The organism is Brevibacterium sp. CT2-23B (assembly GCF_013168765.1).
GTDB classification, from domain to species: Bacteria; Actinomycetota; Actinomycetes; order Actinomycetales; family Brevibacteriaceae; genus Brevibacterium; species Brevibacterium sediminis.
This window is the reverse complement of record NZ_JABBYK010000006.1, coordinates 286,143-400,105: the sequence shown is the minus strand read 5'-3', so window position 1 is coordinate 400,105 and position 113,963 is coordinate 286,143. Positions and strand designations below refer to the sequence as shown.

Genomic DNA, 113,963 nt, shown 5'->3' with positions numbered 1-113,963 from the left:
GCAAGCTGCAGCAGTGGGCCCGGCTGCTTCCGTTCACCGCGGTCGGAGTGTGGACCGTGACTGTCTTCGTCCCCGTCGTCGACAGCTTCAACGACGACGGTCCGCGCATTCGAGTGACTTCACTGGGAGAATGGACGATTGATGACGGCGGTGACGTCGATCTGTTCTTCCTGATCATCTGGGCACTCGTGGTCGCCATCGCCGCGCTCGGGGCCGCCTTCGCCCCTGCCCGCTGGTGGGACGTGACAGCTGTGATCATCGCAGCACTCATCGTCCTGGTCCTCTTCAGCTACCTCGCCAGTCCTCCGGTGCTGATGTGGGACGGGCAGCTGCCTGACGGAACACCGACCGGAGGGATGGAAGTCGGTCGCCCGTCGTTCGGCTTCGGGCTGTGGCTCATCGGCGCCGCAGCCCTCGTCGCAGCTGGGATCTGCGGACTCCTCACGCAGACCAAATGCGTCCGGCCAGCAGTCCAGGGACCACCGGCCGGAGGCGTTTGAGAACAGAATCGTTCCGAAATCACTTCACGGGTTCGAAGACTCCCGCGAAATAGTCGCCGATCTCGGTATGTGCGTCCAAGGGGAAGACGCCCGAGACATACTGGTCGGGTCGGACCACGACGACGGCACCATCGCGGCTGATCTCACGGGCTTCGAAGATGTCCTCGTCGGGCAGGGTCGCGTAGATCTTCTCCACGTATTCGAGGTCAAAGGCACCGATATTCGGACGGAAGACCTTCGGCACATCGGGGAACGCGAACTCCTTGTGCTCCTGCTGGTAGATGACGCTGAGCTCGACGAGCGCATCGAGGTCCTCACCCTCCCTGCGGTAAGCGACCAGGGGAGAGGCCTGATCCGATTCGAGCCACGCAGCCAGAGCTGCCACCTTCGACTCACCGCCCGCACTGCCGTCGACGACCGGAGCGGCCCGATCGGCGAAGACATAGACCCTCCAACGACCGTCGGCGCGGGCCTCGTGTCCGAGATGGATGAAGTTCGCATCGCAGCTGCGCTTGACCCGAGCCGACTTGAACCGCTTGCCGATCGGGAATCCGGCCGCGAGCTCCTGATGAGTCGTCGGCGTCGTGATCATCGACTCCGTGTACTCGGTCATGAACCCTGCCGGGAACTCCGCGGTCTTGACGTAGAAGTCCTCGAGGTAGGTCTTGTCCGGCAGCTCCTCCTGCGGAGTCGCCATGAGCGTCGACCATTCCTTGTCGAACTCGATGAGGTTCTTCGCCGCCACCTGACGTTCGGCCGAGTAGGTGCGCAGCAGTTCCGTCGACGACCGTCCGGAGATGACCTGGCCGAGCTTCCACGCGATGTTGAAGCCGTCCTGCATCGACACGTTCATTCCCTGACCGGCTTTCGCCGAGTGAGTGTGGCAGGCATCGCCGGTGATGAACACGCGCGGACACTGAGAATCGGGCGCGGTCTCGTCGGTGTCGTCGAAGGCATCGGTGAGCCGGTGCCCGACCTCGTAGACCGAATGCCAGGCCACGTTCTTCACATCGATGCTGTAGGGCGAGATGATCGCATTCGCCCGGCGGATGATCTCGTCGATGCTCGTCGACCGCACCTTGCGCGCATCATCCTCGGGCACCTCGCCGAGATCGACGTACATCCGGAACAGATGCCCGCCCTCGCGGGGGATGTGGAGGATGTTTCCGTGCTTCGACGAGATCGCGCACTTGGTGCGGATATCGGGGAAATCGGAATTCGCGAGCACATCCATCACGCCCCAGGCGTGATTGGCCTGGTCACCGGACATCGTCCGTCCGATCGACGATCGGACCTTCGACCGGGCACCGTCGCAGCCGACGACGTAGCCGGCGCGGATGGTGCGTTCCTCCCCGGCGCGCTCGCCGGCCGTGTAGCGGACGGTGACCGATACCGGATGGTCCTTCGCCGAGGCGGCCGCGGCGTCCTGGTCGACCGCGAGGTCGACGAATTCGATCCCATAGTCGGGTGTGATCTTGCCGGGGGACTGGGCTGCGAACTGGGCGAAGTAGTCGAGCACGCGTGCCTGGTTGACGATGAGGTGGGGGAATTCGCTGATGCCGTGCTCGTCATCCTTGGGCCGACCGGTGCGGATGATGTTCTCGGGGTCCTCCGGATCCGGATTCCAGAACGCCATCTCGGTGATGTGATAGCCCTCGCGCATGATCTCCTCGGCGAAGCCGAACGCCTGGAAGGTCTCGACAGAACGGGCCTGGATGCCGTCGGCCTGACCGATGACCAGCCGCGAATCGCGCTTCTCGATCATCCGAGTGTTCACGTGCGGGTACTGCGACAGCTGTGCCGCCGCGATCATCCCCGCAGGGCCGCTGCCGACGATGAGGACATCGACTTCATCGGGCAGATCATCTGCGCGCTCGATCCCGTAGCCAGCGGCTTCCTCGATCCGCGGGTCCGCGGACACGTAGCCGTTCTGATGGAAATGCATGTCAACCTCCGGTTCGTGACACGTCGTCGTGATGTTTGAATGCTATCAGTTCATATACGATCCGGTGTCGGCGGGGAGGTGCCGATCACCGTCATCGCTGGTCAGCTGCGGCGACCCGATTCCGATGATCGGGCTCACTGACTGCTCGTCCTCGTGGTCTGGACCGAGCGGAATGCCGGTGCGATCACGCAGCAGCAGAGTCGCGGCGAGGGCGAGCACGGCGACGACGCCCAGGTACACCGCCACCGAGGCGGTCGTTCCCGTCGATGACACGAGCCCCTTCGCGATCGTCGGAGCAAAGGCGCCGCCGAGGATCGACCCGATCGCATAGGAGACCGAGACTCCTGAGAAGCGGACGCTGGAGGGGAACAGCTCGGCGTACATCGCCGGCTGCTGACCGTAGGTGAAGCCCAGGCCGATCGTGAGGACGACGAGACCGAGCAGGAGCATGCCCACCGAACCGGTGTTGACCAGCGGGAACAGGGAGAAGATGCCCGCGAGCAGGAGGATCCAGCCGAGGATGTAGGTGTTCCGGCGTCCGATCTTGTCCGAGACGGCTCCCGCGATGATCGTGAAGACCAGCCAGGACACCGCCGAGGCGGCGACGGCCCAGAGCACGGGACCGCGTTCGAGGCCGATGGGTCCGGTCGGATCTGTGGCGTAGTTCTGGATGTATCCGCCGGTGGTCATGTACCCGGCGGCGTTGTTGCCCATGAACACGAGGGAGGCGAGGATGACGAGCAGCCAATGGCTCTTGATGAGCTTGCCCAGCGGGTTCGTGACCTGTTCCTTGCGCTCGGCGATCTCGTGGAAGACCGGGGATTCCTCGACTCCGCGGCGGATCCAGTAGCCGACGAAGACGAGCACGATGGAGAGGAAGAACGGCACCCGCCAGCCCCATTCGAGGAAGGCATCGCCCGGGGCGATCGAGGTCATCAGGGCGAGCACGCCCGAGGACAGCAGAAGGCCGATGGACACCCCGATCTGCGGGAAGGAACCGCGCAGTCCGCGTGACTTCTCATCAGCGTGTTCGACGGCGAGCAGAACGGCTCCGCCCCATTCTCCGCCGGCCGAGATTCCCTGGACGATGCGCAGTGCGATGAGCAGGATCGGAGCCAGGACGCCCGCGGTTTCGAAGGTCGGCAGGAAGCCGATGAGCGCGGTCGCGGCACCCATGGCGATGAGGGTGATGATGAGGACCACCCGGCGGCCGAGCTTGTCACCGAAATGTCCGGCGAGGAATGCGCCCAAAGGGCGGAAGAGGAAGCTGATCCCGACCGTCGCGAAGGCGACCATGGTCGAGAGCGTCGATCCGAGCGGGCCGAAGAAGAGCTCGTTGAAGATCAGCCCCGAGGCCGCCGCGTAGAGGAAATAGTCGTACCACTCGATGCTCGTGCCGACGATCGTCGCGAATGCCACCCGGGTCTGAGTGTGCTTCTGTGCTGCCATGACTCCTGTGTCCTGTCGTGCGTCCCAACCACGTTCTCTGTGGCCTGGATTACTTGTTCCCGGGAACCGTATCATATACGATCTGTGGTGAAGCCAATCGAAATGAGGTGTGAGATCGATGTCGACTCCAGCAGGTGTTCCGACCCGTCCGGGCAAGATCATTGCCGTTCATGTGGCCTACGAGTCCCGTGCGGCACAACGAGGAAAGCGCCCCGCCCAGCCGTCGTACTTCCTCAAGGCGGCCAGCTCCGTCGCCGCCACCGGCCAGACCATCGAACGCCCCGCCGGCACCTCGCTGCTCGCCTTCGAAGGTGAGGTCGCCATCGTCATCGGCGCCCCCGCCCGCAACGTCACCGAGGCCGAGGCCTGGTCGTATGTGGCCGGCGTGACCGCGTCGAACGACTTCGGCCTCTACGACATGAAGACCCCGGACAAGGGATCGAACGTGCGCTCGAAGAGCCGCGACGGATACACCCCGCTGGGCCCCGAACTCATCCCCGCCGCCGAGGCGGCCCCCGACTCCCTGCGCCTGCGCACCTGGGTCAACGGCGAGGTCGTCCAGGACGACGGCACGCGAGCCGATCAGCTCATCTTCACCCTCCCGCGCATCGTCGCGGACCTCAGCCAGCACCTCACCCTCGAACCCGGTGACGTCATCCTCACCGGCACCCCTGCCGGATCCTCCGTCGTCGCCCCCGGTGACACGGTCGAGGTCGAGGTCACGGCCGCCTCGGCGAACGGCGAAGAACTGAGCTCCGGACGACTGACCACCACAGTCGTCGACGGCCCCGGGGACTTCGACGAGCAACTCGGCAGTCTGCCCGCAGTGAACGAAGCACTCACCGTCGACGCCTGGGGCTCACGCGAAGCCGCCGGACTCGCCCCGGAGGGTGATGCCGATGAAACTGCCGCGACGGCACTCGGCGATGACCTCGTCGCCAAACTCACCGAGGCTCCGACCGCGGGCCTGTCGGCTCAGCTGCGGTCGCGCGGACTCAACAATGTCGTCATCGAAGGCGTGGCCCCGCTGAAGCCGGGCGCGAAGATCGTCGGCACCGCGAAGACGCTGCGCTTCGTGCCCAACCGCGAAGATCTGTTCAAATCCCACGGCGGCGGTTTCAACGCCCAGAAGCAGGCCTTCGACTCGATCCGCCCCGGCGAGGTCGTCGTCATCGAGGCCCGCGGCGAATCCGGCTCGGGCACCCTCGGTGACATCCTCGCCCTGCGTGCGAAGTCGCTCGGCGCCGCCGGCGTCGTCACCGACGGGGGAGTCCGTGACTCCGCCGAGGTGGCCGAGATCCTGCCCGTGTTCTCCACCGCGAAGCATCCCGCCGTGCTCGGCCGCAAGCACGTGCCGTGGGAATCGGACGTGGCTGTGGCCTGCGGAAATGCCACCGTCCTGCCCGGCGATGTCATCGTCGCCGATGACGACGGAGCTATCGTCATCCCTCGTGACCTCGTCGAGGAAGTCGTCGACGCGGCACTGGCGAAGGAGATCGAGGACGGCTGGGTGGCCGAACAGGTCGCCGCCGGCAATCCGATCGAAGAGCTCTTCCCGCCCAAGGGCGAATGGAAGGCGAAATTCGACGAGTGGAAGGCCTCACGGTGACTGCGACTGCGTCCCTGAGCAAGGCCGAGACCGCCTATCGGTGGATCCGCGAACGCGTCGCCGACCAGACCTATCAGCCCGGGCACAAGCTCGTGCTTGCGCAGATCGCACTCGAACTCGACACCTCAGTGGTGCCGGTGCGCGAGGCCATCCGCCGCCTGGAAGCCGACGGGCTCGTGACCTTCGAGCGCAATGTCGGGGCTCGTGTGGCCATGGTCGACCAAGGGTCCTACACCCAGTCGATGGAAACGGTCGCGATCCTCGAGGCAGCGGCCGTCGCCCAAGCGCAGGGCCACCTCGGTGCCGATGATCTCGATGCCGCGGAGCAGATCAACGATCGGATGCGGGCTCTGCTCGATGATTTCGAGCCGGCCGAGTTCACCCGGCTCAACCACGAGTTCCACGAAATGCTCTACCGGCGCTGCCCGAACGAGCGGCTGTGCACCCTCGTCGAACTCGAATGGGACCGGCTCAACCACCTGCGGGATTCGACGTTCTCCTTCGTCCCCGAACGGGCACTCGAGTCGGTGGAGGAACACTCCCGCATCGTCGCCCTCATTCGAGCTCGCGCCTCGGCGCAGGAGGTCGAACGGGCCGTGCGCGAGCACCGCTCGGCCACTCTGCACAGCTTCCAGAACTCCCAGACGACCACAGCCCCAACCCCGGATTTGCAGACAGATTCACGAAAGGACAAGTCATGACACAGTCCACCACCCCGCCGGCAGATATGCCGGAGAAGATCCGCCACTACATCGGCGGAGAATTCGTCGACTCCATCGACGGAGACGAATTCGATGTCCTCAACCCGGTGACGAACGAGCCCTACATCAAGGCCGCCTCGGGCAAGAAGGCCGATATCGAAGCCGCCGTCGCAGCGGCGAAGACGGCCTTCGATGAGGGCCCATGGCCGCGGATGCTCCCGCGTGAGCGTGCCCGCATCCTCAACAAGATCGCCGATATCGTCGAATCCCGCAAGGACGAACTCGCCGCCATGGAGTCCTTCGACTCCGGACTGCCGATCACCCAGGCCAAGGGCCAGGCGGCGCGCGCGGCGGAGAACTTCCGTTTCTTCGCCGACCTCATCGTCGCCCAGGTCGACGACGCCTTCAAGGTCCCCGGCCGCCAGGCGAACTACGTCAACCGCAAGCCCATCGGCGTGGCCGGACTCATCACCCCGTGGAACACCCCGTTCATGCTCGAGTCCTGGAAGCTGGGACCGGCGATCGCGACCGGCAACACCGTCGTGCTCAAGCCCGCAGAGTTCACCCCGCTCTCGGCCTCCCTGTGGCCGGGCATCTTCGAAGAGGCCGGCCTGCCCACCGGTGTGTTCAACATGGTCAACGGCTTCGGCGAGGAGGGCTTCGCCGGCGACTCGCTCGTCAAGCACCCCGACGTGCCGCTCATCTCCTTCACCGGTGAGTCGAAGACCGGCCAGACGATCTTCGCCAATGCCGCCCCCTGGCTCAAGGGCCTGTCGATGGAGCTCGGCGGAAAGTCCCCGGCTGTGGTCTTCGCCGATGCGGACATCGAGGCTGCCGTCAACGCCACGGTCTTCGGTGTCTTCTCCCTCAACGGGGAGCGCTGCACCGCCGGCTCGCGCATCCTCGTCGAGCAGTCGATCTACGACGAATTCGTCGAGCGCTACGCCGCCCAGGCCAAGCGCGTGAATGTCGGTCTGCCCTCGGATCCCGCCACCGAGGTGGCTGCTCTCGTCCACCCCGAGCACTATGAGAAGGTCATGTCCTACGTCGAGATCGGCAAGTCCGAGGCCCGCCTCGTCGCCGGCGGCGGACGCCCCGAAGGATTCGAGACCGGAAACTTCGTCCAGCCGACCGTGTTCTCCGATGTGAAGCCCGACGCGCGGATCTTCCAGGAGGAGATCTTCGGCCCCGTCGTTGCGATCACCCCGTTCTCCTCCGACGAGGAGGCCCTGGAGTTGGCGAACAATACGAAGTACGGTCTGGCCGCCTATATCTGGACCTCGGACCTCAAGCGCGCCCACAACTTCTCCCAGGCCGTGGAGTCGGGAATGGTGTGGCTGAACTCGAACAACGTCCGCGACCTGCGCACCCCCTTCGGCGGCGTCAAGGCCTCGGGACTCGGCCACGAGGGCGGCTACCGGTCGATCGACTTCTACACGGAACAGCAGTCCGTGCACATCAACCTCGGCGAGGTCCACAACCCCGTCTTCGGAAAGCAGTGAGCCAGCCATGACCAATCGCAAAGATATGACCCGGACCTCTGCCGGCTATTTCGTCAGCCAGGAGGCGCCGATCGTCACGGACAACCCCATCGCCACTCCGCAGGCGAGTCCGCCCGACATCCTCCGCTGCGCCTATATGGAACTCGTCGTCACCGACCTCGCCGCCTCCCGGGAGTTCTACGTCGACGTGCTCGGACTCTATGTCACCGAAGAGGACGAGAACACGCTCTACCTGCGCTCGACGGAGGAGTTCATCCACCACAACCTCGTCCTGCGCAAGGGCGAGGTCGCTGCCGTGGCGGCGTTCTCCTACCGGGTGCGCAGCCCGGAAGAGCTCGACAAAGCTGTGGCTTTCTACACGGAACTCGGCTGCGATGTCCGTCGCAACCCCGACGGGTTCGTCAAGGGCGTGGGCGACTCCGTGCGCGTGGTCGACCCGCTCGGCTTCCCATACGAGTTCTTCTACCAGTCCGATCACGTCGAACGCATGTCGTGGCGCTACGACCTGCACATTCCCGGCGAACTCGTCCGCCTCGACCACTTCAACCAGGTCACCCCGGATGTGCCGCGGGCGGTGAAGTACATGCAGGACCTCGGCTTCCGTGTTACGGAGGACATCCAGGACGAGGAGGGCACGGTCTATGCCGCGTGGATGCGCCGCAAGGCCACCGTCCACGACACAGCGATGACCGGCGGAGACGGGCCGCGCATGCACCATGTCTGCTTCGCCACGCACGAGAAGCACAACATCCTCTCCATCTGCGACAAGCTCGGTGCCCTGCGCCGATCCGACTCGATCGAACGCGGGCCCGGCCGCCACGGTGTCTCGAACGCGTTCTACCTCTACCTGCGCGATCCCGATGGCCACCGCGTCGAGGTGTACACGCAGGACTACTACACCGGCGACCCGGACAACCCGGTCATCACGTGGGACGTCCACGACAATCAGCGCCGCGACTGGTGGGGCAACCCTGTCGTGCCGTCCTGGTACACGGACGCCTCCCTCGTCCTCGATCTCGACGGCACCCCGCAGCCCGTGCATGCCCGCACGGACGATTCGGAGATGGCCGTGACGATCGGTGCCGACGGGTTCTCCTACACCCGCGCAGATGAGAACGAGGGCAAGCTGGGCAACCAGCTCTGAAAGGAATCCACATGCTCGATGAGGCAACGATCGCGGTCATCGCCGACGATCTCGCTCAGGCGGAGCAGACTCGGTCGAAGATCGGTCTGCTCACCGCGAAGTATCCGGACATGACGGTCGAGGACTCGTATGCGGTGCAGAACGAATGGCGCCGTCGCGGTGAAGCCGCCGGTCGTCGACTCTATGGTCACAAGATCGGACTGACCTCGAAGCCGATGCAGCAGGCCACCGGCATCACCGAACCCGACTACGGAGCGATCTTCGCCGATCAGGTCTATGACACCGGGTCCGTGATCGACCATGCGCAGTATTCGGGCGTGCGCATCGAGGTCGAACTCGCCTTCGTGCTGCGCGACGAACTGCGCGGACCCGACGTCAGTCTCTTCGACGTCCTCCGGGCCACCGAATACGTCGTCCCCGCACTCGAGGTGCTGTCCTCGCGCATCGAGATGGAGGGCCGCACGATCGTCGACACCATCTCGGACAATGCGGCACTGGGGGCGATGGTCCTCGGCGGCCGTCCCGTTGCCGTCGATGCCGTCGACCTGCGTCGCGTGAACGCCCTGCTCTACCGCAATGAGACGATCGAGGACTCCGGAGTCGCCGCCGCCGTCCTCGACCATCCGGCCCGCGGAATCGTGTGGTTGGCAAACAAACTCGCCGAGCACGGAGATGTTCTGCAGGCCGGAGAGACCGTGCTCGCCGGGTCGTTCACCCGCCCCATGTGGGTGCATCCCGGCGACACCGTGCACGCCGACTACGGAGAGCTGGGAGTCATCACATGCCGTTTCGGGTAGAGCTTCCGCAGACCTTCGCCGACCGGGTGGCCGGCCTCGGCGACGGGGAGTACCTGGCCGGGATGTGGGTGTGCTCGGGTTCGCCCGTGGCCGCCGAGATCGCCGCCGCCTCGGGAATGCAGTGGGTGCTCATCGACGCCGAGCATTCCCCGATCGGACTCGAGACGACGACGAGTCTGCTGCGCGCGATGAACGGCTACCCGGCGACCCCCGTCGTGCGGGTGCCGGTCAACGACACGGTGCTCATCAAGCAGCACCTCGACCTCGGCGCGCAGAATCTGCTCGTGCCGATGGTCGATACGAAATCCGACGCCGAGGCGGCTGTGGCGGCCGTCCATTATCCGCCGAAGGGTGTGCGCGGGGTCGGTTCGGCCCTGGCCAGGGCCTCCCGGTGGAACGCCGTGGACGGGTACCTGGGGCGCGCCGATGAGTTCGTGTCCCTGACGGTGCAGATCGAATCGGCGACCGCGGTGGACAACGCCGCTGAGATCGCCGCGGTCGACGGAATCGACCAGATCTTCGTCGGGCCCTCCGACCTGGCTGCGTCGATGGGGCTGCTCGGTCAGCAGACCCATCCGGACGTCACCGATGCGGTGGCTCGGACCTTCGAAGCAGTGAAGGCCGCCGGCAAACCCGTCGGTGTCAACGCCTTCGACCCCGAGCAGGCACGGAAGTACCTGGAAGCCGGAGCGTCCTTCGTCCTCGTCGGCGCCGACGTCGGTCTGATGATGAACGGCGCCCGCGCCTGGGCCGACACTTGGGTTCAGGACTGAGCTCGCTCCCAGCGGTGCCGGGCATCATCGTGGGCGGCGATAAGGAGTTCGTCGACCTGCTTCTCAGTGCGTGAGCCTGGATTCACGACCGCTACCCACCCCTGCCTGCGATACAGCGGGTGGGGGTGGATTGCGTCTGTGACGGACTGCTGACCCGGGGTGTCCGCGTTCGCGTCGACGTCGGGGCCGGGCTCGCCGAAGAGTGCGGAGAACCGGGCACGCCCGATGTGGAGATTGAGCCTCCAGCGATCGGGAGCCGAGAGCTCGGAGGCCGTGTCGTCGGGGTAGTCCTTGGTGATGATGGTGGCGAACGGCTGAGTGTTCGCAAGCACTTCTCCGTCGGGAGCGAAATAGAAGAAGTGGTCTCCCCAGGTCAGCTCGGGGTACGGGCCGCCGGCCTCGGGAGCGATGTGGAGCAGTCCGTCGAGAGTGTGGAAACGGTCGATGATCTCGTGCATACTCATGGTTCAAGTGTGCACTTGAAGTGCCTATGTCGGGTTTTTGTCGGGAGGTGATCACTCTGCGCACTGCGGACGTGGCTTCGCTCAGCGGGTATTCGGTGCAGCAGATCCGTCAGCTCGAATCCCGCGGTGTCATTCCCGCAGCCGCTCGGGAGGACAATGGCTACCGGCGGTATTCAGACGTGCATGTCAGTGCATTGTCCGCATACCGTGATCTTGCTTTCGCCGTCGGTCCTGTTGCGGCCCGATCGGTGATGACCGAACTTCCGCGGCTCGATCCCCGTGAGGCGATCGCCCTTCTCACCGGCAAAGTGACTGAAGTGGACGAGCATCGACGTCAGGTCGTTGCAGCACGCTCGATGCTGCTCTCGATCCAGTCAGAAGCTGAAACTGCCGGCGAGCATGGGCGCGAGACGACCGACGAATCGATGACGATCACCGAACTTGCTGAGGCGGTGGGCGTGCGTGCATCCACGTTGCGATACTGGGAATCGGAGGGACTGACTACCCCGCACCGGGTGGGCTCCGGAGCTCGAACCGCGCGTCTCTATCGGTTCGGAGCGATCAGAGATGCAAGGATCACTGCCGCGCTGCGGTCCGGAGGGTACGGCATTCACGAGATCCGCGAAGCTTTGGCAGTGGTGCGAGGGCTCGGTGATACGAGCTCGATGCTCGCCGCACTCGACGACAGACTGGACGATCTGGCGTTGCGTGGGGCGGCGGTCTTGCGAGCCGGGGGTGTTCTCGCCGGCACGATCGGCGGAGAACACCCCTGAGCTCACTTCTCAGTCCGTCTCGCGGCGGCTGCCGGAAATCAACAGGATCGTCGAGCCGAGTCCGACGAGGACGATGCCCAGGCCGATGAGCATCCCGTTGCCTGTCGTGCCGGTGCGGGGCAGCTCACCGGATGGTGCCGGGGCCGCCGGAGATGCGGGGGTCTCGGGAGTTTCCGCGACCGGTTCGACCGGAGGAGTGTCTGGCTCCTCAGGCCGTTCGGGCACTTCAGGGTTTTCGGGCTGTTCCGGGGGAGCCGGAGGGGTGCTTGGCTCCTCCGGCGGCGTGCTGGGTTCTTCCGGGGGAGTCGACGGCTTCTCCTCGGGTGGGCGGTGCACGGTCTCGGCGGGAACGCCCCAGTCGCTCGTCCACGCCTTGTTGACGTCGCTGCCCTCGATCGCCGTCACATAGGTGACCCAGCCGACGGGCATGTCGATCGGCTCCGTGTCGATCTCGACGCGGCCGTTCTCGTCGGCGTTGACGGTGAAGTCCTGCACGGACAGCTCGGTGCCGTCGGGCTTCTTCGACTGCGCGGGCTCGGTCTCCACGTGGTAGGCGGTGATGGTGAGGACGGCTTCGGAACCCGGCCGCAGTCCGGTCACGGCCACCTCGTCGTGGGTAGATGTCCCCTCGAGCACTGCCTCGGTGTCGGCGGTCGGAGTCCACGGGGCGAACCCCGTCTCACGGGGTTGGCCGTGGATTCCCTTCCATTCCTTCGTTGCCTTGTCCCCGGCGATCGTCTCGGTGAAGTACAGCCAGCCGCGGAAGTCCTCGGGCACGGTGATCTCGTCGGATGTGTGGGTGCCGTTGCCGACATTCTTCGAGGTCACGGATCCGATTTCGCGAGCGTCATCGTTCTTGATGCCCTGCCTCGGTGCCGTCGCGGTCTGCCACAGGGTGTGTTCGACGGTGACGGTGTGGTCGCCGATGAGGCCGGAGACGGTGAATTCGTCGGTGACCGTCTCACCCGGTGTCGGTGTCTGGTCAGAGATCTCGGTGGTCACCTTCGGCTGGGAACTCAGCTCCAGTGACGCCTTGTCCGTGACGGAATCGGGGGTGTCCGGGGTGATGACTCGCTGTACCCGAGTGCCGGACGTCGGTTCGAAGACGCGCACGGTCTGCGGGGCGACCTTCGCCGAGGCGGTCACGGACAGAGTGCCGGGGGCGCTCGCCTGCAGTGTCGTGGTCACGGGTTCTTTCCCCGTGGTCACAGTCGTCGGGGCTTTCGCAGTGCCGGTGGTCTTGAGCGTGACAGGAACGTCGGGGACCTGTGCACCTGAGGCGCTGAGCAGGGAGACCGTCAGCGTCGCCTCATCGGTGGGAGTGCCGAGGACCTTCGGCTTGTCAGTTTTGTCGGAGGCCCAGGAGTCAGGAGAAGTGGTGGATTCCGGGGCGGCATAGGGTTCGAGCACGGGCATGCGCATGACCGGCTCGAGGCTGATGTCGAGGGTGTAGGGACCGGCCAACTTCTTGGCCTCGGCGAGGATCGTCGAGTGCTTCTTCGCGGCCGCCGCGAACTTCTTGCCCAGATCGGCCGGCTTCTGCGGCGGCACCTTGTGATCGTGGGGGAGCGCCTTGTCGAGTCGGGCCATCGCGCTCAACGCGGCCTGCACATCTTTCGACGTCGAGCCGGCATATTCGTGCAGTGCCCACGCTGTGCGAGCCGAGGTGACCGTGTCGGCCTTCGCATTCTTGAAGTACTTCGGCAGCGGAGACTTCTTGCCCGCATCGATGCAGTAGGCGGAGGTGTCAGGGAAGGTCCGGTAGGAGCCGTACCAGGTCTTGCCCTGTTTCGCATGGTGCCAGATGCCCGGACCGTAGGCGTTGGGTGCGGTGTGCACCGGAACCTCGCCGAGGCCGACCGGCGGTCCCGCGGCCATGGCCGGTCCCAGCCCGATGAGCGAAGCGATTGTGAGGACGGTGAGGAGCAGCGCGGTGCGCAGCGATGCGATTCTGAGAGTAGTCATGGACCGATTCGACATTGGGCGCTGGCTGGTCATCTAGGGCTGATTGAGGGGCTGTGGATACCGCTTTGAGCGTCCACAGGTTCTGACGTGTGAGTGGGGGAGGTGCTGGTCGCTGCAGGGAGGGGAGTGGCCCCGGGGAGGAACGGCCGCGTCGGGTGCGTGTGGTGGGCGATGCCGACCGTCGGGCGACGGTCGTGGGTGCAGGGGCGGTCTGACGGCCGTCTGGTTCCCCCGCCGACACAGAGTCGACGAAACTGCGTCCATCCACAGTCGAAAATGGTTGAGTGGGGCGGGGGACGTCGTTTGAAGAACGTGGCAGTCGGCTGAAGTGTTGCTGGACGGATACACGGCGGGGCCGTTCACGGCGGGCTGGGACTCTAGACTGAGGTGAGCGGAAATTCCCCCATCGCAGAAGGACAGACTATGTCGGCACAGAACGGTCCCGGTTCGCAGAGACCGCAGCCGCCCCAGGTGCAGGGCCCACCGAACCCGAACGTGCCCCCGGCACAGGGACAGATGCCGCCTCAGGGCCAGGTCCCTCCGCCGCAGCCACACAATCCGCAGCAGGGTCAGCCGCAGAACCATGATCGGTTCCGGCCGCGACCACAGGGGTCGCAGCAGCCGAACCAGCAGCAACCCGGCGGGTCGCGGCCGCAGCAGCCGCCCATGCAGGGACAGAATCGGCCCCCAGCGCCGGGTCGACCCATGCCGCCGCAGAACCAACCGCCTATGCAGGGACAGCCGATGCAGGCACCCGGCCGACCCATGCAGCCTCAGATGCAGCCGGTTCCCGGCCAACCCATGCCTGGTCAACCGGTGATGTACGCGCCCCCGCCTGCGCAGGCCCGCGTCTATGCTCAGCCGCGGTTTGCTCCGACGGTGACGCAGGAGATGCGTATCCGTGCAGGCATGCAGGCACCCCAGCAGGTCGTCACCGACACTCCCTGGACCGGCGCCGTGCGGAAAACACAACCGGAGACCGAACCCGACTCGACCGGAAACATCGTCCGGCTCGTCGCTGCAATCCTCGTTCTCGTCGGGCTTGTCATCGGATTGGCATTACTTGCCCTGCTCGGCGGACTGAGCTTCGGCGTCCGCCTCTTCGGTCTCATCGGACTCGCGGCGATCCCTCTTCTCGGCATTATCGCCTACGTCCTCTGGCTCGACCGCTGGAGACCGCAGCCGAAGCTCCTCCTGGGCATCTGTCTCCTCTGGGGTGCTGTCGCCTCGGTTATCCTCACCCTCGGCTTCTCACTCGTCGGTGAGGTCGCGCTCTATATGATCGGCATCAATGGTGTGCCCGACGTCATCGGTGCGGTGATTCAAGCTCCGATCCTCGAGGAATCGACGAAGACCGTCCTCCTCCTCGTCATCGTCCTTGCCGCTCGCCGCTATTTCGAAGGGCCCCTCGACGGGCTCGTCTACGGTTCGCTCATCGGTGCGGGCTTCGCCTTCACAGAGAACATCCTCTACCTCGGCCAGTCGTGGAACGACGGCGAGTTTCTGGGCCTCGCCATGACGTTCGCCATGCGCTGCCTCGGATCGCCGCTGCTCCACACGGCGTTCTCAACCTGCGCTGGTGTGTCGATCGGACTCGCCGCCCGCAAATGGCCGTGGTGGTCACTCATCCTCATGTGGCTGCCCGGACTTGCACTCGGCATGATCCTGCACGGTTTCTGGAACGCCTCGATGACGTTCCTCGGTGTCCTCGGCCAAGCGACCAGTGACGTGATGGGCGGAATGCTTCCGCAGATCATCGGCCTCGTCGTCCTCAGCGTCATCCTCTCCGCCGCCTGGGTGACGCTCGGTCTCATCCTGCGCCGCAGCGAACGCATGCACACTCAGAACATGCTCGGTGACTATGCGAACTCCGGTTGGCTCACCCATGCCGAGGTCGACATGCTCGGCACCTGGAAGGGCCGGAAGAACGGACGCGACTGGGCGAAATCGTTCCCGGGCGGCAAGGAGGAGATGAAGACCATGATCCGCACCTCCGGCAAGCTGTCGACGACGCGGATGCGCGTGCTCGCCGGAATCGGCGGAGAACAGGAACGCAAGATCGAACGGGCCGAACTCCAGCAGTTCGCCGACGCCCGTGAACGTCTGCTCGCGGCCTCCAAACAGACCGCCTCCCAACAGACTGTGCGGTAAGTTCCAGCGGTGACGATCTTCGACATTCTCCTCATCGTCCTCGGCATCGGGGCGCTCTTCGCCGGGTTCCGCCAGGGCATCATCACCGCCCTCGGAACGGCGGCGGGCTTCATCGTCGGCTGGATCCTCGGCCGATTGCTCTCCCCGCTCGTCGAATCGCTGAGCGCCGGCACCGACGTCATGGACAACCAGGGCGTGCTCATGCTGCTGGCCTCGATGCCGTTGGTCCTCAGCGTCCTCTTCGCCTTCGCCGGCAGCGGCATCGGGGCGTGGATCAAGAACAATATGGACTCCGACCTCGGCCAGGGCATCGACGCCGTCGGCGGCACCGTCACCGCCGGAATCGTCTATGTCCTCGTCATCTGGCTCGCCGCCGGATTCATCCGCACCACCCCGCTCGTCGAACCCAACCGCTGGGTCGCCGACTCCTCCGTCATCGCCGCGATCGACCGCACCATTCCCTACTCCTCCCAGAACGCCCTGGGCGGACTGGCGAAAGGACTGAGCGCCTCCGGGTTCCCTCAGGTGTTCTCCGGGCAGCCCGAACAGATCCGCGGAGTCGGAGAACCCGACGAAGGCATGGTCGACGTCGGACGCAGCGTCGAGGACTCGGTCGTCAAGATCACGACGACGGCCACCAGCTGCGCCACTGGTTCGGAAGGCTCCGGCTTCGTCTATGAAGACGGACTCGTCGCCACCAACGCCCACGTCGTGGCCGGATCCACTGAGTTGGCCGTACAGGTCGGGGGCAAGGGCAGGCCCTACCGCGCCGAGGTGGTCGAATTCGACGCCGAAGCCGATGTGGCCGTGCTCCGGGTCCAGGGTCTCGATGCTCCCGCTCTCGACTTCGGCAACGGGCTCGGACCGGGAGACGACTCCGTCGTCGTCGGATTCCCCGCGAACGGTCCCTATACGATCTCACCGACCCGAGTGCGGGAGAAGATCAACGCCCGCGGACTCGACATCTACGATTCGGAGTCGGTAGTCCGCGAAGTCTATGCACTGCGCGGAATCGTGAGGGAAGGCAATTCGGGCGGACCGCTCATCGACGCCGACGGAAACGTCGTCGGCATGGTCTTCGCCCGCTCCGCCACCGATGACGAAACCGGCTATGCCCTCACCCGAGCCGAGATCGCCGACGAACTCGACGCAGGTGCCGCCGAACGCGCACCGCAGCCGACGGGGCAGTGCACGAACTAACCCCGACTACTTGAGGTCGAGTCCGGCGAGGACGGCGCGGTGGTCGCTCGATCCGCGTTCGAGCACCTCGTCGGAGGTGGCGTCGAAACCACGGTAGAGGACATGGTCGAGCCGGGTGACGGGGAACTGGGAGGGCCAAGTGAAGCCGAAGCCGCCTCGGGCCTCTTCCCGGGTATCCTGCAGCGGCGGCACCAAGGTCTCCATATTGTTGTCCGTCGTCGCCGTGTTGAAGTCGCCGGCGACGACGACATGTTCGGCACCATCGGTCTCCACCGTCGTGGCAAGGCGGCGCAGAGCGGCATTGCGCATCGATTCGTGGCCCGGTCGCACCGAAGGCATATGCACGGCATAGAAGCGGATGTCACCGTGATCGGTCGAGATCGTGGTCGCGAACGCGCGCGGCCACTGCAGGCCGAGGTCGACCTCCTTGGGCTCCGACATCGGCCACTTCGACCATACGCCGATGGTGTCGACGACCTGCGAATGCTCGAACGAGGAGTCGAGCTCCTTGTGGATGATCTTGCCGGACAGGGATTCGAGTTCCTGGATCGTGACGATGTCCGGATCACGGTCGACGATGTTCTGCGCGGCAGCCGTGGGCTGCGGCATCCTCGCCCCCACATTGTGAGTGGCCACCGTCAGGTCCGGATCACCGGAATCCTCGTTCGGCAGCAAGGCGGGGCCGAACATCCCCGTCCACACCAGAGCGGGCACGAGGAATCCGATGGCTGAGAGCCACGAGAAGCGGATGAGGAACATGAGCAGCACGAGCGCGAGGACGATTCCCGTCCACGGCAGCACCGATTCGAGGATGAGCGCGATGCCCATCCGCGTCGGCAGCAGATCGTGGAGAAGCAGGAATGCCGCATAGAGGATCCCGAAGATCAATGCGGTGATGCCCTTCGCGGGGCTGTGCCTTCTGCGCGGTGAGGAATATGCCTGGTTCATCGATCAACGATCTTAACCGGGAAGTCTGGCCCCACGCTGGAAGCGACTTGCGACGCGGCTCACAGCCGCACGACGTCAGCGACGCGCAGTCGCGCTCCACACAGTCACATCGGGGTGGGTGTCGTAGCGATAACCCGAACCCCTCATCGTGCGCACCACGGAGGCATATTCGCCGAGGCGGCGCCGCAGTCGGCGGATGTGGACGTCCACGGTGCGTTCGTCGGGAACCTCACCGCCGGACCATACCGCGGTGATGAGGTCCTCACGGGGCAGGGTCTCATCGGCATGGGAGACGAGGGTGGCGAGCAGGTCGAATTCCTTCGTCGTGACATCGACGAGGTCGCCGTCGATGCGGACCTCGCGGCGGGGGATGTCGATGCGCAGACGTTCGCCGGTGGCCTGGGTGTAGGCGTCGCCGGCCCGTCCGCCGAAACCGCGGGGTGCGGGAGCCGCCGGAGCAGCCTCCTCGCGCAGGGCCGGCGGGTGGATGCGGTTGGGAATGCGCGAACGCACGGGGCCGTGTGTCGCCGCCGGTGCACCGGTCGCGGCGGGGGAGCCGTTGGCCACGGCTCGCACGGCGTCGATATCGCTGCCGCGGCCCTCCGGTGCCAAGGCGATGACGGCCTGGGTCTCGGCCTGGCTGGCGAGTTCCTTGGCGTAGGCCTGCAGCTCAGCGGCGATCGCGGAGAGGTTCGTGCCGTCGGCTGCGGCCTTGGTCTCATCGAGTCCGATGTAGACGATGATTCCGCGGGCGGCCTTCGGCGAGGGGACGACTCCGGCGGGCCCGTAGGTGTGCGGTGGGTTCTGCGGGTCGACTGCGCTCAACCTGGCTCCTGCACGTCGAGTGGCCACTGCACTGCGGGGGTGGACGTAGGCGGGTTCTGGATTCGGCATAGCTGTCCTTTGCTCCGACCATGAGGTCGATATGACTGGAAGAGTCCGCTGCTTGAGTGAACTCGTTCGAGGCCGGACAGCGGGAGTACGATCACCGACCACGAACGCAGGGCATACACACATGTGCGCCCGGCATTCGCATCTGATGGATCGTCGAAGTCATGACTTCATTATTTGTCACAAAACTTCGGCCGCGCAAAGGAAAACCCGAAAATGAGACGACTGTGACGAAATATGACGTCACAGTCGCCGGGGTCGACGACCGAAATCGTCATCCGCAGGTGCCGTCAGTCGACGATTCCGTACATCCGGTCCCCGGCATCGCCGAGTCCGGGCACGATGTAGCCCTTCTCGTTGAGCTTCTCATCGAGTGCCGCGGTGTACACCTTCACCTCGGCGGAATCGCTGTAGTCGCGCTCGATGCGCTGGACGCCTTCAGGGGCGGAGACGAGGCACACGGCGGTGACGTCGCGGGCTCCGCGAGCGAGCAGGAAGTCGATGGCCATGGCCAGGGTGCCGCCGGTGGCGAGCATCGGATCGACGACGAAGATCTGCCTGCCGGTGAGGTCATCGGGCAGGCGATCGGCATAGGCGCTGGGTTCGAAAGTGGTCTCGTCGCGGACCATTCCGAGGAAGCCCACCTCGGCAGTGGGCAGGATGCGCAGCATTCCGTCGAGCATGCCGAGCCCGGCGCGCAGGATCGGGACCACGACGGGGCGGGGCTCGGCGATGCGGGTGCCGATGGTCGTCATTACCGGAGTCGAGATCTCCTTGTCCTCGACGGCCACCGAGCGGGTCGCCTCATAGGCCAGCAGCATGACGAGCTCTTCGGTGAGCTGTCGGAAACGAGCGGAATCCGTATTCACATCGCGCAGAGCGGTGAGTTTGTGGGCGATGAGCGGGTGGTCGGCTACGTGAAGATGCATACCCCAAATGGTACGGGAGAACTTCGGGCTCAAGGCAGTGGTCAACGCGGGACGAAGCGTTCACAATGGAGGCATGTCGTACTTCACTGAGATCCTGGCCGATTCCGGCGATGGCTTCCGCGCCCTCGATGTCGACGTCCGTGACGCGAACGACCTCGACGACCTCGTCGATATGATGCGTTCGGCAGCCGGCGATGACGGAGAGGCCGTGGCCGTCATCGAACACGAAGACGAATGGTTCGGGCTCGTGCGCCTGTGCCGGAACAATGAGGTCAAGGTCTTCCTGTCCGACCTCGCCGCGGCCGAGGCGAGCCCGTTCGCGGAGATCTTCGCCGACTTCCTCGACTCCCGCCCCGACGCCTATGACGCCGAACCCGAAGAGGACTTCGGGGCCGAGGAGGATGAGGCCGCCGTCGACGAGGAGGACGACGAAGACGAGGTCGAAATGCTCGAGTTCGACGCCGATGCCGAATGGGGCGGAGACGCCGATATCTACTCCGACCGCGGAGTCCCCGCCGCCACCCTGATCGACCAGGTCGAAAGCTATCGGTCCGACCCGGCCCGCGTCGTCGCCCATGTCGGTGAGACCGTCGGCTTCGCCGATCAGCTCGAGGCCGCACGCTGACCGCTGCGTCCGTGACCCGGCTCGATGAATGGATGGGTCATGCCCTCGCCGAGGCGGCCCTGGCGCCCGCTCATGACGACGTTCCCGTCGGGGCCGTGGTCATCGACGGTGCCGGTGAGATCATCGGGCGCGGTCACAATCGACGCGAGATCGATGCCGACCCGCTCGGCCACGCCGAACTCATGGCGATCTCAGCCGCCGCCTCGGCGAGGGGCGAATGGCGCTTGGACGGCTGCATCCTCGTCGTCACGCTGGAACCGTGCGTGATGTGCGCCGGAGCCCTCGTCGGCTCCCGCATCGACAGGGTCGTCTTCGGGGCCTATGACGACAAGGCCGGGGCGGTCGGCTCGGTCTGGGATCTGCTGCGCGACCGCGCCGCACTCCACCATCCGGAGGTCACCTCGGGCGTCCGGGCGGAGGAGAGTCGGGCCCTGCTGAGGGAGTTCTTCGCGGCCAAACGCTGACGTGTCCCAGCTCACGGCGAACCGATTTGGACGCAGAAAGTCCACAGCTGTACAGTTGTCGGCGGTGGCGTGTCCGAGCGGCCGAAGGTGCAACACTCGAAATGTTGTGTAGGGCAACCCCCTACCGTGGGTTCAAATCCCACCGCCACCGCCAAGGGAAACCCCTGATCAGACGCTTCTGGTCAGGGGTTTCGTCTGTCTCGTCGAAGGATGGCATCGGCGCGGTCAGAGGTGTGATGATTGACACACCAGGGTCGAGCGGCGAGACTTGCTCGGTGAAACAGAAAGAGTTTTCCGGGATATGGAATTACTTTTCGGTATCCCGGTCCGGTATCCGGGGCTGAAGACTCGACTGTCTCATTGCGCATGTTCAAGGCGCAGGGCCGACGACGATGATGTCGCCGGCTGACCAAATCGAACAACCTGAGGTGGTCCATGAAAATGGCTGACAACGACCAAGCGGTGCAGACCGCATCTTCGAGACCGGGGCTTCTCGACAAATTCTTCGAAATCACCCATCGAGGCTCGACGATCAGACAGGAGATCCGCGGAGGCATCGTCGCCTTCGTCGCGATGGCCTATATCGTCGTCCTCAATCCGCTCATCCTCGGCGGTTCCCAGGACATCGCCGGAGACAGCCTCGACTTCGCCCAGCTGACCGCGGTCACCGGGCTCGTCGCCGGCGTCATCACGATTCTCTTCGGCGTCGTCGCCCGACTGCCCTTCGGTCTGGCCGCAGGCCTGGGCATGAACAGCTTCCTCGCCGTGTCCGTCGTCCAGGAGGTCACCTGGGCCGATGCGATGGGACTGGTGGTCATCAACGGCGTCATCATCGTCGTCCTCGGTGCCACGGGCATCCGCACCGCGATCTTCAACGCCGTCCCACACGCACTGAAGATCGCCATCACTGTGGGCATCGGACTCTTCATCGCCTTCATCGGCTTCGTCAACGCCGGGTTCGTCACCCGCACCCCGGCCGGCCCACCCGTCCAGTTGGGTCAGGACGGATCGATCGGCTCCCTGCCGACGCTGGTCTTCGTCTTCGCGCTCGTCCTCATCGGCATCCTCGTGGCGCGGAGGATTCCCGGCGGCATCCTCATCGGCATCATCGTGGCCACGATCGCCGCGATCATCATCCAGGCGTTCGCGAAGCTCGGCACCGTCGGCGACCCGGTCAATCCGGACCCGCTGGGCTGGAACCTCTCAGCTCCGGAATTCCCGAAACAGGTCATCGCCCTTCCCGACTTCGGTCTCATCGGCGCCTTCGACCTCGTCGGCGGCTTCCAGCACATCGGAGTCCTCGCGGCCACGATGCTCGTGTTCACCCTCGTGTTCACGAACTTCTTCGACGCCATGGGGTCGATGACCGGACTGGCCCGCAGCGCCGGACTGCAGACCGAGGACGGAATGTTCCCGCGCATCCGCGGAGCCTTCATCGTCGAAGGTCTCGGCGCGGTCTTCGGCGGCGGTGCCTCTGCCTCGTCGAACACGGTCTTCGTCGACTCCGCAGCCGGAATCGCCGAAGGCGCACGCACGGGTCTGGCCGCCTGCATCACCGGTGTGCTGTTCCTGCTGTCGATGTTCTTCTCACCGCTCATCGCCGTCATCCCGATGGAAGCCGGAGCCGCTGCGCTCGTCGTCGTCGGCGCCATGATGGTCACGCAGATCCGTGAGATCGACATGACCGACTTCCGCACCTCGCTGCCGGTCTTCCTCACCATGGTGACGATGCCGCTGACCTATTCGATCGCCAACGGAATCGGCGTCGGATTCATCTCCTGGGCGCTCATCCACGCCATGAGCAACCGTGCCCGTCAGGTCCACTGGCTGCTGTGGGTCGTCTCGGCCGGATTCGTCCTGTACTTCGTTCGCGGCCCGATTTCGGCTATCTTGGGGGCATGAGAACAATGGTTGGACACTCAGCTTGGGGAAAGGGTCAGATCGCCCACGGGGCTTGACCTGCGGGGACGTCCAGTCCCCTCTTCCGCGTTCTTCTGCGCTGTTCGCATGGATAACCAGAGGCTCGAAGAACGAAGCAAATTGTTCCAACCATGCACTGTGCGCCTCAGTGGAGAGGCGCGGGAGGTGTGAAGTGCGATGTCCGCAGCGACAACGGACCAGTCAACTGCCGAAGTGACAATCAACGGGACCGTTCGTGAGTTCGACGGCCCACCCCATACGAATGCGCTGGACTTCCTGCGCGGTCAGGGTCTGACCGGAGCGAAGGAAGGCTGCGCCGAAGGCGAATGCGGGGCCTGCGCGATCATGGTCGCCCGCCCCGATGAATCCGGCGGAACCCGCTGGACCTCGGTGAACTCCTGCCTGCTGCCGGCAGCAGCCCTCGACGGGGGAGAGGTCGTGACCTCCGAAGGTCTGGCCGACGGAGACACCGTCCACCCCGTCCAGGAAGAGATGGCCGTGCGCGGCGGATCCCAATGCGGATACTGCACCCCCGGCTTCATCTCCTCGATGGCCGCCGAATACTACCGGCCCGACCGCTGCGAGGACGGCTTCGACCTCCACTCCCTGTCGGGCAATCTGTGCCGCTGCACCGGCTACCGTCCCATCCGCGACGCCGCGAATGCGCTGGGAGAGCCCGCCGCCGACGATGCTCTGGCCGCCCGCCGTGACCGCCCGGCCCCGTCGGCTCGAGCCACCGATTATCAGCGCGCCGACACCGCCACGGGAAAGATCGGGCGCTACCGTCGTCCCGCCACCCTCGCCGAGGCGACCTCCATCCTCAGCCAGGATCCCGAGGCCACCGTCGTGGCCGGGGCCACCGACTGGGGCGTCGAGGTCAACATCAAGGGAGCACGCGGTAAGAACATCCTCGCCGTCGACCGGCTCGAGGAGATGCGCGGAATCCGCCGGACCGAGTCGTTCGTCGAACTCGGTGCCTCCCACACCCTGTCCGAACTCGAACGTGAGCTCGCCGGAGACATTCCGCTGCTGGGCAAGCTGTTCCCACAGTTCGCCTCCCGCCTCATCCGCAACGGGGCGACCATCGGCGGCAACCTCGGCACCGGTTCGCCCATCGGCGACACACCGCCGGCTCTGTTGGCGCTGGAGGCCGAGCTCGTGCTCACCTCGGTGCGCGGATCCCGGACCGTGGCGCTGGCCGACTACTTCACCGGATACCGGCAGACGGTGCGGGAGTCCGATGAACTCATCACCGCCATCCGCATCCCGCTGCCGCTGTCCCCGCTGACGTCGTTCCAGAAGATCGCCAAGCGCCGTTTCGACGATATCTCCTCGGTGGCGATCGGCTACGCCGTCGACATCCAGGACGGATTGATCGCCAAGGCCCGGATCGGCCTCGGTGGAGTCGCCGCCACCCCGCTGCGCGCCACCGCCACCGAAGCCCTCCTCGAAGGCCGGCCATGGACATTGGAGACCGTGCACCAGGCGGCCGAGACCCTCGCCGCCGAAGGCACCCCGATGGACGACCACCGGGCGAGTGCGAAATACCGGACCGCGATGCTGCGGTCCTCCCTCGAACGCTTCTACGCCGAGCAGCTCGGCCACCCGGCCGTGACCAGCAAGGAGGTCAAGTGATGAGCCAGCTCTCCCAGCGCCCCGCCGACCCGGTCGTCGGCGAACGGCACCACCACGAAAGCGCCTTCGGTCACGTCACCGGTACCGCGCTCTACACCGATGACCTCGTCGGACGCCTCACCGGGGTCCTCCACGCCTTCCCCGTGCAGTCGACGACCGCGCACGGCCGCCTCGGCGCCATCGATATCGAACCCGCCTATGCGGTGCCCGGAGTCGTCAAGGTCATCACCGCCGCCGATATCCCCGGCGTCAACGATCAGGGCGTCAAGCACGATGAGCCGATGCTGCCGGTCGACGAGATCATGTTCTTCGGCCAGCCCCTGGCCTGGGTGCTCGCCGAGGATCTCGAAGCCGCGAAGGAAGGCGCGGCCGCCGTCATCGCCGAGGTCGAGGAGCTGCCGTCACTGGTGACCGTGCGGGATGCGATCGCCGCCGACAGCTACCACGGAAAGCCCCTGTCGATCGACAAGGGCGAGGTCGACTCCGCGTTCGCCGATGCCGCTCATGTCTTCGAAGGCGAATTCGAGTTCGCCGGCCAGGAGCACTTCTACCTCGAGACGCAGGCCTGCCTGGCACACGTGGACGAGAACGAACAGGTCTTCATCCAGTCCTCGACCCAGCATCCCACCGAGACTCAGGACATCGTCTCCCACGTCCTCGGAGTTCCCGCCCACGAGGTGACCGTGCAGTGCCTGCGCATGGGCGGCGGCTTCGGCGGCAAGGAGATGCAGCCCCACGGCTACGCGGCCCTGGCCGCGCTCGGTGCGAAGCTCACGGGCAGGCCGGTGCGGCTGCGTCTCGACCGCACCCGCGATATCACCATGACCGGCAAACGGCACGGCTTCCACTCGTCCTGGAAGATCGGATTCACCGAGGAGGGGAAGATCCTCGCCCTCGATGCGACGCTGACCGCGGACGGCGGGTGGAGCCTCGACCTCTCCGAACCGGTGCTCACCCGCGCCATGTGCCATATCGACAACGCCTACTGGGTGCCCAACATCCGGGTCACCGGCCGCATCGCCAAATGCAACAAGACCTCGCAGACGGCGTTCCGCGGATTCGGCGGCCCACAGGGCATGCTCGTCATGGAAGACATCATCGGACGCGTCGCCCCGCAGCTGGGACTCAGCGCCCGCGAGCTGCGCCGCCGGAACTTCTACGCACAAGGTCAGGACACCCCCTACTATCAGCCGGTGCGTCATCCCGAGCGGATCGGGGCGTGCTGGGACCAGCTCATCTCCCAATCCGATCTGGAAGCCCGCGAGGCTGAGATCGAGGCATTCAACTCGGGCAGCGAGCATATCAAACGCGGTCTGGCGATCACCCCGGTGAAGTTCGGGATCTCGTTCAACCTCACCGCATTCAACCAGGGCGGGGCGCTCGTGCTCGTGTACAAGGACGGTTCCGTCCTCGTCACCCACGGCGGCACCGAAATGGGGCAGGGGCTGCATCAGAAGATGCTGCAGGTCGCGGCCACCACCCTCGGCGTGCCGCTGTCGACGGTGCGTCTGGCACCGACGCGCACGGACAAGGTGCCCAACACCTCGGCGACGGCGGCGAGCTCCGGATCCGACCTCAACGGCGGAGCGGTGAAGAACGCCTGCGACCAGATCCTCGATCGGCTGCGGCAGGTGGCCGCGGGCATCCTCGGAGCACCCGCCCATGAGGTGGAGATCTCGCGGGGAATCGTCTCCGCGCTGTCCTCACCGAAGACGGTGACCTGGGAAGAGCTCATCAACACCGCGTACTTCCAGCGCATCCAGCTCTCGGCCTCAGGTTTCTACCGCACCGAGGGACTGCACTGGAACCTCTCGCAGATGCGCGGCGAACCGTTCAAGTACTTCGCCTACGGGGCCGCAGTGTCCGAAGTCGAAGTCAACCGCTTCGACGGCTCCTACACCCTGCGCCGCGTCGACATCGTCCACGACGTGGGTGACTCCCTGTCACCGCTGCTCGACCTCGGACAGATCGAGGGCGGCTTCATCCAGGGCGCCGGCTGGCTGACCCTGGAGGACCTGCGCTGGGACGAATCGGACAAGCCGAGCCGCGGCCGACTGGCCACTCAGGCAGCGAGCACATACAAGATTCCGAGCTTCTCCGAAGTCCCCGAGATCTTCAACGTCACCTTCCTCGACAAAGCACATGAAGAAGGAGCCGTGTACGGGTCGAAGGCCGTGGGCGAACCCCCGCTCATGCTCGCCTTCTCCGTCCGCGAAGCCCTGCGCGAGGCCGTCGGTGCCTTCGCGCGACCCGGCCACAGCGTCGACCTCGCGTCCCCGGCCACACCGGAAGCGGTGTTCTGGGCGATCGAAGAAGCCCGCGGGCAGGACTCGGGGGCGGCCGCCTCGGCGAGGGAAGGACAACGAGTTCCGTCATGACCTGGATGGACACCGCAGCCGAGCTTCGCGCAGCTCGGGTGCCGGCTGTCCTCGTCACTCTCGCTGCGGTGCGCGGGCATGCCCCGCGCGAGGCGGGAGCGAAGATGATCGCCACCGCCGATGACCTGTTCGGGACCATCGGCGGGGGCAATCTCGAGATGACGGCCCTCACCCGTGCCCGGGAGCTGCTCTCCGAGGGGCAGACGGCTCCGGAGATGCTCACCCTGCGGCTCAACGACAAGGCTCCGGCCAAATACGGTCGCCAATGCTGCGGCGGAGAGGTCACCATGCTCTTCGAACCCCTGCCCGTGCCCGCATCGGTGGCGATCTTCGGGATCGGCAACATCGGACTCGAGCTCACCCGGATCCTCGCCCGCCACGATCTCGACCTGACTGTGTCCGATTCACGGCCGGAACAGCTCGAGGCTCTCGATGAGTTGGAGGAGCCGGTGGCGCGGATCCGCCGCGAATTCGCTGTCGTCGGGGAAGAGGTGATCACGGAGCTGCCGGCCGGAGCGCACGTGGTCATCATGACCCATGACCATGCCGAGGACCTGCACTTGTGCTCTGCGGCGCTGACCCGCGGCGACCTCGGATCGGTCGGGCTCATCGGCTCGAACGCGAAATGGCAGCGCTTCCGCAAGAACCTCGCCTCCGAAGGCTTCGCGCCCGAGGCCATCGACACCATCCGGTGCCCCATCGGACTGCCCGACCTGCCCGGCAAAGCACCCGCGACGATCGCCGTGAGCGTCGCCGCGGACCTGCTCGGCCGCATGGCCTGACTCTTCACCACCACTGACTTTCACCACCACTGACTCAAGGAGAACCACTGTGGTCATCTACCGTGCCCGCGTCTTCGATACGCCGGACAACCCATTCACCGGCGGCCGGCTGCGTTCGGCGGCCGATGTCGCCCTCGTCGTCGACGACGGACTCATCACCTCCCGCACCGACTTCGACTCCGCCCGGGCAGCGCACCCCGAGGCGCAAGTCGTCGACCTCCGCGACGGTGTGCTCATCCCCGGACTCATCGACACCCACGTCCATCTGCCGCAGGTCAGGGCCATCGGCCATCTCGGGCGGCCGCTGCTCGACTGGCTCGACCAGTGCGCCCTGCCCGAAGAGGCGAAGCTCGGGGACCCCGCCTACGCGAAGGCGGTGGCCGGTGAATTCCTTACGGGACTGATCTCGGCGGGGACCACCTCGGCGATGGTCTTCGGTTCGCACTTCGCGGGCGCCATGGACACCTTCTTCGCCGCCGCTTCAGCATCGGGGCTGCGGATCACCTCCGGGCTGGTGACGAGCGACCGGAACCTGCCCGATGCGCTGCTCACCGACGTGGAGCGTTCGACCGAGGAGAGCCAAGCGCTCATCGACCGGTGGCACGGCAAGGGACGACTGCGCTACGCGGTGACCCCGCGATTCTCGTTCTCTGCGGGACCGGAGCTGCTGGCTGCCGGCGGCCGCCTCGTGGAGGAGAACCCGGGCGTCTGGGTGACCTCGCACCTGAACGAGAACGTCGATGAGATCTCCGGGGTCGCGCAGATCCACCCGGATGCCCGTGATTATCTCGATACGTACGACCGGGCGGGACTCGTCGGTCGGCGCACAGTGCTCGCGCACAACGTCCACCCGCAGGATCGGGAATTGGCACGGATGGCCGAGGCCGGGTCCGTGGCCGCGCACTGCCCGACCTCGAACTCGGCTCTGGCCAGCGGCTTCTTCCCGCTGCGTCGGCATGTCGAGGCCGGCGTCCGGGTGGCACTGGGTTCGGACGTCGGAGCGGGCACCGGGTTCAACCTGCTCAAGGAGGGCGTGCAGTCATACTTCATGCAGCAGCTCGACCCGGCCGGGGGAGTGGCGCTGACCTCTGCGCATCTGCTGCACCTGGCGACCTCTGCCGGCGCCGAGGCGCTCGAGCTCGATGAGGTCGGGGTGCTCGGCGAGGGCAAGCGCTTCGACGCCGTGCTCATCCGCCCGGCCGAGGGCCAGCCCTTGGACGTCGGCATCCGCCACGCCGCCGACGACGGCGACGCCTTGGCGAAGATCTTCGCCATGGGCACCCCGGGCGACATCGCGGACGTCTGGGTCGACGGCGTCTCCCTCCACCCCTAATTGCTACCTGACGGCGGCCCAGCAACCTCGCGCGAGGTTGCTGGGCCGCCGTCAGGTAGTTCTGGGGGACAGGTCTTGACGGGAGCTCCAAGGGCGACTTATGCTGATTTCACGGAATGGAAACACACTTCCACAATACGGAAAACAGCGGCAACTCAAAGGAGAGCTCCATGTCCCAGAACTTCACCTCACCTGGCAGCTACGTCCTCAACTGCTCGACCCTGCTCACCGAACTGCCCGTTCTCGAGCGCGCGCAGGCCGCGAAGGACGCCGGTTTCGACGACGTCGAATTCTGGTGGCCCTTCGACGGGAACCCGAGCCCATCCTCGGCGGAGGTCGACGAGTTCATCGCCACCCTCGAATCCGCAGGCGTCGCCCTCAAAGGCCTGAACTTCTGGGCCGGGAACATGGCAGCCGGCGATCGCGGAATGGTCTCGATCATCGATGCCGAAGAGGACTTCGCGAAGAACGTCGACATCGTCGTCGACATCGGCCGTCGCACCGGCTGCCGCGCCTTCAACGCCCTCTACGGGCTGCGCACCGATGGCCAGGACCCGGCCGCTCAGGACGCCACCGCCGCCGCCAACCTCGCGTTGGCCGCCGGAAAGGTCGCCGAAATCGGCGGAACCGTCCTCGTCGAACCCGTCTCCGGAGCGGAGGCCTACCCGCTCAAGCGCTACGCCGACGCCGCCGAGGTGGTCGCCCAGGTCCGCGCCGACGGACCCGAGAACATCGCCGTGCTCGCCGACTTCTACCACATGCACGTCAACGGCGACGACGTCGCGGCCGTCATCGAGGCCGAAGCCGCGAACTTCGGCCACATCCAGATCGCCGACGCCGACGGCCGCGGGGCACCGGGAACCGGGTCGCTGCCGCTGCGCCAGTGGATCGACCGCGCCTACGAGCTCGGCTACACCGGAGCCGTGGCACTCGAATACAAACAGGACCGTGCGACCGCCTTCGACTGGCTCGACCGCGCCGCCCAGACCGCCTGAACATCACCACCGACGACTCGAAGGAACCCCCCCACCATGTCCAAGACCATCGCTTTCATCGGACTCGGCATCATGGGCCTGCCCATGGCCAAGAACCTCGTCAACGCCGGATTCAACGTCCGCGGCTTCAACCGCACCCCGGCCAAGGCCGACGCCCTCGCCGAGGCGGGAGGCAGTGCCGCCGCCACCATCGCCGAGGCGGTGGACGGGGTCGACGTCATCATCACCATGGTTCCCGACTCACCCGACGTCGAAGCCGTGCTCACCGGCGACGACGGAATCCTCGCCCACGCGTCCGCCGGGGCCACCTGGATCGACTTCTCCACCATCCGCCCCGATGTCGCGAAGGACCTGGCCGAACAGGCCAAGGCCGCCGGCCTCAAACCGCTCGATGCCCCTGTCTCCGGAGGGGAGCCCGGAGCCATCGACGGTGTCCTCTCCGTCATGGTCGGCGGCGACCAGGCCGACTTCGACGCGGTGTCCGATGTCTTCGAAGCCGTCGGCAAGACCATCGTCCTCGTCGGCCCCTCGGGGGCCGGCCAGACGGTCAAGGCCGCGAACCAGCTCATGGTCGCCGGCAATATCGGACTTCTCGCCGAGGCCGTCGTCTTCCTCGAGGCTTATGGAGTCGAAACAGGTGCGGCGCTGCAGGTCCTCGGCGGCGGTCTGGCCGGGTCCAAGGTGCTCGACCAGAAGGGGCAGAAGATGCTCGACCGCTCCTTCGACCCCGGATTCCGGCTCGAACTCCACCACAAGGACATGGGCATCGTCACCGCCGCCGCCCGCGAGGCCGGAGTCGCGATCCCGCTCGGCGCCACGGTCGCCCAGCTCGTCGCCGCAACCGTGCAGCAGGGCAACGGAGGACTCGATCACTCGGGCCTCTTCACCGTCATCGAAGCCCTCTCCGGCAAGAACGAGAACTGAACGACCGCCTCGGCGAGGCCACACCAGCCGGGCGGGGTCGTCGGCCCAACGACACCAACGGTCCCGCCCAACCATGAACCGAGCCGGCGACAGCGTCGTCGCCGGCTCACGAACAAAGGACGAACAATGACACGCATGCGCGCAGTCGACGCCGTTGTGCTCATCCTCGAGAAGGAAGGTGCCACCGAGACCTTCGGGCTGCCGGGGGCGGCGATCAACCCGCTCTACTCGGCGATGAAGGCCCACGGCGGAATCCGCCACACCCTCGCCCGGCACGTCGAGGGAGCCTCCCACATGGCCGACGGATACACCCGTTCGGCACCGGGCAACATCGGAGTCTGCCTGGGCACCTCGGGCCCGGCAGGCACCGACATGATCACCGGCCTCTACGCCGCGGCCGCAGACTCCCAGCCGATCCTGTGCATCACCGGCCAGGCACCCGTCGCCGTGCTCGACAAGGAGGACTTCCAGGCCGTCGACATCGCCTCGATCGCGAAGCCCGTGACGAAGATGGCCAAGACGGTGCTCGAAGCCGGGCAGGTGCCCGGTGTCTTCCAGACCGCGTTCCAGCTCATGCGCTCTGCCCGTCCCGGACCCGTGCTCATCGACCTGCCCATCGACGTGCAGCAGACCGAGATCGAATTCGACATCGACACCTACGAACCGCTGGCCCCGGCGAAGCCCGCGGCCACCGCGACGCAGGCGGAGAAGATCCTCGACCTCATCGCCGAGGCGGAGCACCCGATCATCATCGCCGGCGGTGGAATCATCAACGCCGACGCCGCCGCCAGGCTCGTCGAATTCGCCGAACTCACCTCCATCCCGGTCTCGCCGACCCTCATGGGCTGGGGTGCGATCCCCGATGACCACCCGTTGGCCGCGGGCATGGTCGGAATCCAGACGCATGTGCGCTACGGCAATGCGTCCTTCCTCGAATCCGATCTCGTCATCGGCATCGGCAACCGCTGGGCCAATCGCCACACCGGGAATCTGGACGTGTACCGCAAGGGTCGGAAGTTCGTCCACATCGACATCGAACCCACCCAGATCGGACGCGTCTTCGCCCCCGACTACGGGGTCGCTTCCGACGCCGGAGCCGCCCTCGACGCACTGCTGGCTGCCGCACGCTCTCGGTCGGGCGGGCTGCCGGACTTCACCGGTTGGGCCGGCGAATGCACGGCACGGAAGTCGACCGAGCACCGGAAGACGAACTTCACCGAGGTGCCGATCAAACCCCAGCGTGTCTACCAGGAGATGAACCAGGCCTTCGGCCGCGACGTCACCTACGTCTCGACGATCGGGCTCAGCCAGATCGCCGGCGCCCAGATGCTGCACGTCTACCGACCTCGGCACTGGATCAACGCGGGACAGGCCGGACCCCTGGGCTGGACCGGACCGGCCGCGCTCGGTGTGGCCAAGGGCAAGCCCGGCGAGACCGTCGTGGCGCTGTCGGGCGACTACGACTTCCAGTTCATGATCGAAGAGCTCGCCGTCGGTGCGCAGCACCAGATCCCCTATGTCCACGTCGTCGTCAACAACTCCTACCTCGGTCTCATCCGCCAGTCCCAGCGCGGATTCGAGATGGACTATGAGGTGTCGCTGGCATTCGAGAACATCAACACCGCCGGTTCCGCATCGTCCGGTTACGGAGTCGACCATGTGGCCGTCGCCCAGGGGCTCGGGTGCAAGGCGCTGCGGGTCGAGGACCCCGAACTCATCGGCGAAGGCCTGCGCGTGGCCAAGGAGCTCATGGACGAACACCAGGTGCCCGTGGTCGTCGAGGTCATCCTCGAGCGCGTCACGAACATCTCGATGGGAACCGCCCTCGATCAGATCAACGAGTTCGAGACGCTCGCCCAGACCCCGGCCGACGCTCCGACGGCGCTGAGCCCGATGGGCGAACTGGCCGCAGCGAAATAGGCAAGGCCGAACCCGCCGGAGGGCTGGGCCGAACCGCCCGAGCCGAGTAGGCTAGAACGGTATACCGAAACTGAATCCACCGGCCCCCAGGGGCGGGCGACCGAGGAGGAACATGAGCAACGACGCCGACTTCGACCTGATCATCCATGCCGAGAAGGCTCTGCTGCCGGAGGGCATCGAACCGGTGACGATCGGGATCAGGGACGGGAGGATCGCCGAGATCGCCCGCGGTGGACAGGATCTGGGCACGGCCGCCTCGGCGGAGGTGAAAGTCATCGAGATCGCGGATGATCAGGTGCTGCTGCCCGGTCTCGTCGACTCCCACGTCCACGTCAACGATCCCGGTCGCGCCGAATGGGAGGGCTTCGCCAGCGCCACCCGCGCGGCCGCGGCCGGGGGAGTGACGACGATCGTCGACATGCCGCTGAACTCGCTGCCACCGACGGTCGACGTCGCAGCTCTGGAGACGAAACGGGCGGTCGCCGAGCCCAAGGCCTTCGTCGACGTCGGCTTCTGGGGCGGGGCGATCCCCGGCAACACCGCGGATCTGCGCCCCCTGCATGAGGCCGGCGTCTACGGGTTCAAATGCTTCCTCGAGGACTCCGGCGTCGAGGAGTTCCCGCCGCTGGAACCGGCGGAGATGACGGCGGACATGGCCGAGATCGCCTCCTTCGACGGAATGCTCATCGTCCATGCCGAGGATCACGAGGTGATGACCTCGGCGCCGAAGAACTCGGGTCCGAAGTTCGCTGACTTCCTCGCCACGCGCCCCCGCGAGGCCGAGAACGTCGCGATCGCTCGCGTCATCGACGCTGCTCGGGAGACCGGTGCCCGGGCTCACATCCTGCACCTGGCGTCGGCGGATGCGCTTGATCAGATCGCTGCGGCCAAGGCTGAAGGGGTCAAGCTCACCGTCGAGACCTGCCCGCACTACCTCGTCTTCACTGCCGAGGAGATCCCGGACGGGGCGACCACGCACAAGTGCTGCCCGCCGATCCGCGAGGAATCGAACCGGGAGGCGCTGTGGCAGGGACTCGTCGACGGCACGATCGACTGCATCGTCTCCGACCATTCGCCCTCGACGGCCGAGCTGAAGCTGCTCGACACGGGCGACTTCGGTGCGGCGTGGGGTGGGATCTCGTCGCTGCAGCTGGGTCTCTCGCTCGTGTGGACCGAAGCCGCGAAGCGCGGAATCGAGCTCGCCGAGGTGGTCCGCTGGATGTCCGCGGCACCGGCGGCCGTGGCTCGGGTCGAAGGCAAGGGGTCGATCGCCGAAGGCAATGACGCGGACTTCGCCGTCTTCGCCCCCGACGACGAGTGGACCGTGCGGGCGACGGAGCTCTGGCATCGCAACCAGATCAGCGCGTACGACACCCGCACCGTCCGCGGTCGGGTCACGCAGACGGTGCTGCGCGGAGCCCCGGTCGACTTCGAGACCCCGGCGGGCCGCCTCCTCAAAGCCCGCTAACCAATTACTACCTGACGGCGGCCCAGCAACCTCGCGCGAGGTAGCTGGGCCGCCGTCAGGTAGTTCTGGGGAGAAGTTATCCACAGATTGCTCTCGGTTATTGTCTTTTGAAGGTCAAGAGTGCAGTTTGGTGTCATGTACTTAAGTATGACGACGCAGAAGCTCTATCGGCTCGGGTTCACCAAAGACGAGATTCGGCGCGGGGAGAAGTGCTGCCTCGAACGCGTAGCGCGAGGACGATATGTGGCCACCGGCTCCTGCACGGACGCGCGACATGAGCCGATCTGGTCGGCACTGAGTGAAGAGGACTTCGAGGAGTTCGGCCACCACGGCGACATGCGTGATGAGATCGAGCGTCTTTGCGTACTCATCCGGACTCGTGCTGAGAAGATCCACACCGCTTCTGGACGGTGGCGAGTAACGAAGGGGCGTGAGGTCTTCTCACATCTGTCGGCGGCGCTCATCCACGGCCTCCCGATCGCCTATCCGGCCGAGTCCAGGGTGGAGGTGCTGCGTCCCAACATCAGCCGCAAGTACAAGCACCTCTATGTCCGGGACAGAGAGGTTCCGTCACCACATCGCCAGATGGTCGGCATCTATGCGGTGACGACGATGGAACGGACGCTCATCGACGTCGCCCGCGACTACGGACCCGATATGTCGGTGCCGATGCTCGACGAGGTGATCCGCCGACGCCGCACCGCGCGATTCCGCATCGAGGCGGTGCTGGCCGAATGCCCCGAACTACGCGGGGACGCGGCGGTGCTGCGCGCCCTCGACCTCACTGATGGCAGGCGCGAAGCCCCGTCGGAGTCGATCGCAGCAGTGCGCTTCTTCGAACACGGAATCATCGGCTTCGAACCACAAGTCGAATTCTTCGACCACTCCGGAGGCGTTGTCGCCCGAGTCGACTTCTGCAATCACGATGCCCGTCTGATCATCGAGATCGACGGCATGGAGAAGTACACGATGAATGGACGTTCGCCGGAAGAGAGCATCGCCGCGGAGAAGGCGCGTCAGGCCGCACTCGAAGCCAGGGGGTACACGATCATCCGGCTCACATACGGCGATCTCTTCCGCGCGGCTCCGTTCGAGCGGATCCTCGGAGAGCTCGCCACCCGTCTGCGCACGAACTGAGTGCCCGGAAACGCTCCCAGACGCAGGTGGCGGCGGCGGTGCCACCTCGCGCGAGGTGGCACCGCCGCCGCCAGGTAGTAATTAGGGGGGTCAGGCGTTGAGCTCTTCGCGGAGACGGGCCACGTGGCCGCGGGCGTCGACGTTGTACTCGGCGTGGGTGAGCGTGCCGTCGGCGCCGATGACGAAGGTCGAGCGCTGGGTGCCCTGGAACGTGTGCTCGCCGACCGTCTTCTGTCCATAGCTGCCGTAGGCCTTCGCCACTGCAGCGCCAGGGTCGGAGAGCAGCGAGAAGGTCAGCCCCTCCTCGGCGGCGAACTCCTTGAGCGATTCGGTGTCATCGGGGGAGACCCCGAGGACCTCGAAGCCGGCGGCCGCCAGCGCCGAGAGGTTGTCCCGGAAGTCGCAGGCCTCCGTCGTGCACCCCGGCGATGCGGCCTTCGGGTAGAAGTAGAGGATGACGCTGCGGCCGGCATAGTCGGCCTTCGACACAGTCCGCCCCTCGGCGTCGGTGAGCGTGAAGTCGGGAGCGATGTCTCCGACGGTGAGCTGAGTCTGAGTGGTCGTGGTCATGGTGCGTCCTTTCGTCGTTGAAATGGTGCGTCCGGCGGTGCGCTGAGTGCGCACGCCTGTGCGGCCGTGTCCTCGATGAGCGCTTCGGCGCGCTCGGACAGGGTGGTGAGGTCCGCCGGTCCCGGTGCGATCGACAGCGCCGCCGTGATCCCGGCTTCCCGGCATTCCGCGGCGGTCAGGCCGACCCGACCGGCGATGACGATCACCCTCGCCGAGGCGGGGGCATGGTCCCGCACGGCCGCGACGACCTTCCCACCCAGGGATTGGGAATCGAAGGATCCCTCTCCGGTGAGTACGAAATCGGCGTCGGCCAGGGCCTCGGACAGTCCCACGGCCTCGGCGACCATCGTCGATCCGGGAACCACCTCGGCGCCGAGCATCGTCGTCAGCGCCAGCGGAATCCCGCCGGCAGCCCCGAATCCCGGAGTCGCCGCCAGGTCTTTCGCCTCGGCAGAGGTGCCGGTGAGCACCTCCGCCAGGTGAGCGAGTCCGGAATCGAGCACGGCCACCGAGTCCGCGTCCGCCCCTTTCTGCGGACCGAAGACCGCAGCGGCCCCGCGGGGCCCGGTGAGCGGATTGTCGACGTCGACGGCGATGCGCCACCGCACGGCCGTCGCCCTCTGGTCCAGCCCCGAGGTGTCGACCGCAGCGATCGCGGCCAGGCCGCCTCCGCCCGGGGCGACCGGCTGACCTGCGACATCGGTGAAGCGGGCGCCGAGGGCGGCCAGTATTCCGGTCCCGCCGTCCGTGCTCGCCGAGCCGCCGATGCACAGCAGGATCTCCTCGACGCCGAGGTCGAGCGCCGCGGTCGCGATGAGCCCGACACCATAGGTGTCGGCGCGTTCGGGCCGCAGCTCCACGTCCGAGACCTGCGGCAGGCCATTGGCTTGGGCCGCCTCGATGACCGCGGTCTTTCCGTCGGGGGAGAGGCCGAAGTCCGCCGAGGCGGTCCTGCCCAGGGCATCGACCGTGTCGACGGTGCGCGGCCGGGTTCCCCAGACGGCGAGCAGGGCGTCGAGCGTGCCCTCCCCGCCGTCGGCGAAGGGCAGTTCGGTGACTCGTGCGCTGGGGAAGACTGCTCGAGCTCCGCGGGCCATGGCGGCTGCGGCGGCCGGAGCGGAGGCCGAACCCTTGAATGAGTCAGGGGCGCAGACGATTGACGGGGTCTGATCTGTCGTTGTCAGGCTCATGCACTCATTCAACCTCATCGTCGATGGCCGGGTGTGCGGCGGTTGCCACACGAACAGTATCCACTATACGGAAGAAAGTTTCCACAAAAATGTGTGAGCAATTTGACATTGCCGATGACGCCCAGCAGACTCGGAGCAGTTGTTCGGAAATGGTATTCCGAACGGTGAAAGTCATTCAGCGCCTGCCAAGGAGGTCACCGTGGACCTGGCCGAGTTCAACCGACTCCCAGCCGATGATGCCCGCGGAATTCTGCGTCCCTGCCTCGACGTCGACCGGTGGATCGACGCGATCGTCGACGCCCGCCCCCTGGCCGACCTCGACTCCGCCGAGGCGGCGTCCCGCGCCGCCGCACCGCTGACCACCGCCGAGATCGACGCGGCGATGTCCCATCATCCGCGCATCGGTGAGAAGGCGAAGGGCGACAGCGCCGAGGCGGCCCATTCGAGCCGTGAGCAGGCCGGACTCGGCACCTTGGAAGCAGACGTGCAGTCCCAGCTGGCCGCGGGCAACGCCGCCTACGAAGACCGCTTCGACCGCGTCTTCCTCATCCGCGCCGCCGGTCGCACCCCTGAGGAGATCCTCTCCGAACTGCAGCGCCGCATGGACAACACCGACGAGGATGAGACCGCCGAGGTCGGGCAGCAGCTCATCCAGATCGCCGAACTGAGACTCGAAGGGATCCTCTCATGAGCTTCATCACCGCCCACGCGCTCGACTCCATGGTCGGCACCCCCGCCGCCGACCTCGAGGTCACTCTCTACTCCGGGGCCGAGACCATCGTTTCGGCCCGCACCGACGACAACGGGCGAGTCTCCGACTTCGGGCCCGACCACCTCGAGCCGGGGGACTACCGAATCGTCTTCGGCACCGGCGACTACTTCGCTGCCCGCGAGATCGATCACTTCCACCCCGTGGTCACCATCGACTTCACCGTCCAGGCCGGGCAGGAGCACTATCACATTCCGCTGCTGCTCAGCCCCTTCGCCTACAGCACCTACCGCGGCAGCTGAGCCGCGCCCACAATCGCTCACAGGGGAAGCAGGCCCCCTGCAGGATCTCCATCCTCAACAAACCGCCGAAGCCGTCCGGGAACTGCCGGCAGGCCTCGCCAATCGAATGGTCACGGCGTGTGCAGGGGTGCACGCCGACGAACTGGAGGAAGAAAATGAGCAAGGTCCGACTGACATCGAACCAGTACGGCAAGGCGGAGAACCGACTCATGCGGGTCTACCGCGACACCGACCGCCACGAGATCCGCGATCTCAATGTCACCTCACAGCTGTGGGGCGACTTCGAGACCGCTCACACCGAAGGCAACAACGAGCACGTCGTCGCCACCGACACCCAGAAGAACACGGTCTTCGCGAAGGCCAAGGAGCTGGGCGTGAGCTCGCCCGAACAGTTCCTCATGGGCCTGGCCGACCATTTCACCTCAAGCTTCGACTGGGTCACCGGCGGACGCTGGGAAGCCGAAGAATACGGCTGGGACCGGATCAACGACCACAAGCACTCGTTCTACAAGTCCGCTCCCGAGGTCCGCACCGTCGTCTTCACCCGAGACGGCGACAAGGACACGCTGATCTCCGGCTTCAACGGACTCACCGTGCTCAAGACCACGGAGTCGGGCTTCGTCGGCTACCCGAAGGACAAGTACACGACCCTGCCCGAGACCCAGGACCGCATCCTCGCGACCGATATCGCCACCCGGTGGATCTACAACACCACCGACCTCGACTTCGAAGCCGTGTACACCAAGGTCAAGGAGATCATCCTCGACTCCTTCACCGATCACTTCTCCCACGCCCTGCAGCACACGCTGTACCAGATGGGCGAGAAGGTCATCGAGGCTGTGCCGGAGATCGACGAGATCCGCTTCTCCTGCCCGAACAAGCACCACTTCCTCTATGACATCGAACGTTTCGGGCTCGAGAACCCGAACGAGGTCTTCATCGTTGCCGACCGCCCCTACGGCCTCATCGAAGCCACCTTCACCCGTGAAGGCGTCGACGAGAACAAGGACGCATGGGCACAGGTCGCCGGCTTCTGCTGAGATCTGAACATCACCTGCTGAGACAGGACTTTCCATCTCCGGGCTCCCGGGGTACTGTTCCGGGAGCCCGGACCCCGTGAGAAGGAAACCCCGATATGACACAGGACACAACCTCGGCGAGTCCGAGGGGACACGTCGACGAAGAGGTCGATGAATGGATCGAGTCCTGGGAAGGGCTCGTCGGCGCGCGCGGAACCCAGCGCGCGGGCGAGATCATGGAGGCGCTGCGTGCACGCGCGGCCACGAACTCCGTCGCCCAGCCCAAGGTCACCACCACTGACTACGTCAACACCATCCCCGTTGACCAGGAACCGTTCTATCCCGGCGAGGAGAAGGTCGAGCGCCGCTTCCGCAGATGGCTGCGGTGGAACGCCGCCATGCTCGTCCATCGGGCGCAGCGGCCCGAGATCTCCGTGGGCGGGCACATCTCCACCTACGCCGGCGCCGCCACGCTCTACGAAATCGGATTCAACAACTTCTTCCGCGGTCAGGACCACCCCGGCGGCGGCGATCAGGTCTTCTTCCAGGGCCATGCCTCACCGGGAATGTACGCCAGGGCGTTCCTCGAGGGCCGCCTGACCGAGGCCGACCTCGACGGGTTCCGGCAGGAGGTCTCACGTGCCCCGCACGGACTGAGCTCGTATCCGCACCCGCGGCTGATGCCGGAGTTCTGGCAGTTCCCGACCGTGTCGATGGGTCTGGGCCCGATCAACGCGATCTACCAGGCGCAGATGAACCGCTACCTCCACAACCGCGGCATCTCCGACACCTCGGATCAGCGGGTGTGGGCGTTCCTCGGCGACGGCGAGATGGACGAACCCGAATCGCGCGGCGCTCTGCAGCTGGCCGCGAACGAAGGGCTGGACAACCTCACCTTCGTCATCAACTGCAACCTCCAGCGCCTCGACGGCCCCGTGCGCGGAAACGGCAAGATCGTCCAGGAGCTCGAGGCGACCTTCACCGGCGCCGGCTGGGATGTCATCAAGGTGCTGTGGGGCCGCGAATGGGACGACCTGCTGGCCAAGGACCGCACCGGCGACCTCGTGAAGATCATGAACGAGACCCTCGACGGTGACTACCAGACCTTCAAGGCCGAATCCGGCGGATTCATCCGCGACAACTTCTTCGGCCGGACACCTGCGACGAAGGGGCTCGTCGACCACCTGTCCGACGACGACATCTGGAACCTCAAACGCGGCGGCCACGACTATCACAAGGTCTTCGCCGCCTACCAGAAGGCCGTGAACACTAAGGGCAAGCCGACCGTCATCCTCGTGCAGACCGTCAAGGGCTACGGCTTGGGCACGACGTTCGAGTCCCGCAATGCCACGCACCAGATGAAGAAGTTCACCGCCGACGACGTCAAGGCCTTCCGCGATCGGATGGACATCCCGATCAGCGACAAGGTCATCGACGAGGACCCGTACGCGGTGCCCTACTACCACCCGGGCAAGGATTCCGAAGAGATCCAGTACATGCTCGACCGTCGGCGTCAGCTCGGCGGTTTCCTGCCGGCACGCAAACCCGAGCACAACAAGATCACCCTGCCCGCGCCCAGCGACAAGGCGTTCGCACAGACGAAGAAGGGCTCGGGGCAGCAGATGGCCGCCTCGACTATGGCCTTCGTCCGGCTGCTCAAGGACCTCATGCGAGAGAAGGGGCTGGGCGAGCGGATCGTGCCCATCATCCCCGATGAGGCCCGCACCTTCGGCATCGACGCGTTCTTCCCGACCGCGAAGATCTACAACCCGAACGGGCAGAACTACCTCGCCGTCGACCGCGAGATGTTCCTCTCGTACAAGGAGGCCACGAGCGGCCAGCTCCTCCACGTGGGCATCAACGAGGCCGGTGCCGCGGCCGGATTCACTGCCGCGGGAACCGCGTACTCCACTCACGGCGAACCGATGATCCCGATCTACGTGTTCTACTCGATGTTCGGGTTCCAGCGCACCGGTGACGCCTTCTGGGCTGCCGGCGACCAGATGACCCGCGGGTTCATCATCGGCGCCACCGCCGGACGGACGACCCTGACCGGTGAGGGCCTGCAGCACGCCGACGGACATTCCCCGGTGCTCGCGGCCACGAACCCGGCCGTGCGCGTCTTTGATCCGGCCTTCGGCTACGAGATCGGGCATATCGTCCGCGACGGTCTGCATCGCATGTACGGAGAGCACGACCTCGGCGAGGACGAGCGCAATGTCATGTACTACCTCACCGTGTACAACGAGCCGATGCTCCAGCCGGCCGAACCGGAGGACGTCGACGTCGAGGGCATCCTCAAGGGCATCCACCGCGTCGCCGAGGCGGCCCCCGGCGACCGTCCGCAAGCGCAGCTGCTCGCCTCCGGTGTGGCCGTGCCCTGGGCTCTCGAGGCCCGGGACCTGCTCGCCGCCGACTGGGGCGTCGATGCCGCCGTGTGGTCAGTGACCTCATGGGCGCAGCTGCGCCGCGACGGCCTCGAATGCGAAGCTGCGGAACTCAGCGCCGCCGACGGCACCGAGGCGGCCGACCGCGTGCCGTACGTGCGTCAGAAGCTGGAGGGGCAGCCTGGCCCGATCGTGGCCACGAGCGACTTCGACTCCACCCAGCCGGATCTCATCCGGCCGTACCTGGACCACGATTTCGCGACGCTCGGCGCCGACGGGTTCGGTTTCTCCGACACCCGCGCCGCCGCGCGCAGGCACTTCAAGATCGACGCGCACTCGATGGTCGTGCGCACCCTGCAGCTGCTTGCCAAGCGCGGTGAGATCGACGGATCCATTCCCGCCGAGGCGGCTCGACGTTATCGTCTGAACGACGTCAACGCCGGCACCTCGGGAACGGCCGGCGGAGACTCCTGACCCGGTCCGGGAGCTGAAGCCAGAGTCAGCGGCCGCTCTGCATCTCTGCGGAGATGCGGGCGGCCGCGTCTTTGAGCAGGGGCACGGCGCGATCGGCGAACGACTGGTCGACGCGGCTGATCGGACCCGACACGGAGATCGCCAAAGGCGCGGGGGAGTCCGGGATGGCCATGGCGAAGCAGCGCACGCCGAGCTCCTGCTCCTGCTCGTCGATGGCATAGCCGCGCTCACGGATGCGGCTCAGCTCGGCTTCGAGATCCTCGATCGTCCCGATGCTGTATTCCGTGGGGGTGGGCATTCCGGCGGTGGCTGCGATATGCCGGACCTGCTCGGACTCGAGCCCCGCGAGAATGGCCTTGCCGACCCCGGTGGCGTGCATATGGGCACGGCGTCCCACCTCGGTGAACATCCTCATCTGGCGTTCGGAGGCGACCTGATCGACGTAGACGACCATGTCTCCGTCCATCGTTGCCACGTTTGCCGACTCCCCGAGCTCGGCGACGAGTTCGCGCAGATAAGGGCGGGCGACGGCGCCGAGCTGGGAGCCGGCGATATCGCCGAGTCGCACCAGCCCGGGCCCGAGCGCATAGCCGCGGTCGGGAAGCTGTCGGACCACGCCGAGGTTGACCAGGGTGTTGAGCAGACGATGGATCGTCGGCAGGGGCAGATTGACGTCCGCGGCGATATGGCTCAGCGTCGCCGATCCTGCGGAGTTCGCGATGCACTCAAGCAGTCCGAACGCGCGTTCGACGGACTGCACGCCGCCCTTGGACTGGCGGATCGCCGGGGTGTCCTTGCTGCTCATCGATGTTCCTTAATCTGTGGTGAGTCTCGGCAGTGAAACTCCGTTCAGTCTAGTCCCGAAATGGAAGAAACTTTCCGAATCCACTGACACCGTCTAGTATTTCCACTAGGCAGAAGTTATTATCCATAATACGGAAACTCGATATCAAGGAGGATATTGCCCATGGTCGCCACCAGCCCCGGATACTCCATCACTCTGCGCGTCGGCACCCAGGTCGGTCGGGCCTCGACCTCCGACCTCGTCGCCGCGGCCGCCGCCACCGGCGCGTCAGTCACCGCCCTCGACGTCGTCGAGTCCACTCCGCACTCGGTCATCATCGACGTCAGCGCCGATACCCGCGACGTCGCCCATGCCGACGAAGTCTCCGATGCGCTGGGTGCCCTGCCCGGAGTCGACGTCCACAAGGTGTCGGACCGGACCTTCCTGCTCCACCTCGGCGGCAAGCTCGAATCCACCCCGAAGGTGCCCCTGCGCAACCGCGACGACCTCTCCCGTGCCTACACCCCGGGTGTGGCCCGTGTGTGCAAGGCGATCGCTGAGAACAAAGAGGATGCACGTCGGCTGACGATCAAACGCAACACCGTCGCCGTGGTCACCGACGGGACCGCGGTGCTCGGCCTCGGCGATATCGGCCCCGAAGCGGCCATGCCGGTGATGGAGGGCAAGGCCGTGCTGTTCAAGCAGTTCGCCGATGTCGATGCCTGGCCGGTGGCCCTCGACACGAAGGACACCGAGGAGATCATCTCCATCTGCAAGGCCATCGCACCGGCCTACGGCGGAATCAACCTCGAAGACATCGCTGCCCCGCGCTGCTTCGAGATCGAGGCCCGGCTGCGCGAGGAACTCGACATCCCCGTCTTCCACGATGACCAGCACGGCACCGGTGTCGTCACCCTCGCCGCGCTGAAGAACGCGCTCAAGGTCGTCGACAAGAAGATCGAGGACCTGCGCATCGTCGTCTCCGGAGTCGGCGCGGCCGGCAACGCCATCATCCGCCTCCTCCAGGTCGCCGGTGCCGCGAACATCATCGCCTGCGGCCGCGACGGGGCGATCGGCCCGGACTCGACGGTCGACACCGACCACAAGAAGTGGCTGCAGGCGAATACGAACCCCGAGGGCTTCTCCGGCACCCTCAAGGAAGCCGTCGTCGGCGCCGACGCGTTCATCGGCGTCTCCGCCCCGAATGTGCTCGACGGTGACGATATCGCGGCGATGAACAAGGACGCGCTGGTCTTCGCCATGGCCAATCCCGACCCCGAGGTGGACCCCGCCGAGGCGGCGAAACACGCAGCCGTCGTGGCCACCGGCCGCAGCGATTTCCCGAACCAGATCAACAATGTGCTCGCGTTCCCGGGAATCTTCCGCGGACTCCTCGACGCCGAAGCCCGCGACGTGGATGAGAACATCATGGTCGCCGCCGCCGATGCCATCGCCTCGTGCATCCCCGAGGACGAACTCCACCCCGGCTACGTGATCCCCTCCGTGTTCGATCCCGAAGTCGCGAAGAAGGTCGCCGAGGCGGTCGCCCGGGTCTCGTCCTGAAACCCCAGAGAGCCTTGCGTGCCTGGGGACGGAGAATGAGAGACAATGAGGCCAGGTCAGGCGCCGCCGCCTCGCCGTCGAACCCCGTGCAGAGAAAGAGAATGTGAAAGTGGAACGATCAACACTCGCCGATATCGACTCACTGCTGGGAGACACGGACGAGCTTCTGGCGACCGCGTACCCCGGTGATCGCGACGTCCGCCAGCCAGTGCACACCGTGTACGTGCCCGGACACCGCACGAGTGCCGACCTGCCGTACCAGTGGGGGCAGCAGGCGCTCGAATGCGTCGAGGCCCACGGCGGAATGCTGCAGCTGGCCGAACGCGTCATCACCGCAGCCCGGAAGGAATCCGGTCCCGCGATCCCTGGCCAGGTGCCCAGCATCCACCAGGTGGCGCGGGAGGCCGAACTCCTCGCCGAGGCGGTCACCGCGAAGCTCGAACGTGAGCCGATCGAGGACCTGCGTCTGGACTTCGAAGACGGATTCGGCGACCAGGGGGATGAGACCGAGGATCGGTGGGTCGTCCAGGCCGCCCGCGATGCGGTGGCCGGCCGCGCGGAGAAGGCAGCCCCCGGCTTCGTCGGAATCCGGTTCAAATGCATGGAGTCAGCGACCCGGGAACGCGGTCTGCGCACTCTCGACCTGTTCCTCTCCGAACTCATCAAGGCAGGCGGCAGACTGCCGGAGAATCTCGTGCTCACCCTCCCGAAGGTCAGCACCGTCGATCAGGTCCGGGCGATGGTGGTCGCCGCGCGAGCGCTGGAAGCCGAGCACAGCCTCGGTGAAGGGACTATCACCTTCGAGATCCAGGTCGAGACCCCGCAGCTCGTCCTCGCCGCCGATGGCACCGTGCCGCTGGCGACGGCGCTGCAGGCCGGGGCCGGGCGCGTGACCTCGCTGCACTATGGAACCTATGACTATTCGGCGTCGATGGGAGTGGCCGCGGCCTACCAGGCGATGGACCATCCGGTCGCGGACTTCGCGAAGAACCAGATGATGCTCGCCGTCGCGGGCACCGGAGTCCACCTCTCCGACGGGTCGACGAACATCCTCCCGCTCGGCGAGCCGGCGGAGGTCCACCACGCGTGGGCTCTGCACGCCGGCCTCGTCCGCCGCCATCTCAAACGAGGGATCTACCAGGGCTGGGATCTGCACCCGCACCAGCTGCCGACCAGGTTCCTGGCGACCTTCGCCTTCTACCGCGAAGGCGGGCCACGGGCGGCGCAGCGCCTGCACGACTACGTGTTCAAGGCGGATTCGACGGTCCTCGACGAACCCGCGACCGCGAAGGCGCTCGCCCGCTACCTCGACAGGGGACTCGTCTGCGGAGCCCACACCGAGGAGTTCGTGACCTCGCGGACGAATCTCAGCCTCACCCAGCTCGGGCAGCTCGCCCGCACCGGCTCGCTCGACTGAGCCCACCGACCACCGACCGAAGGAGACCCTGCCCATGACGACGACCGACCCGTACACCTACTGGGCCCCGACCGGCGGCCACCCGCCGCAGTCCGATCTGCTCACCGACCGTGCACTCGTCACCGAGGCCTATACGGTCATCCCGCGCGGAGTGATGCGCGATATCGTCACTTCGAATCTGCCCGAGTGGACCGGGACCCGGTCGTGGGTGCTGAGCAAGCCCGTGGCCGGGGGAGCGGTGACGTTCTCGCAGACGATCCTCGAAGTCGCGCCCGGCGGCGGCTCGCAGGCGCCGGAACCGCAGCCCGAGGTCGAAGGGTTCCTCTTCGTCATGGCCGGAACGCTCGAGGTCACCCATGAGGGCACCGCGCACACGCTGACTCCGGGTGGGTTCGCGTTCCTGCCCGCCGGATCGACGTGGTCGGCGACGTCCACCGGCACCGAGGCGGCCCGCTTCCACTGGGTGCGCAAACGCTACCAGCCCGTGGCGGGACTGACCCCTGAGGCGAAGTTCGGCAACGAAGCCGATGTCGAACCGTCGCCGATGCCCGGAACCGACGGACGCTGGCGCACGACCCGCCCGCTCGACCCGGACGACCTCGCCTACGACATGCACGTCAACATCGTCACCTTCGAAGCCGGAGCGGTCATCCCGTTCGCGGAGACGCATGAGATGGAGCACGGCCTCTACGTGCTCGAGGGCAAGGCTGTCTACCGTCTCAACGGCGACTGGGTCGAGGTGCAGGAGGGCGACTTCATCTCCATGCGCGCCTTCTGCCCGCAGGCCTGCTATGCCGGAGGGCCCGGACGCTTCCGCTACCTGCTGTACAAGGACGTCAACCGCCAGGTCGAGCTCTGAGCTTCTCGACGCTCCGAACTCCTGAGGGAACGCAAGAAGCGGCTGGCCGGAAAGGATTCCGGCCAGCCGCTTCTCCTGTATGTCAGTCGGCTGAGTGCGTCAGTCCACTCAGATGAGCTGTAGGGTCCGCGAGGTGTACTCGGAGACCTCCTTGAGCAGCGTCTCGTCATCGACGAGGTCGCGGCCGAGCGACGGGATCATGTCCTTGAAGCTCTTCTCCCAGCCCGCGAACTCGCGCGGGAAGCAGGTCTTGAGCAGTTCGATCATGATCGGCACCGCGGTCGAGGCACCCGGTGAAGCACCGAGCAGGGTCGCCAGCGAACCGTCGGCGGACGAGATGAGTTCGGTGCCGAACTGGAGGACGCCGCCCTTCTTCGGATCCTTCTTCATCACCTGCACGCGCTGACCGGCCTGGATGAGTTCCCAGTCGGCGGGGTCGACGGAGGGGATGAAGGTCTGCAGGGCCTCGAAGCGTGCCTTCTTCGTTGCGGCGAGCTCACCGAGGAGGTACGTGACAAGATCCGTGTTGTCCTTGGCGACATTGAGCATCGTGCCGATGTTGTTTCCGCGCACTGACAGCGGCAGATCGGTGAAGCGGCCCTTCTTGAGGAACTTCGGCGAGAAGCCGGCGTAGGGGCCGAACATCAGATAGTCCTGGCCGTCGACGACACGGGTGTCGAGGTGCGGCACCGACATCGGGGGAGCATCCTGAGCGGCCTGGCCGTACACCTTCGCCTGGTGGCGGGCGACGAGATCCTGGTTCGCGGTGCGCAGGAAGTAGCCGGAGACCGGGAAGCCGCCGTAGCCGCGTCCCTCCGGGATGCCGGACTTCTGCAGCAGCGGCAGTGCACCGCCGCCGGCGCCGACGAAGACGAACTTCGCGCCCACCTGGTGAGTCTCGTGCGAGAGCAGATCCTTCACGGTGAGAGTCCAGCCGTCCGAGGAACGGTCGAGGTCGGTGACCTGGTGGCTGGTGCGCACGGTCGCGCCCTTGGCGGCGACGTAGCTGAGCAGCTGAGACGACAGAGAGCCGAAGTCGACGTCGGTGCCCTGCTTGATGCGCGAGATGCCGTTGACCTGACCGGGACCACGGCCGGAGAACATCAGCGGCAGCCATTCGGCCTGAGTGTCCGCGTCCTCGGTGTATTCCATGTCCGCGAACAGCGGATTGCGCACCATCGTCTCGTAGCGGTTCTTGATGTAGTCACGTCCCTTGTCGCCGCGTCCGTAGCTGACGTGGGCGATGGGATTGATGAAGGTCGTCGGATCGGTGATGACACCGGTGTCGACGAGGTGCGACCAGTACTGGCGCGAGTGGTGGAACTGCTGGTTGATGTTCGAGGCCTTCTCCAGGTCGATCTGACCGTTGGAGTCCTCGGGGGTGTAGTTGAGTTCGCAGAGTGCGGCGTGGCCGGTCCCGGCGTTGTTCCAGGGGTCGGAGCTCTCCGTTGCCACATAGTCGAGCTTCTCGTAGACACGGATGTCCCAATCGGGCTGAAGTTCGGTCAGCATGGCGCCCAGAGTGGCGCTCATGATGCCGCCGCCGATCAAGACGACGTCGACTTTTTCCTGCGGTGAGGGCATTTGGACTCTCATTCCTCGTCTCTGACTACATGTATTCGTCTCTCAGGGTACTCTCCGGCATCGGCCCACCTGTAACCCGGGAGGAGGGAACGAAGCGTCGCGAGAGCATTCTCACAGCGGATGGACGTCCGCCCTGCTCGCCTTTATCCGACCATTCGGACGCTTTGGCAAGACAGTCTGTGTTGCCCGCCACAAGATATGCAACTATGGGCACATGTCCAAACGTTTCCAGCTCCGTGACGCGCTCGCCGAATTCCCTCCCTACGTTCCCGGCAAGCCTCCCGTCGCATCCCCCGGCCTGACTCCGTACAAACTGTCGTCGAACGAGAACCACCTGCCGCCGCTTCCGGGTGTCGTCGAATCGGTGGCATCCGCCTCGGCGATTCCGGGGAACTACCCCGATCCCACCGCAGCCGCGCTCGTGGCCGATATCGCCTCCCACCTCGATGTCGAACCCGCCGAGGTGGTCCCCGGCGCCGGGGCCTCCGAGGTCCTCACGGCGCTGACGAACATCACCCTCGAAGCGGGCACGTCCGTGGTCTATCCGTGGCCGTCGTTCGAGATGTACCCGATCCTCGCCTCGGCGCGGGGCGCGGAGAAGCGCCCCGTCGACCTCCTGGAAGACGGTCGGCACGACTTCGCCGGGCTGGCCGCGGCGATCGATGACACGACCCGCCTCGTGCTGCTGTGCTCGCCGAACAATCCGACCGGTCCGACGATCACCGATGCCGAACTCGAGGGATTCCTCGCCGAGGTGCCCGAGTCCGTCATCGTCGTCCTCGACGAGGCGTACCTCGAATTCGCCACCGAGGCGGCCGACTCCCTCGCCGCTCGCGCCAAGCACCCGAATCTCGTGCTCGCCCGCACCTTCTCGAAGGCGCACGGCCTGGCAGGTCTGCGCGTGGGCTACGGCATCGCCGACGCCGAGATCGCCTCGGCGATGCGCCAGGTCATCGCCCCGTTCTCCGTCACCGCCGGTGCCCAGGCCGCCGCCCGGGAATCCCTGGCTCGCGTCGACGAGGTGGCCGTGCGCGCCAAGGAAGTCGCCGCGGTGCGCGACCGGTTCGCTCACGATCTGCGGGAGCTGGGTCTGTCCGTGCCCGATGCTCAGGGCAACTATGTGTGGATCGCGCTCGACCCCGAGGCGGCCGTCGCCTTCGAAGGTGAGTGCGCGAAGCAGGCCGTGGCCGTGCGTCGTCTGCAGGGCGGTGTGCGTGTGAGCATCGGACCCGATGAGGCTCTCGAGCGCGTGCTCAAGGTCGCCGCGTCGCTGTGACGATGAGTGCGGAGACGACGGTGGACACGGACCTGGACGGACTTGCGGCCGAGCTGAGCGCGGGCGCCCTGGTCACCGATCGGGATGTCATCGAGTCCTATTCGTCGGATAAGGCCCTGTTCTGTCCGGTGGGGACCGCCTCGGCGCTCGTACGAGCTGCCGACGTCGATGATGTGGTCGCGGTGATGCGCTTCGCCACCGCGCATCGGATCCCGGTGGTCACTCAGGGTGCCAGGACGGGTTTGTCGGGGGCGGCGAACGCCACCGACGGGGCGCTCCTGCTCAACGTCGCGAAGCTGAACGCGATCGTCGACATCGACGAGGTGAACCAGACCTGCCGTGTCCAGCCCGGTGTCATCAACCAAGACCTCAAATCGGCTCTGGCCGAGCACGGTCTGTCGTATCCGCCGGATCCGGGGTCGGTGGCGATCTCCACGATCGGCGGGAACGTCGCGACGAACGCCGGCGGCATGTGCTGTGTGAAATACGGGGTGACGCGAGACTACGTGCGCGGTCTGACCGTGGTCCTCGCCGATGGGACAGTGACCCGGTTGGGTCGGCAGACGGCGAAGGGTGTGGCCGGTCTCGATCTGGCGGGTCTGTTCGTCGGGTCCGAGGGGACTCTGGGAGTCATCGTCGAGATCACCCTCGGGCTCAGACCTCTGTTGACTCCGCCGGTGACCGGTGTCGGGATCTTCCCGGACTTGGAATCGGCCGGGCATACGGTCTCTGAGTTCATGGCCTCCGGGGCGGCCCCGTCGATGCTCGAGCTCATGGACGGAGGCACCGTGGGCATGATCAATGCCTATGGTGATTTCGGGCTGCCCGACGGGGCCGGTGCGCTGTTGTTGGTGCAGTCGGATGCTCCGGGGCAGGCCGGTGTGACCGAGCTGCAATCGTTCGAGGCGATCGCCAGAGCGCAGGGTGCCGATGAGGTGTTCTTCTCCGATGATCCGGCGGATTCGGAGATGCTGGTCGCGGCTCGTCGGGCTGTGTCTCCGGCGATGGAGAAGTACGTGTCGGGGCTCGGTGGGGGAGAGCTCATCGATGATGTGTGCGTTCCTCGGTCCCGCCTCGGCGAGTTCTTCGCCAGGTTGGACGAGATCGCGGCCCGGCATTCGGTGGAGGTGTCCACGGCCGGGCATGCCGGGGATGGGAATATGCATCCGAGTGTGCTCTTCGATGCCCAGGATGAGGCGAGTGTGGCCGAGGCGAAGGAGACGTTCGCTGAGATCATGCAGCTGGGTCTCGATCTGGGTGGGACGATCACGGGTGAGCATGGGGTCGGGTATCTGAAGAAGGACTGGCTGGTGCGCGAACTCGATGCGGGTGCGCGGGCGCTGCAGACCTCGATCAAGGCGGCGGTGGATCCGTTGGGGATCCTCAACCCGGGCAAGATGCTCGGCTGATTCTCCTCTTCATGTCTCGGAATGTGACGGTTCGCGACCGACTGTGACCGGTCGCGGCCGGCCCCGTCAGGGCGCGGCCTAAGGTGCTGGGAAAAGAGAGGAATCCCCATGACGCTCACCCAGCTGCCCGTTCTCGACCTCAGCCTCGCCGATGACCCCGCGACCGCCGAACAGTTCCGCGAGGACCTGCGTCGCGTCACTCACGAGATCGGCTTCTTCTACCTCACCGGCCACGGCATCCCCGACGCCGAATTCAGCCGCATCATCGATGTCGCCCAGAACTTCTTCGCACTGCCCGAGGACGAGAAGCTCGCGATCGAGAACACGAACTCCCCGCACTTCCGCGGCTACACCCGCACCGGCGGCGAACGCACCCAGGGCCGCGTGGATTGGCGCGAGCAGATCGACATCGGCCCCGAACGCACACCCGTGGCCGAACCGGTCAACGACTTCGACCATCTCACTGGCCCCAACCAGTACCCGGAATCGCTGCCCGAGCTGCGGGAGGCCACGGACTCCTGGCATGCGCAGCTGAGCGAGGTCGGCGCACGCCTTCTCGAACAGTGGGCGCTCAGCCTCGGCCAGCCCGGCGATCATTTCGCCGACGCGTTCGCCGAGGATGCCGAATCCTTCATCAAGATCGTTCGCTATCCCGAAGCCGAGTCCGAATCCGTGACCCAGGGGGTGGGCGAGCACCGCGACGGCGGCACCCTGACCCTGCTCTACCCGCAGCCGGGCACCACCGGTCTGCAGGTGCTCACTGACGACGGTTGGATCGATGCGGATCCGATCGAGAACACCTTCGTCGTCAACATCGGCAAACTCCTCGAAGTCGCCACGAACGGCTACCTCAAGGCCACCGTCCACCGGGTCCTGCCGACCGGTCCCGGCCAGGACCGCATCTCCATCCCGTTCTTCTATAACCCGGCGCTCAGCGCCCGCCTGCCCGAGGTCGCACTGCCCGACGAACTCGCCGCCGAGGCCCGCGGGGTCACCGACGACGAACGCGATGCCCTCTACGCCGTCTATGGGGAGAACGCGTTCGCCTCCCGGCTGCGCTCCCACCCGAACGTCGCCGAGAAGTACTATCCGGAGCTCGTGGGGGCCCAGGGCTGAGGAATCGCGTCAGCGGCGAATCTGTTCTGCGAGCACCGCGATGTCGTCGGGACGGACCCGGCAGCAGCCGCCGATGATCCGTGCGCCGAGGCGGGTCCACTCCGCCACCGGCCACGACCCGACGCCGGGCTCCGCGCCGTCGTGCCACGTCAGAGTGTCCGCGTCGTAGGTTTCGCCCGAGTTCGGGTAGGCGATGAGCGGCAGGTCTGTGTGCTTGGACAGTTCGCTCAGCGCCGGGGTCACGAGGGACGGGCGAACGCAGTTGACCCCGATCGCATACACGCTCGCCGAGGCGGCCACCACCTCGGCGAGGTCCGCCAGGGTGCTGCCGTCGGGCATGGTCGGGGCGGTCGTGTCCGTGGTGCCCTGTAGAGTCACGGTCACCCAAGCTGGAAGGCCGATGTCCTCGGTCAGAGCGATGAGGGCGCGGATCTCATCGAGGCGCGGTTGGGTTTCGATGGCGAGCAGGTCCGCACCCGCCTCGGCGAGGGCTTCGATGCGCGGACGATGGAAGGCGGTGTAATCCTCAGGACTCCGGTGATAGCTTCCCGTATACTCGGCGCCGTCGCCGAGCGCCGCACCATACGGGCCGACAGACCCGGCGACGAGGATACTTGTGCTTGGTGCGGCACAGCGATCTGCCGCAGCGCGCGCGATGCGCACGCTGTCGCCGGTGATCCGGCTGCCCTCCTCGGCGCTGATTCCCGCCGCGGCGAACCCGAGCGGCGTCGCCTGGTAGCTCGCGGTCGTGAGTATCCGGGCTCCGGAGTTCGCGAAGGCGGTGTGCACAGCGCGCAGGGTGTCGGGGACACGGCGGATGAGCTCGGCCGACCACAGTGCATGGTCGAGGTCGATGCCGCGATCCTCGGCGGCACTGCCCAGCCCGCCGTCGATGACGATGGGGGCGGCCGCCTCGGCGAGGGTGAGCATCTGGGTGAACGTCATGGACTTAGTTAAGCTTGTCTGGTGACTACAGACGAAACTCCGGCAGCATCCGAGACCGCCCCCATCAACGACCGATCGCAGTTCGGCTTCGAGGTGGGCACCCGCATGGACACGGGCGGACGCACCGGAGTCATCCGCACCCCGCACGGCGACATCCAGACCCCCGCATTCATTCCCGTCGGCACGAAGGCCACGGTCAAGGCCGTGCGCCCCGACGAGGTCGCCGAACTCGGCGGTCAGGCGGTGCTCTCGAACGCCTACCACCTCTACCTGCAGCCGGGATCGGACCTCATCGACGAGGCCGGCGGGCTGGGGAAATTCATGAACTGGCCCGGACCCACCTTCACCGACTCCGGCGGATTCCAGGTGATGAGTCTCGGCTCGGGGTTCAAGAAGGTCATTTCGATGGAGTCGACGGGGGAGCAGAACGACGAGCTCGTCGCCGTCGGCAAGGAACGGCTGTCGAACGTCGACGATGACGGGGTCACGTTCAAGTCCCACCTCGACGGATCGATGCACCGGTTCACGCCGGAGATCTCGATGCGGGTGCAGCACGAACTCGGCGCCGACATCATGTTCGCCTTCGATGAGCTGACCACGCTGGTGAACACCCGCGGCTACCAGGAGGAGTCGCTCGAGCGGACCCGGCTGTGGGCGATCCGCTGCATCGAAGAGCACTTCCGCCTCACCGAGGAGCGGTCGCACCGGCCCTACCAGGCACTGTTCGGGGTGCTGCAGGGCGCGCAGTACGAGGATCTGCGGCGTAAGGCCGCCCGCGACCTGGGCGCGATGGACTTCGACGGCTATGGCATCGGCGGGGCACTGGAGAAGGAGAACCTCGGCATCATCATCCGCTGGGTGTGCGAGGAACTGCCGGAGAACAAGCCGCGGCACCTGCTCGGCATCTCCGAACCCGACGACCTGTTCGAAGCGATCAAGACCGGCGCGGACACCTTCGACTGCGTCTCGCCCTCCCGCGTGGCCCGCAACGCCGCGATCTACACCCGCGACGGCCGGTACAACCTCACCGGCGCGAAGTACCGCCGCGACTTCGGCCCGCTCGATCCCGACTGCACGTGCTACACGTGCCAGAACTACTCACGGGCGTACCTGCGGCACCTGTACAAGGCGAAGGAGATGCTCTTCTCCACCCTGTGCACCATCCACAACGAGCACTTCGTCGTCTCGCTCGTCGCCGAGATCCGCCAGGCGATGATCGACGGCCGCTTCGACGAGCTCGAAACCGAGGTCCTCGGCCGCTACTACGCGAAGAAGTAGCCGCGCTTCCGGCGGTCGCTGCGGTCGCCCGCCGGCCCGTACCGGTCAGTCATCGACTTCTGATCAGCACATCGAGTTCTATCCCGATGACCTGATCAGAAGTCGATGTCGGCCAGTGACAAAACTCGATGGCACTCGCCGACAACCGCTTTCCGTTCGGGCTGACCACTGGGCGTCCGGTGCATCAGTTCGCGAACGCGCGCCGGTCGGCTAAGGCGTCATTGAAATCTACGCTTCAGCCGCGTCGAGTTCGTAGCTGGGTTCGTGGCGTTTGACGAGCTTGATGACCCGGTAGGTCACGGGCAGGAAGATGATCTCGACGGCGACCTTGTAGACGAAGCCGACGATGATGTAGTTGAGGAAGTCGAGCCCCGGGATGACACCGGCGAAGGCGATGATGCAGAACAGCAGCGTGTCGACGAACTCGCCGACACCGGTCGACGTGAGCAGCCGCACCCACAGCTTCGACTCGCCCATGCGCTTCTTCACCGCCACGAGCACCCACGAGTTGAGCAGCTGGCCGACGAAGTAGCCGACGAGGGACGCCGCGACGATGCGCGGGTAGAAGCCGAGCACGGCGGCGAACGCGTCCTGGTTCTCGTACCCGGGCCCCGGAGGAGAGATGAGCACGAGCCAGAAGACGAAGGTGGCCAGGATCTGCAGGGCGAATCCGGTGATCACGGCTTTGCGAGCGGCTTTGAAGCCGTACACCTCGCTGATCACATCACCGAGGATGTAGGCGATCGGGAAGAGGAACGCGCCGCCGTCGGTGACGATCGGACCGAAGCCGATGACCTTCGTGGCCGAGATGTTCGAGATGATGAGCACCGCGCAGAACACGGCGAGGAAGACCGCATAATAGCGGCCCCGGGAGGAAGCGAAAGCTGCGAATCGTGCAGCCGAGGTGGTGGTGTGCGCCGGATCGGTGGTGCGATCCGGCTGCCCAGACTCGGACTCGGAACGCCCAGACTCAGGACTCTTCTGCGACAACGGTGATTTCCTTTCCTCCGGTGACCGTGAGCAGCTGCTCGTACGTCAGAGGCACCATCGAATTCGGTGTCCCCGCGCCGGCCCAGAGAACAGGATAGTCCTTCAGCGACACATCGACATAGGTCGGAATCGGCCCCGGATGACCGCAGGGAGCGACCCCGCCGATGACCTGCCCCGTGGCCTCGCGGACGAGTTCCTTCGACGCCCGGTCGAGGGAGTCGACGCCGATGAGTTCGGCGACATGTGCGGTGTCGACCCGGTGGGCGCCCGAGGCCATGATGAGCACGGGTTCGCCGCCGGAGGAGAAGATGAGGCTGTTCGCGATCGCTCCGACCTCGATGCCCAGCGCTTCGGCCGCTGCGGCCGCCGTCGGCGTCGAGCCGTCGAAGATCTCGATGCGCGGATCGATGCCCGCAGCCGCGAGATCGGCGGCGACCGCCTCGTGGTTGGGGTGATCCCACATCGCCGAGGCGGCTCCGGACTCGGTCTCGGTCGTTTCCTCCCCGTCGACCTCGGTCACGGGTTCCGCGAGGCCGCGACGGCGCAGCAGCGGGGCGACATCCGGGCGGGTGCCGAAGAAGCGTTCGATCGCCGCCATCGGGTCGACCGAATAGCCGGGGGCGAGGATCGCCTCGCGGAAGGCATCTCCGGCTTCTCGGTTGAGTCCGCCCTGGGACTCGAACCATTCGCTCACCCAGGCGGCGATGACTTCGGAGTAGAGGTAGGAGTAGTAGCCGGCCGCATACCCGGAGGCGAAGATGTGCCCGAAGTACGTCGACCGGTAGCGCGGCGGAACGAGCGGCGAGAAGCCGGCCGCGGCGAGCACCTCCGATTCGAAGGACAGGACTTCGGTGATGTGCTCTCCGGCCTCGAGCGAATGCCAGGACAGGTCGAGCATGGCAGCGGCGAGATATTCGATCGTGTCGAATCCCTGCCCGAACTTCTCCGAGGCGATGAGCGCGTCGACGAGTTCGGCCGGCATCGGCTCGCCCGTGTCGACGTGCTTGGCGAAGTGGGGGAGGACCTGCGGGTGGAAGCGCCACATCTCGTTGAGCTGGGATGGGAATTCGACGTAGTCGCGGGGGACGGCGGTGCCGGCCGTCGACGGGTAGGTGGAGTTCGCGAAGAGCCCGTGGAGGACGTGGCCGAATTCGTGGAAGAACGTCGTCAGCTCGGTCGGATTGAGTAGCGTGGGCCGGCCCGGACCGGGCTTGGCGAGGTTGAGCGAGAGGGTGACGACCGGCAGCAGCCCGGTCAGCCGGGAGGCCGGAACCAGCTGGTCCATCCAGGCCCCGCCGCGCTTCGTATCCCTGGAATACGGGTCGATGAGGACGAGCCCCAGGTGACGTTCGTTGACATCGGTGACCTCATAGACGCGGACGTCCTCATGCCAGGCGGTGACACCCTCGTACGGGGCGAACGTGATTCCGTACAGTCCGGTGGCGGCCCGGAAGACGCCTTCGGTGAGGACTGTGTCGAATTCGAAGTACTTGGCCACCTCGTCAGGGTCGATGCCGAATTCGTCGGCGCGGAACTTCGCAAGGTAGTACTTGACGTCTTCGGACGCGACCGTCTCGAGGCCGTAGCGCTCCTTGACCTGCGCAAGTTCCTCATCGAGTTGGGCATTCGCGGGATTGATGAGAGAGGAGACGATATCGGCAGCGGCATCGGGGTTGCCGGCCGTCTGATTGTCGATGGCGAAGGACGAGTAGGAAGGGTATCCGAGCAGATGCGCCTTCAGTGCACGCAGCGCCGTGGTGTCGGCGACCTGGGTGCGGGTGTCGCCGTCGCCGCCGCGGGATCCACGGGCCATCGAGTTGTTCAGCACGTGCCGACGAGTCTGGGCTGTGCTCAGGGATTCGAGCACGCCCTGTTGGGTGAAGTTGTTCAGCGGCAGCAGGTAGCCGTCGACGCCGCGTTCGGCGGCACGATTCGCCGCTGCCGCGATCTGATCGTCGTTCATCCCGGCCAGGGAATCGGCCTCACTGAGGTGGACGGCCAACTCGCGCGTATCGAGCTGCAGCGCGCGGGAGAAGGAGTTCTCCAAAGTGGTCAGTTCGGCCGCGATCGTGGCCATCTGCTCGCGTTCGTCCTCGCCGAGGCGGGCGCCCGCACGCACGAACTGATCGATGGTCAGTTCCTGCTGACGCTTGTCCTCGGGGTTGAGGTCGGAGACCGAAACCTGCTCGATGCGGTGGAAGAGGTCGACGTTCAGCAGGATCTCGGTCTCGGTGGCCGACAGGAGCTCCCAGGTCTCGGAGATGGCGTCGGTGAGTTCGGGACGCAGATGATTCGACTCGATGGCTGCCGCCACGGAGGCGATGCGGGTCATCGGCACGGACGCGGATTCGAATCTCACCGTGGTGGAGAAGAACGTGGACTCGGCGTCGTCGGCGATGATGGCAGCCACCTCGGCGCGGGCGAAATCGGTCGCCGTGCGAACCGCGGTCAGCAGCGTCTCCGGGGTGACTGCGGCGAAGTCGGGCAGCGAATAGTCGGACTGCGGGTCGAGGAACGCTTCCCAGACATCGATGCTGTTCGGATCTGCGCTCATTTTCTCGACGATTCACTTTCTGAAGCGGTTGGGGGTTCGCTCCGATCCTAACGTGAGTCGACCGACCAGTGCATGATCGCTGGTTACACTGGGTTCCATGGGCACTGGGCAGGGCAAGTCCCTCACACTCAACAGCGCGTTCCGGCTCGGTTTCACCGGCGCCCTGGGCGTCGGGTTGGCGATCGTGGTGATGACGGCGCTGCAGTCCGTGGCGACCGTGATCATCTATATCGGTCTGGCACTGTTCCTCGCTCTCGGTCTCGAACCGATCGTGCAGTGGCTCGTCGACCGCAAGGTTCCGCGGTCGCTGTCGGTGCTCATCGTTGTCGTGGCCTTCATCCTCATCGTCGTCGGCGTCGCACTGCTCATCGCGCCGGCCGTGATCAGTCAGATCCAGACGTTCGTCGCGGATCTGCCCGGAATCGTGGCGAACCTTGCCACGACCGGGTGGGTGACGGAGCTCGAAGAGCAATTCACCGGCGCGATCGACATCGATGCGGTGTTCGCCAACATCGCGGACTGGGCCTCGGATCCGAAGAATGTGCTCTCCCTCGGCGGCGGCGTCGTGTCGATCGGGGCGGGAATCCTCAGCTTCCTCACCGGCGTGATCATCGTCGTCATCCTCACCATCTACTTCGCCGTGTCCATGCCGACGATCAAATCCGCGATGTTCTCCCTGGTCGCAGCCTCATCGCGGCCGACGGTCGAGTCCGTCACCGAGGAGGTCACCCGATCCATCGGACGCTACGTCCTCGGTCAGGTGTCCTTGGGCGTCATCAACGGCGTGTGCTCGGCGATCTTCCTCACCATCATCGGTGCCCCGCTGCCGGCGCTGTTGGCGTTCGTGGCGTTTCTCGCCTCGCTCATACCCCTGGTCGGCCCGATCACCGGGGCGATCATCATCACCGCCTCGTGCCTCATGGTCTCGCCCGGGCTGGGCATCACAGCCGGAATCTACTACCTCGTGTACATGCAGGTCGAGGCGTATCTGCTCAGCCCGCGGATCATGAACAAGGCCGTCGACGTGCCTGGCGCCCTCGTCATCATCGCCGCGATCGCCGGCGGAACCCTCGGCGGTGTGCTCGGTGCGGTGGTCGCGGTGCCGGTGGCCGCCTCGGCGCTCATCATCATCCGCAAGGTCGTCGTCCCGGCGCAGGCGAAGAAGTAGGAACGGCTGGCCGACTGTCAGTCGTGGTCGTCGTGGTGGTCTGAACCGATGCGGGTGACGAGGGCGTGGATGATGAGCTTGACGATGAAATATGTGCCGAAATAGCCGACCGCTGCGACGACGAGCGTGACGAGCAGGTTGGACTCCCCGGTGCCGACCACTGACAGTGTGGCGAACACCGTGACGGTGATCGCCGCGAGATACGGGATCAGTCGGAGGACGGGTGATTCGGGCTCGCTCATGGGGCTGAGTCTAGCAACGGGGTACCGGAGCCTCGACGCGGAGTCTAGGGTGGAGCCCATGACTGAAGCCGACTGGAGAGCTCAGCGCGACGATGCCGTCCCCGAAGACGTGGAACGGCTGCTTGCAACCGTGCCGGAATGGTTCGGCAGACCCGAATCCAACGCCGAATACATCGACGACGCGCGCCGCATGGAGACGTGGACGGTCCGCGACGAACATGGCCGAGTCGTCGGAGTCACGTTGGTGACGCATCATTTCCCGCAGACCAGTGAAATCCATTTCACCGTCGTCGACCGCTCCGTCCATGGCGAGGGCGTTGGGAATGCGATGATCGAGGCCATCACCGAGGATGTGCGGGCCCGAGGGGCGCAGCTGCTCGAAGTGAAGACCCTCGGTCCGTCGAAGGACGACCCGAACTATGCACGGACCCGACACTTCTACGAAAAGATGGGCTTCCTGCCTCTGGAAGAGACCGACCTGTGGGGAGCGGACACGCCCTGCCTGATCATGGTGAAGCCGGTGGGCCACCATGCTCAGGGAGGTCAGGGGGGCGATTGGCGGCTGATGCCCACGCCTCATCGGCTGCCTCCGTGGCCCTCGACTGATCCGGAATTCGGCGCGATCCGACTGCGGCGCGTGGAACTTCGTGATGCTGTTATGGCCCGCGACCTGTCCACCGATCCGTACGTGCCGCTGACGGGGACTCTGCCCGGGCACGCCAGCCGTGAGGAGGCTGAGTCCTGGGTTCGGAGACAACAGGGGCGTCACGCAGAAGGGCGGGGTTTCTCGTTCACGATCGCGCGGCGCTCCGACGATGAGGCAGTCGGCCATTGCGGTCTGTGGCTCAAAGACCTTGCAGACGGCCGAGCCAGTGCAGGCTACGCGATCGCGCCCTCGTCGCGACACCGCGGATACGCTGCTGAGGCGCTCGTTGCACTGACGAACTTCGCCTGGACGATTCCCGGGCTGAGTCGAGTCGAACTCTTCATCGAACCGGGGAATTCCGGATCACTGCGGACCGCTGACAGAGCAGGATATGTTCGCGAACGAGTGCTTGTGGAACACCAGGAGATCGGCGGCACTCGGCGAGACATGGTGCTGTACGCCGCAAGTCGCCCACCTTCGGAGTCGGTTGAATGAGATCGAATAAAGCTAGGGACTTGACCGAAAAACTCAACGGCATTCGCGCCATCGTCTTTGACGTCGGCGAGACTCTGGTCAATGAGACCCGAAGTTGGTCGGAGCTGGCGAACGAAGCGGGAATCTCGGAGTTCACTTTCTTCTCTGTGTTCGGGTCACTGATCGAAAGGAGAGTTGATCATCGAAGCATATGGAACGAACTGGGAGTGCGACCGCCCACAGCGAAAACTACAGTCACACTTGCAGACCTCTACGCAGACGCAGCTGCGTGCATCGAGGCAGTCAAGACATCTGGAAGAATCGTGGGTATCGCGGGCAATCAGCCAAATGGAGTTGAGCGACAGCTAAGGGCTAACGGTCTGTCCCCTCACTTTCTGGCTTCATCGGCAACATGGCGTGTGAGCAAGCCGGAGCCCGAATTCTTTGATCGCATAGTCGATGCCGCAGGTGTTGAGGCTGGTCAGATTCTCTATGTCGGAGACAGAATCGACAATGACATCGTCCCTGCGAAGCAAGCAGGAATGATGACAGCATTCCTCCAGCGGGGGCCTTGGGCTGTCATCCAACGGAAGTGGTCGGAAACGAGAGCCGCCGACATCTGGCTGGAATCGCTCGAAGCACTAACAGAAGGCCTGTGTGGAACGGACTCTCAGAACTCGATCACGAAGCAATGACGGCTATTGTCCGCACCCGGGTTCCGACCTAAGGTGAGAGGACACGGACACATCCGCTCCGCGCCTCCGACCGCCATCGGACGAGGCACGTGTTGTGGGGTGGATGGACTCACACGAAGGAGTGTCATGGCAGTCTACTCAGCACCCGGTACCGACGGCGCGCTCGTCACGTTCAAGCCCCGTTATGAGAACTACATCGGAGGAGAGTGGGTGCCGCCGAAGGACGGCAACTACTTCGAGAACATCACCCCCGTCACCGGGCAGGCCTTCACCGAGATCCCCAGCTCCACCGCAGATGATGTCGAGACCGCACTCGATGCAGCCTGGGCAGCGGCACCGGCCTGGGGCAAGACCTCGGTCGCCGAACGGTCGAACATTCTGCTCAAGATCGCCGACCGCATCGAATCCAACCTCGAGATGCTCGCCGTCGCCGAAACCTGGGACAACGGAAAGGGAATCCGTGAACCCCTGGCAGCAGACCTCCCGCTGGCCGTCGATCACTTCCGCTACTTCGCCTCAGCCATCCGGGCGCAGGAAGGCGGCATCTCACAGATCGACGACGACACCGTCGCCTACCACTTCCACGAGCCCCTCGGTGTGGTCGGACAGATCATTCCCTGGAACTTCCCCCTGCTCATGGCCACATGGAAGCTCGCACCGGCGCTCGCCGCCGGCAACTGCGTCGTCCTCAAACCTGCCGAGCAGACTCCGGCATCGATCCTCGTCCTCGCCGAACTCATCGGCGACCTGCTGCCTCCCGGCGTCCTCAACATCATCAACGGATTCGGCGTCGAAGCCGGCAAACCGCTGGCGTCGAACAAACGCATCCGCAAGATCGCCTTCACCGGAGAGACGACGACCGGCCGCTTGATCATGCAGTACGCCTCGCAGAATATCATCCCGGTCACCCTGGAGCTCGGCGGCAAGTCACCGAACATCTTCTTCGACGACGTCATGGCCGCCGACGACAGCTTCAGAGACAAGGCGCTCGAAGGCTTCGCGATGTTCGCTCTCAACCAGGGCGAGGTCTGCACCTGCCCGTCTCGTGCACTCGTCCAGGACTCGATCTTCGACGACTTCGTCGCCGCCGGCGTCGAACGCGTCCGCTCCATCAAACAGGGCAACCCGCTCGACACCGACACCCAGGTCGGCGCACAGGCCTCGAACGACCAGTTCGAGAAGATCATGTCCTATCTGAAGATCGGCAAGGATGAAGGCGCCGAGGTGCTCATCGGCGGCGACAAAGCCGAACTCGACGGCGACCTCGCCGGCGGCTTCTACATCCAGCCGACGATCTTCAAGGGCACGAACAAGATGCGAATCTTCCAGGAGGAGATCTTCGGACCCGTCGTGGCCCTGACCTCGTTCTCCGACTACGACGACGCGATCGCCACCGCCAATGACACCCTCTACGGCCTCGGCGCCGGCGTCTGGGCCCGCACCGGCAACACCGCCTACCGAGCCGGACGCGACATCCAAGCCGGTCGCGTCTGGGTGAACAACTACCACGCCTACCCGGCCCACGCCGCGTTCGGCGGATACAAGTCCTCGGGCATCGGACGTGAGAACCACAAGATGATGCTCGACCACTACCAGCAGACGAAGAACCTGCTGGTCAGCTACTCCGAAAATGCACAAGGATTCTTCTGATGAGTGAAACAGCCGAAACAGCCGCTCTCGAATCGACACCGACGATCGAGGGCGAAGAGAAATCGCGAGTGGCGATGACTCAGGCCGCCATCGACCTGCTCGCCGACCTCGTCGACAAACACGGACAGCTCATGTTCCACCAGTCCGGTGGCTGCTGTGACGGCTCGTCGCCCATGTGCTTCCCCGAAGGCGACTTCCTCACCTCGGAAGCCGATGTGCTGCTCGGCCACTTCGACCTGCCCATCGACGATGCCGAGAAGGCCGGACTGGACTTCTGGATGTCGACGGAGCAGTTCGAGTACTGGAAGCACACACATCTGACGATCGATGTGGTGCCGGGACGGGGGAGCGGCTTCAGCGTCGAATCACCGACGGGAAACCGCTTCATCATCCGCTCGACGCTCATGGACGTCGGCTGAGACGAGGCGTGGCCGGGTAGCCGGCGCAGCTGATGCCCGATTGTGTGGTCGATCCACGGCGTTCTGATCGCAGAAAACGCCGTGGATCGACCACACCATCGACGCCGTAGGACGCATGCAGCCACCGCGCCTGCGAGAAGAGGTCACTTCCCGGCGTTCAGCACCTCGGGTTCGCCGAGGGAGAGCATCAGTCGGTTCGCCCAGTTGAAGAAGGCGGCACAGCTGAGTGCGTCGATGATGTCGCCGTCGTCGAGACCCGCCGCACGCAGCTGCTCGACGTGTGCGACGCCGAAGGACTGCGGGGTCAGGGTCAGCGCCACCGAGGCATCGACGACGGCATCCCACACCTGATCACCGAGGTGGCTCTTCGTGCCGATTCCCTCGTCGAGGAGGCACTGGACGACGTCACGACGCCCGGATTCCTCGGTGGCCCGATCGGCGTGGACCGACGCACAGAACAGGCACCCGTTGAGCCGCGAGGCCGCTGTCGCGGCGAGTTCGCGTTCGGCCCGGCCGAGCCCGTCGGTGGTGTTGAAGAAGATGTCGAAGTCGGTCAGGGTCCGTGCCTTGAGTGCGGCAGGATCCCTCGCCAGCAGCCGGAAGTACGGGTTCTTCGCCCGTCCGGCCTCGATGAGGGCATCCCGTTGGTCATCGCCGAGGTCCAACTCGGCGACGGGAGCGATCCACGGCACCCACCCGAGCCCACCTTGCTGGAACAGCTTCGGGCGGTGGAGATTCGGATACGTCTTCACCCTGTCGCCGACGGCCTGCAGAGCTTCGTCCACTCTCGCCGAGGCGGGGCCGTCGTCGGCATCGTCCGTCTCGTTCGCGGATTCGCCTTCCGACCGGTCCGCCTGGTGCGGTTGAGTATCCGCGGTCGCTGAGGCCGCATCGGTGAGCGCGGCGAGTCCGGTGCTGATGCGGATCTGGAAGTTGAGGAACGACACGAGCTGAGCGAGAGTGACGATGCCGTCCTCGTCCCATCCCGCCTCGAGCAGAAGCGCGAGGTGACCCGGGCGGCTGTCGCGCGGATGGAGAACGAGAAGATGAGCGAATTCGAGTCCTGCCGTCAGCTTCTCACCGAGTCTCTCCGCCGTCGCCTCGGCGGCAGTCAGCCACGGCCCGGGAACGTTCTCTTCGGCCAACGCCGTGGATTCGAAGATTCCGTAGGGACCAGCTGTGCCGGCAGGCGAGGTTGCCTCGTCGAGGAGTTCGGCGACCGCCCAGGACACGGACTCGTCTTCGTCACGCAGGAGATCACGGTAGAACTCCTCGGCCCGAGTCGAACCGAGCAGACCCGCGGTGAACGCGGCGACCGCATAACGGTCGCGGAAGCTCACGCTCTTCGGATCAGCGGGTTCGAGCAGAGCCTCGAAACTCAGCTGCGCGTTCTCCTTCGCCTGCGCCCGGTGGCCGCGCAGCTCATCGAGAGGATCGTTCGCCGCGATTCCGGCGAGGAGGTTGATGATATCTGCCATCTCAGTGCACCTTCTCCTTGGTCACGGAGAACCCGAGGGCGGGTGCCACCTCGGTGGCCAGCAGTTCGATGGACCGCAGAGCGGTCTCGTTCGTCGCCGGAACCGAGTGCACCTGGAAGCTGACGTCGGTGGCACGATCGAGGACGCGGTCATGCTGCAGACGTTCGCTCACCTGCTCGGGCGTGCCGAGGTAGGTGTCGGTGGCGACGAGGAGCTCATCGAGGCTCAGTCCGGAGGTGTCATAGCCGACGAGGCGGTCGGCCTCGGCCCGCAGCGCTGGCTCGGTGATCTCGCGCAGCCGGGACAGATCCTCGGCATCGGCGACCACGGCGGTACGAGAGGCGAGGATACACGGTTCGGCCCCCTCGGGCAGCTGGGAGAGATAGGTATCGATGACCGGCAGCTGCACCTCGTCGAGGAGTGCCGCCGGATTGTCCTGGGGACGCGGCTGAGTCCGCGAGAGCATGAGACCGTCACCGGCAGCGCCTGCCGCACCGGCTCCGCCGGCGGAGAACGTCGCCTGCCACAGTCGTCGCTCGAGGCTCGGACGCTGCCCATCGGGAGCGGGGTAGAGACCATGGTCGGTGGGCAGCCGGTCGCCTGAGAACAGTGTGCGCAGGGTCGCGAGATTGTCGGCGAAGACCTCACGACGCTCATCGGAGCTCGTGCCGAAGGCGGGGAACGACTTCGGGTTCCCGCCCGAGCCCAGACCGATCTCGAGGCGACCGCCGGAGAGCTCGTCGAGGACGGCGGCGTCTTCGGCCACGCGCACGGCATTCTCCATCGGCAGGGTGATGATCGCGGTGCCCAGAGAGATTCGGGTGGTACGGGCGGCGGCGTGGGAGAGGAAGACGAGCGGGGACGGCAGCCCGCCCTCGGCCGCGGAGAAGTGATGCTGGGCGACCCAGGCCGAATGGAAGCCGAAGTCCTCGGCCGCCTCGATCTGTTCGAGGGCGAAGCGATAGCGGTCTGCGGCGGGGGCGTCTTCGAGCAGGCGGGTGAAGAATCCGAGCTTCGGTCCGCCTACCTGAGTGTCGGTCGCCTGAGTGTCGGTGGGTTGCGGGGTCATGGTTCTCAGCTTTCTGCTGCTGCTGCGGTGAGCAGGGTCGGGGTCGCCGGTCGATTGTTCGCAGGCGCTGCGGCGACCGACAGCGTCGCGGGACGGGGGATCGCCTCGAGCAGAGTGCGGGTATAGGCGGAGCGCGGGTGAGTGAAGATCTCTTCGGTCGCGCCGTCGTCGACGAGGTGTCCGTGCGACATCACGGACACCGTATCAGCGATCTGGCGGACGACGGCGAGATCATGGGTGATGAAGACGTAGGTCAGACCGAGCTCCCTCTGCAGCTCGTCGAGCAGTGTGAGGATCTGCGCCTGCACGGTCACGTCGAGGGCCGAGACAGCCTCGTCGAAGACGACGAGTTCGGGTTCGACGATGAGGGCGCGGGCGATCGCCACTCGCTGCAGCTGACCGCCGGAGAGTTCGGCGGGACGCCGATCGAGGAAGTCGGCAGGCAGCGCCACCCGGTCCATCGCTTCGGTCACGAGCCGCGGTCGGGAGGCGCGATCGCCGAGGCGGAAGTTGCGCAGAGGCTCCGTCAGCGTCGACCGGATCGAATGCTTGGGATCGAGAGCGGAGAACGGGTTCTGATGGACGAGCTGCACGGTGCGCCGGAACTCTCGCAGCCGCTGCCGTGAGGGACGACCGCGTCCGAGCTCCGCAGCATCGAAGTCACCGATGCGCACATGCCCGGACTGCGGGGTGAGGAACCCGGTCAGCGCTTTGCCCGTGGTGGTCTTGCCCGAGCCGGACTCGCCGACGAGACCGTGCGTGGTCCCGCGCGCCACGGTGAAGTCCACACCCTCGATGCCGGTGATCCGATCATCCGTACGGTCGAAGACATGGGTGAGCGATTCGACGGAGACGAACGGGTCTGTGGACTCCCTGGTCGCCTCGGCGCGGGCAGTTCGTGCCTTTGTCTGCAGTGCGGGAGCATCGGCGATGAGACGGGTGGTGTAATCGGTGGCCGGGTCGGAGAATACCCGTCCGGCCGGCCCCGATTCGACGATGCGTCCGCCCTGCATGACCACGACCTCGTCGGCGCGTTCGCCGGCGACGGCGAGATCGTGGGTGATGAAGAGGATGCCCATCGCGGTCTCGGCGCGCAGTTCGTCGAGAAGGTCGAGGACCTGCTTCTGGACGGTGACGTCGAGGGCGGAGGTGGGTTCGTCGGCGATGAGCAGGCGCGGGCGCAGCGCGATGGCAGCGGCGATGAGCACACGCTGCCGCATCCCACCGGAGAGCTCATGCGGGAACTGGTCGGCCCGCTTCTCCGGCTGGTCGATGCCGACCCGGTCCAGGAGCTCGACGACCTGGGCGCGAGCCTCGGCGCGGCCCGCGCGACGGTGGATGCGCAGCGCCTCGGCGACGGACTTGCCGACCGTCTGCAGCGGATTGAGCGAGGACCCCGGATCCTGTGGGACGTAGCCGATCTGAGATCCGCGCACACCGCGCCAACCGGAGGTGCCCAGGCTGAGCAGATCAACCTCGCCGAGGCGGATCCGCCCGGCCGCGACCCTGGCCGAGGAGGGAAGGAGACCGATGACGGCGTTCGCCGTCGTCGACTTCCCCGAACCGGATTCCCCGACCACGGCGGTCATCGCACCGGGACGGACCGCGAGATCGAGCTCGCTCACGGCCGGTGCCGCGGAGCCGCCTCGGTGGGAGTATTCGACGGACAGGCCGTCGATGCGCAGCAGTGAGGAGTCGGTCATGATGTCACCTTTCGCAGGGTGTTGCCGATCTGGTGGGTGGCGAGCACGATGGCCATGACCACGAGGCCGGGCAGCACTGTCAGCCACCAGGCGGTGGCGACGAAATTGCGGCCTTCAGCGATGATGAGTCCCCATTCCGGGGTGGGCGGCGGGGTGCCGTAGCCGAGGAACCCGAGCGTGGAGATCTGGAGGATCGCCGAACCGACCTGGAGGACCGCCAGCGAGAGCACGGGAGAGATCGAATTCGGGAGGATATGGCGAGTGAGGACGGAGAAGAAGGTGCCGCCGGAACCGTAGGCCGCGGCAACGAAGTCGCTCGTATTGATCTGCACCGCCTGTGACCTGGCGAGACGCGCGAACTGCGCGATGGCGGTGACGCCGACGGCGATGGCCGCGTTGATCGTGCCGAAGCCGAGGACCACGACGATCGAAAGGCTGAGCAGGATCGCGGGGATGGACAGCAGCACATCGATCAGGCGCATGAGCACGTCGTCGATGAGTCCGCGCCGGGTGCCGGCGATGAGCCCGATCGTGGTGCCGACGATCAGCCCGACCCCGACGGCCACGAGCGCGGCCAACAGGGACTGGGAGGCGCCGTAGACGACTCGGGTGAAGGCATCCCTGCCGGTCTGGTCGGTGCCGAACCAATGCTCGAGACTCGGTGCCAGCAGGGCAGGGGTGTCTCCGCCGTCGTTGGGGTCGAAGTGGGTGAAGAGCCCGGGAGCCAGCGCCCAGGCGACGGCGATGAGCAGAACCAGAGCGGAGACGATGGTCGCCGGGGAGAGCGCGGCGCGTGCCCGGCCGCCGCGTGCGCGCCGGGTCTCGGTGCCCTGGCCGCGGGTGAATACGATGCTCACGAGTTCTTCTCCTTCGTCTCGTCATCCCATTCGAGGTCGACGCCGACGCTGGCAGCGGATGCCGTGAGAGCGCGACGTGTCGGTTCGTCGTGGCTGCGCAGGGCCCTGCCCGCCGAGGCGGAGCTGCGTTTCGTGCGCAGCCGGACGTCGATGACGGGGTAGAGGAGGTCGACTGCGAGGTTGATGATGACGTAGCCGAAGGTGGCGATGACCACGACGGCCAGGAGGATCGGATTGTCTCGGTGGGTGACCGCTTGGGCGGTGATGAGTCCGATGCCGTTGCGGCCGAACACGGTCTCGGTGACCACGGCGCCGGCGACGAGTTCGCCGAAGACGAGGCCGATGATCGTCAGCCCCGGCAGCACCGCATTGCGGGCGACGGTGTGGACGAGGATCCACAGTTCGGAGGCGCCCTTCGCGGTGGTGACCTTGACGAAGCCGGAGGCCTGCACCTCGGTGATGGAGCGGATGAGCACCTGGGCGATCGGGGCCGAGAGCGGAACCGCCACGGTCAGGGTCGGCAGTACGAGCGCCTCGGCGGGGCCGGGATCGACGACTGAGACGACGCCGAGTTGGAAGGAGAAGACCTGGATGAGCAGGATTCCGAGCCAGAACACCGGGATCGAGATGAAGAGGCTGGGCACCGAGTCGAGGACCCGGCACACCCGAGCCGTCGGCCCGGTGGACGGTCCGAAGGTGGCGAAGACGGCGATGATCACGGCGAGGACGAGGGCGGTGACGAACCCGGAGGCCGCGAGGACTGCGGTCGACGGCAGAGCCGCAGCGATGATCGTCGACACGGCCGCACCGGTCTGGACCGAATAGCCGAAGTCGCCGGTGAGGAACCCGGTGAGGCTGAGGACGTAACGCGACCACCAGGAGTCGTCGGCACCGGTGGCCTCACGGATCTCAGCGATCTGGTCATTGGACAGACCCAGCGCCGGATCGGCGAAGCGGGCAGTGACGCCGTCGCCGGGGATGAGGCTGAGCAGGATGAACGCCGCTGTGAACGCGAGCAGCAGCACGAGGATCGCTTGGCCCAGGCGCAGGAAGAGGTAACGGGTGTCGAGGATCATTTCTCTCCTGCCAGCCAGGTGCTGTAGAAGTCGGGCCGTCCCACGGGTTCGGTGGCGAAGCCGTGGACGCGGCGGCGGAAGGCGAAGACCTGCGGCTCTTCGAAGAACGGCAGCACATAGGCCTGGTCGACGAGGTAGTTCTGGACCGCCTCGGCGGCCTGCTGGCGCTTCTCCTGGTTCGGTTCGGACGCCAGCGTTTCGAGGAGTTCGTCGACCTTCGCATCGACCGAATCCGCGTCGGCGTCGGGGCGGTCGGCTCCGTTGAGGAAGACATCGCGGTTGACAGACGAGTAGTTCGAGCGCAGGTTGTCGAAGTCGGCGCGGGCGACCATGGAGTGGTAGATCTGCACGGTGTCGAGTTCGAGGGCGTCGAGGGTCTGTTTCGATTGGTCGCCGGGATTGATCGACAGGCGTACGCCCACACGGCGCAGCTGCTGTTGGATGAGGGTCTGGACCTCGTTCGACCGCGGCTGCGGCAGAGCGATATTCACCGTCAGCGCCAACGGCTGCCCGTCTTTGACACGGTAGCCCTGCTCGTTGCGCTCACTCCACCCGGCCTCATCGAGGAGGCGATTCGCCTTGTCCGGGTCGAAGTCCCACGACCCCGACTGGTCGACATACCCCATGGCGCCCTTGGCCAGCAGACCGGTGGCCAGCGGGTAGTTCGGGGTGAAGAGCTTGTCGACGATCTCCTGGCGATCGATGGCGGCGATGATCGCTCGCCGGACGTCGATATCGGCAAGCAGGTCGTGGCGGAACCGGAAGTTGATGCTGTTGTTGATTCCGTTCGTCGCCTTCGCATAGAGGCGCAGCCCCTGCTCGGTCACACGGGACTCATCAGGTGCTTGGACGTCGCGGACGCCGTCTGCCTGTCCGGAGAGCACTGCTCCGATGCGCACGGAGTATTCGTTGTTGGTCAGATAGTCGATGCCGTCGAGGTGGGCTCGGCCCTGGTGCTTCAGATGCGGGGGAGCCCAGTCGTAGTCTTCGCGGGCACGGACGGAGAGCTTCGTGCCGATGGTCTCGGCCGTGATGTGGAAGGGCCCGCAGGTGTGGATCTGCGTGGCTCCGCCCGGGCCGAAGCCTTCGGCGTCGAGGTAGAGAGTGGAATCGGCGAGCAGTCCTGCGTTCATCGTCGACGTCGCCTGCGCGAAACCGGGGGAGGGGGCGGAGAAGTGGAACCGAACCCGATGCTCGTCGAGGACTTCGCTGCGCTCGTAGTTCGAGATCTGCTCGGACACCGGCAGCGTGCGTGCTTCGTCGCCGAGACCGAACAGGTCGAAGTTCTTCGCCACATTCTCAGGTGTCAGCGGTGAACCGTCCGAATAGGTCACGCCTTCACGGATGGTGAATGTGTAAGTCGTGGCATCGGCGTTCGTCTCCGGCAGTTCGGTCGCCAACCACGGATAGAGCTTGAGTGTCTTCGGATCCTGCCACAGCAGGCGTGCGGAGATGTTGTTCATGATCCCGCCGTTGGGGTAGAAGCCGACCGACGGCGGGTAGAGCAGAGTCCAGGTCTGGGGTTCGAAGTAGGTGAGCACTCCACCGCGGACGGGTTCGCCCTCGGCCAGCGAACCGGAATCGTGGGGTGTGCAGGCGCTGAGGGTGAGCAGAGTGCCGAAACCGAGACCGAGGCTGAGGACCGAACGGCGGTCGAGGCGGCGCTGAGTCAGACGCGCGGAGGCGGAGAGACGGTCCGGCATGGAAGAGGTCCTTCGGGCAAGTGGGATGGAACAGAGGGAGCTGAGTGTGATAGTTCAACAATATGCGGACATCGCAGGTGCCGTTGACGGCAGACAGGGGCGGTGTCCGGCACGGAGCCCGAAGTGGATGTGCATGCCACGAGTAAAGCGCATCCGTGCAATCGCCGTCAATCCGGGGCTTAATATTGAGACATGTTGAACAGTGCGGAATTCGATCATCTCGTTATTGCCGTCCCAGATCTGCAGAAATATGTTGAGCAATGTGAGGGTCGTCTGGGGGTGAGTGCGGTCGACGGTGGTGCGCATCCGGGCTTGGGCACGGCCAACGCGCTGCTCGGACTCGAGCTCAGCGATGAACTCTCCGATTCGCTGGGACTCACACGTCAGAGCGGTCCGAAACCGCTGACGTACCTCGAGATCCTCGGTCCCGACCCCGAGCAGGACCCGGTGCTGGCGGCCGCGCGGTTGGCCGGGGTCACGGCGCCGACCGTGCAGAGGTGGGCGATCCGTCCGGACGATTTCGACGGCTTCGTCACGGCCGCTGCGCGGTCACGGGAACCGCGCGTCCGCCTCGGCGAGGTCCATGACATGACCCGCCGAAGACCGGACGGAGCCGTTCTCGACTGGCGCCTGACCAGGCACACCCCGCTGCCGTGGTCGGGGATCCAGCCGTTCCTCATCGACTGGAAGGACTCCGAGCATCCCGCGATGCAGGAGATGCCGTCGGTCCGACTCGAGCGCCTGTGGGGCGCGAGCGAGGACCCGGATGCGGTAGGTTCGGTCCTCGACTTCTTCGGCATCGGACTCGACATCATTGCCCTCGATGTCGAAGAAGGGGAGACTGAGGGCCTACACGCTCATCTGAAAGGTCCGGGTGGATCATGGACTCTCTGAACACCATTCCCGCGCAGCTCGACCACCTCATCATCACGGTGCCCGACCTCGACGCCGGGGTCGCCGCCGTGGAAGAGGCCACCGGGCTGCGCGCGGTTCCCGGCGGTTCGCACCCGGGGCGAGGGACCGCGAACTATCTGCTCGGACTCACCCCGAATGGTTGGCCGGAGGGAGCCCACACCTACCTCGAGATCCTCGGCCCCGACCCGCAGCAGGAGCCGCTCGCCGACGGCACCCTGCCGCTCGACGCTCATCTGGCCGCCGAGCCGACCTTGCAGACCTGGGCCATCCATCCGCCGGCGTTCCTCGCGAAGATCGCGGCCGCGAACACCGCGGGCATCGACTTCGGCGAGGTCCAGGACATGGCTCGGGACACGGCCGAGGGCGACCGCCTCGAATGGCGACTGACCACCCGATCTCCATTGCCGCATGATGGTGCGCAGCCGTTCCTCATCGACTGGGGCGAATCCGTCCATCCCGCCGAGGCGGCCCTGCCGACCCTCGAACTGCTCGATTTCCGTGTGGAATCGCCGGAACCCGAGGCGGCGCGGCAGGTGCTCGAGGTACTCGGGGCCGGTGACACCGCGGTGGTCGAGGGGCCGGTCTGTCGTCTGCGTGCCAGGTTGCGCGGGCCCGGCGGCGTGCTCGAGTTCTGACTTCGCCGAAAAACGGGCTGAGTGTCGAGACACGGGTGTGTGCGCACGTTTCTCGACACGCAACCCGTTTCTCGATGAATCGGCAGGAGATAGACTCACAGGCGTGCTCAGTCGAACCCGTCTCGCCTCCCGTCCACGCCTCCGCACCCTGACCTCGCTTGTCGCTGTCTCACTGGTCGTCGGACTGAGCGCCTGCGCGCCCGCCGCCGACGAAGAGACGCGGCCGACTCCGAAGGCGGCCGAAACGCAGGCCGCTTCACCGGACCCGAGCGACTCAGCCGAGGCCAAGCCGAGTGAGTCGCCCACGCCCACCGAGACCGCGAACGTCGAGGATGCAGGAGCGGCCGGAGTCAGCGAAGACGATATCGACGATCATGGCAGCGGAAAATGGGACCGGCCGAAAGAGGAGACCGGACCCAACCGCGACGAGGGCAAGACGTTCAAGGTCGCCCTGCGCGTCGAAGACAACCTGCCCATCGACGTCGATGAGGCCGGCGATTTCATCATCAAGACCCTCCAGGACGAGCGCGGCTGGCAGGACATGGACGACGTCTCCATCGAGCTCGTCGATGAAGGCCAGGACACGATGATCTCCATCGCCAGCCCCGATACCGTCGACGAGATGTGCCTGCCGCTGCGGACCCTGGGCAAGCTCTCATGCCGCAACGGACCCAACGTCATCCTCAACGCCAAGCGCTGGGTCTCCGCCACGGAGGAGTTCGACGATATCGTCCAGTACCGGCAGTACCTCATCAACCACGAGGTCGGTCACGCTCTCGGCCACGGCCACGAATCCTGCCCCGGACCGGGCAAGACCGCACCGCTCATGCAGCAGCAGACGAAGGGCCTGCAGGGGTGTGAGCCGAACGGATGGCCCTCGAAAGGCTAGTTCCGCGGCAGTCGCGGACAGACTCCGGCCGCGATACAGCGCAGGCCCCGCAATTGCGGGGCCTGCGCTGTATCGCGTAGACGTGCGTATCAGTGCTTGGGCGAGCGGGGCCGCAGAGAGTAGTCTTCGGCACCTCGCGTTGCCGTCTCGTACTCGATCTCATCGCTGACGGAGCTCGTGCCCGAGGGGGCCAGCGAACCAGGCTGTTCGACGACAGCGATGCTGTCGGTCGCGACGACCTCACGCTGATGGTCCGTCGGGGCGCCCGCATCGATCTTCGTGGCCAGAGCCTTCTCACGAACGAACATGAGGATGACTGCCGCGATGATTCCCAGCGGGCAGACCCACAGGAAGATCGGCACCAGCGCATCGCTGTACGCATTGACGATGATCGAGTGGATCGGATCGGGCAGCGACTTGACCACTTCGGGGGTCAGTGAGTTCGACCCCGTGCCCTTCATCGCCTGGGCGCCCTGGGGTCCCAGGGACTTGATGCCGTCCTCGAGGTTGGATGCCAGCCGCGAGGTGAAGAGCGAACCGATCAGCGACATGCCCAGCGTGCCGCCGATCTGCCGGAAGAAGTTGTTCGACGCCGTCGCCGTGCCGACCATCGCCACCGGGAACGAGTTCTGGACGATGAGCACGAGCATCTGCATCGACAGTCCCAGGCCGAGGCCCAGCACACACAGGCAGCCGATGACGACGAGAACGTTCTGATCGGCCGTGACGAAGGTCCCCATGAGGAAGAGGGCGACGCCGACGATCGCGCTGCCGAGCACCGGGTACCACTTGTACCGTCCCGTCTTCGAGACGACGAAGCCGATGATGACCGAGCTCGGCAGCATCACGGCCATCATGGGCACCATGAGGAGCCCGGCCTTGGTCGCTTCGATCCCGTGGGCCATCTGCAGGAATGTGGGCATGTACGAAAGTACGCCGAACATGCCGATGGCGATGCACATGCCGGCGATCGTGCAGAGGACGAAGTTCGTGTCCTTGAACACGAACATCGGGATGACGGGTTCGGGCACAGCCTGTTCGACGAAGACGAAGACGACGGCGCTGATGACGGCGATGGCGATGAGTCCGATGATGATCGGATCGTCCCAGTCGTACTGATGCCCGCCCCACGAAGTCGTGAGGATGAGTGCCGAGGTGAATTCGGCGATGAGGATCATTCCCGCGACATCGACATGGCGTTTGACCGACCGATCCGACTTGGGGACCTTGAGGAAGAGGATGGCGGCGATGAGCGCGAGCACGCCGAACGGAAGATTGAGAGCGAATGTCCAGCGCCAGCCCGGACCCTCGGTGATCCAGCCTCCGATCAGCGGTCCCGCCACCGAGGTGACCGCGAAGTTCGCCCCCATGATGCCCATATACGGGCCGCGTTTGCGCGCCGGCACAACCGCGGCGATGAGAGCCTGCGAGAGGATGATGAGACCGCCGCCGCCGAGGCCCTGAATGACGCGTGCGGTGATGAGGACGGCCATGTTGTGGGCCAGGAAGCCGACGATCGAACCGAGGATGAACATGCAGATGGCGAAGATGAAGATCTTCTTCCGGTTGAACGAATCGCCCAACTTGCCGTAGATCGGCATCATGATCGTCGACGCCAACATGAACGCCGTCGAGACCCAAAGCATCTGGTCGACGCCGTTGAGGTCACCGACGATGGTCGGCAGGGCCGTGGCCAGCATGGTCTGGTTGAGCGAGAACATGAACATTGCCAGCATCAGGCCGGTGAATAGCAGGATGACCGACGAGGTCTCGATCTCCGGCTCCTCCTCGGCGCCGTGCTGCTTCTCGGCAGCGGGCTCGGTGGCGGTAGTGGTCATTTCAGCCTTTCTAAGAGGGTCAGGAACAGTTCGATCGAGGAGGTGAACGCCTGGTCCACCCGTTCGTCGTCCAATTCGTGTTCGGTGTCGAATCGCGCGGAGGCGAAAGCGTGCTCGAGCGGGATGCTGCACAGTTGCGCGAGCATCCGCGTGGCCCGTGCGGCGGTGTCGTCATCGGCAAAGGTGATTCCGCGACGTTCGATCCGCCGGCGGATGCCGGTGATGATCTGCTCGGAGTAGTGCCGTTTCGTCTCCATGCTGAGCATGCCGAGGTGCGGATGCCGAGCCTGGATCGCGCGCAGCTTCTGCTTGTTCGCCGACCGCGGCAGCAGGAATTCGAACGCGGCGCGGATGGTGAAGGAGAGATCCTCCACCAGACGCTCGCGCCGAGGCTCGAAGTCCTCGATGAATCGCTGCAGAGCGGCGGCGATATCGTCGGAGGTCGTCAGTCCGACGATCGCCATCTCCTTGGTAGGGAAATAGTTGAAGAACGTGCGCGTCGAGATCTCCGCAGCTTCCGCGATCCGAGCCACAGTCACCTCGTCGAGTCCACGATCGAAGACGAGATCGACGGCCGCGGCGTGGATGGACGCACGGCGCTCACGGGTCTGGCGCTCGCGCAGGGATTCGGTCGGTTCGGAACTCACCAGAAAATTATGCACCTCTTGCAAATTTGCACCAAATGCAGAAATGCATTCAATGCATTTCTCGACGGTGATGTTGTTCACACCCCGTCGTCGGGCGGTCGACAGGTGGGAATATATGCCCGCATGCACCTGTTGATTGAGTCGTATACGCTCAACTTTGAAAGAGGAGGTCAGCTTTGGCCACATTCTTCGGACCCGCAGGCTCGGGCGGAGACTCGTTCGACGAGTTCCTCGCTCGTTTCCTCCAGGGGCAGACCGGAGCCCGCCGAGGCCGTTCCGTCGACATCAACCGACTGCTGAGCAAGCGCAGCCACGAGGTCATCGAAGCGGCCGCGGAGTTCGCAGGACGACACGGTCAGTCCGAGGTCGACGCGCTCCACATCCTGCGCACCATGGTCGATTCCGAACCCGGAATCTCCGCCGTGCGCCAGGCCGGTGCCGATCCCGAGGCCATCGCCCATGCGATCGAAGAGCGCCTTCCGGCCAGCACCGACACCGAGGCGGATTCCACGCCCACGCTGACCGGTTCGGCCCAGCGCGCCCTGCTCGACGCCTACCAGGTGGCGCGAGCCTTCGGGTCGACCTACATCGATCCCGAACACATGTTCTTCGCCTTCGTGCTCAACCAGGAGATGCCCGCCGGTCGGATCCTCGCCCAGGCAGGCGTCACCCAGGCTGCACTGCAGGCCGGTGCCGAGGCGGCCGAAGCCGCAGGTATGCACCCCGGCCAGGAGGCCGAGGGTGAGGACGGTCAGGAATCCGTGCTGGAGAAGTTCGGCACGGACCTCACCGAGCTCGCAGCCGAAGGCAAACTCGATCCCGTCATCGGCCGCTCGGAGGAGATCGAGCAGACGATCGAGATCCTCGCCCGCCGGACGAAGAACAACCCGGTTCTCCTCGGCGAGGCCGGTGTCGGCAAGACCGCGGTCGCCGAAGGCCTCGCTCAGGCCATCCACTCGGGCGAAGTTCCCAAGCAGCTGCAGGGCAAGCGCATCATCGCGCTCGATATGCCCGGAATGCTCGCCGGCACGCGCTACCGCGGTGACTTCGAAGAGCGCCTGACCGGAGCGCTCAACGAGATCGCCGACGACGGGGACATGATCGTCTTCGTCGATGAACTCCACACCCTCGTCGGCGCCGGCGGCAACGGCGAGGCGAACTCGATGGACGCCGGCAACATCCTCAAACCGCGCCTGGCCCGCGGCGATCTGCACATGATCGGCGCGACCACGCTCAAGGAGTACCGCACCATCGAGAAGGATTCGGCTCTCGAGCGTCGCTTCCAGCCGGTGACCGTGGGTGAGCCGAGCGTCGAGGATGCGGTGACGATCATCGACGGGCTGAAGGATCGCTACGCGGAGTTCCACGAGGTCACCTACACTGCCGAGGCGGTCCGTGCGGCCGTGGAGCTGTCGAACCGCTACATCACGGACCGCTTCCTGCCGGACAAGGCCATCGACCTCATCGACCAGGCCGGCGCCCGGATGTCGCTCAGGCGCGGACCCGCGGTCGATATCGACGCGCTCAAGCTCAATCTCTCCGAACTCGAAGCGGAGAAGAAGTCCGCTATCGAGGTGGAGGACTACGAGCGTGCCGGCCGTGTCCGCGATGAGATCAACGAGGTGACCGCTCGGATCGAATCCGCCGAGAACCCGGACGCGGAGGCCGTGAAGACCGCTGCCGCCGAGGCGATCATCGGTGAGCAGGAGATCGCGCATGTGGTCTCCCGGGCCACCGGAATCCCGGCAGCGCGGATGACGCAGAGCCAGAAGGCACGACTGGCGAACATGGAAGAGGTCCTCCACGACCGCGTGGTCGGACAGGACGAAGCCGTGACCGCCGTGTCGCGCGCCATCCGCCGCAGCCAGACCGGTATGGCCGATCCCAACCGTCCCATCGGCAGCTTCCTCTTCCTCGGCCCCACCGGTGTCGGCAAGACTGAGCTGGCGAAGGCTCTGGCGCAGACCCTGTTCGACGACGAGTCGGCCATGATCCGCTTCGATATGAGCGAGTTCGGCGAACGCCACACGGTGTCCCGCCTCGTCGGTGCTCCTCCCGGCTACGTCGGCTACGACGAGGCAGGGCAGCTGACGGAGAAGGTCCGCCGTCGCCCGTATTCGGTCATCCTCCTCGACGAGGTCGAGAAGGCCCATCCGGATGCGTTCAACCTGCTGCTGCAGGTCCTCGACGACGGACGGCTCACCGACGGTCAGGGCCGCACGGTCGACTTCCGCAACACCGTGGTCATCATGACCTCGAACCTCGGTTCCGAGTTCATGTCCGGCACTCCGCTGGGCTTCGCCTCCGGGGCTGCGGGAGACGCGGAGAAGGATCTCAAGGCCAAGGTCATGGGTCGCCTCAAGGAGTTCATGCGGCCGGAGTTCATCAACCGCATCGATGACACCGTGATGTTCTCGCGGCTCGATCGCGAGCAGCTTCGGTCCATCGTCGATCACCAGCTGGCCGCGTCGAAGCAGCGCCTCGAGGCTCAGGGCATCGCCCTCGACGTCTCGGCAGAGGCTCTCGACTGGCTGGCCGATGAAGGCTACGAACCCGAGTTCGGCGCCCGTCCGCTGCGTCGCACGATCCAGCGCGAGCTCGACGACCGCATCGCCGATCTCCTCGTCACCGAGGCGGTCGATGAGGGCGGCACCGTGCGTGCCACGGTCGTTGACGGCGCACTCAAGGTCGTGGCCGGCACCCGCCCGGAGCCGATCATCGCCTGATCACCGAGGCGGCCCTGCACCGACCGTCGCTTCTCAGCGACGCGTCCGAACCGGAATGAGCCCGGGACGAAAGATTCCGTTCTTTCGTCCCGGGCTCTGTCGTTGCTGCGGGCAGCGTCGAGTCCCGGTTCAGCCGCGGGTGGCAGAGGACTGCTCGGGCTGGGGATCGTTCGCGCCGAGGAGGCGGTTGAGGACGAGCCGTTCGCCGAGCGTCCACGTGGTCGTCGTCGCCAGGTAGAGAGCGGCGGCCAAGGGGACGAAGAGCGCGAAGATCGCGGTGAGGAAAGGCATGAAGCTCAGGGTCTTCATCACTCCGGACAGATCCGGCATCGCCGGAGCATCTGCCCCGGTCTTCGTCGGGGGAGCGGTCGGGGTCTCGGGCGTGGCCGGGGTGAGCAGGCGTCGGGAGAACCCCGCGACGACAGCGATGAGGACGACGAGGATGAGGTAGACCGTGATCGCGGTGCCGGTCAGATCGCCGGCGCCGAGCAGTTTGACGAAGCTCGTGTTGAGAGGCAGGCCGAAGAGCGTATGACCGAGCAGCTCATTGGCGTGCCCGCCGATCGTCGCATTGATGAAGAGGCCATAGACGGCCATGAGCACTGGGGTCTGTGCCAGCACCGGCAGGCATCCGGCGAAGGGGGAGGCATTCTCCTCTTTGTACAGCTCCATGAGCTTCTGCTGCATGAGTTCGGGCTGCTTCTTGTACTTCGTCTGCAGCTCTTTGATCTTCGGGGCCAGTCGTTTCCGAGTGATGCCTGCCCTGACCTGGGACACCCCGACGGGGATGAGCACGGCGCGGACCAGGACGGTGAGCACGATGACGGCCAGGGCGGCACTGAAGCCGCCGGCGAGCGGTTCGAGAATGTCGCTGATCCCCGTGACCACCGTGTAGGCGGCCTCGACGAGCAGGCGGATGGGCAGGAATTCGTAGATGTTCACAGGTGAGTGTCCTTCGGACAGGGCGCGCTGAGGCGCGGTTGAATGGGCCGTTGAAGGCCATCACCGTGACGATCGATGACAATTGCCCGCGCCGAGGCGGGGAGACGTTCCGTACGGAACAGGTCGTTCAGGCGATGGCGTGAACGACGGAAGAAGGGGCTCTGGGCAGGGCCGTACCTGGAGTTCCGGGCTCCTCCGGCATGCGGAATTCGCGGATGCTTCGGCGCGTGCCCGGCAGAGACGGCGGGCGCGCCGACAGCGAGAGCACACGCAGCAGAGCCATGCTCGCCCATGCGGCGATCGGCGTCAGCAGGGCCGCACCGAGGAGAGCCAGGACGATGAGATGAGTGGGGGACTGGGGTACGACCGAGTCGAGGTCGGAAGAGAGCACGACGACGAGCAGCTGCAGAGTCAGCCACATATTCGCCATCATCTCGCCCCCTAACCAGTGCGTCGATGCTAGCACGCGGGCCTGTGCGGGCGGTTCAGTGAAACGGAGTCCGTCCGCTCACAGCGGCAGACGTCTGCGCCGAGCGGATCAGGGTTCCCCACTCCCACCGGCACTGCCAGTGTGGACGCATGTTCACTCTCAACTCTTCGCCCCACAGCCGACCACCTCTGTTCTCCGACTCCGACGAGGCCGACGCGGCCACCGCGATCCCCGAATCCCAGCGCATGCTCTACGCCTACCGGTCCGTCGTCTTCAACGGCGAGCTGCGCGACGAGAACGGAATGGAGATCGTCTCCCGACTCGTCCTCCTCTCCGCCGAGGACCCGCGCTCCGATATCCACCTGTGGATCAACTCTCCCGGAGGCTCCGTGCCGATGATGCACGCGATCGCCGACACCATCGCCGCTCTGCCCAACGACGTGGTCACGATCGCCTTCGGGTGGGCCGCCTCGGCGGGACAATTCGTTCTCAGCATGGGAACGCCCGGACGACGTCTCGCCCTGCCCCACGCTCGCATCCTCCTCCACCAGGGATCGAGCGGGATCGGCGGAGCCGCCGCCGACATCGAACTCCAGGGCGACGACCTCCGATCGGTCAGAGACACCGTCCTGCACCGGATCGCCGAGGCGACCGGAAAGACCTACGACCGCATCTTCGAAGACTCCCTGCGCGACCGGTGGTTCACCGCCGAGGAAGCGATCGAGTACGGACTCATCGATCGCGTCATCGACTCCCCGTCCGACCTGCGAGCTCAGATCGGAGGAAGCCGATGAGCCAGTACACGACCCCCAACGTCGTCGACCGAACCGGTGGCAGTGAGAAGATCGTCGACGTCTACTCGCATCTGCTCGGCAATCGCATCGTCTACCTCGGCGTGCCCATCGACGACGGCGTGGCGAACACGATCATCGCGCAGCTGCTCCACCTCGATTCGAGCAGCCGGGACCTGCCGATCAGCATGTACATCAATTCCCCGGGCGGCTCCCTGACCGCGATGACGGCGATCTTCGACGCAATGCACCACATCGGCGCACCCGTGGCCACAACCTGCGTCGGGCAGGCCGTCGCCGATGCGGCCGTGCTCCTGGCCGCCGGAGAACCCGGCCAGCGGGCCATGCTCGCCCACGCCCGCGCCGTGCTGCGACAGCCGCATGCCGAAGGGGCGCGGGGCACGATCCCCGACCTCATCGTCGCCGCAGACGAGATCGTCCGGCAGCGGCGGGACGTCGAAGAGATGCTCGCCGACAGCACCGGTCGGACCCCGGAGCAGATCCACCGTGACTTCGATCGCGACCTCGTCCTCGACGCGAAGGCGGCGCGGGACTTCGGACTCGTCGACGTCATCCTCTGACCGCGTACTCTCACCGAGGTGGGTCGAGATACTCCCCGAGGATGACGACGGCCCCGGGCGCGGGTCGCTACGATCGGAGAATGAGACCGGACCGTCCAGACCGCCGCGCGCGCCGACGAGTCGTCCTGTTCACCGTCGCCGCAGCGGTGCTGCAGCTGCCGTTCGCCATCGTCCTCGCCGCGGCGACCGAGACGTCTGCGGCCGCGATGATCATCCGCATCGGCACCGCGGTCCTCTCACCGGCGATCTTCCTCTTCGCAGTGCGGTGGCCCGGACCGCGCGTGGCCGTACTGGCAGGGCTCGTCCTCCTCGACGTCCTCGTGTGGGCGGCGGTGACGCCCGATCCGGGCCCTGGCGGATTCGGCATGGGACCGGGTGCGTGGAGCGACCGCGGTCCCTGGTCGCCCGCAGAGGCCGGGCCCGGGACGACGCCGTTCTATGCCGCCTTCCTCTTCGCCGTCGTCGCCGCGATCGTCCGTGGAAATGCATTCTGGGCGATCGCCTCGGCGGCGGGAGTATGGGCGGGCTGCCTGCTGCTGGGTCCCCTGCTGGGAATCGACTGGTCGGTAGGGCGGGTGGTCTCGGCGACGATGGGACTCGCCATCGCCGTGGGCATCGGCGCATTCGTCCGCCGGCGCAGCGAGCTCCGTCGCCAGGAGGCAGCCCGACAGAGCGCACGCCACGCCGAGGTCGTCCAGGCCGAACGACTGCGCATCGCCCGGGACCTCCACGACGTCCTCGGCCATGCTCTGTCCCAGATCAACGTCCAAGCCGGAGTCGGCGAACACCTCATCGACCGCGATCCCGAACAGGCACGGTCCGCACTCGCGGCCATCAGAGAACTCAGCCGCACAGGGCTCAACGAAGTCCGCACCGTGCTGCATACGATGCGCTCCGACACCGGTGCTGCGGAAGCCTCAGAACCGGCGCCCTTGGCTCCGGTCCTCGGACTCGACGCCGTTCCGGCGCTGGTCTCCCGCCTCGTCGGCTCCACTGACTTCAGGGTGGACGACCGGCGGGATACGGACGCCGAGGGTGTGAGAGAGGCGCCCGGCCAGTCAACGGACGCAGCCGCCTATCGGATCATCCAGGAAGCACTGACGAACGTGCTCAGACATGCCGGCGCCGGCAGCGCACGGGTCGTCATCGCACGGAACTCGGATCGGCTGCAGGTGAGCATCAGCGATGATGGGACAGGACTCCCAGACGGAGTCGAAGGGACGGGAATCATGGGCATGCGCGAGCGGGCGAAGCTGCTGAAAGGGTCACTCACCCTGACCTCGAAGGGTCGGCAGGGCACCGTCGTCGACGTCGACCTCCCCTGGAACGCCGACCATGCAGAGCTGCCAGACGAGGAGCCGCATCGATGACACCGATCCGAGTCGCCATCGCCGATGACCATCAGCTCGTGCGCGCCGGCTTCGCCTCACTGCTCGATTCCGAAGACGATATCGAGGTCACGATCCAAGCCTCCGGCGGGAACGCCCTGCTCGAAGCACTGCGCACAGCACCCGCCGACGTCGTCCTCATGGACATCCGCATGCCCGACGGAGACGGACTGTGGGCGACGGAGGAGATCGCCGCCGATCCGCGGTTCGATGCCGTCCGCGTGGTGCTCGTGACGACCTTCGGACTCGACGAATACATCGTCCGCGCCGTGCGCGCCGGGGCGAGCGGCTTCCTGTTGAAGGACACCGACCCGACCGACCTCATCCGCGCCGTGCGCGTCGTGGCCGCCGGTGAGGCCCTGCTCTCGCCCGAAGTCACGAAATACCTGCTCTCCCGCATGTCCTTGGGGCTGAAGGCAGAACCCGACTCCGGGCTCGACGTTCTCACCGACCGCGAACGCGAAGTTCTCGCGCTCGTCGGCCGCGGTCAGTCGAACGACGAGATCGCCGAATCGCTCGTGCTCTCCCCGCTGACCGCGAAGACCCATGTCTCGCGCATCATGACGAAGGTCGGGGCCAGAGACCGCGTCCACCTCGTCGTCCTCGCCTACGAATCGGGGCTGGTCTCTCCCGGCTGGCTGAACGAGCACTGAGTTCTGCTCCGTGCGGAGCAGCACAGGTGACTCCCGTCGGCGGATTCGCAGCGACCGGCTTGCGGTGTGTCATTGATGTCAGGTCCACGAACGGCGTGGACACCCGCCAAGGAGGCATCATGCACATGGAACACGGACCGCTGGCCTGGCCGTTCTTCTTCCTCATTCCGATCTTCTGGGTCCTCGTCATCGGACTCATCGTCACCCTCATCGTGACCCTCAACCGTCGCCGGTGGCGGCAGGCCGGGGGACCGCCGTGGGCGGCTGCGGCACGAGAGGGAACAAGGAGCGCCGAGGCGACTCTGGCCCAGCGCTTCGCCCAGGGGGATATCGAGGAGGCCGAATATCGTGCCCGACTCGAGGTGCTGCGGGCGAACCGGCTCGAGGCCGGGAACGGCTGAGCCGTTCAGGCCGCGAGGGCGAGCCGTACCTGACCCGCTGCCGGCGGAGCAGGTGCGGCTCGCGTCATATCGGTCGCCGACAGCAGCGCGGTCGCAGGGACCCCGGAAGTCAGGCCGAAGGCAGCGAGCACGAGGACCTGCGGCAGCTGGAGCTCGAGCACCTCGGCCACTGCCTCGATGACCTCCGAGGACGGGTCCTTGAGCCCGCGTTCGATCTCGGAGAGGAACTGGGTCGAGACCCCGGACCGGTGGGAGACCTGAGCCAGGGTGAGACCCATATCGGTGCGGCGCAGTCGGAGAGCGCGGCCGAGCGCCTCACGCCACAGCGGCGGCGGGGTCGGGCTGTGCGGGAGCATGTCGGTCATGGGGTGAGCCTACGGTCGGCAGGGCCGCCTCGGCGAGGGTTTCTGCTGTCAGCAGATGAGGATGACTGACGTGAAGTGGCTCACAGGTGTTGCGGAAACGGCAGTAGGTTAAGTTAGGCTGGCCTACGTTAATGTCGAGGGGTCGTATCAGGCTCCGACCACTGTCGAAAGGACAGGAATGTCAGTTCCTCACAGCCGCCGGGCCGTCATCGCCGGAGCGCTCGTCGCGCTCTCGCTCACCGCCACCGCCTGCGGGCAGGGATCGCAGGCCGCGGAGGAATCCGGGTCCGCGAATTTCGAGACCGTGACGATCAAGCACGCACTCGGTGAAGCGGTCATCGAATCCGAGCCCGAACGAGTCGTCACCCTCGGCCAGGGATCGACGGAAACTGCGATCGCTTTGGGCAAGACGCCGGTCGGCATGGAGGAATATGCCTGGGGATCCGATGACACCGGCTACATGCCGTGGATCTACGAGGCCGTGAAGGACAAGGGTGAGAAGCTGCCCGAACAGTTCCAGGGGGATACGGAACTCGACGTCGAAGCCATCGCCGAACTCGAACCGGATGTCATCCTCGCCCCCTGGTCGGGAATCACGGCCGAGCAGTACAAGCAGCTCGATGCCATCGCCCCGACCGTGGCTTACCCGAAGCAGCCGTGGACGATCAAGTGGGATGAGCAGATCACCACGATCGGCAAGGCGCTCGGTCAGGAAGAGGAATCAGAAGGCCTCGTCGACGGCATCAAGACGCAGCTGAAAGAGGCGAAGCGAGAGGAATACAAGGACCTCACGTTCTCCTTCATCTACAACTCGGGTCCCGGCACCCTCGGCGTCTTCTACCCCAACGAGCAGCGGGTGGCGATGGTCTCGGCGCTCGGACTGACCCCGGATCCGATCATCGACGAGCTGAAGAAGGACTACGACGAGCCGGGAACGGATTCAGCGCTCATCGGTCTGGAGAACGCGGACAAGCTCAACGATTCGGACCTCATCTTCACCTTCTACTCCGATGAGAAGAACAGGAAAGAGATCGAATCGCAGGGACTGTATGCGAATATTCCGGCGATCAAAGCCGGGGCCGTCGTGGCTCCGGATGATCAGCCCTTCGTCACCGGATCCTCGATCATCAACCCGCTCACCGTCCCCTGGACGCTCGAACGCTATGTGCCGATGATCGACAAAGCGGTGAAAAAGCTCGACAAGTAAGTCGTCGGCGAGGAGCCTGCCGCATCAGTCAGGCAAGCAAGCTGGGCGCTCTCAATCGAGGGCGCTCAGCTTCTTCCATTCATCCCACGAGTACACCCAGTCCGAGATGTCGCTGTCATTGGTCGACAGGCTCACTTGGGAACCGGTGACCTCGACGGGATCGCCGAAGATCGCGGAGTCGTAGTACTCCTTGGCCCGTTCGGTGGTGAGATTGATGCAGCCGTGGGAGACGTTCTGCGAGCCTTGGACACCTGCCGACCACGGGGCGGCGTGGATGAATTCGCCGTTGTTGTGGATGCGCACCGCCCACTGCACATCGGTCTCGTAGTCCCATTGTTCGGAGGTCATCGTATAGTCGGCGGCCTTCGACATGACCACATGCGTGCCGTTGTAGGACGGGGACTTCGGTGCGCCGAGCGAGGCCGGGAAGTCCATGACGGTCTTGCCGTCACGAGTGACGGTCATGCGATGGGACTGCGCATCGGCCTTGACGACCTGCTTGCGTCCGATCTCGAAGTCGAGGGTGAGGTCGTTCTGACCGACGCTGTTCTCTCCCGTCGGCACATCCTTGAGCGGAACGTCGACGGAGACCTTCGAATGAGCGGGCCAGAATTCCTTCGGGCGGAAATGCAGTCGGGACTGCGGATCGTCGTAGAGCCAACCCCAGGAGCCCTCGACCTCCCGCTCCTTGCCGTCCTCATCGGTGACCTTGACCGAGAGGCGGCGTTCGACATCGTCGCGGAAGTCCTTGGAGACGGTGGAACCGAAGTTGAGCATGATGGGGGCGGCGACGCCGACCGTCTGATCGTCGGCGAGCGTTGTGCGCACCGACATCGGGGCGCCGTCGCTGGCGCCGACGGTGATCGTTGCGTCGAGGTCGACCTCGTCTCCGTCGGCAGTGGTGGCGGTGACTTTCACGGTGTATTCGCTGTCGGCGACGAGGCCATACGTCGAGATCCAGGCGGCGGATTCGTCCGGGGCGGCGACCGCCTCGGCGGTGTCCTTGTCGTCTGTTTCGGCGTCCTTCGAACCATCGTCGGCCGTCCCGGACTCGGTGGAGCTCGGCGTCGACGAACCGGCTTGGGCGTCGTCATCTGTCTCGAGCGCGGTGCCCGAAGCGTCGAAGAACGTGCCGGGATCGTGCGCGATCCGGGGGTGGGCCTCCTCGGTGACGGAGATGTCACTGAGGTCGGCGTTCTCGACGGAGATGCCGATCCGCTGGCCGGCCTCGAGGTCGATGTCGTCACCGGATTCGGTCACCTCGCCGAAGTCCCCGGCGCCGGGCATCGCGGTTGCCGCATCGGCGGACTCACTCGGTGCAGCTGAGGAGGTCGCATCGCTGGGGTGTGAAGACGGCGTCGATTCGGACGCGGATTCTGCGGCCTCGGAGGTGATGGCTCCGACGCGGAACACGGGATCCGCGGCCGCCTCGGCGGTCTTGTTCGCGCCATTGCGGGTCGCGTCGGGATCGTCGCTCGACGGCGTGCACGCCGTGAGCAGGGCCAGCGCCGAAAGGGCGGCAATGGCCCCTTGGATCTTCGTGGACAACAGGGAAACCTCGTTTGAACACAGGGATGAGAACTGCGAATAATGGTAATGAAGCAAAATCACGAAAGTATTAACGCTTTCGCTTCTTCGCCCCGATTCCGGCGCTCGGAGGGCCGTGTAGGCAGAGCTGACCTGGGCAGATGGGGGAGAGGGGGAGTTGTGGAATTGTGATGTTGGGGAATAGAGGACTCCCCGTGCACCCGACAGAGCTCGCTTACCCTTGCTGCCTTCCGGCCCTGGGGGAGTTCACAAGATGACGCCGCACGGGGAGCCGTGAATCAGTCTAGTCGAGAGCAGCCTCGGTGGACAAAACGAGTGGGCGGGGCCACAAGATTGCGACAAGGACACTGTTATCCACTCGTGACAGAAACATCATCTGAGCGGGACATTCACTGGATAGTGTGGACGCATCCTCGTTTCCCATCCCTAAGGAATCATGCACATTTTCCGCAGAGTGGTTCTGCCGCTGGCCTTCCTCCTCGTCCTCATCCTCATCGCTGTTTTCCTCGGCTGGATCGCCTTCAAACCGGCTGCCGAACACGAATTCGACGATGTCGGTGCCAGTGGGGAGCCGGCGGAATCCACCATCACCGCCGAACGCGGCGACATCTCCAACACAATCGAGGTCAAGGGACGCATCAACGTCGACTCCCCGACTGCGGTCAAAGCCGACCACGACGGCGTGGTCAACCATCTCTTCGTCAAGCCCGGTGATGAGGTATTCAAAGGCGCGGAGCTGTTCCAGGTCAGAAGCGAGGGTGAGCAGGAGGCGCCCGAAGAGCCGGACGGCGGCAGCGACGATGCCGAGACAGCAGACTCGGATGGCGGGGATGAGGCATCGGGAGGTGACCCGTCGACCCCGGCCAAGCCGAAGTATCATTCGGTGATCGCCTCGGAAGACGGCACGGTGGGTGATTTCTCCGTCGAGCAGGGTGACACCGTCTCTGCCGACACCCAGGTGACCGAGCTGCTGAAGAAGACCTTCACCGCCAAGGCGCCGATCAAAGCGACCGACCTCTACCGAGTGCAGGAGCTTCCGGATACCGCGAACATTGCGATCGACGAAGGCCCGAAGCCCTTCGACTGCACGGGTCTCAGACTTGACCAGGGACCGGGTACAGCCTCGGCATCGTCGTCGACGAGTGAGGATGAGTCCGAGGACCCAGGGGCTGAAAGCGCAGGTGACGACGGTTCTGCCGCCGAAGGCTCGGAAGGAGGTTCCGGAGACGGCCCGCAGCTGATCTGTGCCATCCCCGACGATGTCACCGTCTACAACAGCCTCGATCTCACTATGACCATCGATGCGGGAGAGGCGAAGGACGTCATCGTCGTTCCGGTGACCGCGGTGCGCGGACTCACCGAGAAGGGATCAGTCTGGGTGACCGGAGACGGCGGCAAGTCCGAGGAGCGCGAGGTCGAGATCGGCCTCAACGACGGGTCCATGGTCGAAGTGAAGTCGGGCCTGGACGAAGGTGAGGAGATCGATGAATTCGTTCCCGGCACCGAACCTGAAGATGAGAGTTCCGAGGGCGGCATGGATGACGAGTTCCGCGAGGGAGAGGACTGGTGAGCCGCCCGGAGCCGACGGCGGCAGAGACTCTGCTCTCGCTGCGGCATGTGTCGCGTTCGGTGCCGATCGCTGACGATCAGCTGCTCACGATCCTTGCCGATATCGATCTCGAGGTGGGGGTGGGGGAGCACATCGGCATCGTCGGGCGCTCCGGCACCGGCAAATCGACGCTGCTCAACATCCTCGGACTCCTCGACGCGCCGACGACCGGGGACATGGAGTTCGCAGGTGAACCCGTGCAGAAGATCTCCCGGAACAGGGCCGCAGCGATCAGAGGACGGGACATCGGATTCGTCTTCCAGCAGTTCAACCTCCTGCCCGGACGCACCGCGGTCGAGAACGTCGAAGCCCCGCTGATGTACGCCACTGGGCGCGAGTTCCGCAATCGGCGGAGATCGGCCGAAGCCATGCTCGAGCGCCTCGGCCTCGGCGACCGGATCGAGGCGAAGCCGAACCGTCTCTCCGGAGGTGAGCAGCAGAGAGTCGCGATCGCACGCGCGCTGGTGCGTGAGCCGAAGCTCGTGCTCGCCGACGAGCCGACGGGCGCCCTGGACGTTGAGACGGGGCGTCAGGTCATGGAGATCCTCGACGGCATCACCAAGGACTCGGGGGCTGCGCTCATCACGATCACCCATGATCTCGGGGTGGCGAACATGGCCACCCGACAGTTCTCGCTCAGTCAGGGGTGTCTCCATCCTGTCCTCGACGGGGCCACCGCCGAGGCGCTGGCGGGTGAGAGCCGATGATCACAGGATTCGCCGCATCGATCGTCGAAGCCTGGCAGGAACTGAGGGTGCACAAGGTGCGCGTGCTGATGTCCCTGATCGGCGTCGGCGTGGCTGTGTGTGCACTGACCCTCGTCGTCGGGTTCGGGAACATGATGCAGAAGGGGCTCGCCGACTCGTACGAGCAGCAGGGTGGTCGCGCCGCGACCTACACCCTGAGCCTCAATCCGACCGAGTCCGAGATGGGTGAGTCCGAGGTCGAGAAGGTCCGGTCAGCACTCGACGAGACCGCCGACCGTTTCGGAATCAGCCACATCTCCGCCTACGGTCAGGCCGAAACCACGGTGCCGGGACCGGCTGGCACCGTCAGCGCCTCGATGTACATCGTCGACCCGGATTTCGACGTCATGCGCCGACTCTCCGTCGATCACGGCAGGTGGTTCACCGCCGGTGACGCCGCGAACCTGTCGCCGGCCGTCGTCGCCGATGAGACTTTCCTCAGCGAATACGGCATCGACCCGACTTCCCTGCCGGCCACGATCGAGCTGTCCGGTTCCCCGAAGAAGACGGCCACGGTCATCGGTTCGGTGCCCTCCTCCGAATTCCAGGAGTACGGGGAGATCTACGTCCTCAACGGGCAGGAAAAGCAGTTCGCCGCAGACGCCTACGCCGTCACCGAATTCGAGATGTGGGTGCCGCCCGAGGTCGGTGAGGAGCTGAGCAAACAGGTGACGAGTGATCTCAGACGGCAGCTGCCCGGCTTCGACGTCAGTGCGGACAGAACCGATTTCGCCTCGGACATCGATGAAACACTGGGTCCGGTGAAGAACGTACTGTTGGTCATCAGCATCCTCATTCTCTTCATGGGTATGCTCGGCCTGCTCAACATCTCTCTTGTGACGATCCAACAGCGGATCAGGGAGATCGGCATCCGCAGATCCTTCGGGGCGACGAGTCGGCGCATCTTCTTCTCCGTGATGATGGAGAGCGTCGTCGCGACGACCATCGCAGGCGCTGTCGGCGTTCTCATCGCCGTGCTCGTGCTCAAGGCGCCGCTCGTCTCTGAGTTCATGTTCGACGGTGCGAGTACTCCGCAGGTCCCGATCTCTGCCGCGATCGTGGGCATGCTCGTCTCGGTCGGAGCCGGAGCGCTGGCAGGATCGGTGCCTGCTGTCGTCGCCACTCGGGTGCGGATCATCGACGCGATCCGAGCCTGAGGAGTGCCAGAGCGCCCGTTCCGAAGGCCAGGCACAGCCCGACCTGAACGAGGCATGCCACGGCGAAGGCATTGTCATAGCCGAGGCTGAGCGTGAAGACATGGAAGAGCGCTCCGAGCAGTGCCACGCCCACGGCGATGCCTGCCTGCTGCATCGTTGCGATGAGACCGCCGCTCAGCCCGGCCACTCGGTCGGGGACCGCTCCGACCACGGTGCCGACAAGAGGACCGAACTGGAGAGCCTGAGCTGCGCCGAGGACGACTCCCGGAAGCTGGAACCACAGATTCCATTCTGTGGCTGGGGCCGTCGCCGACGCCCAAGCCACCCCGAGAAGGCTGATCGCCTGCAGGGTCGTGCCGAGGACCATCGTGCCGGGCCCGCCGAGTCGACCGACGGCCCGGGGGACGAGGAGAGAGGTGATGAGGAAAGCTGCGGCGAAGAGGCCGAGCGTGAGTCCGGAGACGGCGGCGGGGTCACCATGGCCGGTCTGCGATGTGAGCGCGAAGTTGTAGAGGAACGTGCCGAAGCCGGCGAAGAACACGAAGGCCATGAGCATCCCGATCCATGCGGCAGGGATGCGAACCACCTGCGGCGGAATGAGGGGGTCACGTCCGGCCGCCTCGGCGCGGTTCTGCCAGAGTGCGAACGCGGTGAGAGCTGCAGCGCAGGCTGCCAAGAGGGTTGCGGGCAGCGGAAGCCAGCCGGTGACCGGTCCCAGCGCCAGTCCGATGACGAGGCACATCATGCTCACGCCGAGGAGGATCGCGCCGAGGGCGTCGAGGGGTGCCGGGTCGGTGCTGCGTGATTCGGTCAGACGCAGGGAACCGAGATAGGCGGCTGCGGCGGCGATCGCGCAGCTGAGGAACGCCGCCCGCCACCCCCAGGTCTGGCCGAAGAGGGAGATGAGTCCGCCGCCGAGGACCTGACCACCGACGGTGCCGACTCCGGAGAATGCGCCGAAGAGGCTGATCGCCTTCAACCGTGCGGCCCCGGACAGCGAATGCTGGAAGCTCGCGAGGATCTGCGGCATCATCACCGCCGCTGCCGAACCCTGGGTTGCGCGAGCCACGAGCAGGAAGAGCGGATCGGGTGCCAGTCCGACGGCGATTGAGGTGATGACGAGCGCGCCCGTGCCGATCATGAACAGGCGGCGACGCCCGAAGCGGTCCCCGATGCGACCGCAGAGGATGAGGCCGGAGGCGAAGGCGGCGGAGAACAGACCGACGATGAGTGCCGAGGTCGCATCACTCGCACCGATGTCGGCCTGCACCGCGGGGATCGCGACGTTCGAGACGGAGAACATGAACGTCGCGAGGAACGCACCGAGGTGGAGCGGCCAGAGGACGGGGGCAGGATGGCCTGCGGTGGGGGCGGGGTCGACGTCGGGTGCGTGACCGGGAGCAGCCTCGGCGAGGGCCGAGGTCGGAACCGCCTCGGCGGAGGTCGATGATGTCTGCGTGTGGGAATCTCTCATGGATCCAGTCTGCGATGGGCCGCGGGGGAGTGGGAGGGCGTGCTGATGGTGTTGGTCGCACCACCAGGCTGAGAGCGGTGACAGGGTGGAACGGGGTGAGCGTCGGACGGACAATGGAGGCATGGCACAAGTGAGAACCGAGGAGCTAGGACGATTCCTGCGTTCGCGACGCAACCGAGTGCGGCCCTGCGAGGTCGGTCTTGCGGCCGGCACCCGGCGGAGGGTGCCGGGACTGCGGCGCGAAGAGGTCGCTGTGCTCGCGAACATCGGCACCAGTTGGTACACCTGGCTTGAGCAGGGGCGCGAGGTCCACCCCTCGGAGTCGGTGCTCGAATCCATCGCCGAGGCGCTCCTGCTCGACCGTGAGGAGCGTGCCCATCTCTTCCTGCTGGGCGGATATCCGGATCGAGTCGCGAACCCGGGGGACTCGGCGGTGGGAGAGCAGATGCGCACCTTGCTCGACGAACTGCTGCCGCTGCCGGCGATGGTCACTGATCCGCGGTATACGATCCTCGCCTTCAACTCCGTCGAACGGTATCTCGCCTCCGACCTCGAAGCACTCGCTCCGGCCGACCGCAACTGCGCGATCCAGACCTTCGAGAGCCCGGAATGGGCGCGGACCTTCCACTCCGACGACGGGCATCGGGCGCAGGTCGTGGCGAAGCTGCGTGCCTCGTACGCGGAGTCGATCGACGATCCCGAGTGGTCGCCGCTGCTGTCGCGGCTGCGCAGGAATCCGGAATTCTGCCGCCTGTGGGATTCGGGAACGGTCGGTCGATCTGTCGGGCGGGTAAAGACCATTGAGAACCCGTATGTGGGCACGCTCAAGCTGACGATGACGACGCTCATCGCGCAGGAGAACCAGAGGCTGACGCTCTCGGTCTATCAGCCGGTGGACACGGTGACGCGGTCCCGATTGGAGACGCTGCACGGCTGGATCAATGACGGCAGCATCGAACGCCGACGGGAGGACGGGGCGCAGCCGTCGGCAGAACGGCATCTCCGCGCCGTCGCGGACTGAACCGTGTGCCGTCGGGATCGATGCTGCCTGTTCACCTGCGGGAAGTGGGATGCTTCACACTCGGCCACCGCGATTTCGCATTGTCGTCATGACTCGGATAAGCTGATTCGCGGAGGATTCGCCTAGTGGCCTATGGCGCTCGCCTGGAACGCGGGTTGGGTTAACGCCCTCAGGGGTTCGAATCCCCTATCCTCCGCCACGGAAGTCCCGGTCTCGCAGTTGCTGCGGGCCGGGACTTCGTCGATTCACCGGCGGCGGACCTCCATGCCGGTCGCGGGAGGCTCGTATTCGGACATCCCACACCGATTGTGACAGTTCGCACCATTCGTGCCACCTGCTACCGGTGCTTTCGCATCCCTCGTCGGTCCTGGTCCAACGCACCGGTGCAACGAGGTGGTGTGCCGCCAAGGGTGAGGGGTGCGGAGCTGGGTGCAGCGGAGCGCAGCTGCCGGAAGGCAAATCGCATGACGGTTCGTGGCGGAATGCGTCATTGTGACGGCATGCGTCGGCCTGCGAAGTCTGCCCGCCGAGTGTGGTCTGCGTCTCAGTAGTCTGGCACGGCACACCCGCACACACGATATTGCACACCTGCACACATCACGAGCGACTGAAGGGAACTGGCCCGATGACGTCGCAGCAACCGGTCCGGCGCGGAAGATCGCGCAGCGCACGCCCCGCGGACACGGTGCTCATGCCAGTTTCGATGGGAAGGGACACACAATGACGAATCTCCACGCCAACCCGATCTATACCGGTGAACCCGAAGACCTGAAGTTCGCCTACTGGGTGCCCAACGTCTCCGGCGGCCTGGTCGTGTCGAACATCGAACAGCGCACCGACTGGGGCTACGACTACAACGTCAAGCTCGCACAGACCGCCGAGGCAGTCGGCTACGAATACGCACTCAGCCAGGTCCGCTACCTCTCCAGCTACGGCGCGGCCCAGCAGCACGAATCGACCTCCACGTCACTCGCGCTCGCCCTTGCCACTGAGAAGCTCAAGGTCATCGCCGCCATTCATCCGGGCATCTGGGAACCGGCCGTGCTCGCGAAGTTCATCCTCACCGCCGACCAGTTCACGAAGGGCCGGGCCGCCATCAACGTCGTCTCCGGCTGGTTCAAGGACGAATACACCCGCCTCGGCCTGCCGTGGCTCGAACACGGCGAACGGTACCGCCGGTCCGCCGAGTTCATGGACGTCGTCCGCAAGCTCTTCACCGAGGAGAACGTCGAGTACCGCGGCAATTTCTACACCGTCGACGACTTCACCCTCCGCCCCGGCCCCTACCCAGTCGAGGGCCGCCCCCACCCGGAGATCTTCCAAGGCGGAAACTCCTCGGCCGCTCGCATCAACGGCGGCAAGCACGCCGACTGGTACTTCTCCAACGGCAAGGACTTCGACGGCTTCCGCGAACAGTACGACGACGTCACCGAGGTGGCCCGAGCGCACAATCGGAAGGTCCGTTTCGGGCTCAACGGGTTCGCCATCGTCCGCGACACCGAGGCCGAAGCCCGCGAACAGCTGCGTGAGATCATCGCCAAAGCCGATGAAGGCGCCGTCGAAGGATTCCGCAAGTCCGTCCAGCAGGCCGGAGCCTCGACTCACGATAAGAAGGGCATGTGGGCGGATTCGAGCTTCGAAGACCTCGTCCAGTACAACGACGGCTTCCGCACCCAGCTCATCGGCACTCCCGAACAGGTCGCCGACCGCATCATCGAGTACAAGAAGATCGGCGTCGACCTCATCCTCACCGGCTTCCTGCACTTCCAGGAGGAACTCGAAGCGTTCGGCAAAACCGTCATCCCGATCGTTCGCGAGAAGGAAGCCGAACTCGTCAACAGGGGACTGCTCACCCCTGCCGGAGTCTGACCCTGGAGGCGAGTTTCCCTCAGGCCACGCTGAATGACGCGGACTTGAGCTTCAGCTTGGTCCGCAGCTGATCGCCGGTGAGGCTCGCGGTCTTCCCCTTCACCGAGGTGGCTTTCACCGTCTTCACCAGACCTGAGCCGGTCTTCGCCACCGTCACAGACCGGACGTCTGCCAGCCCGAACGCCCGTGCCATGTCGGCCTGCTTGGCCGTCACCGACCACGAGGCGTTCGGGTTCTGCGCAGAGGCATACTTCGACGGAGAGTCATCGACCGAGACCAGGTACGGCACGGCCGACCCCCACACCTCGGCAGCCGAATGCGTCTTCGAGCCTGCCGACGACGAGTAGACAGCATCGATGAGCCCGCCCTTGTAGGTGATGAGGCGCGCCGACTTCACCGTCGACCCGCTCGTGCTCTGTGTCGCGGCCACGGCCTTGCGCCATGGACCGGAATCGCCTGCATTCTCATGAGTCCACCCGAGGAAACGCTGCGAGGCCACCTCGTCATAGACGTTGCACCCGCAGGCAGGCTTCACCGCACCGAGATTGCGGTAGGCATAGGTGCGCGAAGCGATGGCCTGAGAGCGCAGGGCTTCGGACTGCCACGATGCCGGCATCTCGGCGATGCCCGGCAGATATTCCTTGTTGAGACCCACCACGTTGATGACGTTGAGCGAGCTCTTCAGCTGACCGATCTCGAGCCGTCCGTGCCGGTAGGTGCCGGTCGCCCCGTTCTGGGCACCGCTGACCGACACCGTCGTCGCCGACGAACTCTTCCAATATCGGGTGCCCTGCCATTCGAGGGTGAGCTTCGATCCCGAATAGCTCTTCGACCCGATGATCGCCTTGACCGAACCGGACGAGGTCCGTTCGATCGTGACCTTCGAGGCCGATTCGATGGTCTTCGACCCGACCTTGACCCGCAGACGGCCGGACCGCGGAGAGACCGTCACGGACTTCTTCCCGGTCAGCAGCTGCACCCTGAGACTGGCGTCGGCGTCCTTCGACATCGTCGTGACCTTGGCCCCGGTGTAGTAGTGCTGCAAGATCTGCGTCGACGACTTTCCGGCTGCCGCCATTCCGCGCGCTCCGTACTGGCTCATCCCGACTCCATGGCCGAACCCCGACCCCTTGATCGTGAACGACGACGGCGCCTTCGTCAGCGTCACTTTCGCCCCGGACTTCGCCGTCCACACGATCATGCCTTTCTGGAACTTCTGCCGGGTCTCGGACCCGGACCGGTACTCGTTGCTCGTCGGATAGCCGAGCGGACCGCGTTCCCACCCGGACTTCCTCCACGCCGTGCGGATCGCACCCAGAGTCGCATGGGCACCGGTGGCCTTCGTCCAATGGATGCTGCCGTGCTTGAACGACTGATAGCAGCCCTTCTGGATCAGCGTGCACCGCTGCGGGCCGACCGCTGGGCCGAGCTTGCCGGAATTCCCGCCGAGCGATCTGTGCATCGTCCCGATCGCGCCCGAGGTCGAATAGGCGGCATGTGCCGGAGGCGGTGTGGAGCAGAGAAGGAGAAGGAACCCGATGAGCAGTGACACGAGGGCAGGAGTCGTCGCCTTGACGAACCGGGAAGCTGGCATGAGTAGATCATAAGCGCGGCTGTCAAGACCCCGGGTGACGAACAGACGAACTCCCCGAAACGATCGTTCCGGGGAGTTCGTTGCCGAGGCGGTCCGACCTCGGCGAAAGAGGCATCGTTCCTGCTCAGCTCAGCTTGTCAGCGATCGCCTGGTTGAAGGCGTCGAGGTCGCCGGGGTTGCGGGAGGTGATGAGGTTGCCGTCGACGACCACCTCGGTGTCGGTCCAGTCGGCGCCGGCGTTGATGAGGTCGGTCTTCGTCGCGATGAAGGACGTCAGCTTCCGTCCCTTGGCCACTCCCGCCTCGGCGAGGATCCACGGGGCATGGCAGATGGCCGCGACAGGTTTGTCGGCGGCGAAGAACGCCTTGACGAGGTTGACGGCGTCCTCGTCCAGACGCAGAGCGTCGGCGTTGAGGGTGCCGCCGGGCAGGACGAGGGCGTCGAAGTCATCGACCGAGGCTTCGGCGACGGGAACGTCGACGTCGAAGGTCTCGGCGTGCTCCCAATCGCCTTCCATCGCCTGCAGTGTTCCCTCGGACGGGGAGACGATGACGGTCGTCGCCCCGGCCTCGTCGAGTGCCGCGCGGGGACTGGTGAGTTCGATCTGCTCGACGCCGCGGGTGAGGAGGAATGCGACCTTCTTATCGGTGATGGCCATGATGGTGCTCCTTTTCTTTGTGTTCTGGAAATGCTGTCTGTCGTGAAATCTGTCTGTCGTGGGAATTGAGCCGCCGCGGAACTTGGGCCGGCGCCTCAGGTCAGATGGGCTCGCTGCTCGTCGGTCAGCGGCTTCGCGGGGAAGCGCAGCAGCACCTTGCCTGCCGGGTGGGCGGTGAGCAGATGCCGGTAGGCGTCGTGGACCTCTTCGGCGTCGAAGACCCGGGCGATCGGGATGTGGATATGGCCGTAGGCGATGGCCTGGCCCAGCCAGACCATGTCATCACGGCGGGCCCTGGCTTCGCCGTCGATGCTCACCCCGTACTTCTCCGCGACCGTGGGGCCCGCACCGATCGAGACGATGCGGTCGGCTGGGACGCCGAGGTCGATCATGCCCGTGATCTCGTCCTCACCCTGCGTCGAGTACGCGGCCTGGACCCCGTCCGGGGCGAGCTCACTGACTCGGTCCCACAGTCCCTCACCATAGGTGACGGGTTCGATCCCGAGGCTTTCCAAGAGAGCATGATTGCCCTGGCTGGCGCTGCCGATGACCCTCGCCCCGAGGTTGCGGGCGAGCTGGGCGACGATGATGCCGACGCCGCCGGAGGCCCCGGAGACGAAGAGAGTGTCGCCTTCGCTGAGGCGCAGGGCGCGGATTCCGGCGACGGCGGTGCGCCCTGCGACGTAGAGGCCTCCGGCGGTGTCGACGCCGAGTCCGCGCGGGATCCTGTCGAGCCTGTCGGCAGGATCGGTGACGAGAAGCTGTTCGGTCTGCGCCTGCTTCGGCAACCCGCCGTAGACGAGGTCTCCGGGCGCGAAGTCCGTAACCCCCTCGCCGACCGAGGCGACGACGCCGGAGAAGTCCACGCCGTTGCCGGAGGCAGTTTCGACGGAACCGAAGCGACCGCCCTGGAGCATCTTCCAATCCAGGGGATTGAGCCCGGCATAGAGGACGGTGACGAGGACCTGGCCCTCGCCGACCTCGGGGACGGCCACCTCGGCGAGGTGAAGCTGATCGATGTCTCCGTTGGAGGTGTACTGAACGCGTCTGGTCATGCTCTGCTCCTCATCGGTGGGCGAATCAGTCCGACTGACGAATCGGTTGGGGCCCGACCTGTTCCGTGGCCCACATCAGCGACAACACCACAGGAAGCCGACTTGTTCCACGACACGAATGACCGCACTCCCCGGGCCGCAGCGGGCCAGGGGAGTGCAGTTGGGGATGCGCGGAATTCGTCAGGCGAATCGCGGCTGCTCGAGGGGAGCGGATCGGGGTGGCCGCGTCGATGAGGCGACCGGGCATTGTCGGCTCAGATGTTCGGGAACTCGAGGCTGTAGCCGATGCCGGACTGCGACGCCGAGGTGATCTTCACAGTGCCGTAGTGATTCTTGCCGGCAGCGGTGACGGTGCAGTTCTGTGAGCCGCTGTGGGAGAAGATCCGCAGGTCGGAGTAGCAGTCGACGTTGTCGACCGTGGTGCCCTGCTTGGCGTAGGCGTTCTTGATGTCCGCCTCGAGAACGTCGGCGGGGATCTTGCCGTTGCCGTCGGCGTCGAGTTCGACTCCGTCTTCGCCGATCCGCGGACCCTGGTAGCCGTTGTCGGTCGTGCCGCTCGACGACGATGATCCGCTCGAGGTGGAGTCGCTCGAGGACGACGATCCGGTGGACGACGAGCCGTTCGAGGTGGAGGAGCCACTCGCCGAGGAGGCGCTGGACGAATCCGTGGATCCGCCGCTGCCGGTGGTGCCGTTGTCCGTCGTGCCGTTATCGGTCGTTCCGGTCGAACCCGAACCGGTGGAGTCCGAGGCGGAGCCCGAATCCGATGTCGGTTCTTCGGCGGTCGTCTCGGTGCTCTCGGTCTGCTGGTCCTGCTGACCGTCCTGCTCCTGGCCCTGGCTTTCTGGGCCGAAGGTGATGTTCATATCGCAGGCCGAGAGTGTCAGGGTCGCGGCGAGAGCTCCGGCAACGGTGATGGTCTTGAGAAGTGTCTGTGCCTTCATGGTCTGCTCCTGGTCTCGTGTGCAAAAAGCTGTCGGTGTTTCGTACAAGACAAGCCTCTCAGCGCGGAGCCGTGACCTGGGCCGATTCGTGTTCGGATCCGGTGACGCATGTTCCAGGACGGACACATCGGCCTATTCTGGGACTGTGTTCGATGATCGGAGCCGAAGAGATTCGAGAAAACTTCGCCGGCGATGTCGAGAACACTCGTCCGGCTGCGTCCCAGACATGTCAGCGAGCACAACCCGTGCGAGCGACACGAGACAAGGAGACCATCATGGCCAAGTACCTCATGCTCAAGCACTATCGGATGTCGGAGCAGTATATGGATTACACCCCGATGGACCAGTGGCGTCCCGACGAAGTCGACGCGCATGTGGCGTACATGAACGCCTTCGCCGACAGACTCAAGGACTCCGGTGAATTCGTCGACTCCCAGGCACTCTCGCCCGAGGGCACCTTCGTCCGATCCGGCGGACCGGGCAAGCCTCCGGTCACCGACGGTCCCTTCCCCGAGACGAAGGACCTCATCGCCGGGTGGATGGTCATCGACGTCGAGAACTACGACCGAGCTCTCGAACTCGCCGGTGAGTTGTCCGCCGCACCGGGCAAGGGCGGAGAGCCGATCAACGAATGGCTCGAACTGCGTCCCTTCCTCGACCACGCACCCAGCGTGGACGAATGATCAGGGACGCGAACGGAGTCCGCGATGATCGATCCGGATCCCCTCGCCGAGGCGGAGCTGCGTGAGCTCGTCCCCGCCGTGATCGGCATCCTCGTCAGTCGTGGAGCAGACTTCGCGACTGCCGAGGATGCCGTTCAGGACGCGCTCATCGAAGCCCTGCGATCGTGGCCGGCCGACCTGCCCCGTGACCGGCGGGGCTGGCTCGTGACGGTGGCGTGGCGGAAGTTCCTCGACATCGTGCGATCTGAAGGATCGCGGATGAAACGCGAGGAACGGGTCATGGCCGCCACGCTCGCCGAGCCCGGAACCTCGGCCGAACCCGGGACGGACGGCGTCCCGAACGTCGATGACACCCTCGACCTCTACTTCCTCTGCGCGCATCCCGACCTCAGCCCCGCCTCGGCGGTGGCCCTGACTCTGAGGGCGGTCGGCGGACTGACGACGAAGCAGATCGCCGCAGCCTATATGGTGCCCGAGCCGACGATGGCTCAACGCATCAGCCGCGCCAAATCCACGATCGCAGGCTCCCGACTCAACCGACCCGGCGACCTGTCCTCGGTGCTCACCACCCTCTACCTCGTGTTCAACGAAGGGCACTCGGGCGAGGTCGACCTCGTCGCCGAGGCGATCCGACTGACCCGCACGCTTACGTCGATGATCGACTCCGCCGAGGTGGACGGACTGCTCGCCCTCATGCTCCTCCACCACGCCCGCCGCGATGCCCGCTTCGGCGTCGACGGTCGCCTCGTCGCGCTGGCCGATCAGGACCGCACCCTGTGGGATCGACGACTCATCGTCGAGGGCATCGAAATCCTGCAGGCAGCCCTTGGTCGGGATGAACTCGGCCAATATCAGGCACAGGCTGCCATCGCGGCACTCCACGCCGACGCGCAGAACGTCGAGGACACCGACTGGGTGCAGATCGTTCAGTGGTACGACGAACTGCTGGCCCTGCGAGATACCCCGATCGTGCGACTCAACCGTGCCGTGGCCGTCGGGGAAGCCGACGGCCCCGCGACGGGCTTGGCGGAATTGCAGGGACTGGACGAGAGCCTGCCGCGTTACTTCGCCGTCGAAGCGCACCTGCGCGAACGGGCGGGGGAGTCACAGCGGGCCGCCGAGCTCTACGCACGGGCCGCCGAACGGGCCGGCAACCTCGCCGAACGCGATCATCTCAACCGGCAGGCGGCACGCGTTCGGTCGGGGCAGGGCCACCGGCCGTGACCGAGACGACGGTGATCACGGTCTCGCTCGGCCGCCTCGGCGAGCGAGGTTGATCACTCCTGTCGGCAGAAGACATTCGTCCGCACCGATGGCGGACTACGATCGAAGGGAGCGCTCAGCTCACCACCCCATGTCAGCGATCCCGTCACCGGGGTCCGTTCCCGATGTCGAAAGAGGCCGAACCCGTTTGAGCCACCTGCAGGAGTTCTTCCGCATCCCACCGGGCGAACGCGACCACATTCCCGCGTTCCGCATCGCCCTGGGAGTCGCTATCCCACTCCTCGTGCTGCTCGGAATCGACCGCCTCGACCTTGCCGTCTATGCCGCCTTCGGCGCCTTCACCGGCATCTACGCACGCTTCGAATCCCCACGATCGCGGACCAGACGACAGTCGATCGCAGCCGCCGTCCTCGTCGTCTGCGTGGGCATCGGCGCCCTGCTCAGCAGCCTCGGAGCTTCGGTCTGGGTGCTCGTCGTCATCACCTCGCTCGTGTCCGGTGCGGGTGCGGCCATCGCCCTGCGCTTCCGGCTCAAACCCGGCGGGTCGATCTTCTTCATCTTCGCCACGGGAGCCGTCGGATCCATTCCGGGCGGCGCATCGGTGCCGGTGGCAATGGGTGTGGCGGCCGCCTCGGCGCTGGTGTGCATCGGTCTCGGAGCGCTCGCCCACTATGCCGGCGAACGCATGCCTCCGGAGAAGGAGACCTATGTGCGGGTCGGGCTGTCGCCGGTGGGCAAGGCTGATCTGGCAGCCCACGCCGCCCGATTCACGATCGCCCCGTTCATCGCCGGAGTTCTCGGCACCCTGCTCATCGATGTGCTCCCGCTGCTGTCCCACAGCTATTGGGCGATGGTCGCAGCGGTCGCACCGATCACTCCACCCGGTCGTTCGGCCCGTCTCAAGCGCGGCGTCCACCGGGTGGTCGGAACCCTGCTGGGCGTGATCGTCACAGCGTTCCTGCTGTCGTTCCCCACCGAGGCGTGGCAGCTGGTGGTGTGGGTGATCCTGCTGCAGTTCCTCGCCGAGATCTTCGTGCTGCGCAACTATTCGGTGGCTCTGCTCTTCATCACCCCGTTGGCACTGCTCATGACCCAGATCGGCAGCCCGCACCCGGTTCCGGAGCTGCTGGCCTCCCGCGCCATCGAAACCGTCATCGGCGCCGTCGTCGGCATGCTCGTCGTCATCGTCGGGTTCAGCAGTGTGAAGAGGACGCGCGCCGAAATCGATGCCTCACCGCACGCCGATGACGATGACTGACCTCGGCGGCCGCCAGAACTTCTGCCACGCCGCCTGTGCGTCGGATATCATCGGCTCACCCCAACTCATCCGCACTGCCCTGACGCTCAACCGAACCGGGAGCACATGATGACCACCAGCACCGAGGTGCTCGCCACCCTGGCCTCGCTCGAGGACGAGAAGATCCGCGCCGTCAACGCCCGCCACGGCGACGACCACGCGGTCAACCTGACGAAGCTGCGCGCCGTGGCGAAGGACCTGAAGAAGAACGATGAACTCGCCGCCGAACTGTGGGACTCCGGTGACACTGCGGCCCGCCTCGTCGCGATCCTCATCATGCGTCCGAAGGCGTGGAGCGAAGCACAGCTCGATGAGATGCTGCGTGACTCCCGTGTCCCGAAGGTCCACGGTTGGCTGGTCAGCTATATCGTCAAGAAATCACCCCACGCCGAGGCGCTGCGCCGGTCGTGGATGGACGATCCGGATCCCGTGGTCGCCTCCGCCGGGTGGGCGCTGACGAGCGAACGGGTGAACCGGAAACCCGAAGGTCTCGACCTGACCGGTCTGCTCGATGTGATCGAGGCCGAGATGTCCGATGCCCCCGAACGTCTGCAGTGGGCGATGAACGAGACGTTGTCCTATATCGGCATCGAGAACCCGGACCTGCGGAAACGTGCCATCGACATCGGTGAGCGCCTCGGCGTTCTCCGCGACTACCCGACCTCGCCCGGCTGCACCTCGCCCTTCGCCCCGACCTGGATCACGGAGATGGTGGCTCGGAAGTCAGCGGATTGATTCGGCAGGCACCTGCCCCGCGAGACCGGACGCCGCTGATTCTTCGTCCGGAGAGCTGATCGTCAGCCAATTCGCGCTCAGGGCGGTGAGGAAGTCGGCGGCGTCGAAGGCCCCGCCCGGCGCCAGAGCCCCTGTGCCGGTGAACCGACCGTCGATGAGGCGGATGGCGGCTTCGACCACGAGTGGGGCGGTGACCTGGTAGATGTCGCGGCCGGACGCTCGCAGTTCGCGTCGGTGACCGGCTCGGTCGAGCCGGACATCGACGGTGAAGTTCTGGGCGGAACGACCGAAGTCATCCACCGCCTGTGGGGCACCGGTCTCCGAATCGGAGATATCGGCCAGCGCGGTCTCTGAGAGGAGATTGTCGATCCGGCGGGCCCGCAGATGCCGGTTCATGGTGATCATCTCGCTGAATGGCTGCTCGCGAACAGTCTGCTCACCGATCGGTGCCGGGAAGGCCCACTGGTGGCGACTGGGCTGTGGGGAGACGGGAACGAGCATCGATTCGGACACCTTCAGTCGAGTGGCTGTGTTGCGTCGGCCTGTGATCCGAGTCCCCGGGGTCGGCCACCACCGGTCGAGGCCGATGGCGACTGTCACCGAGTCGATCTCCTCCCATTCCCTGGCAGCGGCGGTGACGAGGAGGTCCGCCAGTCCGCCGTAGAAGGACATGGCCGGCACCACTGCCGTGCTCATCGGTGTCCGATTCGATCCGAATGTCTCGAAGAGTGCCTGCACGGACCCCTGTTCGGCGGAGACATCGAGGTAGTGGGCTCCGGCGCGGGCGGCTGCTGCGGCCAATGGCTCTGCGGTGTCGAGGAATGGGCCGGCGGCGTTGATGACTGCGGCGGTTCCGGCGACTGCGGCATCGAGATCTGTTGTGACGGCGACGTCCGCGACGCGGATCTCCGTTCCCGGAAGATTCTGGGCCATGGCGGTGAGGGCGGCTTCTCTACGACCGGAGAGGATCGGTCGCAGTCCGCGCCGAAGCGCCTCGGCGACGATGAAACGACCGGTATGTCCGTAGGCTCCGTAGACGAGCACTGCTGAGTTCTTCTGCATGGTTCAAGCTCATCACCGCGCGGCTGCGGGCACCAGGAGACGATGGGACACTCTGCGTACAATTTCAGACATGCATACCGTCGGGCTGGCCCTGCACCGAGATTCCATGCTCTATGAGACTGCGATCGCCGCCGAGGTCTTCGGCACCGATCGCTCTGATTTCACGCCGCAGGGTGATTGGTACGACCTCATCGTGTGCACCCCCACCGGCGATAGCGCAAACTGGCTTCCGCAGGGTCGCAGAGGCGATTTTGCCGATCTGCTCGAAGTGGATTCGATCGTCGTGCCCTCGACCACCGTCCTCGACGGAGAACCGGATCCGCAGCTTCTCGAGGTGCTGCGGACCGCCGCCGCCGACGGCATCAGGATCTCCAGCCTGTGCACCGGATCCTTCGTCCTCGCTGCGGCGGGGCTGCTCGATGGGCGTCCGGCGACCACGCATTGGATGCACGCGGCCGAACTCTCCCGACTGCATCCGAGAGTCGATGTCCGCGACAATGTCCTCTACGTCGATGACGGGACGATTCTCACCTCCGCGGGAAAGACCGCCGCTCTCGACCTGTGTCTGCATCTGGTTCGCCTCGACTTCGGAGTCGCGGCAGCCAATGCGCTCGCCCGCACGCTCGTGGTGGCCTCGCATCGACCAGGTGGTCAGAAGCAGTTCGTCATCGCCCCGGCCGATCCTGCGCTCGATGACTGTCTCGGTGCCGCACTCGATTGGGCCAAGGCGCACCTCGACGAGCCGCTCACTGTCGACGACCTTGCCAGTCGGGCCGCCGTAAGCAGCCGACAGCTCGCGCGCCGAATGCTTTCTTCGGTGGGGGTGACCCCGCTCAGATGGCTTCACAACCAGCGGATCCTCCGTGCGCAGGATCTGCTCGAGCGCACCGATGCTGCCGTCGAGATCATCGCCGCCCGCTGCGGGATGGGCAGCGCAGCCACCCTGCGACGTCACTTCCGGAACGAACTGGGCATCAGCCCCACTGCCTACCGGAATGCATTCCACAGCCCCGAGGAGAGACCGCTCGGGGCCTGAGGTGCCCCTGCGGTCGGTGGGCTCAGAGCCCGGCCGGGTGGCTGGTGTGGAAGTCTGTGACCTGCTGGAAGGCATGACCGGCGGCCAGCACCAAGGGTTCGGTGAAGTCACCGCCGACGAACTGTGCTGCCAGGGGAGTGCCCCGGTCGGTGAACCCTGCGGGCAGAGTGATCGACGGCATTCCGCAGTTGTCGATCGGTGCCGTCGGTACGGTCACCGCAGCGAACAGCTTCTGGTCGGAACCCAGGTTCGCCATCTGCGCGATCGTCGGTGAGCCGACGCCGATTCCCGGCAGCAGGAGCAGATCGATATCGGCCATGAGAGTGCGCATACGGCCGGTGAAGTCTCTCCGCGATTCGAGCAGCCGGTGGTAGTCGACGGCGGAGAGTCCGCGCCCGATCTCGATGAGACCGGACAGGTCGCGACCGTATTCGTCCGCCCGGGCCGGATACGTCTCCGAATGGACACCGGCGGTCTCGACCCCGCACAGAGCCGTCCATTCCTTGGCCGCGGCCTCAAAACCGGGAGCCTCGACCGCGAGCACCCGCCAGCCCAGGTCGGTCACCGTCTCGATGGTGTCCTCGAGCATCTCATTCGTCGCAGCGTCGAAGTGCTCTTCGGCCAGCTTGCGGTCGAAACCGACGACCGGGGCTCCGTCGACGCGCAACCTCTGCAAGTAGTCCGGTACCGGTTCGAGCGACGAGGTGGGATCGGCCGGATCGTGGCCGGCGATGGCCCGCAGCACGATCGCGGCATCACGGGAGCTGCGGGTCATCGGCCCGATGTGATCGAGGCTGGGAGCGAGTGCGAAGATGCCGTGGCGGGAGACTCGGCCCCAGGTCGGTTTGAGTCCCGTCACGCCATTGGCCGAGGACGGAAGGCGGATCGATCCGCCGGTGTCCGAGCCGAGCGAGGCGAAGCAGAGCCCGGCCGCAGTGGCCACACCGGACCCTGAGGAGGAGACTCCCGACCAGGTGCCGGCATCCCACGGGTTGACCGGGGTCGGCAGGTCGGGATGGTGACCGGTGAACGCCCCCTCGGTCAGACGCAGTTTGCCGAGGATGACGGCTCCGGCGGTTCGCAGTCGGGCGACGACGGTGGCATCGAAATCTGGGCGGAAGTCCGCATGGATCGTGGTGCCCGCACCGGTCGGTGCGTCGTGGGTGTTCGCAAGATCCTTCACCGCCACGGGGACTCCGTGCAGATCGCCGAGCCAGTTTCCGCGGTCCAGGAGGGAATCGGCGCGGTCGGCCTCAGCGAGGGCCGATTCGGCCATGACTGTGGCGAAGGCCTGCAGTCGGGGCTCGAGGCTGTCGATGCGTTCGAGCATCGCTTCGGTGACCTCACGCGAGGACAGCTGCCTGGTTCGGATGAGTGTCGAGACTTCGTGGAGCTCGAGGAACGGGATCTCGGTGCTCGTCGGTGTGGTCATCATGCCTCCCTGCATCGGTTTCCATCACCCTAGTCGATCTTCTCACCAGGGTGAACAGTCATCTACGGGGCTATGCTCCGGCCAGTTCCCGCAGTGCTTGGATGTGTGCCTCGAGACGTCTGCTCCCGTCTTTGCTGATCGAGACCCAGGTGCGCGGGCGTTTGCCCACGTACCCCTTCTTCACCTCGATCATTCCGGCCTTCTCGAGTGCGGTGATGTGCCGGGAGAGCACGGAATCGGAGACACCGAGGCTGTCGCGCAGCAGTTTGAACTCGGCCTTGTCCCGGTTCTTCAGGCTCGAGACGATGCCGAGCCTCGTGGGGTTATTCAGCTCCGGTTCGAGCCGGGTCAGCGAGTCGCCGAGGTGGGGGATCGTCTCGTCTTCGGTGTGCGCGTCCTCTGGTTCGGTCGCGGACTTCTGTTTCGCAGTCATTGTCGGTCCCTCCTCAGCGGCGCAGGGCCAGCAGGGAGAAGACCGGGGCGGCGACCCACAGCAGTCCTGCGGCGATGAACGGGATCGGACCGCCGGCGGCGAACGAATCGGCCATGACGCCGGCGACGAAGGCGACGATGATGACGCCCAGCCATGACAGCAGCAGAGCCGTGGAGCGGCGGCTCCAGGACAGGGCCTTGACGAGGTAGACGATCAGTGCCGGGACGAGCCAGCTCAGTCCGGCTCCGGCGACGACGAGCTGGGTGGTGTTGTCGTCGATGATGCCGATGGCCATGAGACCGACGGAGAGTCCTGTGGAAAGGACGAAGAGCAGAGTGACCAGCGGCCACGCATCTCCACCGCGGGCCCGGGACTGGTTCGCTTCGACCTGGCTGAGAAGATCTGCCGCCTGCTGCGGGGTGGGGTTCGTGTTCATGTCGGTTCCTCTGATTGGGGTTGCTCTGTGGAAGTAATTCCACAGTACCAATTACTTTCCATAGTGGAAAGTACTTTCACCAAAATTACTACCTGACGGCGGCCCAGCTACCTCGCGCGAGGTAGCTGGGCCGCCGTCAGGTAGCAATTAAGGGGTGGAGACTGCGACTGTGGCGGCCAGCTCCGTGGCTCGCGCCAAATGCTCCTCGGTGACTTCGCCGGTGAAGATGAGGGGGTCGAAGGCGAGCTTCCAACCCAGGCCGGTCGTGATCTGCTTCATCGCGGTTTCGGCACCGGTCGTGTCGTAGCCGCCGTGGATCCAGTAGGAGAACGGCCTGCCGGCGGTCGGCTCGCGCACCGCGTCATAGGTGGTGTCGAAGAAGTGCTTGAGGGCACCGGAGATATAGCCGAAGTTCGCGGTCGTGCCGAGCACATAGGCATCCGCGGCGAGCACATCAGCAACACTTGCCTCCAGCGCCGGGCGGATGGTGACGTCGATGTCGCCGAGCTCGGGCATACGCAGTCCGGACTCGGCCGCCTCGGCGATCCGTACCGTCGCAGCGGACGGGGAATGATGAACGAGCAGAACGTTGACCATGGCCCCACCCTAGCCCCGGCCGGTGCCCTCCGTCAGCTGCCATGTCTACAGTGGAGCCATGGCAGTCATCTTCGACCCCCTGCGCGGACGCGTGCGTCCGGAAGCCAGCCACCCCGATGCCGCGATCATCGACGTGCTCACGAGGACCTATTCCGGCGCGGACTGGGCGGTGCTCACCGGGGCGGGAATGAGCACGGATTCAGGCGTGCCCGACTACCGTGGACCGGATTCCCCGCCGCGGAAGCCGATGACGATCCAGACCTTCCTCTCCCACCCCGATCAGCGAGCCAGGTACTGGGCACGGTCATGGATGGGCTGGCCGCGGATGCGCGGCACCCAACCGAACCAAGCTCACCTCGCCCTGGCCGAGCTGTCCGTGGCCGGGATCATCACCCAGAACGTCGATGGTCTCCATCAGGCCGCCGCCGAGGCGGTCGCCGCCGACCGCGGGAACGACGCCGGAGCCCCGGCGCCGAGTCCCGTCATCGACCTCCACGGCAGCCTCGACCGAGTGATCTGCCTGAGCAACGGACACCTGTTCGACCGCGACTGGGTACAGCGGAGACTGAGCGAACTCAACCCGGACTTCGCCGAGGAGGTCGGCATCGACCCCATCGACGTCGAAACCGCACCCGACGGCGACGTCGAACGCGAGGACACCGCCGGATTCGCAGTCCTCGACTGCCCCGAATGCGGTGGACTGCTCAAGCCCGATGTCGTCTATTTCGGCGATTCCGTCCCGGCCGCCAGGGTCCAGGCAGCCAATCGGATCGCCGACGAGGCTGCCGGACTCGTGGTGCTCGGGTCCTCGCTGGCAGTGCTGTCGGGACTGCGGTTCGTCCGGACCGCAGCGAAGGAAGGCAAACCCGTCGTCATCGTCACCGACGGGCCGACCCGCGGAGACGAATTCGCCGACTTCCGGTCGATCTCCCGCGTCGCCGACTTCGTCACCGCGTGGGCAAGCCGGTGAGGAGATCAGGCTGCGATTCGGCCAGGCATCCAGGGGAGTCCAAGCCGGGAATGGAAGACTGAGAGTCATGAGAGACAATCTGGCTCGCGCCGAACGACTGCGCCTTGTCGACACAGCCCGCCGTGCCGGGGACGACGCACCCACCCTGTGTGAAGGGTGGACGGTCAGGGACCTTGCCACCCACCTCGTCATCCGCGAACGTCATCCCCGCGCTGCCGCGGGCATCTTCATGCCGAAGTTCTCCGACCGCCTGCAGGCGAAGGAAGACGAGTACGCCGAGATGCCGTTCAGCCGGCTGCTCGGACTCGTCGCCGCACCGCCGAAGTGGACCCCGGGCGCCCTGCCGGGAGTGGAGACGGTGATGAACACGACCGAGTTCCTCGTCCACCACGAAGACATCCGCCGCGCCGCGATCGAATGGATTCCGCGTCGGCTGTCGAAGGCGGAGACCGCGACCGTGTGGGCACAGACGAAGGTGGCCCTCCTGCCCTACGCGGCGAAGGCGAAGGGGCCCGTGACGATCGAAGCCCCGGGCTTCGGTACCCGCACAGCAGGGAAGAAGGGCAGCGGTGAGGCCGCGACGATCACCGGGGCACCTCTCGAGCTGCTTCTCTATCTCATGGGACGGGTTGACCACGCACTCGTCGACGTGCGCTGAACTTCGGGAAAACCCTATCCAGGTCGGGGGATTGGTCCCTGTCGGCGTCCGGTGACGTCTTCCTAGGCTGGTATCAACAGCCGATACCAAGGAGACCAGCACCATGAACGCAACACCCACCCCGACTCCCGATCAGTTCGACCAGACCTCCGCGGGACAGTACCCACACCCGTCCGCCGGGCAGTACGAAGCACCGCAGAGCTACCCGACGCAGTACCGCAATGGCCAGCGTGCCGAGGAGGATCCGGGCAAGGTGCTCGGCATCGTCTCGCTCGTGGCGACCCTGTCGACCTTCCTCGGATTCAACTTCATCGGACCCGTCGTCGGCATCATCACCGGTCACATGGCGCGCAAGCGCTCACAGGAAGCAGGTTTCGGAGACAACGAGATGGGCAAATGGGGCTTCATCTTGGGCCTCGTCTTCCTCGGTCTCCTTGTCCTCGGATGGGCACTCGGAATCTCCTTCGGCATCGTCGGCGGCCTGGCCAGCCTCATGGCCGGCTGACCGCGACAAGAAGGCAACACCGACAGAGAAACCGCAGAGGGCCGACCCGTATGGGTCGGCCCTCTGCCGATTGGAGAAGCCCGTGTCAGACGAATTCAGTATCCGACCCAGGCCCCGCGTTCCTGGTCGAGGACCCGCGGGTGCAGCAGCGTCGAGGCTTCGACCTTGCCCACAGCCGCGCGATCACGGTCCGGTGGGAACGTCGTCGAGGCGGCGAGCACCTCGGCGGTGGCGAATTTCAATCCGTCCGGAGCATCATCGGCCACGGTCACCTCGGGGCCCTCCCCGTCGAGATCGGCGAGGAAATATCCCCAATCACCGAAGCTGGGGACATCGACGTGATACGGAGTCGTCGACAGTCCCGCCTCGGCGACGGCCTCTCCGATGCCCCAATAGGCTTCAGGGGCGAAATAGGGGGAGCCGGCCTGGACGACGAGGCGCGCCTCCGGGGACATCACCTGGCGGATGAGCCCGTAGAACTCGATGCTGTAGAGCTTCGAAGTCGCCACATCATCGGGGTCGGGAAGATCGGCGATGACCGCGTCATAGGCCGAATGCTTCGCCTCGCGCAGCCACGTGAAGGCATCGGCGGCGATCGTTGTCACCCGCGGATCGTCGAGCGAGTCGCCGTTGAACGCGGTGAAGTGCTCCGAGGTCTTCGCCAGTTCGAGGACCGCGGGGTCGAGGTCGACGAGCGTGACTGACTCGACGTCGGGATACTTGAGGATCTCGCGCACGGCCAATCCATCGCCGCCGCCGAGGACGAGGACGTTGCGCCGCGGACCGTTCAGCAGCGGATGGACGAGGCTTTCGTGATAGCGGTACTCATCGGCCGAGGCGAACTGCAGATCCCCGTTGAGGAACAGCCGCGTATCACCGGTCCTCTTCGCCTCGGTGAGCACGATCTCCTGGTAGTCCGACCGCTGCGAATACACGATCGGATCCCGGTAGAGACGCTGCCGGGTGGTGACTTCGATGTCGTCGGTATACACCCACACCACGGTGAGCCCGCCGAGGATGAGCACAAGCAGCGCTGCCAACATGAGTTGGGCGGCGCGGCTGAGTTCGGAGCGGAAGAGCCAGAGGACGATGAGGATGCCCACCAGCGCGTTCGTCATCCCCACGGCCAGCGCACCGCGCGGCAGACCGAGCAGCGGCAGCAGGAGGAACGGGAAGGCGAGCCCGCCGATGAGTCCGCCCACATAGTCGGCGGCGAAGAGGTCGGCCACTGCGCTCGAGGCCTTCTGCGCGCGGATGCGTTGGACGAGCTCCATGAGCAGCGGGATCTCCGCGCCGATGAGCGCGCCGATGACGAACGCGAGGGCCACCATGGCCACCGTGTAGACGTCGGCGAACGCGAAGGCGAGGTAGAGCAGGATGACGGAGAGCCCGCCGATGATGCCCAGGGCCGCCTCGATGAGGGCGAAGGAGACCGCGGCGAACCCGGTCAGCCGCTTGGTCGCCAGCGAGCCCACACCCATGGCGAAGACCATGACGGCCAGGACGATGGAGGCCTGGACGATGGTGTCGCCGAGCAGATAGGACCCCAAGGCCACGAGCGCGAGCTCGTAGACCATTCCGCAGCTCGCGCAGATGAACACGGCGAGCAGGACGAAGAATCGGGCCGGCCCCGGACGCATCGGGAGGGTGATCGGTCGGGCCGCCTCGGTGGTGGTGCCGGAGCCGTCGTCAGCGGTGTTCAAAGGAGGGCTGCGGCCATGATGCCCGCGATGCCCAGGTGGGCGGTGGCGTTGACCCAGACCTCGGGGTGCATCTGTGGGGAGTTGATGATGTCGCCTGTCTTGCCCGGGGTGAGCAGGCCGATGAGCACGAAACTCACTCCCATGAGGATGATGCCGAGGATGCCGAAGACGAGAGTGGACAGGATGCCCGCGGCCAGGTCATCTGAGCTGGCGCGGATGGCTGCGATGACGATGATCGCGACTCCGGCCAGGTCGGAGGCGACGAGGACCGCGGCATTGCGCGACTTCTGCTCCCACAGGATGACGTGGAGCTTGCCCGGGGTGAGCAGGTCGACGACGAAGTAGCCGATGACCATGAGGAGGAGTCCGCAGCCCGCATAGGAGAGGACGACTCCGGTCTCGTAGATGAGGTAATTCAGGAGCATGTCTGCCTTTCGCTGTGCCTGATCGTGCCTATTTTCCGGTGCCCGGTCCGCCGCCGCGGAAGCCGGAGCCGTCGCCGTAGTTCGATCCGCCGCCGGAGAAGAACGGGAGGAAGAAGAAGCCGCCGCCTCCGGAGCGGGACGAGTCGCAGCCGACGTAGTCATAGCTGCTGTCGTTCTTCTCGTAATCGCCCTCGCCGGGGTTCGAGACGTATTGGCCGTTGCTGAGGTCGTAGTCACCGCAGTTCGCCGACGACCCGGACGAACCGCAGCCTCGGAACATGTTGCCGATGACGATGAGGATGACGACGAAGAAGATGATCGTTCCGCAGCCGATGCGGCGCGGCTTCCGCCCCGATCCGCCGCCGGGCCGCTGCGGTCCGGAGGGACGCTGTGGGCCGGAAGGGCCGGAGTTTTCGCGGTCGAAATCGAAAGAGCCTCCGCCCATCGAGACGTTCGGTCCCTGGCTCATGTCGACCTCCTCAGCTCGCTGCTGCTGTGCACGATCTCTCCATGCTGCGGGTAGCAGTGCCACGACTGCCAAGCGATCCGCTCGGGACCTGCTGCGGTCAGCGACAGCGCCGTCAGTGCGCCGGGCTGTCCGGGGAACGCGACCGAGAGGTGGTCGTCTGCGGTGAGGGCACGGTCGGCACCGACGGCGAGTACCTCGGCGGCGGCCGTCGGGAAGTCCCCGGACACGTGGGTGCGGGTCGCGGTGAACCGGTGTTCGGTGAATCCGGCCCACCTGCCGTGGCGGATGTCCTCGCGGTCCCACCGCGGTCGTGTCTGCGACGAATCGTCCCCATCCTCGCCGAGGCAGGCGAAGGTCTCGATGAACACATCGGTGGGCCCGGTGCTCAGGACCGTCTGGTGGGAGGAACCGATGACGGTCAGTGTCAGGGTGAGGTGCGGTGCCTCCTCGGCGGGGGTGGACTCTGTGTCAGTGGGTGCGGCGGCTGTGGGCACATCGATGCGGTGGGCAGCCAACGGGGCGATCCGGTCGTGGTCGAGGCTCAGCCGCAGCGCCTCGGCACTGGTGTCGGTGAAGGGGACGTCGAGCGGGCGGGGAAGGGTGAGCATCAGCTGCCGGAGTAGATGGTGAAGGAACCGGTCGGGATGGTCTCTCCCGTGCTCACTTCCCAGCGTCCGTGGTCGAAGCGTTCGAAGGCGAGCAGGCGGCCGTCGCCGGATTCGTAGTCGACATAGTCGACCCCGCCCTTCTCATTCAGTCCCGTGGTGCCTTCGGACCGGTAGGATGCGGTGCCGTGCTCGACGAGGTCGTAGTCGGTGCCGTCGATGGTGATGGTCCGGGCCTTCGGTTCGATGTCGAGGTCGGGGCGGTCGCGCCAGCGGGCGATCTGCACGTCGGGGTCGCGTTCGACGCTCAGCCACATGCGGGTCGCCGAGGCGTCGGCCTGGAAGAAGTGCTCGGCCCAGTCGTAGCCGCCTTCGGAGATGCGCAGGGTGCCGCGGACGAAGAACTTCTCGTTGCCGAATTCGAGGAGGTCCCCGGCCTTGATGGTCTCGGGATCACCGCCGGTGTTCTGGTCGGCGGCGAAGGGATCGCGCGGGGCGGGCGGCTGTTGTGTCTGCTCCTGCTTGCGGGCCTTGTTGGCACGTGTTCGGATGACGAGCACGGTCACGAGAACGACGATGATGAAGACGAGGACGGCGATGAGGAGTTCTGTGGGCACGGCGGTCTGCTTCGGTTCGATGGCCGGACGGGTCACCGCCCACTCTAGTCGACCGGAATGTCACG

104 protein-coding genes, 2 tRNA genes, 1 other RNA gene and 1 riboswitch (2 of these 108 cut by a window edge) are annotated in these 113,963 nt (G+C 65.7%); of the genes, 63 read left to right on the top strand and 44 right to left on the bottom strand.

Annotated elements, in window-relative coordinates; all coding sequences use genetic code 11:
- Positions 1–500, top strand: the 3' portion of a protein-coding gene (locus HIM68_RS16680) for a hypothetical protein (RefSeq protein ID WP_172174244.1). 451 nt of this gene lie to the left of the window's left edge; 500 of the gene's 951 nt are visible here — the last part of the coding sequence; its start codon lies beyond the left edge, outside the window; it ends in the stop codon at positions 498–500.
- A gap of 19 nt (positions 501–519) precedes the next feature.
- Here HIM68_RS16680 and HIM68_RS16675 read toward each other — a convergent pair whose 3' ends face one another.
- Both HIM68_RS16675 and HIM68_RS16670 read right to left on the bottom strand, forming a co-directional pair.
- Positions 520–2,445: an FAD-binding monooxygenase gene (locus HIM68_RS16675; protein ID WP_172174241.1), complete on the bottom strand. Its 1,926-nt coding sequence runs from the start codon at positions 2,443–2,445 to the stop codon at positions 520–522.
- Between the two features lie 45 nt (positions 2,446–2,490).
- A complete protein-coding gene (locus HIM68_RS16670) occupies positions 2,491–3,894 on the bottom strand; it encodes an MFS transporter (RefSeq protein WP_172174238.1) in 1,404 nt (467 codons plus the stop codon).
- A gap of 118 nt (positions 3,895–4,012) precedes the next feature.
- Between HIM68_RS16670 and HIM68_RS16665 the strand changes: the two genes are divergently transcribed.
- Genes HIM68_RS16665 through HIM68_RS16640 form a run of 6 tightly spaced genes read left to right on the top strand, consistent with a single transcriptional unit; the run spans position 4,013 to position 10,420 of the window.
- Complete coding sequence (locus HIM68_RS16665) at positions 4,013–5,503, top strand: fumarylacetoacetate hydrolase family protein (protein WP_172174235.1); 1,491 nt, start codon at positions 4,013–4,015, stop codon at positions 5,501–5,503.
- Positions 5,500–6,204, top strand: coding sequence for a GntR family transcriptional regulator (locus tag HIM68_RS16660; protein ID WP_367647570.1), 705 nt, complete (start codon positions 5,500–5,502; stop codon positions 6,202–6,204). The genes HIM68_RS16665 and HIM68_RS16660 overlap by 4 nt, the downstream gene beginning before the upstream one ends.
- Positions 6,201–7,706: a 5-carboxymethyl-2-hydroxymuconate semialdehyde dehydrogenase gene (gene hpaE, locus HIM68_RS16655; RefSeq protein WP_172174229.1), complete on the top strand. Its 1,506-nt coding sequence runs from the start codon at positions 6,201–6,203 to the stop codon at positions 7,704–7,706. The genes HIM68_RS16660 and hpaE overlap by 4 nt, the downstream gene beginning before the upstream one ends.
- A gap of 7 nt (positions 7,707–7,713) precedes the next feature.
- Positions 7,714–8,850: a 3,4-dihydroxyphenylacetate 2,3-dioxygenase gene (gene hpaD / locus HIM68_RS16650; protein WP_172174226.1), complete on the top strand. Its 1,137-nt coding sequence runs from the start codon at positions 7,714–7,716 to the stop codon at positions 8,848–8,850.
- Between the two features lie 11 nt (positions 8,851–8,861).
- Positions 8,862–9,647 (top strand): fumarylacetoacetate hydrolase family protein, encoded by a 786-nt coding sequence (locus tag HIM68_RS16645; protein ID WP_172174223.1) that lies wholly within the window; start codon positions 8,862–8,864, stop codon positions 9,645–9,647.
- On the top strand, positions 9,632–10,420 hold the full coding sequence (locus HIM68_RS16640; RefSeq protein ID WP_139469277.1) for an HpcH/HpaI aldolase/citrate lyase family protein: 789 nt from the start codon (positions 9,632–9,634) through the stop codon (positions 10,418–10,420). The genes HIM68_RS16645 and HIM68_RS16640 overlap by 16 nt, the downstream gene beginning before the upstream one ends.
- Here the strand turns inward: HIM68_RS16640 and HIM68_RS16635 are convergent.
- Positions 10,411–10,884 (bottom strand): DUF6194 family protein, encoded by a 474-nt coding sequence (locus tag HIM68_RS16635; protein WP_216657199.1) that lies wholly within the window; start codon positions 10,882–10,884, stop codon positions 10,411–10,413. The genes HIM68_RS16640 and HIM68_RS16635 overlap by 10 nt on opposite strands.
- Positions 10,885–10,955: 71 nt before the next feature.
- Between HIM68_RS16635 and HIM68_RS16630 the strand changes: the two genes are divergently transcribed.
- Positions 10,956–11,657, top strand: a complete 702-nt coding sequence (locus HIM68_RS16630; protein WP_367647569.1) for a MerR family transcriptional regulator — start codon at positions 10,956–10,958, stop codon at positions 11,655–11,657.
- Positions 11,658–11,666: 9 nt separating this feature from the next.
- On the opposite strand, the gene HIM68_RS16625 is transcribed toward HIM68_RS16630, so the two are convergent.
- Positions 11,667–13,622 carry an LPXTG cell wall anchor domain-containing protein gene (locus tag HIM68_RS16625; protein ID WP_172174205.1) on the bottom strand — a complete coding sequence of 652 codons (1,956 nt, stop codon included), beginning with the start codon at positions 13,620–13,622 and terminating at the stop codon, positions 11,667–11,669.
- Positions 13,623–14,513: 891 nt separating this feature from the next.
- Between HIM68_RS16625 and HIM68_RS16620 the strand changes: the two genes are divergently transcribed.
- Both HIM68_RS16620 and HIM68_RS16615 read left to right on the top strand, forming a co-directional pair.
- Entirely contained in the window at positions 14,514–15,773 is a 1,260-nt protein-coding gene (locus tag HIM68_RS16620) for a PrsW family intramembrane metalloprotease (RefSeq protein WP_229664013.1), read from the top strand.
- Positions 15,774–15,782: 9 nt separating this feature from the next.
- Positions 15,783–16,973, top strand: coding sequence for a MarP family serine protease (locus HIM68_RS16615; protein ID WP_172174202.1), 1,191 nt, complete (start codon positions 15,783–15,785; stop codon positions 16,971–16,973).
- A 6-nt stretch (positions 16,974–16,979) separates the two neighbouring features.
- On the opposite strand, the gene HIM68_RS16610 is transcribed toward HIM68_RS16615, so the two are convergent.
- From HIM68_RS16610 to upp, 3 genes are all read right to left on the bottom strand, one after another.
- Positions 16,980–17,921, bottom strand: a complete 942-nt coding sequence (locus tag HIM68_RS16610; protein WP_172174185.1) for an endonuclease/exonuclease/phosphatase family protein — start codon at positions 17,919–17,921, stop codon at positions 16,980–16,982.
- 75 nt (positions 17,922–17,996) lie between these two features.
- On the bottom strand, positions 17,997–18,815 hold the full coding sequence (locus tag HIM68_RS16605) for a winged helix-turn-helix transcriptional regulator (protein WP_139907110.1): 819 nt from the start codon (positions 18,813–18,815) through the stop codon (positions 17,997–17,999).
- 287 nt (positions 18,816–19,102) lie between these two features.
- Complete coding sequence (gene upp, locus HIM68_RS16600; RefSeq protein ID WP_172174182.1) at positions 19,103–19,741, bottom strand: uracil phosphoribosyltransferase; 639 nt, start codon at positions 19,739–19,741, stop codon at positions 19,103–19,105.
- A gap of 73 nt (positions 19,742–19,814) precedes the next feature.
- On the opposite strand from upp, the gene HIM68_RS16595 reads away from it, so the two are divergent.
- From HIM68_RS16595 to HIM68_RS16535, 13 genes are all read left to right on the top strand, one after another.
- Positions 19,815–20,366, top strand: a complete 552-nt coding sequence (locus HIM68_RS16595; RefSeq protein WP_139469289.1) for a tRNA adenosine deaminase-associated protein — start codon at positions 19,815–19,817, stop codon at positions 20,364–20,366.
- Positions 20,367–20,398: 32 nt separating this feature from the next.
- Complete coding sequence (locus tag HIM68_RS16590) at positions 20,399–20,830, top strand: nucleoside deaminase (protein ID WP_139469384.1); 432 nt, start codon at positions 20,399–20,401, stop codon at positions 20,828–20,830.
- A gap of 63 nt (positions 20,831–20,893) precedes the next feature.
- Positions 20,894–20,984: transfer RNA gene (locus tag HIM68_RS16585), tRNA-Ser, on the top strand.
- A 287-nt stretch (positions 20,985–21,271) separates the two neighbouring features.
- Positions 21,272–22,732 carry an NCS2 family permease gene (locus tag HIM68_RS16580; RefSeq protein ID WP_139469292.1) on the top strand — a complete coding sequence of 487 codons (1,461 nt, stop codon included), beginning with the start codon at positions 21,272–21,274 and terminating at the stop codon, positions 22,730–22,732.
- A gap of 195 nt (positions 22,733–22,927) precedes the next feature.
- On the top strand, positions 22,928–24,385 hold the full coding sequence (locus HIM68_RS16575; RefSeq protein WP_172174179.1) for a xanthine dehydrogenase small subunit: 1,458 nt from the start codon (positions 22,928–22,930) through the stop codon (positions 24,383–24,385).
- Entirely contained in the window at positions 24,385–26,763 is a 2,379-nt protein-coding gene (gene xdhB, locus HIM68_RS16570; protein ID WP_172174176.1) for a xanthine dehydrogenase molybdopterin binding subunit, read from the top strand. Before HIM68_RS16575 ends, xdhB begins: the two co-directional genes overlap by 1 nt.
- Positions 26,760–27,545 carry a xanthine dehydrogenase accessory protein XdhC gene (gene xdhC / locus HIM68_RS16565; RefSeq protein ID WP_172174173.1) on the top strand — a complete coding sequence of 262 codons (786 nt, stop codon included), beginning with the start codon at positions 26,760–26,762 and terminating at the stop codon, positions 27,543–27,545. The genes xdhB and xdhC overlap by 4 nt, the downstream gene beginning before the upstream one ends.
- Positions 27,546–27,594: 49 nt before the next feature.
- Positions 27,595–28,878: a guanine deaminase gene (guaD, locus tag HIM68_RS16560; protein ID WP_139469298.1), complete on the top strand. Its 1,284-nt coding sequence runs from the start codon at positions 27,595–27,597 to the stop codon at positions 28,876–28,878.
- A gap of 170 nt (positions 28,879–29,048) precedes the next feature.
- On the top strand, positions 29,049–29,873 hold the full coding sequence (locus HIM68_RS16555) for a hydroxypyruvate isomerase family protein (protein WP_172174170.1): 825 nt from the start codon (positions 29,049–29,051) through the stop codon (positions 29,871–29,873).
- 36 nt (positions 29,874–29,909) lie between these two features.
- The gene (locus HIM68_RS16550; protein WP_172174167.1) at positions 29,910–30,797 is read left to right on the top strand and encodes a 2-hydroxy-3-oxopropionate reductase; all 888 of its coding nucleotides are present in this window, start codon (positions 29,910–29,912) and stop codon (positions 30,795–30,797) included.
- A gap of 126 nt (positions 30,798–30,923) precedes the next feature.
- The gene (gene gcl / locus HIM68_RS16545; RefSeq protein WP_172174164.1) at positions 30,924–32,717 is read left to right on the top strand and encodes a glyoxylate carboligase; all 1,794 of its coding nucleotides are present in this window, start codon (positions 30,924–30,926) and stop codon (positions 32,715–32,717) included.
- A 112-nt stretch (positions 32,718–32,829) separates the two neighbouring features.
- On the top strand, positions 32,830–34,185 hold the full coding sequence (gene allB, locus HIM68_RS16540) for an allantoinase AllB (RefSeq protein WP_172174161.1): 1,356 nt from the start codon (positions 32,830–32,832) through the stop codon (positions 34,183–34,185).
- 147 nt (positions 34,186–34,332) lie between these two features.
- Complete coding sequence (locus tag HIM68_RS16535; RefSeq protein WP_172174158.1) at positions 34,333–35,322, top strand: DUF559 domain-containing protein; 990 nt, start codon at positions 34,333–34,335, stop codon at positions 35,320–35,322.
- A gap of 90 nt (positions 35,323–35,412) precedes the next feature.
- Here the strand turns inward: HIM68_RS16535 and bcp are convergent, their stop codons facing one another.
- Together bcp and HIM68_RS16525 are read right to left on the bottom strand one after the other, a co-directional pair.
- Positions 35,413–35,892 (bottom strand): thioredoxin-dependent thiol peroxidase, encoded by a 480-nt coding sequence (bcp, locus tag HIM68_RS16530; RefSeq protein WP_172174155.1) that lies wholly within the window; start codon positions 35,890–35,892, stop codon positions 35,413–35,415.
- The gene (locus tag HIM68_RS16525; RefSeq protein WP_172174152.1) at positions 35,889–37,082 is read right to left on the bottom strand and encodes a glycerate kinase; all 1,194 of its coding nucleotides are present in this window, start codon (positions 37,080–37,082) and stop codon (positions 35,889–35,891) included. The genes bcp and HIM68_RS16525 overlap by 4 nt, the downstream gene beginning before the upstream one ends.
- A 199-nt stretch (positions 37,083–37,281) precedes the next feature.
- Between HIM68_RS16525 and uraD the strand changes: the two genes are divergently transcribed.
- From uraD to aceE, 4 genes are all read left to right on the top strand, one after another.
- Positions 37,282–37,773 carry a 2-oxo-4-hydroxy-4-carboxy-5-ureidoimidazoline decarboxylase gene (gene uraD / locus HIM68_RS16520; protein ID WP_139469311.1) on the top strand — a complete coding sequence of 164 codons (492 nt, stop codon included), beginning with the start codon at positions 37,282–37,284 and terminating at the stop codon, positions 37,771–37,773.
- Complete coding sequence (uraH, locus tag HIM68_RS16515) at positions 37,770–38,093, top strand: hydroxyisourate hydrolase (protein ID WP_172174149.1); 324 nt, start codon at positions 37,770–37,772, stop codon at positions 38,091–38,093. The genes uraD and uraH overlap by 4 nt, the downstream gene beginning before the upstream one ends.
- 155 nt (positions 38,094–38,248) lie before the next feature.
- On the top strand, positions 38,249–39,133 hold the full coding sequence (gene pucL / locus HIM68_RS16510; protein WP_139907127.1) for a factor-independent urate hydroxylase: 885 nt from the start codon (positions 38,249–38,251) through the stop codon (positions 39,131–39,133).
- Between the two features lie 95 nt (positions 39,134–39,228).
- Positions 39,229–41,973 carry a pyruvate dehydrogenase (acetyl-transferring), homodimeric type gene (gene aceE / locus HIM68_RS16505; RefSeq protein ID WP_172174127.1) on the top strand — a complete coding sequence of 915 codons (2,745 nt, stop codon included), beginning with the start codon at positions 39,229–39,231 and terminating at the stop codon, positions 41,971–41,973.
- Between the two features lie 25 nt (positions 41,974–41,998).
- Here aceE and HIM68_RS16500 read toward each other — a convergent pair whose 3' ends face one another.
- Positions 41,999–42,778 carry an IclR family transcriptional regulator gene (locus tag HIM68_RS16500; protein WP_172174124.1) on the bottom strand — a complete coding sequence of 260 codons (780 nt, stop codon included), beginning with the start codon at positions 42,776–42,778 and terminating at the stop codon, positions 41,999–42,001.
- Positions 42,779–42,940: 162 nt separating this feature from the next.
- Here HIM68_RS16500 and HIM68_RS16495 point away from each other — a divergent pair, with 162 nt between their 5' ends.
- From HIM68_RS16495 to HIM68_RS16485, 3 genes are all read left to right on the top strand, one after another.
- Positions 42,941–44,320: an NAD-dependent malic enzyme gene (locus HIM68_RS16495; RefSeq protein WP_172174121.1), complete on the top strand. Its 1,380-nt coding sequence runs from the start codon at positions 42,941–42,943 to the stop codon at positions 44,318–44,320.
- A gap of 109 nt (positions 44,321–44,429) precedes the next feature.
- A complete protein-coding gene (locus HIM68_RS16490) occupies positions 44,430–45,737 on the top strand; it encodes an aldolase/citrate lyase family protein (protein ID WP_172174118.1) in 1,308 nt (435 codons plus the stop codon).
- A gap of 34 nt (positions 45,738–45,771) precedes the next feature.
- Entirely contained in the window at positions 45,772–46,596 is an 825-nt protein-coding gene (locus HIM68_RS16485) for a bifunctional allantoicase/(S)-ureidoglycine aminohydrolase (protein WP_139469323.1), read from the top strand.
- Between the two features lie 108 nt (positions 46,597–46,704).
- On the opposite strand, the gene HIM68_RS16480 is transcribed toward HIM68_RS16485, so the two are convergent.
- Entirely contained in the window at positions 46,705–48,180 is a 1,476-nt protein-coding gene (locus HIM68_RS16480; RefSeq protein ID WP_139469324.1) for a malate:quinone oxidoreductase, read from the bottom strand.
- A gap of 214 nt (positions 48,181–48,394) precedes the next feature.
- Here HIM68_RS16480 and HIM68_RS16475 point away from each other — a divergent pair, with 214 nt between their 5' ends.
- The 3 genes from HIM68_RS16475 to HIM68_RS16465 all read left to right on the top strand — a co-directional run bounded on the left by HIM68_RS16475 (position 48,395) and on the right by HIM68_RS16465 (position 51,981).
- The gene (locus HIM68_RS16475; protein WP_139907131.1) at positions 48,395–49,456 is read left to right on the top strand and encodes a histidinol-phosphate transaminase; all 1,062 of its coding nucleotides are present in this window, start codon (positions 48,395–48,397) and stop codon (positions 49,454–49,456) included.
- A gap of 2 nt (positions 49,457–49,458) precedes the next feature.
- The gene (locus HIM68_RS16470; protein WP_139909698.1) at positions 49,459–50,865 is read left to right on the top strand and encodes an FAD-binding oxidoreductase; all 1,407 of its coding nucleotides are present in this window, start codon (positions 49,459–49,461) and stop codon (positions 50,863–50,865) included.
- A gap of 108 nt (positions 50,866–50,973) precedes the next feature.
- Positions 50,974–51,981 carry an isopenicillin N synthase family oxygenase gene (locus tag HIM68_RS16465; RefSeq protein WP_139469327.1) on the top strand — a complete coding sequence of 336 codons (1,008 nt, stop codon included), beginning with the start codon at positions 50,974–50,976 and terminating at the stop codon, positions 51,979–51,981.
- A gap of 9 nt (positions 51,982–51,990) precedes the next feature.
- On the opposite strand, the gene mmuM is transcribed toward HIM68_RS16465, so the two are convergent.
- Entirely contained in the window at positions 51,991–52,926 is a 936-nt protein-coding gene (gene mmuM, locus HIM68_RS16460; protein ID WP_172174115.1) for a homocysteine S-methyltransferase, read from the bottom strand.
- Positions 52,927–52,947: 21 nt separating this feature from the next.
- Between mmuM and tgt the strand changes: the two genes are divergently transcribed.
- A complete protein-coding gene (tgt, locus tag HIM68_RS16455) occupies positions 52,948–54,204 on the top strand; it encodes a tRNA guanosine(34) transglycosylase Tgt (protein ID WP_139469329.1) in 1,257 nt (418 codons plus the stop codon).
- A 228-nt stretch (positions 54,205–54,432) separates the two neighbouring features.
- Here the strand turns inward: tgt and HIM68_RS16450 are convergent, their stop codons facing one another.
- Positions 54,433–55,194: a queuosine precursor transporter gene (locus HIM68_RS16450; protein WP_248284022.1), complete on the bottom strand. Its 762-nt coding sequence runs from the start codon at positions 55,192–55,194 to the stop codon at positions 54,433–54,435.
- Positions 55,175–57,748 (bottom strand): M3 family metallopeptidase, encoded by a 2,574-nt coding sequence (locus HIM68_RS16445; protein WP_139469330.1) that lies wholly within the window; start codon positions 57,746–57,748, stop codon positions 55,175–55,177. Before HIM68_RS16445 ends, HIM68_RS16450 begins: the two co-directional genes overlap by 20 nt.
- Before the next feature lie 97 nt (positions 57,749–57,845).
- Here HIM68_RS16445 and HIM68_RS16440 point away from each other — a divergent pair, with 97 nt between their 5' ends.
- Positions 57,846–58,916 carry an AI-2E family transporter gene (locus tag HIM68_RS16440; protein ID WP_139469331.1) on the top strand — a complete coding sequence of 357 codons (1,071 nt, stop codon included), beginning with the start codon at positions 57,846–57,848 and terminating at the stop codon, positions 58,914–58,916.
- A gap of 17 nt (positions 58,917–58,933) precedes the next feature.
- On the opposite strand, the gene HIM68_RS16435 is transcribed toward HIM68_RS16440, so the two are convergent.
- Positions 58,934–59,158: a hypothetical protein gene (locus tag HIM68_RS16435; protein WP_139469332.1), complete on the bottom strand. Its 225-nt coding sequence runs from the start codon at positions 59,156–59,158 to the stop codon at positions 58,934–58,936.
- 58 nt (positions 59,159–59,216) lie between these two features.
- Here HIM68_RS16435 and HIM68_RS19080 point away from each other — a divergent pair, with 58 nt between their 5' ends.
- The 4 genes from HIM68_RS19080 (at position 59,217) to HIM68_RS16410 (ending at position 63,042) form a co-directional block, all read left to right on the top strand.
- Positions 59,217–60,299 carry a GNAT family N-acetyltransferase gene (locus HIM68_RS19080; protein WP_253904008.1) on the top strand — a complete coding sequence of 361 codons (1,083 nt, stop codon included), beginning with the start codon at positions 59,217–59,219 and terminating at the stop codon, positions 60,297–60,299.
- 20 nt (positions 60,300–60,319) lie between these two features.
- The gene (locus tag HIM68_RS16420) at positions 60,320–60,973 is read left to right on the top strand and encodes an HAD family hydrolase (RefSeq protein WP_172174112.1); all 654 of its coding nucleotides are present in this window, start codon (positions 60,320–60,322) and stop codon (positions 60,971–60,973) included.
- Positions 60,974–61,099: 126 nt separating this feature from the next.
- A complete protein-coding gene (gene adh / locus HIM68_RS16415; protein WP_172174109.1) occupies positions 61,100–62,623 on the top strand; it encodes an aldehyde dehydrogenase in 1,524 nt (507 codons plus the stop codon).
- Positions 62,623–63,042 (top strand): DUF779 domain-containing protein, encoded by a 420-nt coding sequence (locus tag HIM68_RS16410; protein WP_139469337.1) that lies wholly within the window; start codon positions 62,623–62,625, stop codon positions 63,040–63,042. Before adh ends, HIM68_RS16410 begins: the two co-directional genes overlap by 1 nt.
- Positions 63,043–63,185: 143 nt before the next feature.
- Here HIM68_RS16410 and HIM68_RS16405 read toward each other — a convergent pair whose 3' ends face one another.
- From HIM68_RS16405 to HIM68_RS16380, 6 genes are read right to left on the bottom strand one after another with little or no spacing between them, the layout of a single operon-like run.
- Positions 63,186–64,520 (bottom strand): alkylhydroperoxidase domain protein, encoded by a 1,335-nt coding sequence (locus HIM68_RS16405; protein WP_172174106.1) that lies wholly within the window; start codon positions 64,518–64,520, stop codon positions 63,186–63,188.
- 1 nt (position 64,521) lies between these two features.
- Positions 64,522–65,589 carry a putative FMN-dependent luciferase-like monooxygenase gene (locus HIM68_RS16400; RefSeq protein ID WP_172174103.1) on the bottom strand — a complete coding sequence of 356 codons (1,068 nt, stop codon included), beginning with the start codon at positions 65,587–65,589 and terminating at the stop codon, positions 64,522–64,524.
- 5 nt (positions 65,590–65,594) lie between these two features.
- Positions 65,595–67,292, bottom strand: a complete 1,698-nt coding sequence (locus HIM68_RS16395; RefSeq protein ID WP_172174100.1) for an ABC transporter ATP-binding protein — start codon at positions 67,290–67,292, stop codon at positions 65,595–65,597.
- Positions 67,289–68,143 carry an ABC transporter permease gene (locus tag HIM68_RS16390; protein ID WP_139909700.1) on the bottom strand — a complete coding sequence of 285 codons (855 nt, stop codon included), beginning with the start codon at positions 68,141–68,143 and terminating at the stop codon, positions 67,289–67,291. The genes HIM68_RS16395 and HIM68_RS16390 overlap by 4 nt, the downstream gene beginning before the upstream one ends.
- 2 nt (positions 68,144–68,145) lie before the next feature.
- The gene (locus HIM68_RS16385) at positions 68,146–69,225 is read right to left on the bottom strand and encodes an ABC transporter permease (RefSeq protein WP_172174097.1); all 1,080 of its coding nucleotides are present in this window, start codon (positions 69,223–69,225) and stop codon (positions 68,146–68,148) included.
- Positions 69,222–70,928: a TIGR04028 family ABC transporter substrate-binding protein gene (locus HIM68_RS16380; protein ID WP_172174094.1), complete on the bottom strand. Its 1,707-nt coding sequence runs from the start codon at positions 70,926–70,928 to the stop codon at positions 69,222–69,224. Before HIM68_RS16380 ends, HIM68_RS16385 begins: the two co-directional genes overlap by 4 nt.
- A gap of 192 nt (positions 70,929–71,120) precedes the next feature.
- Here HIM68_RS16380 and HIM68_RS16375 point away from each other — a divergent pair, with 192 nt between their 5' ends.
- The 3 genes from HIM68_RS16375 (at position 71,121) to HIM68_RS16365 (ending at position 73,367) form a co-directional block, all read left to right on the top strand.
- A complete protein-coding gene (locus HIM68_RS16375) occupies positions 71,121–71,822 on the top strand; it encodes a VOC family protein (protein WP_172174091.1) in 702 nt (233 codons plus the stop codon).
- Positions 71,810–72,478, top strand: coding sequence for a VOC family protein (locus tag HIM68_RS16370; protein ID WP_172174088.1), 669 nt, complete (start codon positions 71,810–71,812; stop codon positions 72,476–72,478). Before HIM68_RS16375 ends, HIM68_RS16370 begins: the two co-directional genes overlap by 13 nt.
- Positions 72,479–72,581: 103 nt before the next feature.
- Positions 72,582–73,367: a DUF3152 domain-containing protein gene (locus HIM68_RS16365; protein WP_172174085.1), complete on the top strand. Its 786-nt coding sequence runs from the start codon at positions 72,582–72,584 to the stop codon at positions 73,365–73,367.
- A gap of 89 nt (positions 73,368–73,456) precedes the next feature.
- Here HIM68_RS16365 and HIM68_RS16360 read toward each other — a convergent pair whose 3' ends face one another.
- Positions 73,457–75,205 carry a DHA2 family efflux MFS transporter permease subunit gene (locus HIM68_RS16360; protein WP_139469346.1) on the bottom strand — a complete coding sequence of 583 codons (1,749 nt, stop codon included), beginning with the start codon at positions 75,203–75,205 and terminating at the stop codon, positions 73,457–73,459.
- Entirely contained in the window at positions 75,202–75,852 is a 651-nt protein-coding gene (locus HIM68_RS16355) for a TetR/AcrR family transcriptional regulator (protein WP_216657198.1), read from the bottom strand. Before HIM68_RS16355 ends, HIM68_RS16360 begins: the two co-directional genes overlap by 4 nt.
- Positions 75,853–76,028: 176 nt before the next feature.
- Between HIM68_RS16355 and HIM68_RS16350 the strand changes: the two genes are divergently transcribed.
- Positions 76,029–78,578: an ATP-dependent Clp protease ATP-binding subunit gene (locus tag HIM68_RS16350; protein WP_139469348.1), complete on the top strand. Its 2,550-nt coding sequence runs from the start codon at positions 76,029–76,031 to the stop codon at positions 78,576–78,578.
- Positions 78,579–78,707: 129 nt separating this feature from the next.
- On the opposite strand, the gene HIM68_RS16345 is transcribed toward HIM68_RS16350, so the two are convergent.
- Positions 78,708–79,520, bottom strand: coding sequence for a YidC/Oxa1 family membrane protein insertase (locus HIM68_RS16345; protein ID WP_172174079.1), 813 nt, complete (start codon positions 79,518–79,520; stop codon positions 78,708–78,710).
- Positions 79,521–79,647: 127 nt separating this feature from the next.
- Complete coding sequence (locus tag HIM68_RS16340) at positions 79,648–79,953, bottom strand: hypothetical protein (RefSeq protein ID WP_172174076.1); 306 nt, start codon at positions 79,951–79,953, stop codon at positions 79,648–79,650.
- 146 nt (positions 79,954–80,099) lie between these two features.
- Here HIM68_RS16340 and HIM68_RS16335 point away from each other — a divergent pair, with 146 nt between their 5' ends.
- The 5 genes from HIM68_RS16335 (at position 80,100) to HIM68_RS16315 (ending at position 83,764) form a co-directional block, all read left to right on the top strand.
- Positions 80,100–80,744 (top strand): ClpP family protease, encoded by a 645-nt coding sequence (locus HIM68_RS16335; protein WP_172174073.1) that lies wholly within the window; start codon positions 80,100–80,102, stop codon positions 80,742–80,744.
- Positions 80,741–81,322, top strand: a complete 582-nt coding sequence (locus HIM68_RS16330; protein ID WP_172174070.1) for a ClpP family protease — start codon at positions 80,741–80,743, stop codon at positions 81,320–81,322. Before HIM68_RS16335 ends, HIM68_RS16330 begins: the two co-directional genes overlap by 4 nt.
- A gap of 80 nt (positions 81,323–81,402) precedes the next feature.
- A complete protein-coding gene (locus HIM68_RS16325) occupies positions 81,403–82,692 on the top strand; it encodes a sensor histidine kinase (protein WP_172174067.1) in 1,290 nt (429 codons plus the stop codon).
- Entirely contained in the window at positions 82,689–83,363 is a 675-nt protein-coding gene (locus HIM68_RS16320) for a response regulator transcription factor (RefSeq protein WP_139469353.1), read from the top strand. The genes HIM68_RS16325 and HIM68_RS16320 overlap by 4 nt, the downstream gene beginning before the upstream one ends.
- A gap of 119 nt (positions 83,364–83,482) precedes the next feature.
- Entirely contained in the window at positions 83,483–83,764 is a 282-nt protein-coding gene (locus HIM68_RS16315; protein ID WP_139469354.1) for an SHOCT domain-containing protein, read from the top strand.
- A 5-nt stretch (positions 83,765–83,769) separates the two neighbouring features.
- Here HIM68_RS16315 and HIM68_RS16310 read toward each other — a convergent pair whose 3' ends face one another.
- A complete protein-coding gene (locus tag HIM68_RS16310) occupies positions 83,770–84,129 on the bottom strand; it encodes a helix-turn-helix domain-containing protein (RefSeq protein WP_172174064.1) in 360 nt (119 codons plus the stop codon).
- Between the two features lie 178 nt (positions 84,130–84,307).
- On the opposite strand from HIM68_RS16310, the gene HIM68_RS16305 reads away from it, so the two are divergent.
- The gene (locus HIM68_RS16305; protein WP_172174061.1) at positions 84,308–85,336 is read left to right on the top strand and encodes an iron-siderophore ABC transporter substrate-binding protein; all 1,029 of its coding nucleotides are present in this window, start codon (positions 84,308–84,310) and stop codon (positions 85,334–85,336) included.
- 51 nt (positions 85,337–85,387) lie between these two features.
- On the opposite strand, the gene HIM68_RS16300 is transcribed toward HIM68_RS16305, so the two are convergent.
- Together HIM68_RS16300 and ffs are read right to left on the bottom strand one after the other, a co-directional pair.
- On the bottom strand, positions 85,388–86,884 hold the full coding sequence (locus HIM68_RS16300; RefSeq protein WP_253904007.1) for a L,D-transpeptidase: 1,497 nt from the start codon (positions 86,882–86,884) through the stop codon (positions 85,388–85,390).
- Between the two features lie 180 nt (positions 86,885–87,064).
- Positions 87,065–87,160: signal recognition particle sRNA small type (gene ffs / locus HIM68_RS16295), an RNA gene on the bottom strand.
- 160 nt (positions 87,161–87,320) lie between these two features.
- Between ffs and HIM68_RS16290 the strand changes: the two genes are divergently transcribed.
- Genes HIM68_RS16290 through HIM68_RS16280 form a run of 3 tightly spaced genes read left to right on the top strand, consistent with a single transcriptional unit; the run spans position 87,321 to position 90,396 of the window.
- A complete protein-coding gene (locus HIM68_RS16290; RefSeq protein ID WP_172174058.1) occupies positions 87,321–88,454 on the top strand; it encodes an efflux RND transporter periplasmic adaptor subunit in 1,134 nt (377 codons plus the stop codon).
- Positions 88,451–89,200 carry an ABC transporter ATP-binding protein gene (locus HIM68_RS16285; protein ID WP_229664009.1) on the top strand — a complete coding sequence of 250 codons (750 nt, stop codon included), beginning with the start codon at positions 88,451–88,453 and terminating at the stop codon, positions 89,198–89,200. The genes HIM68_RS16290 and HIM68_RS16285 overlap by 4 nt, the downstream gene beginning before the upstream one ends.
- The gene (locus tag HIM68_RS16280) at positions 89,197–90,396 is read left to right on the top strand and encodes an ABC transporter permease (RefSeq protein WP_139469358.1); all 1,200 of its coding nucleotides are present in this window, start codon (positions 89,197–89,199) and stop codon (positions 90,394–90,396) included. The genes HIM68_RS16285 and HIM68_RS16280 overlap by 4 nt, the downstream gene beginning before the upstream one ends.
- On the opposite strand, the gene HIM68_RS16275 is transcribed toward HIM68_RS16280, so the two are convergent.
- Positions 90,374–91,870 carry an MFS transporter gene (locus tag HIM68_RS16275; RefSeq protein WP_172174055.1) on the bottom strand — a complete coding sequence of 499 codons (1,497 nt, stop codon included), beginning with the start codon at positions 91,868–91,870 and terminating at the stop codon, positions 90,374–90,376. The genes HIM68_RS16280 and HIM68_RS16275 overlap by 23 nt on opposite strands.
- Before the next feature lie 121 nt (positions 91,871–91,991).
- On the opposite strand from HIM68_RS16275, the gene HIM68_RS16270 reads away from it, so the two are divergent.
- From HIM68_RS16270 to sfnG, 3 genes are all read left to right on the top strand, one after another.
- Positions 91,992–92,891: a helix-turn-helix transcriptional regulator gene (locus tag HIM68_RS16270; protein ID WP_139907153.1), complete on the top strand. Its 900-nt coding sequence runs from the start codon at positions 91,992–91,994 to the stop codon at positions 92,889–92,891.
- Between the two features lie 111 nt (positions 92,892–93,002).
- Positions 93,003–93,090: transfer RNA gene (locus HIM68_RS16265), tRNA-Ser, on the top strand.
- 392 nt (positions 93,091–93,482) lie between these two features.
- Positions 93,483–93,601, top strand: a riboswitch (SAM riboswitch).
- A 10-nt stretch (positions 93,602–93,611) separates the two neighbouring features.
- Positions 93,612–94,760: a dimethylsulfone monooxygenase SfnG gene (sfnG, locus tag HIM68_RS16260; RefSeq protein ID WP_139907154.1), complete on the top strand. Its 1,149-nt coding sequence runs from the start codon at positions 93,612–93,614 to the stop codon at positions 94,758–94,760.
- Between the two features lie 19 nt (positions 94,761–94,779).
- Here the strand turns inward: sfnG and HIM68_RS16255 are convergent, their stop codons facing one another.
- From HIM68_RS16255 to HIM68_RS16240, 4 genes are all read right to left on the bottom strand, one after another.
- Positions 94,780–96,354, bottom strand: a complete 1,575-nt coding sequence (locus HIM68_RS16255; RefSeq protein WP_172174052.1) for a SpoIID/LytB domain-containing protein — start codon at positions 96,352–96,354, stop codon at positions 94,780–94,782.
- A 124-nt stretch (positions 96,355–96,478) separates the two neighbouring features.
- A complete protein-coding gene (locus HIM68_RS16250; RefSeq protein WP_139469363.1) occupies positions 96,479–97,012 on the bottom strand; it encodes a type 1 glutamine amidotransferase domain-containing protein in 534 nt (177 codons plus the stop codon).
- Between the two features lie 95 nt (positions 97,013–97,107).
- Positions 97,108–98,067 carry an NADP-dependent oxidoreductase gene (locus HIM68_RS16245; RefSeq protein ID WP_172174049.1) on the bottom strand — a complete coding sequence of 320 codons (960 nt, stop codon included), beginning with the start codon at positions 98,065–98,067 and terminating at the stop codon, positions 97,108–97,110.
- 254 nt (positions 98,068–98,321) lie between these two features.
- Positions 98,322–99,011 (bottom strand): hypothetical protein, encoded by a 690-nt coding sequence (locus HIM68_RS16240; RefSeq protein ID WP_172174046.1) that lies wholly within the window; start codon positions 99,009–99,011, stop codon positions 98,322–98,324.
- 275 nt (positions 99,012–99,286) lie between these two features.
- Between HIM68_RS16240 and HIM68_RS16235 the strand changes: the two genes are divergently transcribed.
- From HIM68_RS16235 to HIM68_RS16220, 4 genes are all read left to right on the top strand, one after another.
- Positions 99,287–99,694 carry a YciI family protein gene (locus tag HIM68_RS16235; RefSeq protein WP_139469366.1) on the top strand — a complete coding sequence of 136 codons (408 nt, stop codon included), beginning with the start codon at positions 99,287–99,289 and terminating at the stop codon, positions 99,692–99,694.
- 24 nt (positions 99,695–99,718) lie between these two features.
- Positions 99,719–100,918 (top strand): RNA polymerase sigma factor, encoded by a 1,200-nt coding sequence (locus HIM68_RS16230; RefSeq protein ID WP_172174043.1) that lies wholly within the window; start codon positions 99,719–99,721, stop codon positions 100,916–100,918.
- A 187-nt stretch (positions 100,919–101,105) separates the two neighbouring features.
- Positions 101,106–102,176 carry an FUSC family protein gene (locus HIM68_RS16225; RefSeq protein ID WP_172174040.1) on the top strand — a complete coding sequence of 357 codons (1,071 nt, stop codon included), beginning with the start codon at positions 101,106–101,108 and terminating at the stop codon, positions 102,174–102,176.
- 105 nt (positions 102,177–102,281) lie between these two features.
- Positions 102,282–102,950, top strand: coding sequence for a DNA alkylation repair protein (locus HIM68_RS16220; protein ID WP_172174037.1), 669 nt, complete (start codon positions 102,282–102,284; stop codon positions 102,948–102,950).
- Here HIM68_RS16220 and HIM68_RS16215 read toward each other — a convergent pair.
- The gene (locus tag HIM68_RS16215; RefSeq protein ID WP_172174034.1) at positions 102,939–104,012 is read right to left on the bottom strand and encodes a saccharopine dehydrogenase NADP-binding domain-containing protein; all 1,074 of its coding nucleotides are present in this window, start codon (positions 104,010–104,012) and stop codon (positions 102,939–102,941) included. The two genes, HIM68_RS16220 and HIM68_RS16215, sit on opposite strands and share 12 nt — an antisense overlap.
- Before the next feature lie 70 nt (positions 104,013–104,082).
- On the opposite strand from HIM68_RS16215, the gene HIM68_RS16210 reads away from it, so the two are divergent.
- Positions 104,083–105,048, top strand: coding sequence for a GlxA family transcriptional regulator (locus tag HIM68_RS16210; RefSeq protein WP_172174031.1), 966 nt, complete (start codon positions 104,083–104,085; stop codon positions 105,046–105,048).
- A gap of 22 nt (positions 105,049–105,070) precedes the next feature.
- Here the strand turns inward: HIM68_RS16210 and HIM68_RS16205 are convergent, their stop codons facing one another.
- From HIM68_RS16205 to HIM68_RS16190, 4 genes are all read right to left on the bottom strand, one after another.
- Positions 105,071–106,480, bottom strand: a complete 1,410-nt coding sequence (locus HIM68_RS16205) for an amidase (RefSeq protein ID WP_253904006.1) — start codon at positions 106,478–106,480, stop codon at positions 105,071–105,073.
- A 70-nt stretch (positions 106,481–106,550) separates the two neighbouring features.
- Positions 106,551–106,913 carry a transcriptional regulator gene (locus HIM68_RS16200; RefSeq protein ID WP_172174025.1) on the bottom strand — a complete coding sequence of 121 codons (363 nt, stop codon included), beginning with the start codon at positions 106,911–106,913 and terminating at the stop codon, positions 106,551–106,553.
- Positions 106,914–106,926: 13 nt separating this feature from the next.
- Entirely contained in the window at positions 106,927–107,349 is a 423-nt protein-coding gene (locus tag HIM68_RS16195) for a hypothetical protein (protein WP_172174022.1), read from the bottom strand.
- 147 nt (positions 107,350–107,496) lie between these two features.
- On the bottom strand, positions 107,497–107,946 hold the full coding sequence (locus HIM68_RS16190; protein ID WP_172174019.1) for a flavodoxin family protein: 450 nt from the start codon (positions 107,944–107,946) through the stop codon (positions 107,497–107,499).
- 58 nt (positions 107,947–108,004) lie between these two features.
- On the opposite strand from HIM68_RS16190, the gene HIM68_RS16185 reads away from it, so the two are divergent.
- The 3 genes from HIM68_RS16185 (at position 108,005) to HIM68_RS16175 (ending at position 110,079) form a co-directional block, all read left to right on the top strand.
- Positions 108,005–108,916: a Sir2 family NAD-dependent protein deacetylase gene (locus HIM68_RS16185; protein WP_172174016.1), complete on the top strand. Its 912-nt coding sequence runs from the start codon at positions 108,005–108,007 to the stop codon at positions 108,914–108,916.
- A 67-nt stretch (positions 108,917–108,983) separates the two neighbouring features.
- Positions 108,984–109,574 (top strand): TIGR03085 family metal-binding protein, encoded by a 591-nt coding sequence (locus tag HIM68_RS16180; protein WP_172174013.1) that lies wholly within the window; start codon positions 108,984–108,986, stop codon positions 109,572–109,574.
- A 103-nt stretch (positions 109,575–109,677) separates the two neighbouring features.
- Entirely contained in the window at positions 109,678–110,079 is a 402-nt protein-coding gene (locus HIM68_RS16175; RefSeq protein WP_172174010.1) for a DUF4190 domain-containing protein, read from the top strand.
- Between the two features lie 95 nt (positions 110,080–110,174).
- Here the strand turns inward: HIM68_RS16175 and HIM68_RS16170 are convergent, their stop codons facing one another.
- The 6 genes in view from HIM68_RS16170 to HIM68_RS16145 are tightly spaced (at most 28 nt apart) and all read right to left on the bottom strand, a layout consistent with a single transcriptional unit that may run on beyond the window.
- On the bottom strand, positions 110,175–111,782 hold the full coding sequence (locus HIM68_RS16170) for a polyamine aminopropyltransferase (RefSeq protein WP_253904005.1): 1,608 nt from the start codon (positions 111,780–111,782) through the stop codon (positions 110,175–110,177).
- The gene (locus HIM68_RS16165) at positions 111,779–112,207 is read right to left on the bottom strand and encodes a DUF350 domain-containing protein (protein ID WP_052240077.1); all 429 of its coding nucleotides are present in this window, start codon (positions 112,205–112,207) and stop codon (positions 111,779–111,781) included. The genes HIM68_RS16170 and HIM68_RS16165 overlap by 4 nt, the downstream gene beginning before the upstream one ends.
- A 28-nt stretch (positions 112,208–112,235) precedes the next feature.
- Positions 112,236–112,676 carry a hypothetical protein gene (locus HIM68_RS16160; protein WP_216657197.1) on the bottom strand — a complete coding sequence of 147 codons (441 nt, stop codon included), beginning with the start codon at positions 112,674–112,676 and terminating at the stop codon, positions 112,236–112,238.
- Complete coding sequence (locus HIM68_RS16155; RefSeq protein ID WP_172174007.1) at positions 112,673–113,284, bottom strand: DUF2617 family protein; 612 nt, start codon at positions 113,282–113,284, stop codon at positions 112,673–112,675. The genes HIM68_RS16160 and HIM68_RS16155 overlap by 4 nt, the downstream gene beginning before the upstream one ends.
- Positions 113,284–113,934, bottom strand: a complete 651-nt coding sequence (locus HIM68_RS19075; RefSeq protein ID WP_258041890.1) for a DUF4178 domain-containing protein — start codon at positions 113,932–113,934, stop codon at positions 113,284–113,286. The genes HIM68_RS16155 and HIM68_RS19075 overlap by 1 nt, the downstream gene beginning before the upstream one ends.
- Before the next feature lie 24 nt (positions 113,935–113,958).
- Positions 113,959–113,963, bottom strand: partial view of a GNAT family N-acetyltransferase gene (locus HIM68_RS16145; RefSeq protein ID WP_172174004.1) — the end only. It continues 1,024 nt past the right edge of the window; only the last 5 of its 1,029 coding nucleotides appear in the window; its start codon lies off the right edge, out of view; its stop codon occupies positions 113,959–113,961.

Bases quoted from the DNA above. Each gene is read 5' to 3' on its own strand.
- HIM68_RS16195 (WP_172174022.1), bottom strand. From the start codon at position 107,349: ATGAACACGAACCCCACCCCGCAGCAGGCGGCAGATCTTCTCAGCCAG.
- HIM68_RS16610 (WP_172174185.1), bottom strand. From the start codon at position 17,921: ATGAACCAGGCATATTCCTCACCGCGCAGAAGGCACAGCCCCGCGAAG.
- HIM68_RS16320 (WP_139469353.1), top strand. From the start codon at position 82,689: ATGACACCGATCCGAGTCGCCATCGCCGATGACCATCAGCTCGTGCGC.
- HIM68_RS16470 (WP_139909698.1), top strand. From the start codon at position 49,459: ATGAGTGCGGAGACGACGGTGGACACGGACCTGGACGGACTTGCGGCC.
- HIM68_RS16235 (WP_139469366.1), top strand. From the start codon at position 99,287: ATGGCCAAGTACCTCATGCTCAAGCACTATCGGATGTCGGAGCAGTAT.
- HIM68_RS16155 (WP_172174007.1), bottom strand. From the start codon at position 113,284: ATGCTCACCCTTCCCCGCCCGCTCGACGTCCCCTTCACCGACACCAGT.
- HIM68_RS16325 (WP_172174067.1), top strand. From the start codon at position 81,403: ATGAGACCGGACCGTCCAGACCGCCGCGCGCGCCGACGAGTCGTCCTG.
- gcl (WP_172174164.1), top strand. From the start codon at position 30,924: ATGACACGCATGCGCGCAGTCGACGCCGTTGTGCTCATCCTCGAGAAG.
- hpaE (WP_172174229.1), top strand. From the start codon at position 6,201: ATGACACAGTCCACCACCCCGCCGGCAGATATGCCGGAGAAGATCCGC.
- HIM68_RS16375 (WP_172174091.1), top strand. From the start codon at position 71,121: ATGTTGAACAGTGCGGAATTCGATCATCTCGTTATTGCCGTCCCAGAT.
- HIM68_RS16255 (WP_172174052.1), bottom strand. From the start codon at position 96,354: ATGCCAGCTTCCCGGTTCGTCAAGGCGACGACTCCTGCCCTCGTGTCA.
- HIM68_RS16270 (WP_139907153.1), top strand. From the start codon at position 91,992: ATGGCACAAGTGAGAACCGAGGAGCTAGGACGATTCCTGCGTTCGCGA.
- HIM68_RS16180 (WP_172174013.1), top strand. From the start codon at position 108,984: ATGAGAGACAATCTGGCTCGCGCCGAACGACTGCGCCTTGTCGACACA.
- HIM68_RS16480 (WP_139469324.1), bottom strand. From the start codon at position 48,180: ATGCCCTCACCGCAGGAAAAAGTCGACGTCGTCTTGATCGGCGGCGGC.
- adh (WP_172174109.1), top strand. From the start codon at position 61,100: ATGGCAGTCTACTCAGCACCCGGTACCGACGGCGCGCTCGTCACGTTC.
- sfnG (WP_139907154.1), top strand. From the start codon at position 93,612: ATGACGAATCTCCACGCCAACCCGATCTATACCGGTGAACCCGAAGAC.
- HIM68_RS16635 (WP_216657199.1), bottom strand. From the start codon at position 10,884: ATGAGTATGCACGAGATCATCGACCGTTTCCACACTCTCGACGGACTG.
- HIM68_RS16370 (WP_172174088.1), top strand. From the start codon at position 71,810: ATGGACTCTCTGAACACCATTCCCGCGCAGCTCGACCACCTCATCATC.
- HIM68_RS16590 (WP_139469384.1), top strand. From the start codon at position 20,399: ATGGGTCATGCCCTCGCCGAGGCGGCCCTGGCGCCCGCTCATGACGAC.
- HIM68_RS16640 (WP_139469277.1), top strand. From the start codon at position 9,632: ATGCCGTTTCGGGTAGAGCTTCCGCAGACCTTCGCCGACCGGGTGGCC.
- HIM68_RS16410 (WP_139469337.1), top strand. From the start codon at position 62,623: ATGAGTGAAACAGCCGAAACAGCCGCTCTCGAATCGACACCGACGATC.
- HIM68_RS16215 (WP_172174034.1), bottom strand. From the start codon at position 104,012: ATGCAGAAGAACTCAGCAGTGCTCGTCTACGGAGCCTACGGACATACC.
- HIM68_RS16245 (WP_172174049.1), bottom strand. From the start codon at position 98,067: ATGACCAGACGCGTTCAGTACACCTCCAACGGAGACATCGATCAGCTT.
- HIM68_RS16250 (WP_139469363.1), bottom strand. From the start codon at position 97,012: ATGGCCATCACCGATAAGAAGGTCGCATTCCTCCTCACCCGCGGCGTC.
- HIM68_RS16575 (WP_172174179.1), top strand. From the start codon at position 22,928: ATGTCCGCAGCGACAACGGACCAGTCAACTGCCGAAGTGACAATCAAC.
- upp (WP_172174182.1), bottom strand. From the start codon at position 19,741: ATGCATCTTCACGTAGCCGACCACCCGCTCATCGCCCACAAACTCACC.
- HIM68_RS16435 (WP_139469332.1), bottom strand. From the start codon at position 59,158: ATGAGCGAGCCCGAATCACCCGTCCTCCGACTGATCCCGTATCTCGCG.
- HIM68_RS16330 (WP_172174070.1), top strand. From the start codon at position 80,741: ATGAGCCAGTACACGACCCCCAACGTCGTCGACCGAACCGGTGGCAGT.
- HIM68_RS16385 (WP_172174097.1), bottom strand. From the start codon at position 69,225: ATGATCCTCGACACCCGTTACCTCTTCCTGCGCCTGGGCCAAGCGATC.
- HIM68_RS16580 (WP_139469292.1), top strand. From the start codon at position 21,272: ATGGCTGACAACGACCAAGCGGTGCAGACCGCATCTTCGAGACCGGGG.
- HIM68_RS16645 (WP_172174223.1), top strand. From the start codon at position 8,862: ATGCTCGATGAGGCAACGATCGCGGTCATCGCCGACGATCTCGCTCAG.
- allB (WP_172174161.1), top strand. From the start codon at position 32,830: ATGAGCAACGACGCCGACTTCGACCTGATCATCCATGCCGAGAAGGCT.
- HIM68_RS16440 (WP_139469331.1), top strand. From the start codon at position 57,846: ATGGGCACTGGGCAGGGCAAGTCCCTCACACTCAACAGCGCGTTCCGG.
- HIM68_RS16240 (WP_172174046.1), bottom strand. From the start codon at position 99,011: ATGAAGGCACAGACACTTCTCAAGACCATCACCGTTGCCGGAGCTCTC.
- HIM68_RS16190 (WP_172174019.1), bottom strand. From the start codon at position 107,946: ATGGTCAACGTTCTGCTCGTTCATCATTCCCCGTCCGCTGCGACGGTA.
- HIM68_RS16465 (WP_139469327.1), top strand. From the start codon at position 50,974: ATGACGCTCACCCAGCTGCCCGTTCTCGACCTCAGCCTCGCCGATGAC.
- HIM68_RS16380 (WP_172174094.1), bottom strand. From the start codon at position 70,928: ATGCCGGACCGTCTCTCCGCCTCCGCGCGTCTGACTCAGCGCCGCCTC.
- HIM68_RS16475 (WP_139907131.1), top strand. From the start codon at position 48,395: ATGTCCAAACGTTTCCAGCTCCGTGACGCGCTCGCCGAATTCCCTCCC.
- HIM68_RS16280 (WP_139469358.1), top strand. From the start codon at position 89,197: ATGATCACAGGATTCGCCGCATCGATCGTCGAAGCCTGGCAGGAACTG.
- HIM68_RS16185 (WP_172174016.1), top strand. From the start codon at position 108,005: ATGGCAGTCATCTTCGACCCCCTGCGCGGACGCGTGCGTCCGGAAGCC.
- HIM68_RS16230 (WP_172174043.1), top strand. From the start codon at position 99,719: ATGATCGATCCGGATCCCCTCGCCGAGGCGGAGCTGCGTGAGCTCGTC.
- HIM68_RS16175 (WP_172174010.1), top strand. From the start codon at position 109,678: ATGAACGCAACACCCACCCCGACTCCCGATCAGTTCGACCAGACCTCC.
- HIM68_RS16400 (WP_172174103.1), bottom strand. From the start codon at position 65,589: ATGACCCCGCAACCCACCGACACTCAGGCGACCGACACTCAGGTAGGC.
- HIM68_RS16310 (WP_172174064.1), bottom strand. From the start codon at position 84,129: ATGACCGACATGCTCCCGCACAGCCCGACCCCGCCGCCGCTGTGGCGT.
- xdhB (WP_172174176.1), top strand. From the start codon at position 24,385: ATGAGCCAGCTCTCCCAGCGCCCCGCCGACCCGGTCGTCGGCGAACGG.
- HIM68_RS16335 (WP_172174073.1), top strand. From the start codon at position 80,100: ATGTTCACTCTCAACTCTTCGCCCCACAGCCGACCACCTCTGTTCTCC.
- bcp (WP_172174155.1), bottom strand. From the start codon at position 35,892: ATGACCACGACCACTCAGACTCAGCTCACCGTCGGAGACATCGCTCCC.
- HIM68_RS16620 (WP_229664013.1), top strand. From the start codon at position 14,514: ATGCGTATCCGTGCAGGCATGCAGGCACCCCAGCAGGTCGTCACCGAC.
- HIM68_RS16625 (WP_172174205.1), bottom strand. From the start codon at position 13,622: ATGACTACTCTCAGAATCGCATCGCTGCGCACCGCGCTGCTCCTCACC.
- HIM68_RS16290 (WP_172174058.1), top strand. From the start codon at position 87,321: ATGCACATTTTCCGCAGAGTGGTTCTGCCGCTGGCCTTCCTCCTCGTC.
- HIM68_RS16485 (WP_139469323.1), top strand. From the start codon at position 45,772: ATGACGACGACCGACCCGTACACCTACTGGGCCCCGACCGGCGGCCAC.
- uraH (WP_172174149.1), top strand. From the start codon at position 37,770: ATGAGCTTCATCACCGCCCACGCGCTCGACTCCATGGTCGGCACCCCC.
- HIM68_RS19080 (WP_253904008.1), top strand. From the start codon at position 59,217: ATGACTGAAGCCGACTGGAGAGCTCAGCGCGACGATGCCGTCCCCGAA.
- HIM68_RS16305 (WP_172174061.1), top strand. From the start codon at position 84,308: ATGTCAGTTCCTCACAGCCGCCGGGCCGTCATCGCCGGAGCGCTCGTC.
- HIM68_RS16495 (WP_172174121.1), top strand. From the start codon at position 42,941: ATGGTCGCCACCAGCCCCGGATACTCCATCACTCTGCGCGTCGGCACC.
- pucL (WP_139907127.1), top strand. From the start codon at position 38,249: ATGAGCAAGGTCCGACTGACATCGAACCAGTACGGCAAGGCGGAGAAC.
- aceE (WP_172174127.1), top strand. From the start codon at position 39,229: ATGACACAGGACACAACCTCGGCGAGTCCGAGGGGACACGTCGACGAA.
- HIM68_RS16210 (WP_172174031.1), top strand. From the start codon at position 104,083: ATGCATACCGTCGGGCTGGCCCTGCACCGAGATTCCATGCTCTATGAG.
- HIM68_RS16200 (WP_172174025.1), bottom strand. From the start codon at position 106,913: ATGACTGCGAAACAGAAGTCCGCGACCGAACCAGAGGACGCGCACACC.
- HIM68_RS16340 (WP_172174076.1), bottom strand. From the start codon at position 79,953: ATGATGGCGAATATGTGGCTGACTCTGCAGCTGCTCGTCGTCGTGCTC.
- HIM68_RS16550 (WP_172174167.1), top strand. From the start codon at position 29,910: ATGTCCAAGACCATCGCTTTCATCGGACTCGGCATCATGGGCCTGCCC.
- HIM68_RS16605 (WP_139907110.1), bottom strand. From the start codon at position 18,815: ATGCCGAATCCAGAACCCGCCTACGTCCACCCCCGCAGTGCAGTGGCC.
- HIM68_RS16670 (WP_172174238.1), bottom strand. From the start codon at position 3,894: ATGGCAGCACAGAAGCACACTCAGACCCGGGTGGCATTCGCGACGATC.
- HIM68_RS16500 (WP_172174124.1), bottom strand. From the start codon at position 42,778: ATGAGCAGCAAGGACACCCCGGCGATCCGCCAGTCCAAGGGCGGCGTG.
- HIM68_RS16165 (WP_052240077.1), bottom strand. From the start codon at position 112,207: ATGCTCCTGAATTACCTCATCTACGAGACCGGAGTCGTCCTCTCCTAT.
- HIM68_RS16275 (WP_172174055.1), bottom strand. From the start codon at position 91,870: ATGAGAGATTCCCACACGCAGACATCATCGACCTCCGCCGAGGCGGTT.
- xdhC (WP_172174173.1), top strand. From the start codon at position 26,760: ATGACCTGGATGGACACCGCAGCCGAGCTTCGCGCAGCTCGGGTGCCG.
- HIM68_RS16395 (WP_172174100.1), bottom strand. From the start codon at position 67,292: ATGACCGACTCCTCACTGCTGCGCATCGACGGCCTGTCCGTCGAATAC.
- HIM68_RS16220 (WP_172174037.1), top strand. From the start codon at position 102,282: ATGATGACCACCAGCACCGAGGTGCTCGCCACCCTGGCCTCGCTCGAG.
- HIM68_RS16675 (WP_172174241.1), bottom strand. From the start codon at position 2,445: ATGCATTTCCATCAGAACGGCTACGTGTCCGCGGACCCGCGGATCGAG.
- HIM68_RS16315 (WP_139469354.1), top strand. From the start codon at position 83,483: ATGCACATGGAACACGGACCGCTGGCCTGGCCGTTCTTCTTCCTCATT.
- HIM68_RS16445 (WP_139469330.1), bottom strand. From the start codon at position 57,748: ATGAGCGCAGATCCGAACAGCATCGATGTCTGGGAAGCGTTCCTCGAC.
- mmuM (WP_172174115.1), bottom strand. From the start codon at position 52,926: ATGACGTTCACCCAGATGCTCACCCTCGCCGAGGCGGCCGCCCCCATC.
- HIM68_RS16595 (WP_139469289.1), top strand. From the start codon at position 19,815: ATGTCGTACTTCACTGAGATCCTGGCCGATTCCGGCGATGGCTTCCGC.
- HIM68_RS16405 (WP_172174106.1), bottom strand. From the start codon at position 64,520: ATGGCAGATATCATCAACCTCCTCGCCGGAATCGCGGCGAACGATCCT.
- HIM68_RS16525 (WP_172174152.1), bottom strand. From the start codon at position 37,082: ATGAGCCTGACAACGACAGATCAGACCCCGTCAATCGTCTGCGCCCCT.
- HIM68_RS16205 (WP_253904006.1), bottom strand. From the start codon at position 106,480: ATGACCACACCGACGAGCACCGAGATCCCGTTCCTCGAGCTCCACGAA.
- HIM68_RS16535 (WP_172174158.1), top strand. From the start codon at position 34,333: ATGACGACGCAGAAGCTCTATCGGCTCGGGTTCACCAAAGACGAGATT.
- HIM68_RS16360 (WP_139469346.1), bottom strand. From the start codon at position 75,205: ATGACCACTACCGCCACCGAGCCCGCTGCCGAGAAGCAGCACGGCGCC.
- hpaD (WP_172174226.1), top strand. From the start codon at position 7,714: ATGACCAATCGCAAAGATATGACCCGGACCTCTGCCGGCTATTTCGTC.
- HIM68_RS16160 (WP_216657197.1), bottom strand. From the start codon at position 112,676: ATGAGCCAGGGACCGAACGTCTCGATGGGCGGAGGCTCTTTCGATTTC.
- HIM68_RS16665 (WP_172174235.1), top strand. From the start codon at position 4,013: ATGTCGACTCCAGCAGGTGTTCCGACCCGTCCGGGCAAGATCATTGCC.
- HIM68_RS16555 (WP_172174170.1), top strand. From the start codon at position 29,049: ATGTCCCAGAACTTCACCTCACCTGGCAGCTACGTCCTCAACTGCTCG.